Source organism: Rhizobium sp. P1_C7, assembly GCF_056406295.1.
In genome coordinates this window covers 54,037-165,962 of the sequence record NZ_JBFUAL010000012.1, presented here as the reverse complement: position 1 = coordinate 165,962, position 111,926 = coordinate 54,037, and the positions used below count along the sequence as shown (strand labels likewise).

110 protein-coding genes, 1 pseudogene and 1 riboswitch (1 of these 112 running past the window's edge) are annotated in these 111,926 nt (G+C 60.6%); of the genes and pseudogenes, 66 read left to right on the top strand and 45 right to left on the bottom strand.

From position 1 onward, the window contains the following. Nucleotides 1-19: 19 nt before the first annotated feature. The gene (locus AC1D2R_RS20070) at nt 20-397 is read right to left on the bottom strand and encodes a hypothetical protein (protein WP_477969693.1); all 378 of its coding nucleotides are present in this window, start codon (nt 395-397) and stop codon (nt 20-22) included. An 86-nt stretch (nt 398-483) separates the two neighbouring features. Next, entirely contained in the window at nt 484-1,038 is a 555-nt protein-coding gene (locus AC1D2R_RS20065) for a TetR/AcrR family transcriptional regulator (protein ID WP_477969691.1), read from the bottom strand. 131 nt (nt 1,039-1,169) lie between these two features. Here AC1D2R_RS20065 and AC1D2R_RS20060 point away from each other — a divergent pair, with 131 nt between their 5' ends. The 4 genes from AC1D2R_RS20060 (at nt 1,170) to AC1D2R_RS20045 (ending at nt 4,099) form a co-directional block, all read left to right on the top strand. Beyond that, nucleotides 1,170-2,207, top strand: coding sequence for an aldo/keto reductase (locus AC1D2R_RS20060; RefSeq protein WP_477969748.1), 1,038 nt, complete (start codon nt 1,170-1,172; stop codon nt 2,205-2,207). Nucleotides 2,208-2,406: 199 nt separating this feature from the next. After that, nucleotides 2,407-2,784 carry an oxidoreductase gene (locus AC1D2R_RS20055; RefSeq protein ID WP_477969746.1) on the top strand — a complete coding sequence of 126 codons (378 nt, stop codon included), beginning with the start codon at nt 2,407-2,409 and terminating at the stop codon, nt 2,782-2,784. After that, nucleotides 2,753-2,929 (top strand): hypothetical protein, encoded by a 177-nt coding sequence (locus tag AC1D2R_RS20050; protein ID WP_477969689.1) that lies wholly within the window; start codon nt 2,753-2,755, stop codon nt 2,927-2,929. Before AC1D2R_RS20055 ends, AC1D2R_RS20050 begins: the two co-directional genes overlap by 32 nt. Before the next feature lie 174 nt (nt 2,930-3,103). Beyond that, nucleotides 3,104-4,099: a methyltransferase gene (locus AC1D2R_RS20045; protein WP_477969687.1), complete on the top strand. Its 996-nt coding sequence runs from the start codon at nt 3,104-3,106 to the stop codon at nt 4,097-4,099. 358 nt (nt 4,100-4,457) lie between these two features. On the opposite strand, the gene AC1D2R_RS20040 is transcribed toward AC1D2R_RS20045, so the two are convergent. Next, complete coding sequence (locus AC1D2R_RS20040) at nt 4,458-4,973, bottom strand: DUF6428 family protein (protein WP_477969745.1); 516 nt, start codon at nt 4,971-4,973, stop codon at nt 4,458-4,460. A 42-nt stretch (nt 4,974-5,015) separates the two neighbouring features. Here AC1D2R_RS20040 and AC1D2R_RS20035 point away from each other — a divergent pair, with 42 nt between their 5' ends. Continuing rightward, nucleotides 5,016-5,378, top strand: coding sequence for an ArsR/SmtB family transcription factor (locus AC1D2R_RS20035; protein ID WP_477969685.1), 363 nt, complete (start codon nt 5,016-5,018; stop codon nt 5,376-5,378). After that, entirely contained in the window at nt 5,371-6,594 is a 1,224-nt protein-coding gene (gene arsK / locus AC1D2R_RS20030; protein WP_477969683.1) for an arsenite efflux MFS transporter ArsK, read from the top strand. The genes AC1D2R_RS20035 and arsK overlap by 8 nt, the downstream gene beginning before the upstream one ends. Before the next feature lie 43 nt (nt 6,595-6,637). On the opposite strand, the gene AC1D2R_RS20025 is transcribed toward arsK, so the two are convergent. The 7 genes from AC1D2R_RS20025 to AC1D2R_RS19995 form a co-directional block, all read right to left on the bottom strand. Then, a complete protein-coding gene (locus AC1D2R_RS20025; RefSeq protein ID WP_477969681.1) occupies nt 6,638-7,291 on the bottom strand; it encodes a class I SAM-dependent methyltransferase in 654 nt (217 codons plus the stop codon). 123 nt (nt 7,292-7,414) lie between these two features. Then, nucleotides 7,415-8,161 (bottom strand): arsenical resistance protein ArsH, encoded by a 747-nt coding sequence (gene arsH / locus AC1D2R_RS20020; protein WP_477969678.1) that lies wholly within the window; start codon nt 8,159-8,161, stop codon nt 7,415-7,417. After that, entirely contained in the window at nt 8,118-8,540 is a 423-nt protein-coding gene (gene arsC, locus AC1D2R_RS20015) for an arsenate reductase (glutaredoxin) (protein ID WP_477969676.1), read from the bottom strand. The genes arsH and arsC overlap by 44 nt, the downstream gene beginning before the upstream one ends. A gap of 2 nt (nt 8,541-8,542) precedes the next feature. After that, the gene (gene arsB / locus AC1D2R_RS20010; RefSeq protein ID WP_477969674.1) at nt 8,543-9,601 is read right to left on the bottom strand and encodes an ACR3 family arsenite efflux transporter; all 1,059 of its coding nucleotides are present in this window, start codon (nt 9,599-9,601) and stop codon (nt 8,543-8,545) included. Continuing rightward, nucleotides 9,601-10,128 (bottom strand): arsenate reductase ArsC, encoded by a 528-nt coding sequence (locus AC1D2R_RS20005; protein ID WP_477969672.1) that lies wholly within the window; start codon nt 10,126-10,128, stop codon nt 9,601-9,603. Before AC1D2R_RS20005 ends, arsB begins: the two co-directional genes overlap by 1 nt. 15 nt (nt 10,129-10,143) lie before the next feature. Beyond that, nucleotides 10,144-10,581, bottom strand: a complete 438-nt coding sequence (arsN2, locus tag AC1D2R_RS20000) for an arsenic resistance N-acetyltransferase ArsN2 (protein WP_477969670.1) — start codon at nt 10,579-10,581, stop codon at nt 10,144-10,146. Continuing rightward, nucleotides 10,569-10,931, bottom strand: coding sequence for an ArsR/SmtB family transcription factor (locus AC1D2R_RS19995; protein WP_477969668.1), 363 nt, complete (start codon nt 10,929-10,931; stop codon nt 10,569-10,571). Before AC1D2R_RS19995 ends, arsN2 begins: the two co-directional genes overlap by 13 nt. Nucleotides 10,932-11,029: 98 nt before the next feature. Between AC1D2R_RS19995 and AC1D2R_RS19990 the strand changes: the two genes are divergently transcribed. Both AC1D2R_RS19990 and AC1D2R_RS19985 read left to right on the top strand, forming a co-directional pair. Continuing rightward, nucleotides 11,030-11,302 carry a M24 family metallopeptidase gene (locus tag AC1D2R_RS19990; RefSeq protein ID WP_477969666.1) on the top strand — a complete coding sequence of 91 codons (273 nt, stop codon included), beginning with the start codon at nt 11,030-11,032 and terminating at the stop codon, nt 11,300-11,302. Nucleotides 11,303-11,659: 357 nt separating this feature from the next. Next, a complete protein-coding gene (locus AC1D2R_RS19985; RefSeq protein WP_477969664.1) occupies nt 11,660-13,255 on the top strand; it encodes an ABC transporter substrate-binding protein in 1,596 nt (531 codons plus the stop codon). Nucleotides 13,256-13,398: 143 nt separating this feature from the next. Here the strand turns inward: AC1D2R_RS19985 and AC1D2R_RS19980 are convergent, their stop codons facing one another. The 5 genes from AC1D2R_RS19980 to AC1D2R_RS19960 form a co-directional block, all read right to left on the bottom strand. Further along, complete coding sequence (locus AC1D2R_RS19980) at nt 13,399-14,415, bottom strand: helix-turn-helix domain-containing protein (protein ID WP_477969662.1); 1,017 nt, start codon at nt 14,413-14,415, stop codon at nt 13,399-13,401. Between the two features lie 187 nt (nt 14,416-14,602). Then, nucleotides 14,603-15,760, bottom strand: a complete 1,158-nt coding sequence (locus AC1D2R_RS19975; RefSeq protein WP_477969660.1) for an acyl-CoA dehydrogenase family protein — start codon at nt 15,758-15,760, stop codon at nt 14,603-14,605. Between the two features lie 22 nt (nt 15,761-15,782). Then, nucleotides 15,783-16,823, bottom strand: a complete 1,041-nt coding sequence (locus tag AC1D2R_RS19970) for an ABC transporter substrate-binding protein (RefSeq protein ID WP_477969658.1) — start codon at nt 16,821-16,823, stop codon at nt 15,783-15,785. 8 nt (nt 16,824-16,831) lie between these two features. Next, a complete protein-coding gene (locus AC1D2R_RS19965) occupies nt 16,832-18,010 on the bottom strand; it encodes an LLM class flavin-dependent oxidoreductase (protein WP_477969656.1) in 1,179 nt (392 codons plus the stop codon). Nucleotides 18,011-18,054: 44 nt separating this feature from the next. Further along, nucleotides 18,055-19,659: an ABC transporter substrate-binding protein gene (locus tag AC1D2R_RS19960; RefSeq protein WP_477969654.1), complete on the bottom strand. Its 1,605-nt coding sequence runs from the start codon at nt 19,657-19,659 to the stop codon at nt 18,055-18,057. Between the two features lie 288 nt (nt 19,660-19,947). On the opposite strand from AC1D2R_RS19960, the gene AC1D2R_RS19955 reads away from it, so the two are divergent. The 9 genes from AC1D2R_RS19955 to AC1D2R_RS19915 all read left to right on the top strand — a co-directional run bounded on the left by AC1D2R_RS19955 (nt 19,948) and on the right by AC1D2R_RS19915 (nt 29,829). Further along, entirely contained in the window at nt 19,948-20,937 is a 990-nt protein-coding gene (locus AC1D2R_RS19955) for an ABC transporter permease (protein ID WP_477969652.1), read from the top strand. After that, the gene (locus tag AC1D2R_RS19950) at nt 20,934-21,938 is read left to right on the top strand and encodes an ABC transporter permease (protein WP_477969650.1); all 1,005 of its coding nucleotides are present in this window, start codon (nt 20,934-20,936) and stop codon (nt 21,936-21,938) included. The genes AC1D2R_RS19955 and AC1D2R_RS19950 overlap by 4 nt, the downstream gene beginning before the upstream one ends. Further along, entirely contained in the window at nt 21,938-22,933 is a 996-nt protein-coding gene (locus AC1D2R_RS19945) for an ABC transporter ATP-binding protein (protein WP_477969648.1), read from the top strand. Before AC1D2R_RS19950 ends, AC1D2R_RS19945 begins: the two co-directional genes overlap by 1 nt. Beyond that, nucleotides 22,911-23,846, top strand: a complete 936-nt coding sequence (locus tag AC1D2R_RS19940) for an ABC transporter ATP-binding protein (protein WP_477969646.1) — start codon at nt 22,911-22,913, stop codon at nt 23,844-23,846. The genes AC1D2R_RS19945 and AC1D2R_RS19940 overlap by 23 nt, the downstream gene beginning before the upstream one ends. A gap of 15 nt (nt 23,847-23,861) precedes the next feature. Beyond that, complete coding sequence (locus AC1D2R_RS19935; RefSeq protein ID WP_477969644.1) at nt 23,862-24,920, top strand: aldo/keto reductase; 1,059 nt, start codon at nt 23,862-23,864, stop codon at nt 24,918-24,920. A 69-nt stretch (nt 24,921-24,989) separates the two neighbouring features. After that, a complete protein-coding gene (locus AC1D2R_RS19930) occupies nt 24,990-26,249 on the top strand; it encodes an acyl-CoA dehydrogenase family protein (protein WP_477969642.1) in 1,260 nt (419 codons plus the stop codon). Nucleotides 26,250-26,278: 29 nt separating this feature from the next. Further along, a complete protein-coding gene (locus AC1D2R_RS19925) occupies nt 26,279-27,370 on the top strand; it encodes an LLM class flavin-dependent oxidoreductase (RefSeq protein WP_477969640.1) in 1,092 nt (363 codons plus the stop codon). Nucleotides 27,371-27,373: 3 nt separating this feature from the next. After that, nucleotides 27,374-28,336: an amidohydrolase family protein gene (locus AC1D2R_RS19920; protein ID WP_477969638.1), complete on the top strand. Its 963-nt coding sequence runs from the start codon at nt 27,374-27,376 to the stop codon at nt 28,334-28,336. Nucleotides 28,337-28,407: 71 nt separating this feature from the next. Beyond that, entirely contained in the window at nt 28,408-29,829 is a 1,422-nt protein-coding gene (locus AC1D2R_RS19915; protein WP_477969636.1) for an FAD/NAD(P)-binding protein, read from the top strand. A gap of 63 nt (nt 29,830-29,892) precedes the next feature. On the opposite strand, the gene AC1D2R_RS19910 is transcribed toward AC1D2R_RS19915, so the two are convergent. Together AC1D2R_RS19910 and AC1D2R_RS19905 are read right to left on the bottom strand one after the other, a co-directional pair. Further along, on the bottom strand, nt 29,893-31,512 hold the full coding sequence (locus tag AC1D2R_RS19910; RefSeq protein WP_477969634.1) for an ABC transporter substrate-binding protein: 1,620 nt from the start codon (nt 31,510-31,512) through the stop codon (nt 29,893-29,895). Between the two features lie 27 nt (nt 31,513-31,539). Continuing rightward, complete coding sequence (locus tag AC1D2R_RS19905) at nt 31,540-33,147, bottom strand: ABC transporter substrate-binding protein (protein ID WP_477969632.1); 1,608 nt, start codon at nt 33,145-33,147, stop codon at nt 31,540-31,542. Between the two features lie 305 nt (nt 33,148-33,452). Between AC1D2R_RS19905 and AC1D2R_RS19900 the strand changes: the two genes are divergently transcribed. Then, nucleotides 33,453-34,463 carry a LysR substrate-binding domain-containing protein gene (locus AC1D2R_RS19900; protein WP_477969630.1) on the top strand — a complete coding sequence of 337 codons (1,011 nt, stop codon included), beginning with the start codon at nt 33,453-33,455 and terminating at the stop codon, nt 34,461-34,463. 20 nt (nt 34,464-34,483) lie between these two features. Here AC1D2R_RS19900 and AC1D2R_RS19895 read toward each other — a convergent pair whose 3' ends face one another. From AC1D2R_RS19895 to AC1D2R_RS19870, 6 genes are read right to left on the bottom strand one after another with little or no spacing between them, the layout of a single operon-like run. Continuing rightward, nucleotides 34,484-35,332, bottom strand: a complete 849-nt coding sequence (locus tag AC1D2R_RS19895; RefSeq protein WP_477969628.1) for an NADPH-dependent oxidoreductase — start codon at nt 35,330-35,332, stop codon at nt 34,484-34,486. Nucleotides 35,333-35,344: 12 nt separating this feature from the next. After that, the gene (locus AC1D2R_RS19890) at nt 35,345-36,673 is read right to left on the bottom strand and encodes an LLM class flavin-dependent oxidoreductase (protein WP_477969626.1); all 1,329 of its coding nucleotides are present in this window, start codon (nt 36,671-36,673) and stop codon (nt 35,345-35,347) included. Next, complete coding sequence (locus tag AC1D2R_RS19885; protein ID WP_477969624.1) at nt 36,670-37,890, bottom strand: acyl-CoA dehydrogenase family protein; 1,221 nt, start codon at nt 37,888-37,890, stop codon at nt 36,670-36,672. The genes AC1D2R_RS19890 and AC1D2R_RS19885 overlap by 4 nt, the downstream gene beginning before the upstream one ends. A 14-nt stretch (nt 37,891-37,904) precedes the next feature. Beyond that, a complete protein-coding gene (locus AC1D2R_RS19880; RefSeq protein WP_477969622.1) occupies nt 37,905-38,246 on the bottom strand; it encodes a DUF3088 domain-containing protein in 342 nt (113 codons plus the stop codon). Between the two features lie 11 nt (nt 38,247-38,257). Beyond that, nucleotides 38,258-39,613, bottom strand: a complete 1,356-nt coding sequence (locus AC1D2R_RS19875; RefSeq protein ID WP_477969620.1) for an LLM class flavin-dependent oxidoreductase — start codon at nt 39,611-39,613, stop codon at nt 38,258-38,260. 25 nt (nt 39,614-39,638) lie between these two features. Then, nucleotides 39,639-40,817 carry an acyl-CoA dehydrogenase family protein gene (locus tag AC1D2R_RS19870; RefSeq protein WP_477969618.1) on the bottom strand — a complete coding sequence of 393 codons (1,179 nt, stop codon included), beginning with the start codon at nt 40,815-40,817 and terminating at the stop codon, nt 39,639-39,641. A gap of 301 nt (nt 40,818-41,118) precedes the next feature. Here AC1D2R_RS19870 and AC1D2R_RS19865 point away from each other — a divergent pair, with 301 nt between their 5' ends. Beyond that, nucleotides 41,119-41,406, top strand: coding sequence for a hypothetical protein (locus AC1D2R_RS19865; RefSeq protein ID WP_477969616.1), 288 nt, complete (start codon nt 41,119-41,121; stop codon nt 41,404-41,406). Here AC1D2R_RS19865 and AC1D2R_RS19860 read toward each other — a convergent pair. Continuing rightward, nucleotides 41,403-42,731, bottom strand: a complete 1,329-nt coding sequence (locus tag AC1D2R_RS19860) for a low temperature requirement protein A (RefSeq protein WP_477969614.1) — start codon at nt 42,729-42,731, stop codon at nt 41,403-41,405. The genes AC1D2R_RS19865 and AC1D2R_RS19860 overlap by 4 nt on opposite strands. Before the next feature lie 39 nt (nt 42,732-42,770). On the opposite strand from AC1D2R_RS19860, the gene AC1D2R_RS19855 reads away from it, so the two are divergent. The 5 genes and pseudogenes from AC1D2R_RS19855 to AC1D2R_RS19835 all read left to right on the top strand — a co-directional run bounded on the left by AC1D2R_RS19855 (nt 42,771) and on the right by AC1D2R_RS19835 (nt 49,277). Then, nucleotides 42,771-43,520, top strand: a complete 750-nt coding sequence (locus AC1D2R_RS19855; RefSeq protein WP_477969612.1) for a histidine phosphatase family protein — start codon at nt 42,771-42,773, stop codon at nt 43,518-43,520. A gap of 130 nt (nt 43,521-43,650) precedes the next feature. Beyond that, nucleotides 43,651-43,815 (top strand): annotated as a pseudogene (locus AC1D2R_RS19850) (aldehyde dehydrogenase family protein); the annotation flags it as partial. A 197-nt stretch (nt 43,816-44,012) separates the two neighbouring features. Next, complete coding sequence (locus tag AC1D2R_RS19845; RefSeq protein ID WP_477969610.1) at nt 44,013-45,248, top strand: metallophosphoesterase family protein; 1,236 nt, start codon at nt 44,013-44,015, stop codon at nt 45,246-45,248. A 1-nt stretch (nt 45,249) separates the two neighbouring features. Further along, nucleotides 45,250-48,693, top strand: coding sequence for an ATP-binding protein (locus tag AC1D2R_RS19840; protein WP_477969608.1), 3,444 nt, complete (start codon nt 45,250-45,252; stop codon nt 48,691-48,693). A gap of 119 nt (nt 48,694-48,812) precedes the next feature. Then, nucleotides 48,813-49,277, top strand: coding sequence for a nuclear transport factor 2 family protein (locus AC1D2R_RS19835; protein ID WP_477969606.1), 465 nt, complete (start codon nt 48,813-48,815; stop codon nt 49,275-49,277). Nucleotides 49,278-49,366: 89 nt separating this feature from the next. Here AC1D2R_RS19835 and AC1D2R_RS19830 read toward each other — a convergent pair whose 3' ends face one another. After that, the gene (locus AC1D2R_RS19830; RefSeq protein WP_477969604.1) at nt 49,367-50,437 is read right to left on the bottom strand and encodes a 3-deoxy-7-phosphoheptulonate synthase; all 1,071 of its coding nucleotides are present in this window, start codon (nt 50,435-50,437) and stop codon (nt 49,367-49,369) included. A 236-nt stretch (nt 50,438-50,673) separates the two neighbouring features. Beyond that, nucleotides 50,674-50,817, bottom strand: a complete 144-nt coding sequence (locus AC1D2R_RS19825; RefSeq protein ID WP_477969602.1) for a hypothetical protein — start codon at nt 50,815-50,817, stop codon at nt 50,674-50,676. Between the two features lie 74 nt (nt 50,818-50,891). Here AC1D2R_RS19825 and AC1D2R_RS19820 point away from each other — a divergent pair, with 74 nt between their 5' ends. Beyond that, a complete protein-coding gene (locus AC1D2R_RS19820; RefSeq protein ID WP_477969600.1) occupies nt 50,892-51,833 on the top strand; it encodes a LysR family transcriptional regulator in 942 nt (313 codons plus the stop codon). 103 nt (nt 51,834-51,936) lie between these two features. Continuing rightward, nucleotides 51,937-52,089, top strand: coding sequence for an entericidin domain-containing protein (locus AC1D2R_RS19815; protein WP_477969598.1), 153 nt, complete (start codon nt 51,937-51,939; stop codon nt 52,087-52,089). Between the two features lie 5 nt (nt 52,090-52,094). On the opposite strand, the gene AC1D2R_RS19810 is transcribed toward AC1D2R_RS19815, so the two are convergent. Further along, nucleotides 52,095-52,454 (bottom strand): hypothetical protein, encoded by a 360-nt coding sequence (locus tag AC1D2R_RS19810; protein ID WP_477969597.1) that lies wholly within the window; start codon nt 52,452-52,454, stop codon nt 52,095-52,097. Between the two features lie 130 nt (nt 52,455-52,584). After that, nucleotides 52,585-53,580 carry a glycine betaine ABC transporter substrate-binding protein gene (locus AC1D2R_RS19805; protein ID WP_477969596.1) on the bottom strand — a complete coding sequence of 332 codons (996 nt, stop codon included), beginning with the start codon at nt 53,578-53,580 and terminating at the stop codon, nt 52,585-52,587. Nucleotides 53,581-54,132: 552 nt separating this feature from the next. Between AC1D2R_RS19805 and AC1D2R_RS19800 the strand changes: the two genes are divergently transcribed. After that, nucleotides 54,133-55,587 carry a cobyric acid synthase gene (locus AC1D2R_RS19800; protein ID WP_477969595.1) on the top strand — a complete coding sequence of 485 codons (1,455 nt, stop codon included), beginning with the start codon at nt 54,133-54,135 and terminating at the stop codon, nt 55,585-55,587. Between the two features lie 96 nt (nt 55,588-55,683). On the opposite strand, the gene AC1D2R_RS19795 is transcribed toward AC1D2R_RS19800, so the two are convergent. Then, nucleotides 55,684-57,474, bottom strand: a complete 1,791-nt coding sequence (locus tag AC1D2R_RS19795; protein ID WP_477969594.1) for a chloride channel protein — start codon at nt 57,472-57,474, stop codon at nt 55,684-55,686. A 245-nt stretch (nt 57,475-57,719) separates the two neighbouring features. Further along, nucleotides 57,720-58,114, top strand: a riboswitch (cobalamin riboswitch). A gap of 127 nt (nt 58,115-58,241) precedes the next feature. Between AC1D2R_RS19795 and cobU the strand changes: the two genes are divergently transcribed. Genes cobU through AC1D2R_RS19770 form a run of 5 tightly spaced genes read left to right on the top strand, consistent with a single transcriptional unit; the run spans nt 58,242 to nt 64,882 of the window. Then, on the top strand, nt 58,242-58,766 hold the full coding sequence (gene cobU / locus AC1D2R_RS19790; RefSeq protein WP_477969593.1) for a bifunctional adenosylcobinamide kinase/adenosylcobinamide-phosphate guanylyltransferase: 525 nt from the start codon (nt 58,242-58,244) through the stop codon (nt 58,764-58,766). A 5-nt stretch (nt 58,767-58,771) separates the two neighbouring features. Then, nucleotides 58,772-59,821, top strand: a complete 1,050-nt coding sequence (gene cobW, locus AC1D2R_RS19785; protein WP_477969592.1) for a cobalamin biosynthesis protein CobW — start codon at nt 58,772-58,774, stop codon at nt 59,819-59,821. Nucleotides 59,822-59,830: 9 nt separating this feature from the next. Then, the gene (gene cobN / locus AC1D2R_RS19780) at nt 59,831-63,823 is read left to right on the top strand and encodes a cobaltochelatase subunit CobN (RefSeq protein ID WP_477969591.1); all 3,993 of its coding nucleotides are present in this window, start codon (nt 59,831-59,833) and stop codon (nt 63,821-63,823) included. Nucleotide 63,824: 1 nt separating this feature from the next. Beyond that, a complete protein-coding gene (gene cobO / locus AC1D2R_RS19775; protein WP_477969589.1) occupies nt 63,825-64,457 on the top strand; it encodes a cob(I)yrinic acid a,c-diamide adenosyltransferase in 633 nt (210 codons plus the stop codon). Further along, nucleotides 64,457-64,882 (top strand): EamA family transporter, encoded by a 426-nt coding sequence (locus AC1D2R_RS19770; RefSeq protein WP_477969588.1) that lies wholly within the window; start codon nt 64,457-64,459, stop codon nt 64,880-64,882. The genes cobO and AC1D2R_RS19770 overlap by 1 nt, the downstream gene beginning before the upstream one ends. Here the strand turns inward: AC1D2R_RS19770 and AC1D2R_RS19765 are convergent. From AC1D2R_RS19765 to AC1D2R_RS19755, 3 genes are all read right to left on the bottom strand, one after another. Next, nucleotides 64,879-65,682 carry a helix-turn-helix domain-containing protein gene (locus AC1D2R_RS19765; protein WP_477969743.1) on the bottom strand — a complete coding sequence of 268 codons (804 nt, stop codon included), beginning with the start codon at nt 65,680-65,682 and terminating at the stop codon, nt 64,879-64,881. The genes AC1D2R_RS19770 and AC1D2R_RS19765 overlap by 4 nt on opposite strands. 2 nt (nt 65,683-65,684) lie before the next feature. Continuing rightward, the gene (locus tag AC1D2R_RS19760; protein ID WP_477969586.1) at nt 65,685-66,050 is read right to left on the bottom strand and encodes a nuclear transport factor 2 family protein; all 366 of its coding nucleotides are present in this window, start codon (nt 66,048-66,050) and stop codon (nt 65,685-65,687) included. Between the two features lie 100 nt (nt 66,051-66,150). Next, complete coding sequence (locus AC1D2R_RS19755) at nt 66,151-66,936, bottom strand: TSUP family transporter (protein WP_477969584.1); 786 nt, start codon at nt 66,934-66,936, stop codon at nt 66,151-66,153. A 98-nt stretch (nt 66,937-67,034) separates the two neighbouring features. On the opposite strand from AC1D2R_RS19755, the gene AC1D2R_RS19750 reads away from it, so the two are divergent. The 13 genes from AC1D2R_RS19750 (at nt 67,035) to AC1D2R_RS19690 (ending at nt 79,388) form a co-directional block, all read left to right on the top strand. Beyond that, the gene (locus tag AC1D2R_RS19750) at nt 67,035-67,448 is read left to right on the top strand and encodes a cobalamin biosynthesis protein (protein ID WP_477969582.1); all 414 of its coding nucleotides are present in this window, start codon (nt 67,035-67,037) and stop codon (nt 67,446-67,448) included. Between the two features lie 73 nt (nt 67,449-67,521). Next, on the top strand, nt 67,522-68,472 hold the full coding sequence (locus AC1D2R_RS19745; RefSeq protein WP_477969580.1) for a nucleoside hydrolase: 951 nt from the start codon (nt 67,522-67,524) through the stop codon (nt 68,470-68,472). Nucleotides 68,473-68,654: 182 nt separating this feature from the next. Then, complete coding sequence (cobA, locus tag AC1D2R_RS19740; RefSeq protein WP_477969579.1) at nt 68,655-69,497, top strand: uroporphyrinogen-III C-methyltransferase; 843 nt, start codon at nt 68,655-68,657, stop codon at nt 69,495-69,497. Then, nucleotides 69,494-70,801, top strand: coding sequence for a cobyrinate a,c-diamide synthase (locus AC1D2R_RS19735; RefSeq protein WP_477969577.1), 1,308 nt, complete (start codon nt 69,494-69,496; stop codon nt 70,799-70,801). The genes cobA and AC1D2R_RS19735 overlap by 4 nt, the downstream gene beginning before the upstream one ends. Further along, nucleotides 70,798-71,799, top strand: a complete 1,002-nt coding sequence (gene cobD / locus AC1D2R_RS19730) for a threonine-phosphate decarboxylase CobD (protein WP_477969575.1) — start codon at nt 70,798-70,800, stop codon at nt 71,797-71,799. Before AC1D2R_RS19735 ends, cobD begins: the two co-directional genes overlap by 4 nt. Then, the gene (gene cbiB / locus AC1D2R_RS19725; protein ID WP_477969573.1) at nt 71,796-72,776 is read left to right on the top strand and encodes an adenosylcobinamide-phosphate synthase CbiB; all 981 of its coding nucleotides are present in this window, start codon (nt 71,796-71,798) and stop codon (nt 72,774-72,776) included. Before cobD ends, cbiB begins: the two co-directional genes overlap by 4 nt. A 233-nt stretch (nt 72,777-73,009) precedes the next feature. Next, complete coding sequence (locus AC1D2R_RS19720) at nt 73,010-73,288, top strand: acyl carrier protein (RefSeq protein WP_037061102.1); 279 nt, start codon at nt 73,010-73,012, stop codon at nt 73,286-73,288. Nucleotides 73,289-73,401: 113 nt separating this feature from the next. Beyond that, entirely contained in the window at nt 73,402-73,884 is a 483-nt protein-coding gene (locus AC1D2R_RS19715; RefSeq protein ID WP_115108394.1) for a 3-hydroxyacyl-ACP dehydratase FabZ family protein, read from the top strand. After that, entirely contained in the window at nt 73,881-75,077 is a 1,197-nt protein-coding gene (locus AC1D2R_RS19710; protein ID WP_477969571.1) for a beta-ketoacyl-ACP synthase, read from the top strand. Before AC1D2R_RS19715 ends, AC1D2R_RS19710 begins: the two co-directional genes overlap by 4 nt. Nucleotides 75,078-75,088: 11 nt before the next feature. Further along, nucleotides 75,089-76,375, top strand: coding sequence for a beta-ketoacyl-ACP synthase (locus AC1D2R_RS19705; RefSeq protein ID WP_477969569.1), 1,287 nt, complete (start codon nt 75,089-75,091; stop codon nt 76,373-76,375). A 122-nt stretch (nt 76,376-76,497) separates the two neighbouring features. Then, nucleotides 76,498-77,526, top strand: a complete 1,029-nt coding sequence (locus AC1D2R_RS19700) for a zinc-binding dehydrogenase (RefSeq protein WP_037061106.1) — start codon at nt 76,498-76,500, stop codon at nt 77,524-77,526. Between the two features lie 4 nt (nt 77,527-77,530). Continuing rightward, nucleotides 77,531-78,463, top strand: coding sequence for a lipid A biosynthesis lauroyl acyltransferase (locus AC1D2R_RS19695; protein ID WP_477969567.1), 933 nt, complete (start codon nt 77,531-77,533; stop codon nt 78,461-78,463). A 184-nt stretch (nt 78,464-78,647) separates the two neighbouring features. Continuing rightward, a complete protein-coding gene (locus AC1D2R_RS19690; RefSeq protein ID WP_477969565.1) occupies nt 78,648-79,388 on the top strand; it encodes a PAS domain-containing protein in 741 nt (246 codons plus the stop codon). Here the strand turns inward: AC1D2R_RS19690 and AC1D2R_RS19685 are convergent. The 3 genes from AC1D2R_RS19685 to AC1D2R_RS19675 form a co-directional block, all read right to left on the bottom strand. Further along, nucleotides 79,358-79,711, bottom strand: coding sequence for a VOC family protein (locus tag AC1D2R_RS19685; RefSeq protein ID WP_477969563.1), 354 nt, complete (start codon nt 79,709-79,711; stop codon nt 79,358-79,360). The two genes, AC1D2R_RS19690 and AC1D2R_RS19685, sit on opposite strands and share 31 nt — an antisense overlap. Nucleotides 79,712-79,720: 9 nt before the next feature. Next, entirely contained in the window at nt 79,721-80,119 is a 399-nt protein-coding gene (locus AC1D2R_RS19680) for an SRPBCC family protein (protein WP_477969562.1), read from the bottom strand. A gap of 66 nt (nt 80,120-80,185) precedes the next feature. Beyond that, entirely contained in the window at nt 80,186-80,974 is a 789-nt protein-coding gene (locus AC1D2R_RS19675) for a DUF6597 domain-containing transcriptional factor (protein WP_477969560.1), read from the bottom strand. A 124-nt stretch (nt 80,975-81,098) separates the two neighbouring features. On the opposite strand from AC1D2R_RS19675, the gene gndA reads away from it, so the two are divergent. Then, the gene (gene gndA, locus AC1D2R_RS19670) at nt 81,099-82,550 is read left to right on the top strand and encodes an NADP-dependent phosphogluconate dehydrogenase (protein ID WP_477969559.1); all 1,452 of its coding nucleotides are present in this window, start codon (nt 81,099-81,101) and stop codon (nt 82,548-82,550) included. 111 nt (nt 82,551-82,661) lie between these two features. Here the strand turns inward: gndA and AC1D2R_RS19665 are convergent, their stop codons facing one another. Continuing rightward, on the bottom strand, nt 82,662-83,219 hold the full coding sequence (locus AC1D2R_RS19665; protein ID WP_477969557.1) for a cysteine hydrolase family protein: 558 nt from the start codon (nt 83,217-83,219) through the stop codon (nt 82,662-82,664). A 65-nt stretch (nt 83,220-83,284) separates the two neighbouring features. Next, nucleotides 83,285-84,325, bottom strand: a complete 1,041-nt coding sequence (locus AC1D2R_RS19660) for a LacI family transcriptional regulator (protein ID WP_477969555.1) — start codon at nt 84,323-84,325, stop codon at nt 83,285-83,287. Nucleotides 84,326-84,779: 454 nt separating this feature from the next. Here AC1D2R_RS19660 and AC1D2R_RS19655 point away from each other — a divergent pair, with 454 nt between their 5' ends. From AC1D2R_RS19655 to AC1D2R_RS19610, 10 genes are all read left to right on the top strand, one after another. Further along, nucleotides 84,780-86,015 (top strand): ABC transporter substrate-binding protein, encoded by a 1,236-nt coding sequence (locus AC1D2R_RS19655; RefSeq protein WP_477969553.1) that lies wholly within the window; start codon nt 84,780-84,782, stop codon nt 86,013-86,015. A 205-nt stretch (nt 86,016-86,220) separates the two neighbouring features. Further along, a complete protein-coding gene (locus AC1D2R_RS19650; protein WP_477969551.1) occupies nt 86,221-87,126 on the top strand; it encodes a carbohydrate ABC transporter permease in 906 nt (301 codons plus the stop codon). A 4-nt stretch (nt 87,127-87,130) separates the two neighbouring features. Beyond that, complete coding sequence (locus AC1D2R_RS19645) at nt 87,131-88,057, top strand: carbohydrate ABC transporter permease (protein WP_477969741.1); 927 nt, start codon at nt 87,131-87,133, stop codon at nt 88,055-88,057. A gap of 3 nt (nt 88,058-88,060) precedes the next feature. Beyond that, the gene (locus tag AC1D2R_RS19640; RefSeq protein WP_477969549.1) at nt 88,061-89,146 is read left to right on the top strand and encodes an ABC transporter ATP-binding protein; all 1,086 of its coding nucleotides are present in this window, start codon (nt 88,061-88,063) and stop codon (nt 89,144-89,146) included. A gap of 126 nt (nt 89,147-89,272) precedes the next feature. Then, nucleotides 89,273-91,744 (top strand): beta-mannosidase, encoded by a 2,472-nt coding sequence (locus AC1D2R_RS19635; protein WP_477969547.1) that lies wholly within the window; start codon nt 89,273-89,275, stop codon nt 91,742-91,744. A gap of 37 nt (nt 91,745-91,781) precedes the next feature. Beyond that, nucleotides 91,782-92,543 (top strand): sugar phosphate isomerase/epimerase family protein, encoded by a 762-nt coding sequence (locus tag AC1D2R_RS19630; RefSeq protein ID WP_477969545.1) that lies wholly within the window; start codon nt 91,782-91,784, stop codon nt 92,541-92,543. A gap of 8 nt (nt 92,544-92,551) precedes the next feature. Further along, nucleotides 92,552-93,685 (top strand): Gfo/Idh/MocA family protein, encoded by a 1,134-nt coding sequence (locus AC1D2R_RS19625; protein ID WP_477969543.1) that lies wholly within the window; start codon nt 92,552-92,554, stop codon nt 93,683-93,685. 67 nt (nt 93,686-93,752) lie between these two features. After that, the gene (gene mgrA, locus AC1D2R_RS19620; protein ID WP_477969541.1) at nt 93,753-94,784 is read left to right on the top strand and encodes an L-glyceraldehyde 3-phosphate reductase; all 1,032 of its coding nucleotides are present in this window, start codon (nt 93,753-93,755) and stop codon (nt 94,782-94,784) included. A gap of 93 nt (nt 94,785-94,877) precedes the next feature. Continuing rightward, nucleotides 94,878-96,491 carry a glycoside hydrolase family 43 protein gene (locus AC1D2R_RS19615; RefSeq protein ID WP_477969540.1) on the top strand — a complete coding sequence of 538 codons (1,614 nt, stop codon included), beginning with the start codon at nt 94,878-94,880 and terminating at the stop codon, nt 96,489-96,491. Between the two features lie 161 nt (nt 96,492-96,652). Continuing rightward, nucleotides 96,653-96,967 carry an RcnB family protein gene (locus AC1D2R_RS19610; protein ID WP_477969539.1) on the top strand — a complete coding sequence of 105 codons (315 nt, stop codon included), beginning with the start codon at nt 96,653-96,655 and terminating at the stop codon, nt 96,965-96,967. A 230-nt stretch (nt 96,968-97,197) separates the two neighbouring features. Here the strand turns inward: AC1D2R_RS19610 and zigA are convergent, their stop codons facing one another. Together zigA and AC1D2R_RS19600 are read right to left on the bottom strand one after the other, a co-directional pair. Continuing rightward, nucleotides 97,198-98,403: a zinc metallochaperone GTPase ZigA gene (zigA, locus tag AC1D2R_RS19605; protein ID WP_477969537.1), complete on the bottom strand. Its 1,206-nt coding sequence runs from the start codon at nt 98,401-98,403 to the stop codon at nt 97,198-97,200. A gap of 79 nt (nt 98,404-98,482) precedes the next feature. Continuing rightward, a complete protein-coding gene (locus AC1D2R_RS19600) occupies nt 98,483-99,457 on the bottom strand; it encodes a zinc ABC transporter substrate-binding protein (RefSeq protein WP_477969536.1) in 975 nt (324 codons plus the stop codon). Nucleotides 99,458-99,558: 101 nt separating this feature from the next. Here AC1D2R_RS19600 and AC1D2R_RS19595 point away from each other — a divergent pair, with 101 nt between their 5' ends. From AC1D2R_RS19595 to AC1D2R_RS19585, 3 genes are read left to right on the top strand one after another with little or no spacing between them, the layout of a single operon-like run. Continuing rightward, complete coding sequence (locus AC1D2R_RS19595; protein WP_477969535.1) at nt 99,559-100,524, top strand: ATP-binding cassette domain-containing protein; 966 nt, start codon at nt 99,559-99,561, stop codon at nt 100,522-100,524. Further along, complete coding sequence (znuB, locus tag AC1D2R_RS19590; RefSeq protein ID WP_477969533.1) at nt 100,517-101,335, top strand: zinc ABC transporter permease subunit ZnuB; 819 nt, start codon at nt 100,517-100,519, stop codon at nt 101,333-101,335. Before AC1D2R_RS19595 ends, znuB begins: the two co-directional genes overlap by 8 nt. Further along, nucleotides 101,332-101,730 carry a Fur family transcriptional regulator gene (locus AC1D2R_RS19585; RefSeq protein WP_037061142.1) on the top strand — a complete coding sequence of 133 codons (399 nt, stop codon included), beginning with the start codon at nt 101,332-101,334 and terminating at the stop codon, nt 101,728-101,730. Before znuB ends, AC1D2R_RS19585 begins: the two co-directional genes overlap by 4 nt. A gap of 291 nt (nt 101,731-102,021) precedes the next feature. Here the strand turns inward: AC1D2R_RS19585 and AC1D2R_RS19580 are convergent, their stop codons facing one another. The 3 genes from AC1D2R_RS19580 to AC1D2R_RS19570 are packed head-to-tail and all read right to left on the bottom strand — an operon-like array spanning nt 102,022 to nt 103,439. Continuing rightward, nucleotides 102,022-102,210, bottom strand: coding sequence for a hypothetical protein (locus AC1D2R_RS19580; protein WP_477969531.1), 189 nt, complete (start codon nt 102,208-102,210; stop codon nt 102,022-102,024). Beyond that, entirely contained in the window at nt 102,207-102,734 is a 528-nt protein-coding gene (locus tag AC1D2R_RS19575; protein WP_477969529.1) for a gamma carbonic anhydrase family protein, read from the bottom strand. Before AC1D2R_RS19575 ends, AC1D2R_RS19580 begins: the two co-directional genes overlap by 4 nt. 12 nt (nt 102,735-102,746) lie before the next feature. Further along, complete coding sequence (locus AC1D2R_RS19570) at nt 102,747-103,439, bottom strand: fumarylacetoacetate hydrolase family protein (protein ID WP_477969527.1); 693 nt, start codon at nt 103,437-103,439, stop codon at nt 102,747-102,749. 582 nt (nt 103,440-104,021) lie between these two features. Here AC1D2R_RS19570 and AC1D2R_RS19565 point away from each other — a divergent pair. Both AC1D2R_RS19565 and AC1D2R_RS19560 read left to right on the top strand, forming a co-directional pair. After that, a complete protein-coding gene (locus AC1D2R_RS19565; protein ID WP_477969525.1) occupies nt 104,022-104,420 on the top strand; it encodes a DUF1236 domain-containing protein in 399 nt (132 codons plus the stop codon). Nucleotides 104,421-104,534: 114 nt separating this feature from the next. Continuing rightward, a complete protein-coding gene (locus AC1D2R_RS19560; RefSeq protein WP_477969524.1) occupies nt 104,535-104,696 on the top strand; it encodes a hypothetical protein in 162 nt (53 codons plus the stop codon). A gap of 483 nt (nt 104,697-105,179) precedes the next feature. Here the strand turns inward: AC1D2R_RS19560 and xth are convergent, their stop codons facing one another. Further along, entirely contained in the window at nt 105,180-105,974 is a 795-nt protein-coding gene (gene xth / locus AC1D2R_RS19555) for an exodeoxyribonuclease III (protein WP_477969522.1), read from the bottom strand. 713 nt (nt 105,975-106,687) lie between these two features. On the opposite strand from xth, the gene AC1D2R_RS19550 reads away from it, so the two are divergent. Further along, a complete protein-coding gene (locus AC1D2R_RS19550) occupies nt 106,688-106,945 on the top strand; it encodes a GlsB/YeaQ/YmgE family stress response membrane protein (RefSeq protein ID WP_477969520.1) in 258 nt (85 codons plus the stop codon). A 222-nt stretch (nt 106,946-107,167) separates the two neighbouring features. Here AC1D2R_RS19550 and AC1D2R_RS19545 read toward each other — a convergent pair whose 3' ends face one another. Beyond that, nucleotides 107,168-107,353: a hypothetical protein gene (locus tag AC1D2R_RS19545; protein ID WP_477969519.1), complete on the bottom strand. Its 186-nt coding sequence runs from the start codon at nt 107,351-107,353 to the stop codon at nt 107,168-107,170. On the opposite strand from AC1D2R_RS19545, the gene AC1D2R_RS19540 reads away from it, so the two are divergent. The 3 genes from AC1D2R_RS19540 (at nt 107,343) to AC1D2R_RS19530 (ending at nt 109,408) form a co-directional block, all read left to right on the top strand. Then, entirely contained in the window at nt 107,343-107,777 is a 435-nt protein-coding gene (locus AC1D2R_RS19540) for an isochorismatase family protein (RefSeq protein WP_477969517.1), read from the top strand. The genes AC1D2R_RS19545 and AC1D2R_RS19540 overlap by 11 nt on opposite strands. A gap of 103 nt (nt 107,778-107,880) precedes the next feature. Continuing rightward, the gene (locus tag AC1D2R_RS19535) at nt 107,881-108,357 is read left to right on the top strand and encodes a hypothetical protein (protein WP_477969515.1); all 477 of its coding nucleotides are present in this window, start codon (nt 107,881-107,883) and stop codon (nt 108,355-108,357) included. Between the two features lie 814 nt (nt 108,358-109,171). Further along, complete coding sequence (locus tag AC1D2R_RS19530; RefSeq protein ID WP_477969514.1) at nt 109,172-109,408, top strand: hypothetical protein; 237 nt, start codon at nt 109,172-109,174, stop codon at nt 109,406-109,408. A 627-nt stretch (nt 109,409-110,035) separates the two neighbouring features. Here AC1D2R_RS19530 and AC1D2R_RS19525 read toward each other — a convergent pair. After that, on the bottom strand, nt 110,036-111,508 hold the full coding sequence (locus AC1D2R_RS19525) for a sensor histidine kinase (RefSeq protein WP_477969739.1): 1,473 nt from the start codon (nt 111,506-111,508) through the stop codon (nt 110,036-110,038). Nucleotides 111,509-111,800: 292 nt separating this feature from the next. On the opposite strand from AC1D2R_RS19525, the gene AC1D2R_RS19520 reads away from it, so the two are divergent. Next, nucleotides 111,801-111,926, top strand: partial view of a hypothetical protein gene (locus AC1D2R_RS19520; RefSeq protein WP_477969512.1) — the 5' end (the start) only. 186 nt of this gene lie beyond the right edge of the window; only the first 126 of its 312 coding nucleotides appear in the window; the start codon lies at nt 111,801-111,803; its stop codon lies beyond the right edge, outside the window.

Here is a 111,926-nt window from a genome sequence, read left to right as displayed (position 1 = left end):
TGGACAGCTCCGAGATGGATTAGTCGAAATCGCCGATCCGGCCCGACTGGAAGACGATGATCGGATCGCCTTCCTCAACCACTGCAGACTTTCCTTCACACTTGACGACGAGGATGCCAGCGTGGCTTCCGGCGTGTTCCTTCGCTTCCTTGACGGACTCAGCCTCGCCTTTGTCTACGACGGTCTCCCAGACCTGATCGGATTGTCCCCGTTCGTCGCAATGCGGACTTGAGGTCTTGGACGCGCTTGACCACGACAGCAACAGGAGGGGCTGGATCCGGTATGCGACGTGATTTCGAACATCAGGCTCGATAGCGAACCCTAAGATCCGGGTCGGTGAACAGCCGACGGCCGTGAGAGCCCAGGACTCTGGGACAGGCATACGCGTCATGCTCATCCCGGAGATCCGCCTTCTTCACGTTCGATCAAATGATGGATCTACGCGGTCTTCTTCGTATTAAATTAAGCCGAAATCGGTTGGTTTTACGCCTTTCCGGTCGCTCGGTTGCGCACGCTCTCCAGAATCTCGTCGGACAAGGCGGGGTCGTTCACGGCCCGGGACATGACGAGAGCGCCGACGAAGCTTGCGACATCCGTGATCGCTTGACCGCGGTCAGGATTGGAACCATTCTCCGTCTGCCAGTTCTCCATATGGGCGATCAATCCCCGGATATGATCTGTCACCGGGCCTCGCTCCGCCTCCGGCAGTCTTGCGAGTTCCGGCCCAAGAGCGGCCACTGTGCATCCCGCTCCGGCGGCGGCGCGATGCTCTGGTGAAAGATAGGATTTTGCGAAGTCGTCCAACGAACCCCTGAGGGCATCGGCCCCCAGCATGTTCTGCATTGCATGGGCCAGCGCTTGCTCGGCAAGATCGCCCTTGGATTTGAAGTGGCCGTAGAAGCCGCCATGGGTGAGGCCAGCCCCTTTCATGACGGCATCGACACCGACAGCATGGATTCCATTCTCGCGAAACAGCTTTGCCGCCGTATCGAGAATGCGCTGCCGGTTATCCTTTGCCTGTTCCTTAGTCGGACGCATCCGCAAATCCCTTTTGAAAAATGCTCTTGACAAAATATATGACGATCGTAATTTAAAAGCAATACATGACGAGCGTCATTTAAATTAACAGACCAGGCGGAAGCGCCCTTAGAAGGATGAAGCACATGAGCATGCGTTATAGAGTTTTCGGCCGCACCGGCCTTCGCGTTTCGTCATTTGCGCTGGGCACCGGCAATTTCGGGACCGGCTGGGGCTATGGCGCAGACCGAGAGACTGCAAAGCAGATCTTCGACGTTTACCGTACCGCCGGCGGCAACTTCATCGATACGGCCGACCAGTACCAGTTCGGCCAGTCGGAAACGTTGACCGGCGAGTTCATTGCCGGCGACCGCGACGATATCGTGCTTGCCACCAAGTTCTCGTTGGGCGGCGCGCCGAGCAGCGGCCTACAGCACACCGGTAACAGCCGCAAGGCGATGATCCAGTCCGTCGAAGCCAGTTTGAAGCGCCTGAACACCGATCGCATCGACATGCTCTGGGTGCATATGCCGGATGCCGTCACGCCAATCGATGAGATCGTCCGAGGTCTCGACGATCTCGCTCGTTCCGGCAAAATACTCTATTCCGGCCTGTCGGACTTCCCAGCCTGGCGCGTCGCAACCGCTGCCACGCTCGCCGACCTGCGCGGCTGGTCGCCGATCTCGGCGCTGCAGGTCGAATACAGCCTCGTGGAACGCACGGTCGAGCGTGAGCTGATCCCCATGGCCAATGCTTTCGGTCTCGGCACCGTTAGCTGGTCGCCGCTTGGCGGTGGCCTGCTCACCGGAAAATATCGCAAGGGCGAGACGGGCAGGGCGCAAGGGCTCGGCGCGGTCATCCACGGCGAAAGCGACGATCGCAAGACGGCGACCGTTGACGCGGTTCTGGCGATTGCCGAGGAAACCGGACTTCCCGCCGGTCAGATCGCCATCGCCTGGGTACTTGCCAAAGGCACAACGCTGCCGATCATCGGTCCGCGCACCAAGGAGCAGCTCGACGACAATCTTTCAGCACTCAATGTTCGCCTGACCGAAGAGCAGATCGCACGCCTCGATACCGCCAGCGCCATCCCACTCGGCTTCCCCTACGACATCGTTACGGGTAGCCGCGATCGTCTGGCGGGCGGCAAGGCGGATGTGATGGACTGGCCCACCGCAGCGGTGAAGTGAGGTCGTTGACCGGCCGAATTTATAATCCGTCATGCCCGGCCTTGAGCGAGGCTTCCATTTCGCAGCGTGAATCCTCGGCTCAACAGCCGGGGATGAGCGCTTTCTGGATTTGAATGTAAAAGAAACGCCTGCTGAGGATGAAAACGACTGAGGGTGGTAGCAGTGACGCGGGGCCCCAACAGCCAGCCGCAGCACCTGTCTGATCCCAACCTTCCTTTACGAAGGCCTCAACCAGAGATATGGCGGCGCAGGCCAAAATAGCGCCCGTTTTCCCCTTGAGATTGTCGACGCCCTTGTAAACTCCTGGGCGCCAGGTCGCGTTGGAATCAAGCTCAGTCCCGGTTTGGCTGGCGTCGGCACTTTCATCGCGGGAGCCGAGACGTTGGCGACCTTCGAATATCTGGTCGGTGAATTGTCGAAGCGTCATCTCGCTTATCTGCATCTGATGAATCCCATAAGCGATCCGACCGGGACACAAGTGGAAATTCTCGGCCAAGGCGTCGCCAAGCATTTCCCGCCGCTTTATTCCGGCACTCTGATTGCCAATGGCGGTTACACCTTTGAGAACCGGCAATGATCTGGTGCGCGATGGCTTCGCCGACATTGTTGCCTTTGGAGCGCCGTTTATCTCTAACCCGGACTCGGTCGAGCGTTTCTCCGATGATCTCAAACTCAAGCCGGGCGAGGGCGATGAGGGCGACCACCGCCCGTCGAAGCGTTGATGCGAGTCAAAATCGGACCTCTGCCCGAGTCGCTTTCGTCGCCTTACCGAATAGCGTGGGTAAGTGATGCGCGCCTTTACTCCCGAATTGTGAGGACTCTTCTCCAATTGGGGAAGCGATGCCTGGTTGCGCTCGGTCACCGCTGGGCTTACAAAGACAGTCGAGGAAAAACCCATGCCCAGCGCGTCGCAGCAGATCATGAGGCTAGGATTCGGGTTCGCTGTGTCACAGGCGCTGCGGGTAATTATCGAACTCGGCGTCCCCGATCTTCTGGCCGCCGGCGAGCGTTCGGTGGATGGACTAGCGGCCGCCACTCAGTCAGATGCTGACGCGCTTTATCGTGTAATGCGACTTCTCGCCCCTGAAGGGATCTTTAGGGAAGTTGCGCCCCGGAATTTCGAGTTGACGGAGATCGGTGCCGTGCTGCGCTCCGATCGGCCGAGTCCCCGTGACTTCGTCAGTATGATCAACAGCGAGGCCTATCTCGCCTTCGAGCAACTCCTGTATTCAGTCCGCACAGGAAAGCCAGCCTTCGACAAGGTGTTTGGGAGCCCAAGGTTTGACTGGCTGTCGCAACACCCCGAGCAGGCTGCCTTGTTTCAGCGTGCCATGGTCGCCGTGAGCCAAGGCAGCAACGAGGCCGTTGCCGAAGCTTATGACTTCAGACCTTTCACGCGGATCATAGACGTTGGCGGCGGACATGGTCAGCTTCTCTCGTCGATCCTGGCCCGCAACCCCCATTTGAGCGGCGTGCTTTTCGATCTGCCTTCGGGCGTCGCGGCGGCACACGAGGGTACCGGAGGCGACCTGCCGCGCACCGAATTTATCGCTGGTGATTTCTTTGAGAGCCTTCCCAGTGGTGATGTCTATGTCATCAAGAAGGTCGTTCACGATTGGGACGATGGGCGTGCTGCGGCGATCCTGCGAAATTGCCGAAAGGCGATGCTACCAAACGCGAAGGTGCTTGTGGCAGAGACGCTGGTGCCGCCGGGTGACGAACCGCACCACATTAAAAGTATCGACGTGGTCATGCTCGCCGTCACCGGCGGCCTGGAGAGGACAGAGGCACAGTATGCAAGCTTGTTCGACGCCGCCGGGCTACGGCTTGAACGGGTGATTCAGACCTCAGGACCGATTTCCATCCTCGAGGCGTCTCTCGCCCACGGGTAAGGTCTCGTCGTGCGATTTAATGGGTCTGAGCCCAAGCGTTAGGCGATGAGCGATTGACCGGCTTCTCGATCACAGTCGAGGACGTCGTCGATCTTTCTGCAATCAAGACAAGGTTGGGAATGCCTGCCGCAATAGGAGGCTGCCATCGCGGAGTGTTCCAGGGAAGTATCTTGAAGGACATGTGTCGTTGGGGGGCGGTGCCTGAGAGACCTGATATCGACTTTCTGGCTGTGCCCCTGAATGCCAGCGGCACCGCTCGGCATGGGGACGACCCGCAGGCTTCGGCTGGAGCAGGGGGCACCGTTCCTGTATCAGGTGGTGCGGCCGAAGAACGTTACGATCCTGTCTTGCTGTTTTGTCACGCACAGCATTTCTTGCCCGCCTCTGGTGCGCAGCATGTCACCGCTGCCTGTTCTGCGAGCCAGCGGTCGCGTGGTTTGCAACTGGCAGGGCGTGGCGACAGACGGACACGAAGGATGTCGTCCGCTTCTACAGGAGCGTTAGCGCAGTAGAGCTGCATGGGCTTCACACCGTCGCTCACCTCGAATGTCAGCTTGGCTGAGCCGTCGAGGGAAACGTGTTCAGAGACCTTCCTGACGATCGCTGAAAATTTTCCAGCCGTCATGTGCCTCCGATCACCGTCATCGACATCCCACAGCTGGACGAAGATTTCCGACCACGCCTCAGGGTTCGCTCCGCAGTCCAGAGCGGAGAATTGGCCGGCCTTGACCTCGGTGACGTGATACCCCGGACGGACTGACATTCCGTCGTATTCGAAGACGAGCGGTTTTTCTGCCGCTCGTGCGAGCTTTTCCAGGAGCGAACCCAAACTGATATCGTCAGCGGCATCGAAGCTATTGTCCAAGACCGTCATCCGAGCTACTCCTTGGTTTGATAGTTTTAGGATTATTAAAATATGGAAGAGCGTCAAGCCCTCATGTCCTTCGCGGCGCTTTCTCAGGAGACCCGTTTGGGAATCGTCCGAAACCTGGTGGTCGCCGGGCCCGACGGCATGCCTGCCGGTGCCGTCGCCGAGGCAATGGGGGTCTCAGCCTCCAATGTGTCTTTCCATCTCAAGGAACTGGAACGCGCGGGCCTGATCGCCCAGAGACGGGAGTCCCGATCAATCCGATACAGCGCGAACTACGAGGCGCTGTCAGGCCTGGTGAGGTTTCTGATGGAGGACTGTTGTTCGGGTCATCCAAGGGTTCTCGGGGTCACAGGCAAGGAGGGGGATTGCTGCTCATCCGATACCACGGCAGCACAACAGAATGTCTGAAACCAAGGATGGAATTCCGGTCGCCGTGGTTTGCGCGCTCGGCCTCACGCAGATCATCGGCTATGGCACGCTCTATTATAGCTTCAGCATCCTCGCGCCCGGAATGGCCCGCGATCTCGGCCTGAGCGTAGAACAGGTGTTCGGCATCTTCTCGGCATCACTTTTTGTCGGGGGGCTCTCTGCTCCCTTCATCGGGAAGTGGATGGATCGTTTCGGTGCCGCCTTGGTGATGACCGCCGGCTCGGCTTTGACGGCAGTGACGCTGCTGCTTTGCGCTTGGTCGCCCTCGGTCGCGGTATTTTCTGTCGCCATCGTCCTTCTCGAAGTGGCTTCCGGCATGGTGCAGTATCAGGCGGCATTCGCGGCGCTCGTCGAGAGCCGCCCAAAGGCCGCCTCCCGAAGCATCACCTATCTCACGCTCATCGGCGGGTTCGCGTCTACCATCTTCTGGCCGATTGCGGCCAACCTCCATGAAGATTTTTCTTGGCGTGAAATCTACGTGGCATTCGCGGGGTTGAACCTGATCGCATGCCTGCCTTTGCACTACTGGATAATGCGCCACAGGCGATCCGAGGCGGCTCTTTCATTTCACAAGCCTATGGCCCCTGTCGTCGGAGCGTTACCGGCCGAGGCAAGGCGGCGCGGCATGTTGGTGGTCTCATTGGCATTCGCCCTGCAGGGCTTTTCGCTTTCCGCCATACTGACCCACATGGTCCCCATGCTGGGCGGGATCGGGCTCGGTGGGGCTGCGGTCATTGTCGCTTCGTTGTTCGGCCCCTCCCAAGTCTTGAGCCGATTGATCAATATGGTTTTCGGAAAGAGCCTTTCGCCGCCAATGCTGGCAACGTTGTCGGCCGTCCTGATTGTATTGGGTGTTATTATCCTTGGAGTGTCGGGAGCCTGGTTGCCCGGTGCTGTGGCATTCGCGGTATGTCTTGGGCTGGGATCGGGCATCAACAGCATCGCGCAAGGGTCACTTCCGCTTTGGCTCTTCGGATCGGAAGGCTATGGAGCAATCACAGGACGGATGGCGGCGTCACGGCTTGCGGCGGGAGCCATGGCTCCATTCGTGTTCTCCGTTGTGATGGAAACATTCGGCATCGACGTCGCTTTGCTGGCAAACGCCTGCCTGGGCGCGATAGGTATCGTGGCGTTCATGGCGGTGGCGTCTTCGGCGAAGCGAAGCGGGATTGGGGTCTCCACCGCGGATACATGACCGCGGATGGCCGCCGCTATCGGCCGCCCATGGCGGACTGGTGTCATGGGAATGAAACCGGTGACGGGGCGCTGGAGCCGCCGACTTTTTCGAAAGTGCTGAACTGGAAATTCTGCACTGATCCCCATGGGGTCGTGTGTTCATGCCGCCGCGTTGCAACGAGCCTAAACTGTTCGCCAAGAATCACTTGCAAGCTCTCCGCATCGTAACGGGCTACCGGAAGACCGCTGCATTTCTCCGGCCCATCCAAAGCGAAGGTGCCGATCACGGCTTTGCCTCCGTCTTTGAGGGCCCGTGCCAGGACGCGAATATAGGATTGCTGATCGATGACAGTTGTCAGGAAATGAAAAGTGGCCCGGTCGTGCCAGAGGTCATACGCGCGGTCCGGCATCCATGAGGTCACATCCGATACAACCCATTCTACATGAGCCATCTCTGCCAGTCGCGACTTGGCCCTGCCGAGTGCTGCGCTGGAAAGATCAAGCACAGCAACGTGCGCCTGACCGGCGTCCACCAGTGTATCCACCAACCGCGACGCTCCGCCACCAATGTCGACGACTGCCATTGCCGGTGTCAGTCCCGCTTCCTGCAGCAGCGTCAGCGATAGCTTCGGGGTTTCCTCGTACCAACTGACGTCTGTGTCAGACCTGGTCGTATAGACACCTTGCCAATGCGTCTGTTGGTCGGGCGTTGCCATGATATCATCCCTGTTGAGGTGGCAGTTTACCAGATGTCGGCCAATTCTGTATTGAAGCCACCGTCTCCCGGGGCATATCAACCGGCGGCTTTTGGGGCGCAAAACGGACCGGGTCGATATCACTCAGATCGATTTCAACGCGACCCGTTTCTCCAGGTTCGCGGCGTCCTCCTTCCTCTCGCTGTAGCGGTCCGTGAGATAGTTGGAGGCATCGCGGGTCAGCAGCGTGAACTTCACCAGTTCCTCACAGACGTCCACGACTCGATCGAAAAACGACGAGGGTTTCATTCTGCCTTCGGCGTCGAACTCCTGATATGCCTTCGCTACCGACGACTGATTGGGAATCGTGAACATCCGCATCCAGCGGCCGAGAACGCGCATCTGGTTCAGCGCGTTGAAGGATTGGCTGCCGCCGGACACCTCCATGACCGCGAGCGTCTTGCCCTGCGTTGGACGCACAGAACCGATCGAGAGTGGAATCCAGTCAATCTGCGCCTTCATGATCCCTGTCATGGCACCATGGCGCTCCGGACTGACCCAGACCTGCCCTTCAGACCATTCGGAAAGCTCGCGCAATTCCTGCACCTTGGGATGGGAGGGCGGCTCCTCGTCGGGTAGGGGAAGGCCCTTGGGGTCGAACATTCTGACTTCGCATCCGAGGCGTTCAAGTAGGCGGCGCGCTTCATGGGCGAGCAGACGGCTGTAGGAGACTTCGCGTAGCGAACCGTAGAGGATAAGGATTCGCGGCTTGTGCGTGGAGAAAGCCGGGCGCAGGGCATCGAGATCGGGCTGGCGCAGATACCGGGCTTCCAATGCGGGGAATATGTCAGACAATCCGCTTTCCCTCCTCGTCGAGGACCTTCTCGCCATCTTCCTTGGTGAATGCGCCCTTGTGGGTGTCCGGCAGGATGTCCAGCACGAGTTCGGAGGGCCGGGCCAGACGGGTTCCAATCGCAGTGACGACGAACGGGCGGTTGATGAGGATCGGTACCTTCAACATGGCGTCGAGAAGTTGGTCGTCGGTCAGGTTCAGGTTGTCGAGCCCGAGTTCTGCATAAGGGGTTCCCTTCTCGCGGATTGCCTGCCGGACAGTCAGGCCCGCGTCCTCGATCATTTTGGTGAGCTGTCCCCGAGAAGGCGGTGTCTTGAGGTACTCGATCACCCTGGGCACAAGGCCGGCATTCCGGATCATCTCCAGTGTGTTCCGCGACGTTCCGCACGCCGGATTGTGGTAAATGGTGACGTCCATGTTTACGCCCTTTCGCTGGCTGTATTCTTGATGACTGCGGGGCTGGCTTCGTACCATCCCTTGGAACGGTTCACGATCCAGACGACCGACAGCATCACCGGCACCTCGATCAGTACGCCGACGACCGTTGCCAGCGCTGCTCCAGATTGGAAACCGAAGAGGCTGATGGCGGCAGCGACGGCAAGTTCGAAGAAATTGCTGGCGCCGATGAGGGCGGATGGACCGGCCACGCAATGCTGTTCTCCGGACATCCGGTTGAGCAGATAGGCAAGTCCTGAATTGAAGTAGACCTGGATCAGGATCGGAACCGCCAGCAGCGCAATGATGGTCGGCTGCGCGATGATCTGCTCGCCCTGGAAGCCGAACAGGAGAACGAGGGTCGCCAGCAGTGCGGCGAGGGATAGTGGCTGTAGCTTCGCCAACAGGGCATCGAGCCTGCGTGTGGTGCCGTCTGCCGTCAGGTACTTGCGGATGGCCTGAGAGAGGGCCAACGGGATCAGGATGTAGAGGGCCACCGAGATCGTCAACGTGTCCCAAGGAACGGTGATCGCGGACAGGCCCAGCAGGAGCCCGACGATCGGCGCAAAGGCGACGATCATGATGGCGTCGTTCAGCGCCACCTGGGAGAGGGTGAAGTGGGGCTCGCCCTTGGTGAGGTTACTCCAGACAAAGACCATTGCGGTACAAGGGGCGGCGGCGAGGATGATAAGGCCCGCGATGTAGGAATCGATCTGGTCGGCGGGAAGCAGTGGGCGAAACAGCCATCCCACGAACAGCCAGCCGAGGAGCGCCATCGAGAAAGGCTTGACGGCCCAGTTGATGAAAAGCGTGACCCCGATGCCGCGCCAGTAGCTAGTGACCCTGGCAAGAGAACCGAAGTCGATCTTCAGCAGCATCGGGATAACCATCAGCCAGATGAGAATGGCCACTGGAATGTTCACCTTGGCGACTTCGGCAGCACCGATGGCATGGAACACACCAGGCATCAGGTGACCAAGCGCGATGCCGACAACGATACACAGGAAGACCCAGACGGTAAGGTATCTCTCGAAGGTGGACATCAGTTGGCCCTTTCGGATTTGACGGATGCACCTTCAAACGCACCAATCTGGCGAAGATTGTGTTCCAGCGCCATGCGATCGATGGACGCGAGTGGAAGATTGATGAAGGCTGAGATGCGGTTTTTCAGGAAGCGGGCGGCCTGGGCGAAGGCACGATGAACTTCGACCTCGGTGCCGACAACCGCCGCGGGGTCCTCCACGCCCCAGTGTGCCGTCATCGGGTGGCCGATCCAGACAGGGCAGGCTTCGCCGGCTGCGCTGTCGCAAACCGTGAAGATGAAGTCCATCGCGGGAGCGCCAGGTTCGGCAAACACGTCCCAGGTCTTGGACGAGAAACCCGTCGACGGATAGCCGAGGGCCTCCAGCTCCTTTAGCGCGTGTGGGTTCACTTCACCTTTTGGCTGGCTACCTGCGGAGAAGGCCTTGAAGCGACCTCCGCCATCCCTGTTCAGGATGGACTCGGCGAGAATAGAACGTGCGGAGTTTCCCGTGCACAGGAAGAGCACGTTGTAGGGCTTGTGGGTCATGGTCGTGGTCCGTGGCTAGGTCGGATGCCGGGTGAGTTTCATGATCGTCGCCGACGCGGGACAGAGGCCCGATAGCTGGCGGGTGGAGAGGATTGTCGAAGGTACATCATCGCGCTGTACGGCGACGAAGCCCAAGCCCTCGAAAAACGTCTCGGCGCTTGTGGTTGCGAGATAGACCTCGCAGCCGAGGGGAGCCTGTGCGATCGTCAGTTCGGCCAGTTGCCGTCCGTATCCTCGCGATCTGAACTCAGGCAGGATCATCATCGAGCGCAAAAGGCAGGCGCTTCCACATTCCTCAAGCCCGGAGTAGCCAACTATGCTGTCTTGGCCGTCCAAGAGCTGGAAATAGGACCGACCACGCTCATCGAGATCGTCCACCGGAAGGCCCGCCACGGTCAAAGCGGACTTGATATCGTCTCCGGCCGGTACCGGGTAAAGCTCTAGTTCACGCATGGTCCCGATTTCTCCGGCGAGCAGCATGGCGTGAGATCGGCAATAAGCGGCGCACACAACTCGGCGTTGCCGCCGCAGCAGTCCTTCAGCAGGAAGAGAGTGAGGACACGGAAACCTTCGAGGTCAGCGCGATAGATGACAGATCGGCTCTGCCGTTCGCTTCTCACGATGCCAGCCCGCGACAGGGTCGCCAGGTGTGCGGACATGGTGTTCTGTGGAACGTCAAGCATTCGCGCCAGTTCGCCTGCCGGAATGCCATCCGGTTCCGATTTTACCAGCAGACGGAAGGTTTCAAGCCTCGTCGTCTGCGCCAAGGCGGCAAGCGCCGCGATTGCGTTTTTCGATTCCATATATCCAGAATAATGGATATATTTGGTGTGTCAACAGGATTGCCCTCGTCGCGAGGACCCAGCTGGACCGTATCGAAAGCCCGCATTCCGCATCAAGGATGTCATTGCGAACGGAAAAGATCATTGTGACCGCGGCGATGTGGACCTCTGGCGTGCTGAACAGGCACGGTAGCGATCCGCTGCCAACAGCACCTGTGGTAGCCGCTGGCCTTGGTAGCGCCCTTGCCCATACCCGGTTCGCGAACGGACCCATAAAGAAGGGCGACCTCATCAACATGAAAACGGGCGGGGTCCACAAGCGCTACTGCGCTCCGATCTGTCGCATTGCGATGACTGGAAAGCATTGGGACGAAAGTTCGCAGATTCCATGATGCTTCCCCGGCGGGTGACCTCTCGGGAATTTCCAGGATCGAGCCAGGAATGACCTCTAACGATGCCGACCTTGTCGTGAGAAATGCGGTCGAGGAGGCGAGGCAAGGGCTGACGCCGAGCTTTATCCCGAAACCGACGAGGGCAGAGCCGACAAGCCCCATGCCACTCGTGTTCGTGCCCCACTTCCGACCGTTCCCTGGATGTTATGGCAACGATGCGCGACGGCTTGAAAGGGCTGCTTTCGCGAGACGATAGAATTTCTGCCTTCGGATTTTGCCGGCCGGCGGAGATCATCGGGGGCGGCGCAAGGGGTGTGCCGCCGGCTCTGCCGTCGTCGATTTTTCAGGAGAGACGTGATGTCCATCAACCGCCGCCAGTTCAACCAGCTGCTGCTGCTGAGCAGCGCAAGCCTTGCTTTTACCCGTCCTTCCCTTGCCGCCGGAGAAACACCTGTTCGTGGCGGTACGCTCAACTGGGCCTATTATCCTGATCCGACATCGTTGATCGCGATCAACACGTCGTCCGGCACCGGCCAGGCGATCGGGCCGAAGGTGAATGAAGGGCTTCTGGACTTCGATTACGATCTTAATCCCATTCCCCTGCTGGCGACGGAATGGTCGGTCAGCGAGGACGGTCTTCGTTATACCTTCAAGCTGCGCCAGGGGGTCAAGTGGCACGACGGCAAGGATTTCACCTCTGACGACGTCAACTTCACGATCTTCCGGTTGAAGGAGGCACACCCACGCGGCCGCATAACCTATCAGAACGTCACGGCCGTCGAAACGCCGGATGCCCACACCGCCGTCATCGTGCTGTCCAAACCGGCTCCCTACCTCATCTCGGCGCTGAGCAGCTCGGAATCGCCGATCGTTCCCAAGCATGTGTACGAGACCTTCAAGCCGCAGGAGCAGCCGAAACTGGAACAAACGATCGGCACCGGTCCCTTCATCCTCAAGGAATGGGTGCCCGGCAGCCATCTGATCTTCGATCGCAACCCGGACTATTGGGATGCGCCCAAGCCCTATCTCGACCGGGTCGTGCTGCGCGTCATTCTCGATCCCGCCGCGCGTGCCGCTGCGCTCGAAACGGGCGAGACCGATATCGGCGCCAATCCTGTGCCCCTGTCCGATATCGAGCGCCTGAAGGCCAATACGAGCCTTGTCGTCGATACCACGACCTATGCCTATTCGGGCCCGCAGCAGCAGCTGTTCTTCAACTATGAAAACGAGATCTTGACGAAGCGCGACGTGCGACTGGCAATCGCGCATGCCATCGATCTGCAGAAGCTCGTCGATATCGCGCTCTATGGATATGCGCAGGTTTCGCCAAGCCCGATCAGCACGGCATTGCCGAAATGGTACGATCCGAGCATCACGGCGAGGGAGCCTGATCCGAAGCTTGCCGAAAGGTTACTTGACCAGGCGGGCTACCCGCGCGGGGCCGGTGGAACGCGCTTCACGCTGCGTCTCGCCTATAATTCGTTCCTGCCGCCGTCCTATGCAGACTTCATCAAGCAGTCGCTTGCCGTCGTCGGGATCGATGCCGAAATCCTGAAGCTCGATCTCGCGACTTTCCTCAAGACCGTCTACACGGATCGCAAGTGGGATCTCGTCATTGAATCTCTCTCGAACACTTTCGATCCGACGCTTGGCGTGCAGCGCGCCTATTGGTCGAAGAACTTCAAGATCGGTCTCGTTTTCTCCAACGCAAGTCACTACTCCAATCCGGAGGTGGACCGGCTCCTCGAAGCCGCGGCAGTCGAACCGGACGAGAGCAAGCGCCGCGACGTCTGGTACCAGTTCCAGCGCCTCATCCATGACGACGTCGTATCCGTCGACCTGGTCGCCGCAGGCGCGCAGATCGTCGCCAACAAGAAGGTTCGGAATTTCGCGCCGGGCGCCCAGGGCATCAACAACAGCTTTGGACAGATCTGGCTGAGCCCCGACGCCTGATACTCGGTTGTGCAAACGACCAGCCGCAGGTGGAGCTGCGGCTGGTCGACGATTTGCGTCATTGGTGATCATTCAACACATGGCGGAAGCGTTGGTTTGCATGGGAGCGACAGCGCTTTCGCGCCATCCTTCCGGCTCGCATCTCACGATTGAAGACGGCGAAGTATGCCACCCAATTCCGCGACCGTTTGCATCGGGGTTGACGCCGGAGCGGGAGCCGGCGCGAGGATCGTCCCCTGTACGTCCCGTGGCGAGCATCCCAGCACCTGCCGAAAAGCGCGCGTGAAGGTACTGGCGTCGGAAAAGCGAAACATTTCGGCAAGCTCGCTGGTCGTGAAACGGTTGGTGGGATCCCGCAGCATGCGATAGGCCGCGAGCAAGCGTTGTCGCTGGATGTAATGTGACACGCCCTGCAACGGTTCGAACAGGGAATACAGCGTCGAACGAGAGACCCCGATGTCCCGGCAGAGAGTTGCCGGGCTGAGCGTTGGGGACAACAGGCTCATATGGATCCTCTGCCGCGCTCGCTCCAGGCGCGTCGATGCAATCGGTTTGCTGGCCTCGGCCAGCCTGTCGGGCGTTGGCGCCACACACGCGATGATCATCGCGGCAATGGATTCGACCAGGCGCGGGACGTCCTCTGTCACCATCGTGGGGAGGCGTCGTTCTACCGAGATGAAAAAATCGGACAGGAGAATACCCAGCCCATCGCTCGCGAGCGTTTCCGAGTGCGTGTCAAGCAAGCCTGCAACGGGGCGCAGAAGATCGCGCGGAATGAATAGTGTCGATACGCTCGAGTCCGCCGCAGCGCCACTGAATTGCCGGCCGAGGGATCGAAAATAGACCTTTGGCGAGCCTTCGACCGCCTGCTCGGTGTATCGTGCGCTTTCGGGCAGAACAAAACACCAGTGATCCAGCGGATCCTTGCTGAGATGCTCCCAACTGCGTGGTACCAGCGGGCCTGGCATGCGCGACGACGTGAACGCAATGGCGCCCAAGTCCCACACCTTGTTCTCGAAGGTAAAGGCGTTGCGGTTGTCCGTAGACAATGACACGTCGATGACCGCTGAATTATAGGCGCGCCATGCCTCGAACTGATGTTCCTTTGGCAATGAACGCGTATCGAAGATCAGTGGTGCAATACGATTCTTGACGATCATCAAACCTCTGGTGTTCCAGTGGCGTCGGGTGGTGCCTGTTCATGTGTATACTATGATTAATACTCCAATCAATATTACGTGCGGTGTAGGTCTATTTTGACGACTGCCGATTGCGTATTCCGTTGCTGCAGATGGCGAAGGAAGGCAGCTCTACAAGACGGACGCCGCGCCTCAATCGCGGCATCTCTCACTGCGAAGCGCCAACTCGCGCCAGAGCTCCCTTTGCCGCGATGGTACGGATCATATGGCTCTGTGGCGCGTGTGAGCGTGCCGTGATCGCATCGCGGTGGTGCCGTTCGAGCTGGAAATCCCGGTTGAGGCCCGGATTTCCGGCAAGCTCCAGCGCCAGATTGGTGATGGCGACGGCATTGTCGATCACGACGTGGCGAACGCTCATCCCGTCCATTCCGACCGACCGCCCCGCATCGACGTCTTCTCCGAGCGACCGCAACAACCTCTCGTTCGTGGCAAGCCGGATCTCGATCTCGCCGAGCCCATCCTGGACACGCGGGACCGTTGCGATCGGGGCGCCGAGACTGGCCGGCGCGTGGTGCGCGGCGAACTGCAACACCCGGTCGCGGGCCGACTTGGCCACGCCGTGATAGACGGCGCCGATCAGCGAGAAGAAGAAGGCGGTCGCATGCTCGTGGCGTACGATCGGCTGGCTGGCGGGTTGCGCTTCGATGATATCGTCAGCGGCGATGACGACATCGTCCAGAATGATGTCGTCGCTCGCCGTCGCATGCATGCCGGCGGCGTTCCATGTCTTTTCGATGCGCAGGCCGGGTGCATCGGTCGGCACGAGGAAGGAGGCAAGGCGCGGCGTCTCCTCCTCGGTCAGCGCCAAGAGAGCAACCCATTTCAGGATCGGAATGCCGGTGACGTAGCTCTTGCGCCCGGTGATGCGCCAGGTATCGCCATCAGGTCGGGCGATTGTTTCGGGCAGCGCGCCGTGAGCGGGGGAGCCGATGCGCGGCTCGGCCTGGGCGGCGTTGATCAGGGCAGGGCCCATGCGGTTTGCAGACAAGACCCGCTGCGCCAACGCAGGCGCCCATTTGCCGAAGCGGCGGATCGAGTAGTGCGTGTTGTAGTGCATCGCCAGCACCAGCGCCGTCGACGGTTCGCCACGGGCGATTTCACTGATGATCGCCTGTGCCTCCTTGAGGCCGCCGCCCAATCCGCCATGCTCGCGCGCGGTCACGAGGCCGAGGAGACCCGCTCCAAACAGCGTCTCGAAGTTGGCGAAAGGAAAGTCTCCCGTGGCGTCGTGATGGGCGGCATTGGTCGAGAATTCATCGGCAAGGCCTTTCGCCTTGCCGATCAGGTCGTTGAATTCCTGTGTCATGATGATCGGGATGCTTTCTGCTTCACGCGACGGCGCGGGTGTCGAAAGCGTCGATGTGACGGCGGTCGACCCAGTCGGTGATGGAAAAGTCGTCTGCAAGGAAACCGAAGTCGCGCAGGAAATCCTTGTAGTGTCCGATTGCATCGATGAGTTCGGCCTGCAGGCCGAGGCCGAGGTGATGGTGGATATCAGGGCCATTGGCCGCGAGGACCTGCTCTTCGGTCGCACCCGCTTCGCGGGCGACGAAGCGGCGCGTTTCCTCGGGATGGGCTTCGGCCCATGCGCTCGCCTTGAATATCGCGTCCAGCAACCGGCCAACGAGGTCCGGGCGATCCTCGGCAAGCAGCTCGTCGACGGTCAGCACACGCGGCGAGCCGGAATTGATGCGGATCTTCGGGTCGGGGTGGAAGCCGAACTCGACCACCTCCACGGCGCCGATAAGGTTGGCGACATTGATGCCGGCTGTGCCTTTCACGTAGATCGCGTCGACCTCCCCGCGAAGCAAGGCTGCAACTTCCTCGCCATAGGCCTGCCGGCGCTTCAGGCCGAAAAGCGATGGCCCTTCCTGGCTGGCAAGAACGGAATCGGCAAGAGCGATATCGACGATTTCGACATCGGACGGCGCGAGGCCTTCGAGCGACAGCGCGGAGACCAGCCCCTTGAGCGCCGTGGCCCGCATGAAATCGACGATGCCTTCCGGGCGGCGCGCGATGCCGAAGCGCCGGCCCTTCAAGTCCTTCGTCGTCTTGATCCCGGTTTCCGGCAGCGTGATGATCGCCTGGAATTCATCGGTCCAGGTGATGCCGACGAGCCGCGTCTTGCGGCCTTCCGAGCGGGCGCGGATCGGCGGCACGTTGCCGCCGTGACGGAAGGACCAGTCGAGCGTGTGGTTGAAATGGCTCTGGCGGATATTGCGGTCCGGCGAGTCGATGATCGATTTCAGCGTGACGCCGTCCTTGCGGAAGCCTTCTTCGAGATAGCCGAGCTGCGCGGCAAGGCCGACGGGCGTCGGGACAGGGCAGCGCGTGTACCAGATTTCAGAAACGGTATTCTTTGTCATCATCGTCCCTTTCAGTGGCGCAGGCCGGCCTGCTTCATCAACGGCAGGACCTCGCTGCCGAAGAATTCCAGGTCGTCGCGGAAGTCGAAGAAGCTGAGTTGAAGGCCATCGACGCCGGCGGCCTTCAGTTTGACGAATTGATCGACCACCTGCTCCGGCGAGCCGATGACACGGATGTTGCCGCCGATGGCGCGATAGGGGTCGGCCGGGTCGCGTCCCTTCCAGGCCTGCGCATCCGAATTCAGCGACTGGAAGCCGTGGGGCGAACGCTGGTCGGCGTGGGCGACGATCTTGTCGGCTAGCGCCCAGGCTTCCTTTTCCGTTGGCCGGCAGATGACCATCGGATTGAGGAGCGTTTTCACCGTCCGGCCGACATCGGTGGCCGCTTCCTTCACCCGCTTCGTATGTGCGGGCAGGGATTGCAGCGCGCTGTCGATATCGGCGCCCGTCGGGCTGGTGATGAACACGATATCGGAGTAGCGGCCGGCAAAGGCGATGCCGGCATCCGACCCCGTCGCGTTCACCAGGATAGGGCGTCCAAAGTTCGGCTTCGGCGTGACAAACCCGCCCCCGAGCTTCCAGCTGCTTTCGCCCTCGTAAGAGAAGTTCTCCGTGTCGCTCCAGAGCCGCTGGACGACTTCCAGGAATTCGGCGGCCAGCGCATAGCGCTTGTCGTGCTCGATGCGCGGCCAGCCGAACATTTCGTGCTCGACGGCCCGGTGGCCGGTGACGACGTTGATACCCCAGCGCCCGCCGGTAATATGGTCGAGCGTGGCGCCGAACTTGGCGAGATGCAGCGGGTGCCATGGGCCGTAGAGGACGTGCATGGTGGAGATCAGGATGATCTTCTTCGTCAGGCCGGCAAGGGCTGCCGTCGAGACGAAGCTGTCGAGCGCCTGCCCGTCGAAGACGCCGCCATAGCCGCCCTTGGGCAGCCATTGCGAAAGGGCAAAGACGAGATCGAAGCCCAGTTCCTCGGCTTTCAGCGTCAGCGCCTTGTTGTAGTCGAAGCGCCAGTCGGTCGATCGCTCCAGCGTCGACTGGGTCCAGCCGCCCGCCTGGATCGGCAGGAAGAGCCCGAGCAATACGGGCTGCTCAAGCGCCTTCGACAAAGGACTGTCTGGAAAATCCGTCGGCGCAGTGAATTTCGGCAGGCCCACGAACGAGCCAGGCAGGTGTTGGATGGACATGGCGTCCCCTTGCTTCTCGGGTTCTAGAGGATTAGCCGCCTGCCTCAGGAGGCGGCGACATAGGCGTAGGCAAGGCTTCCGGACACGCCTTCGCCGCCAACTGTGTGGTCGCTGATGCGCTTGTTGTAGATCGTGAGTTCCGGTTGGCTGACGATGTCGATCGCCGGCAGATCCTCGACCAGGATCTGCTGGATCTCGCGCCATTGCTCGACACGTTTTGCGGCGTCGAGTTCGATGGCCGCGGCCTCCAGCAGTGCATCGACCTTGGGGTTGGAGTAAGCCGATCCGTTGGAGAAGGGCACGCCCGGCTTGAAGTTCCTGCTCCAGTAGAGACGCTGCACGCCGACCGTCGGATCGAAGAGGTTGCTCATCCCTTCGAAGGCGAAATCGAAGTCGCGATCGGTGTAGATGCGCTTGGTGTAGGTCGCGAAGTCCTGGCTGCGGACGGTGGCGTCGATGCCGACCTTGGCGAGCGCCTGGCGGATGTATTCGGAGCCGCGCGGGTAGCTTTCGCCACTCGGCACGTAGTCGAGGTTGATGCGGGCGCGGATGCCGTCGGAACCCCGCGGATAGCCCGCCTCGTCGAGCAGCTTTTCGGCTGCGGCCAGATCGATCGGATAGGTCTTGAGATCGGCGACATACCATTTGGTCAGGTTCGGGTTGATCGGCCCGGAGATAGCCTCTCCGTAGCCGTAGTTGATGGTGTTGCGGATCACGTTCCGGTCGATGACATGCGCAAAGGCCTGTCGGACGCGTACGTCCTTGAACAAAGGACGCTCCAGATTGAACTCGATGCGGCTGACGCCGTTTGAATACTGATAGCCGCGGGTTTCGAAGGCGATGCCTGGCAGCGTCTTGAAGCGCTCGAGGTCGCTCAACGGCACCGGCGTCGACGGCGCGAGGTCGATCTCGCCAGTCTCGATCGCGATCGAGCGCGCTGCGGCATCGGGAATGAAGCGGACGATCAGCTGATCGAGATAGGGCCGCGGCTGGTCCCAGTAATCGGTATTGCGCTCATAGACGATATGGCTTCCGCGCACCCACTCCTTGAACTTGAAGGGTCCTGTGCCGATCGGTGCGAGGTTTGCCGGGTTCTCGGCAACCTTCGTGCCTTCGTAGACATGGCGGGGAACGATCGGCGTTTCCGAGGAGGCGAGTGCCGTGATCAGGTAGGGCGCCGGCTTCGAAAGCGTCAGGACCGCCGTCAGTGCATCGGGCGTTTCGACATCGACGAGATTGAGGAAGGTGTTTCGGCCGCGCGGATGCACCTCCTTGATCGTCTTGATCGAGAAGGCGACGTCCGCCGAGGTGAAGGGCTGGCCATCATGCCACTTCACGCCGTCGCGAAGCTTGAACGTATAGCGAAGCCCGTCGTCACTGATCGCCCATTCCTTGGCCAGCAGCGGCTTCGGGTTGAGGTCGAAGTCATAGGTCAGCAACCCTTCGGTCGTCTTCGGCGAGACATAGACCGAATTGAAGGCCGTGTGTGCGATCGTCGTCAGCACCGGCGGCTCGGCGGACAGCAGCAGAACCGCCGTGCCGCCACGCACCGGCTCGGCAAGGGCGGGCAGGTGGGTTGCCATGGTCACGCCGAGCGCGACCGAGGAGAGAAGAAAGCTGCGGCGCGTCGGAGCCGAAAATACGGTCATGTGTCGTCCCTCAAAGGCTGCGAGCCGCATTCCATTGGATCGGCCCTTCCTGGTCTGTCTTTCTGTCGAGGTGCGACGCCGTAGGGCTTTTTACCTCAGCAGAGCGATGCTTGGGTATGAATACCCCCAAAACTAGAAAATTGTGGCATTTAATTTTTCAATAGGCCTGTTTATTGGCTATTTGTAGAATTATTTGCCAATACGGATTTGACAAAACACACAGATTTAGTCAACTATTATTGCGCAACAGCGAAAACAAAATCTGCGAACGTCGCGAGGTGAATGGCAATGTCGGCTTACAAGCGCGTGTGGCGAACGGTTCGCAAGACGATCGTCCAGGCGGTGCCCACCATGCTCGGGATCGTCATCCTCAATTTCTTCCTGCTGAAGCTCGCCCCGGGGGATGCTGCCGATGTAATGGCGGCCGAATCGGGCTCGGCCACCGTCGAGACGATGGCAGCGCTCAGGGAGCGGTTCGGCCTCGACAATCCGATCCTCGTGCAGTTGGGGAACTACCTGAACAACCTTGCCCACTTCAGTCTGGGGTTCTCACCGCGCTATGGCATGCCGGTGGCTGATCTGATCGGCCAGCGTCTGCCGGGCACGCTGATGCTGATGCTTGTCGCCCTGTTCATCGCGATCACGGTCGGATTGTTCCTCGGGTCGTTGATGGCGACTTTTTCGGGACGCTTGCCGGATCGACTGATCTCGATCGTGTCGTTGCTGTTCTATTCCATTCCCGGGTTCTGGATCGGCCTGATGCTGATCCTGCTCTTCTCGGTGAAGCTCGGCTGGCTGCCGAGCGGCGGCGACAGCACCATCGGGTCACGCCTGACGGGCATTCCTGCCATCCTCGATCGCATGCGCTACATGGTGCTGCCCGCCACCTCGCTGGCGCTCTTCTACCTCGCGATCTATGCGCGGCTGACAAGGGCCTCGATGCTGGAGGTGAAGTCGCAGGACTTCGTGCGCACAGCGCGCGCCAAGGGCGTGTCGCCCTTCTTCCTGACGACCCGCCACATCCTGCGCAATGCACTGATCCCGATTACGACAATGGCCGGCATGCACTTCGGGGGCATGCTCGGCGGCGCGGTGGTGGTGGAGACCGTCTATAGCTGGCCAGGCCTCGGTCGCCTCGCGTTCGAAGCTGTGATGGCGCGCGATTTCAGCGTTCTGCTCGGCATTTTGCTGCTCTCGTCCTTCCTTGTGATCGTCGCAAACGCTGCCGTCGATCTTCTGCAGGCATGGCTCGACCCCAGAATTGGAGCAAGTCGATGAATACCTACAAGCTTGGACCCTATGCAGGCGAGGCAATCGAATTCACCGCAAAGGGCGTTGTGGAGGCGGATTACGACCCTGAGAGCGCAAAGCCGGAGCCGCGTTGGGCCCATATCCACGCGCCCGATGTTCGCGCCTCCGTACCAGGTACGGCATGGCGCGGCGCACGCAGGGAACTGAAGGTCTTCCTTTCCAATCCGAATGCTTTGTTCGGCGTTGCCTTTCTGGCTGCCGTGGCCTTTGCGGCGCTGTTTGCATCTGTCCTTTATCCCGGCGATCCGATGGAGATGGTCGCACGACCCTTCCTCTGGCCGGGACAGGCCAGCGCCTATCCGCTGGGCACCGATTCCATGGGCCGGGATGTGCTTGCCGGCATTCTCCATGGAGCGCGTATCTCGCTGACGGTGGGGATCGCGGCAACCGCGCTCGGGTTGACGGCCGGCATCGCCATCGGTGCGTCCGCCGGCTATTTCGGCGGCCTGGTCGACGACCTGCTTGTCAAGTTCATCGAGATCTTCCAGACGCTGCCGAGCTTCGTGCTGCTGGTGGTGCTGGTGGCGATCGCACAGCCGACGACCTCGACCGTGACGGTCGCGATTGCCATCGTCAGCTGGCCGACCGTTGCGCGTCTGACACGGGCCGAGTTCCGGGCAATCCGGGAGAAGGACTATGTTCTCGCCGCCCGCAGCCTCGGCTTCGGGCACGCGCGCATCATCTTCCGCGAGATCCTGCCGAATGCACTTCCGCCGTTGATCGTCACCTCTTCCGTGATGGTCGCCAGCGCAATCCTGATGGAATCGGCGCTGTCTTTCATGGGGCTGGGGGACCCGAACCGGGTGTCGTGGGGTTCGATGATCGGTGCCGGGCGCGACGTGATCCGCACTGCCTGGTATCTGACGGCGCTGCCAGGGCTTGCGATCGTATTCACGGTGCTTGCCCTTAATCTGATCGGCGACGGGTTGAACGATGCGCTCAACCCCCGCTTTTCGGAGGAGCGTTGATGACCAGTCTTCTCGATGTGCGCGACTTTTCGGTTCGCTTTCCGTCTGCCGAGCCGGTCAAGGGCGTGAGTTTCACCGCCGAGCCCGGTGAAATGCTGGCTGTTGTTGGCGAATCCGGGTCGGGAAAGTCGCTGACCGCACTCGGTCTCATGGGTCTGCTTCCACGGCAGGCAAGGGCAGGCGGCCAGATCTACTTCAAGGGGCAGGACCTCTTGGCGCTCCCCGAGCGACAGCTTCGGCGCATCCGCGGTCGCGATATCGCGATGATCTTCCAGGAGCCGATGACCTCGCTCAATCCGGTCCTGACGATTGGAGAGCAGATCATCGAAGTACTGCGCATCCATGAAAATCTGAGCCGCAGGCAGGCGCGGGGGCGCGCCATCGAACTGCTCGATCTGGTCAGCATTCCGCAGGCGGGTCGGCGGGTGGATGACTACCCGCACCAGCTTTCGGGCGGCATGCGCCAGCGGGTGATGATCGCCATCGCGGTTGCCTGCAATCCGACGCTCCTGATTGCCGACGAAGCGACCACCGCACTCGACGTGACCATCCAGGCGCAGGTGCTGCAATTGCTCGACAATCTGCGCAGCCAGCTGAATATGGCCGTCATCCTGATCACCCATGATCTCGGCATTGTCGCCCAATGGGCCGACCGCGTGGTCGTCATGTATGCCGGGCGCAAGATCGAGGAAGGGCTACCGGATGAGGTGTTCGAGACCCCCTATCATCCCTATACGCAAGGCCTGCTCTCTGCTTCGCCACGGCTGAAGGCCGATTATCACTACCGCGACGGGCCGCTGTCGGAAATCCCGGGCTCAATCGTATCGGCAGCCGGCGAAAAAGGCTGTTCGTTCCGCCCGCGTTGTCCGGTTGCCCGTTCCGCATGCGGTTCTTCCGTTCCGCCGCTCCTCAGCTTCTCGTCCGGGCGAGAAGTCGCGTGCCCCTATGTTCCAGCCATTGCGGAGGCAGCCCATGCCGCTACTGTCGGTCGATAGGCTTTCGACACATTATTCAGCAGCCGCAGGGACGGTTCGTGCCGTCGACGATGTCTCGCTTGAGATAGGCGAGGGCGAGACCGTCGCGCTCGTCGGCGAATCCGGTTGCGGCAAGTCTACCCTCGGCAAATCACTGATGCGGCTGGTAACGCCGTCTTCCGGCAACGTGACCTTCAAGGGGCGCGACGTCTCGGCAATGTCGGGCAAGGAGTTGCAGTCGATCCGCCGCAACATCCAGATGATCTTCCAGGATCCCTTCGCCTCGCTCAACCCGCGTCAGACGATCAGAGCGATCCTGACCGCGCCGCTTGCCGTTCACCGCATCGGCGACGCCGGGCGACGCAACGCCATCGCAGCCTCCATGGTAGAGCACGTTGGGCTTCCAGCAGATGCGCTCGACCGTTACCCGCACGAATTCTCAGGCGGTCAGCGCCAGCGGATCGGGATTGCTCGTGCGCTCATCCTGCAGCCGGAACTCGTCATTTGCGACGAACCCGTCTCGGCGCTCGATCTGTCGATCCAGGCGCAGATCCTCAATCTTCTGGTCGAGATGAAGGCCGAGCTCTCGCTCTCCTATCTCTTCATCTCGCATGATCTCTCGGTCGTGCGCTATTTCGCCGACCGGGTTCTCGTCATGTATCTTGGTCGTATCGTCGAGAGTGCGTCGACCAGCGCGCTGTGGTCGGACGCCAAGCATCCCTACACGCAGGCTCTGCTCGCTGCCGTGCCCGATCCATCACGGCGCAAGCAGGCCGCGCCGATCACCGGCGATCTGCCTAGCCCGCACAATCCGCCAGCCGGATGCCGCTTCCATACGCGCTGTCCGCTCGCCACCGATATCTGCCGCGCAGAGGATCCAGCCTTCCGTCAGTTCGGCCACGGCCACGCCGTTGCCTGCCACCACGCCCAATAGAAATGGAGAATGAAAATGGTTGACTATCGCTATCTCGGACGCAGCGCACTGAAAGTGTCGCCGCTCAGCCTGGGAACCATGATGTTCGGTGGTCCGACGCCGGATGAGGTCGCGTTCCGCATCATCGACAAGGCCCGCGAGCAGGGCATCAACTTCATCGATACGGCAGACGTCTATCACGACGGCAAGTCAGAAGAGGTCGTCGGTCGCGGCATCAAGGCGCATCGCGACGACTGGGTGCTTGCTACCAAGTTCGTCAATTCGCACAAGAAGGGGCCGAACCTTGGCGGCCATTCGCGCAAATGGGTGATCGAGACCGTCGAAAATTCGCTTCGCCGGTTGAACACCGACTACATCGATATCCTCTATTTTCACCGCGCCGTCTTCGACGCGCCGCTTGAAGAGCCGTTGCGGGCCATCGCCGACCTGATCCGGGCCGGCAAGCTGCGCTATTTCGGTGTCTCCAACTTCCGCGGCTGGCGCATTGCCGAGGTATCGCACCTCGCCGATCAGCTCGGCATCGACAGGCCGGTGGCCAGCCAGCCGCTCTACAACATCGTCAACCGCACGGCCGAAGCCGAGCAGCTGCCGGCCGCCCATCACTACGGGCTCGGCGTCGTCTCCTATTCGCCGCTGGCACGAGGTGTGTTGACCGGCAAGTACGAGCCTGGCCAGGAGCCTGGTGCCGATACGCGCGCCGGCCGCGGCGACAAGCGCATTCTGGAGACGGAGTGGCGTCCGGAGTCGATCTCGATTGCCAAGGAGATCGCGGCGCATGCGACCCGCAAGGGGATCAACCCCACGGAGTTTGCGCTTGCCTGGGTGCTGAACAACAAGCTCGTTTCCGCAGCCATCACCGGCCCGCGCACGGAAGAGCATTGGGACAGCTACATCCGCGCGCTCGACGTCAAGCTCGACGCCGAGGACGAAGCGCTGGTCGATCGTCTCGTCACGACAGGCCATCCGTCGACCCCCGGGTTCAACGATCCGAGCCATCCGGTGGAAGGCCGCGTGCCGCGCAGCGCCGCATCGGGCGCCGAAAATGTCGTGCCGCTTGCACGCGCCGTCGCCTGATCGAAAACCCGGCAGGGTCCGCGAAGGCGGACCCTGCCATCACCGCTCCGGCGACGAAAAGGCCTTCGCATGGCAAATACCGCTTCTTCCCCCTTACCAGTTCATGACCAGCTTGGCGCCCACAGCGGGTCACCCGTCGGTGACTTGTCAGCTCTGCTCGCGAAGGTTCCGGACCTCGCCCGCGAGATCGCCAAGGGCGCCGTCCAGCGCGACCTGGAGCGCGAGCTTCCCTTCGAAGCCTTCCGGCTGTTCAAGGACGCCGGGCTTGGAACGCTGCGGGTGCCCGTTGCGCTGGGCGGCCCGGGCGGTTCGGTCGTGGACTATATCGAGACGATCATGGCGATCGGGGCGGCCGACTCCAATGTCGCTCATGCGCTTCGAAGCCACTTCAACTTTACCGAGGGATTGCTCCTCAATCCCAACACCGCGATCGACCGTACCCAGCTCAGCCGCGTCCTCTCCGGCAAGCTGTTCGGCGGCGCGCACACCGAGCAGGGAACCAAACGGCCGGGCGATGTCACGACGCGACTGACGAAGACTGGCGACAGCTACCGTCTGAACGGCCGCAAATGGTATGCAACCGGAACAGCCTTTGCGGATTTCGCCTCCTTCAGCGCGAAGAATGACGAAGGCCAGTTTGTCAGCGTTCTTTTGCCCGTCGATCGCAAGGGTATCTCCATCCTCGACGACTGGGACGGCATGGGGCAGCGCCTGACCGCAAGCGGTGGCGTGCTTCTCGAAGACGTTGAAGTGCTTCCGCACGAAATCTCGACACGCGGACTGAACACGCTGGTCGGTCGCCATACGTCGACACTGCGGCAATTGCATCTTGCAGCCTCGATGGCAGGCGCGGTTCGCGGGGCTCTGGCGGAGGGCACCGAATATGTGCGCAGGCAGGCGCGTTCCGCCGCGCACAGTGCCGCCGAGACGGCGAGTGCCGATCCATTCGTGCAGAAGATACTGGGCGAGATTGCCGCCGGTTCGTTTGCGGTCGACACGCTCATTCGCGAGAGCGCGCGCGCGCTCGACCGAACGGTAAAGGCCTTCGATACCGACGACGCGGACAAGATCGAGGCAGCGCTCGTCGAAAGCGCTCTGGCGACGGCAAGAACACAGGTTGTGGCCTCCCAGCTTGCACTGGCAGCCGCAACGAACGTCTTCGAACTCGGCGGTGGCTCGGCGACATCCCGCCACCTCAACCTCGACCGCCACTGGCGCAACATCCGCACCGTCCTCAATCACAACCCGCTGCTGCACAAGGCACGGGTGATCGGCGACTACTTCATCAACGGCACGACGACACACCTCCAAGAGGGCAAGGTGTTCTGAGCCGGCTGCTTCCAGGGAAGGTTGATTTCATGAGCTCGGAGTTTATCGGACACGTTTCGAACCGCGAAGGTTCCGATATCGTGCCGCCAAAAGGTCCTGTCATCGACAAGGACTATATCGTCAACCATGCGCAGGCCGCCGAACAAGCCGGTATCGACCGATTGCTGATCGGTGCCTTCTCGACATGGCCCGACAACAATCAGATTGCGGCGCATGTCTTTTCCAGGACGGAGCGCATCGGTGCACTTCTTGCGCATCGTCCGCGCTTCATTGCGCCGACGCTGGCAGCGCGACAACTGGCGACGCTCGACCAGTTTTCCGGGGGGCGCCTGTGGATCCACGTCATCACCGGCGGCTCGGATGCCGATCAGCAACGCGATGGCGACTTTCTGAAGCACGACCGCCGCTACGACCGTACGGATGAATACCTCGATGTGCTCAGGAAAACCTGGGAGAGCAGCGAACCTTTCGATCACGATGGAGAGTTCTACCGCGTCAAGGGCGCGATTTCCCAAGTGAAGCCCTTTCAGCAGCCGCGCATCCCAATCTCCTTCGGCGGCTCGTCAGATGCCGCCTTCCGCGTTGCCGGCAAGCACGCGGATATCTATGCCCTCTGGGGCGAGCCGCTCGACGGCGTGCGTGAAACCATCGGCAAGGTGCGTGCTGCGGCCGAGCCCTACAAGCGCGCCGACGATATCCGCTTTACGATCGCCTTCCGCATCGTCGTTGCTGAGACAGAAGACAAGGCATGGGAGAAGGCGGACGACATCCTGCAGAAGGTGAAAGCCAACGCGCGCGTCGGCGGCAATGGCGAAAAGCTGCCGTCGAACGTCGGCTCGGTGCGGCTGCGCGAGGCGGCGAGCCGTGGCAAGGTGCTCGACAAGCGGCTGTGGACGGAGGTTGCAGCTGCAAGCGGCGCCGGCGGCAATTCGACGGCGCTGGTCGGAACGCCCCACCAGGTCGCCGAGGCAGTCCTCGACTACTACGACGCCGGGGTTTCGAATTTCCTGATGCGCGGCTTCTATCCGACTGAAGACACCGTGGCTTACGGCCGCGACGTCGCACCGCTCGTCAAGGCAGGGATAGCCGCGCGCAAGGCCAGAAGGGTGGCAGCGGAGTAGATCATGAGCACGCTCAATATCGTCGACTTCCACACGCATTTCCTGCCTGCGGGATGGGAGGTCTACCGGGCGCCCGGGCGCGCCCTCGATCCCCTCTGGCAACGGATCGGTTCGAAGATCTCCGATCTCGACGCGCTGATCGCCGACAGCGACGCGGCCGGTATCGCGCAGCGCGTGATTGGCGTCGCGCTTTCCATGGTCGCAGCCCCGGATGCCGACTTTCGCGATATCAGCCGGCGTCTGAACGACGATCTGGCGGCAACTGTCGCCAGGCATCCCGACAGGCTTTTCGCCCTTGCGACCGTCGACGCATACGACGGCGAGGAGGCAGCGAAAGAAGCGCGGCGCGCCATTCTCGAACTCGGCCTGTCCGGACTGTTTGTCGACAGTGTGAAGGGCGACCGGCTGATCGATGCGCCGGAAGCGAGGCCGGTCCTGAGGGTTGCTGCTGAACTGGGCGTTCCCGTCTTCGTTCATCCGATCAATCCCGAGCCGCTCGCAACCCAGCTTGCCGGCCTGGGCCGGTTGGGAACGCGGCTCAGCCGCGGCACGATCAATGCGGCAGCCGCGATCGCGCTCGTGACTTCGGGTGTTTTCGAGGAGCTGCCGGAGCTACGGGTGGTGATCACCGCGCTCGGTGTTTCGGCGCTGGCACTCACGGGTCCCTTCGGCGAACTGCCCTCGATCTTCGCCGATGCTCCGACAGGCAAGCGCCGCCATCTCTATATCGACATCATGCCGGCCGAGGCACGCTTCATTCGGTTTGTTACAAGCCTCGTCGGCGCAGACCATGTTCTGACGGGCAGCGACTGGCCGATCCTCGGGCACGATCCGACGCAGGAAATCCTCTCCAAGGCATTCGAGGCAGCTGGCCTGAGTTCGGAAGAGCAGCGCCAAATCGCGGGCCAGAATGCGCTTGATCTGCTGCTAAACCGCCGCGACCAGAAAGCGTTGCGGTCGGCTTAGGCCGGCGGCGACCGCCACCACCAACCGGTATTCATTGACCTGCGCAGCAACATGCGGAGGCAGGAGAGACCATGCGCATTGACCATCCCCACCGTCATTCCATAGCGATCATCGGCGGCGGCTTTGCCGGGGCGCTGACCGCAATCAAGCTGCTGGATGCAGCCACGCAGCCATTGGACATCACTGTTGTCGAGCGCCGTGCCGAACTCGGGCGCGGTGTTGCTTACAGCACCACCGAGGTCGTTCACCTGGTGAACGGCCCGGCGAATATCTTTTCCCTCCATCCCGAGGATCCCGAACATCTCGCCCGTTGGCTCAGCGAAAATGGCGCGGAGAACGGCTGGGAACCGCCCCACGACGTCGCCTCCAGCACGCCGCCGCGCTATCTCTTTGGAACCTACGTCCGTGACGAGCTGGGGCGAGCGATTGCCGATGCCCGGGGACGATGCACGTTCCGCCATATCCGTTCGTCTGCGGCGCACCTGAGATCAACGCCAAACAATGTGCAGGTGACCCTGGCAAATGGCGATGCGATCGAGGCCGACGAGGTGGTTCTGGCGCTTGGCGTCTTCCAGGCCGGACCGAGTGCACAGGAGGCTCCGGTGGCGAGCCACCCGGCTTTTGCCGCCAATCCCTGGGATCCCGCAGCTCTCGACAGGCTGGCAGACGGCAAGGACATCCTGGTGATCGGCTCGAGCCTGTCGATGGTCGATGCGGTTGCCAGCATGGAGGCTCGCGGCTATCGTGGCAGTTATCAGGTCATATCGCGGCGCGGTCAGTTCGTGGAAGGCCGCAGAAACACCGAGCCCGCCCGCGACTTCCTGGCAGATCGCCCCCTGCCGGCGACCGCCCGGTCCCTGCTTTCCCTGGTGAAGGCGGAACGCCGGGCGATAGCGCAGGTCGGAGGAGACTGGCAGGGGTTGCCGCTTGCAATCCGCCCCCACATCTTGTCGCTCTGGCAGAAGGCCAACGACCGGGAGCGGCTCCGCTTCACTCGCCATCTCAGGGCGTTCTGGGACGTCACCGCGCATCGCTCCGCTCCTGACACACATGCTGCGATCGAACGGGCAGTCAACGAGGAGCGGCTCTCCCATCGCTCCGCCCGGCTGGTCGAACTTGCATCGGATGGGGATCGTATCGTTGCGACCATCCGCACGCGCCTCGGCGTCGAGACATCGGTGTTTGATGGCATTATCGACTGCCGCGGTCACCAGCTGCACGACTGGCGCCGGATAGCCGATCCTTTCGTCCAAAACCTGCTCGCAAGCGGCGAAGTCCGGCCGCACAGCACCGGCTTCGGGATCGATGCCACGACCGACGGCGCGCTGATTTCAAGAGAGGGGCATGTCCACCGCAATCTCAGCGCGATCGGTCATCCCTTGCGCGGTGTCGCCTGGGAATCGAGTTCGATCACCGAGCAGCGCGCACAGGCGATTGCACTGGCCGACCGTCTCCTGGCGAAGGTCACTCCCGCCGAGCGCGTCGCATCCTGAGGAAGACAAAAAGGGCGCGTCCCTGTTGGAACGCGCCCGATTTCAAACGGCTCTCCCGGCAAATCAGCCTTCGCCGTCCTTGATATAGACATCGGCGAAGTTCGACTGCACGCCTTCGGCGCCGGTCGTATGGTTCTTCACGCGCTTGTTGAACACGGTCACGTTCTCGAGCGAAATCAGGTTCACGACTGGAACCTCCTCGGCGATGATCTTCTGGAAAGCGTTGAACTCCTGCTTGCGCTTCTCGTCGTCGATCTCGACCGATGCGGCTTCCAAAAGCCGGTCCACTTCCGGATTTGCGTAGTGGCTGGCGTTCGAGAAGGGCAGGCCGATCTTGAAGTTCTTCGACCAGTAGATGCGCTGTACGCCGAGCGTCGGGTCAAACTGACTGCCGAGATATTCCGCCGTGAGGTCGAAGGCGCGGTCGGTATAGACCTTCTTGATGTAGGTCGAGAAATCGTAGGAATCGATCGTTGCGGCGATGCCGATGCGGGCCAGATTCTGTTTGAGATATTCGGCAACACGCTTGAAGCCTTCATTGTAGGAGTTGTGCGTCAGACGCAACTGGAAGCGAACGCCCGTTGCGTCCGGCTTGTATCCGGCCTCGTCCAGAAGTTGCCCGGCGGCTTTCAGATCGAAGGCATAAGGTTTGATCGAGGGATCCTGATAATGCGGCAGGAACGCGCTGATCGGCGTTGGCGACACATGGCCGTAGCCGTACCAGACGGTGTTCAGGATGACGTTCAGGTCGATCGCGTGGGCGATCGCGCGCCGTACGCGCACATCCTTCAGATACTGGTTGTCGAGATTGAAGATGAGCTGGGTCTGATCCCCCTTCGTCTGGTAGCCGCGTGAATCCGTGCCGATGTTCGGCAGCGCCTTGATGCGCTCGAGATCGCTGAGGGGGATCGGATTGTCGCCGCCGATGTCGAACTCGCCCGTCTCGAAGCCTGCCGCGCGCGCCGCGCCATCCGGCACGAACCGCACCACGACCTGGTCGAGATAGGGCTTGCCGGCGTCCCAGTAGTTCGGGTTGCGCTCAAGGATGATATGGGAGCCGCGCACCCACTCCTTGAACACGAAGGGTCCCGTGCCGATCGGCGCGCTGCCGTTGGGGCTGGTGGGCACGTCGGCGATCTTGGTATTTTCATAGATATGCTTGGGTACGATCGGCGATTCCGCCGCGTAGAGCGCCGTCAGTAGATAGGGCGCAGGCTTGGACAGGCGGAAGATGGCTGTCAGCGGATCGGGCGTTTCGACCTTCGTGACATTGGCGAAGGTGCCGCGCCCGCGCGGATGGACCTGCTTTAGAAGCTCGATCGAATAGGCGACGTCTTCGGCAGTGAAATCATTGCCGTCGTGCCACTTGACGTTGGGGCGAAGCTTGAAGGTGTAGTTCAGACCGTCGTCGCTGATCGACCATTCGGTCGCAAGCTGCGGCTTGGGTTTCAGGTCGAAGTCATAGGTAAGCAGGCCTTCGGTGATCTTCGGGCTGACCTTCTGGGTGCCGCCGGCGGTGTGCGCCAGGGCGAGAATGGTCGGCGGTTCGGGTTCGACGATGAAGTTCAGCGTGCCTCCCGCCTGCGGCTTTTCGTCCGCTGCGAAAGCCTTGATCGAGGGCAGCAGCGTCGCTGCGGTCGAGAGCAGCAGGAGCTGGTTGAAGTGGCGGCGATTGATGGTCATTGCACTTGTCCTTGAGAGAGCCGGGCGTCAGGAGTTTTTGAGGAGGTAGGTGGACGACAGGCTGCCGGACAGACCATCTGCAACGACGGTGTGGTCCTGGACCTTCTTGTTGAAGATCGTCAGCTGCCTGAAGGAGACGAGCGTGATGTCGGGCAGATCCCTTGCGATGATCACCTGCATCTTGTTGAACAGTTCGACCCGCTTGGTGTGATCGTTTTCGACAGCCGCCTGCTCGAAGATCTGGTCGATTTCGGGATTGCTGTAGCCGGAGCCATTGGAGAAGGGCACGCCCTTCTTGAAGTTTTTCGACCAGTAGAGCCGCTGTACGCCGATCGTCGGATCGAAGGTGTTGCCCATGCCACCGGTCACAAAGGCGAAGTCGCGGTCGGTGTAGACGCGCTTCAGCCAGGTCGGCACGTCCTGGCCGCGCAGATCGACCTTGATGCCGATCTTGGCGAGCGTGTCGCGAAGGTAGTCACCGATGCGGGTGTAGGTGTCGCCATAGGGCATTACGTCGTGCGGGACTTCAAAGCGGATGCCGTTTTCGCCGCGCCGATAGCCCGCTTCGTCCAGGAGCTGTTCCGCCTTGGCGAGATCGAAGGCGTAGACGGGCACATCGGGATTGTAGAATGTCTTAAGATAGGGGCTGATCGGCCCGGGCGCAGGAATGGCGTAGCCATAGAAGGCGATGTCGGCGACCTTCTGCCGGTCGATTGCGTGAGCGACGGCCTGGCGCACCTTGTCGTGTTTGAAGTATTCGTTCGAAAGGTTGAACTCGATCCGGTAGACGGTCGGCGAATAGTCATTGCCGCGATCATCGACCGCCAGCGTCGGCAGGGACTTTATGCGGTCGATCTGGCTGAGCGACACCGGTGTGTCCGGCGCGATATCGACCTCGCCGGTCTCAAGTGCGGCAAGCCGCGCGCTCGCGTCGGGAATGAACTTGATGACGATGCGGTCGAGGATAGGCCGACCCTTGTCCCAATAATCCGGGTTGCGTTCGAGAATGATGTGGCTGCCGGCGGTCCATTCGCGAAAGATGAACGGCCCCGTGCCGATCGGTGCGCGGCCGTTAGGGTTTCCGGGCAGATCTGCGCTGCCCTCGTAGACATGTTTCGGCACGATCGGCGATTCGCTCGCCTGAAGCGCGCCTAGGAGGTAGGGTGCCGGTTTTGAGAGCTTGATGACAGCGGTATGAGCATCCGGCGTAGCAACGTCGGTGACGCTTGAAAACGTGGCGCGACCGCGCGGGTGAACTTCCTTCAGGGCGAGGACCGAAAAGGCCACATCGGCGGACGTGAAATCACGGCCGTCATGCCATTTCACGCCCTCGCGCAGCTTGAATGTGTACTGCAAGCCGTCGTCGCTGACCTGCCACGCCGTCGCGAGCTGCGGTATGGGCTTGAAATCCAGGCCGTAGGCGAGCAGGCCCTCGGTAATCTTGCCGCTGACGCGCGTCGTTGGCCCGGCTGTGTGGGCCAGTGTCACGAGGGTTGGCGGTTCAGGCTGAACGAGCAGGTTCAGCGTTGCGCGCGCGTTCGGCTCGGCCGCCTGTGCGAAAACACTGATTGGGACAATGGCACTGACCGCGGTCAGAGCAAGAATTTGATTGAGCTGACGTCTCTTGATGTCCATTAAATGCCCCCAGAAAATCGGCTCGTGCCCAGCGCAGGGACAGCCTTCAACGCGCATCATCGCGTCGGGAAATGGCAATTGGGAAGAATGTTTTTCTACGTCTCCCGAAAAGAAAAGCTTCGTCTAGGCGTTTATTCTGCGTCGGCTTTCCAAATAGCGTAGTCTACTAAAAATATAGACAATTTCACGGTTTTAGTTTTTGGTTCTCCGCGTGCCGTCAAACGGAGAAGGAAATGTTTCCACCGTGATGGTGGGCGCAAAGCGGGTTCTCGTCTTGGCAGCCATGATTGTGGTGCAATCACCCTATGAGCACCGTGGTCGAATCCCGCAAAAAAACCATTCAGCCGACGCTTGCGCGCCTGCCGCCGCTGACGTCGCTCAGGGCCTTCGTTGCGACGGCGCGGCATTTGAATTTCATTCGCGCCGCCGACGAGCTTCACGTCACCTCTGCTGCCGTCGGGCAGCAGATCCGGTTGCTGGAGGAGTACCTCGGCAAGCCGCTCTTTCATCGGACGCGCGGACAGCTGCAGTTGACCCCGGCAGGGCAGGCACTGATGCCTGGCCTCACCGATGCCTTCGATGCGGTGCTGTCGGCGATGACGCAGTTTGCCGCAAGCGACCATGATCTTCCGATCCGGGTTTCGGTCGCTCCCTCTTTTGCCAGCAAGTGGCTGATACCCCGGCTTGATGCTCTGCGGCGCGCTGCTCCTGCCTTGCAGGTTCTGGTCGATGCCTCGGCGCAGCTGACCGATCTCGACACCGGAGATGCCGATTGCGCAATCCGCTACGGCAGCGGCACTTATACCGGTCTTGTTGTCGATCATCTGTTCTCCGAGGCGGTGCTGCCGGTCTGCAGTCCCGAATTTGCCGACCGAAATTCCCTCTGGGCGGGGCCGCAGGCAATCGAAGGCGTGCCGCTTTTGCATGAGGACGGTGCCGAGCACGATCATTCCTGCCCGGACTGGAGCGCCTGGCTGCGCACCGAGGGGCTCTCCTACCGGTTGCCGCAGGGCGGGTTCCGGCTGAACCAATCGTCTCTGGTACTCGATGCAGCCCTGGCCGGCCACGGTCTGGGCCTTGGGAAGGTGCGTCTGGCCGAGGCCGAACTCAAATCCGGGCGGCTGGTCAGCCCGTTCGGCAATCCGCAGCCCGTACGCTTTTCCTATTTCTTCGCCAGCACGCCGCACAAGGCGCGACTGATGCGCGTCGATCTCTTCCGCAACTGGCTACAGGCGGAGGCGAGGGCGCTGAGCGCGATCGAGGCTCTTCCGGGCCGGATCGCGCGCGCCGGCCTGACCATTATTGCGGCGGAGTAGCCGCGGCGGGTAGGCCCGAGCTACTTGAGTGCGAAGCCGAGCTTGCTGGCAGTTGCGGCGAGACGATGCCGGCCCTTCAGCGCTTCTACGGTGCCAACCCTGCTGCTGACCTGCTCGGTCCAATCGATGCGCGGCATAGACTGCTCGCTCTGGAATGCCTTCAAGGCTGCGTTGTAATTGCCAAGGCCGCCCGCTGCCGTCGCGACGTCGTAGCGCTCGCGATGCAGGACATTTGCCTGTGGCAGTCTCGGCTTCACGGCGGCGGTGAGTGCCGGATCGGGATAGCCGACCGTCAGCCCAAAGACCGGAAAGACGCCAACAGGCAGACCGAGCTCGCGGGCAACCGTTTCGGGATCGTTGCGGATAGCGCCGATATAGCATGTTCCAAGACCAAGCGATTCCAGCGCGACCACGGCGTTCTGCGCGGCCAGCGCTGCATCGATGATCCCGAGAAGAAAGCTCTCGAGGTAGTCGAGGCCCTCGGCGGCCGTGCCGCCGGCCGTCGCGATGCTGCGCGGGCGATGCAGATCAGCAAGCCAGACCAAAAGAAGCGGAGCCTGGGATATCTGCCGCTGCGTGCCTGAAACCGCGTTCAGCCTCTCCTTGCGCGCCGGATCCTCGACGGTGACAACACTCCAGGCCTGCAGGTTCGAAGAGCTTGGTGCCGACTGCGCCGCGGCAACCGCAAGCTCTATGGCGCTATGCGGGATCGGTGCGGGGAGGTAGTTGCGAACGCTGCGATGCGAGAGGATGGTGTCCAACGTCTCGTTCCAGTCGCCCGCCAGAGCCTGAGCCGCCCGGTAGCGTTCGCCGGCAAGTTCGTTCAGGCGGTCGTCATCATTCGCGTTTCTGTAGCTCGACAAAGTCATCGTTCCGTTCCTTCATTCGGCAGCAATGGCATAGGGATTGGCCGGGCGTGAAAGCCCAAGGTGGTCGCGCAGCGTCTTGCCGGTATATTCATGTCTGAAAAGGCCGCGCCGGCGCAGGATCGGGACCACTTCATCGACGAAGGTCTCGAGCCCGGACGGCAATACGTCAGGCATCAAATTGAAGCCGTCGGCAGCGCCGGCAAGGAACCATTTTTCGATATCGTCGGCGATGCCTCCGGGTGTGCCGACGATGGTGCGATGTCCCGTGCCGCCGTTCAGCGCACGGATGAGGTCCCGCACGCTGAGCCGATCCCGCCTGGCGAGTGCGAGCGTGGCGCGAAAGAAGGTGTGTCCACCATCGGCGGGCAGCGGAATATCCTCCGGCAGCGGCTCATCAGGCTTCAGCCGCGCCGGATCGATCTGCAGCACACCGGAGAGGCGCGCCAGACTGTACTCAAGGGGGATGAGTTCGCGAAGCTCCTCCTGCCGTCTCCTGGCCTCTGCCTCGGTGCTGCCTATGATGGTCGCGAGACCTGCGAGCACCAGAATGCTATCGCGCGGGCGCCCGAAACTCACTGCCCGCGCCTTCAGATCATTGGCATAGTCGAGCGCTTCGTCGAATGATTGCGACGCCGAGAAGACCGCTTCGGCATGCTCTGCCGCCAGTTGCCGGCCGTCCTCCGAGCCGCCTGCCTGGACGATGACGGGATGTCCCTGCGGCGGGCGCGGGATATTGTGCGGTCCGTGGACCGAAAAATGCTTTCCCCGGTGCGCGATCGCATGCACGCGTGACGGATCGACAAAGCGACCGGTCGCGACATCGCCGACGAAGGCTTCCTCCTCCCAGCTGTCCCACAGCGCTTTTACGACAGTGGTGAACTCGGCCGCGCGCTCGTAACGGCTGTTGTGTTCGACCGGCTTTTCCAGGCCGAAATTGCGGCTCTGCGACAGGTCGGCGCTTGTGACGATGTTCCAGCCGACACGGCCACCGCTGGCATGATCCAGCGTCGCGAACCGGCGGGCGATGTTGTAGGGCTCGTTGTAGGTCGTCGACGCGGTCGCGATAAGGCCGATATGCTGCGTATGCGCCGCCACCGAGGCCAGCACGATGGTCGGTTCCAGCGAGGTCAATGGCCGAAAATCGACACGGTCGGAGATCGCCGCCTGATCGGCAAGGAAGACGGCATCGAAGGCGCCGCGCTCGGCGATGCGTGCGACGTTGATGTAGTGGTTGATGTCGAACGATGCCCGCGGATCGCTTCCCTCCATCCGCCAGGCGGCCGGCGAGAAGCCGGAGTGCAGGATGTTGACGTTGAGATGAAGTTCCCGTCTGGCGCTCATTGGAAGATACCGGGCTCGGGAAATTGCTGCGTGAGGACCCAGTTGCCGACGTTGCGGGTCTTGTATTCGGCCGGGTTGTGAAGGGTATGAATGCGCACGTTGCGCCAGAAGCGGTCGAAGCCGTTGGCGCGCACAGCGGAGCGGGCACCCATGACCTCGAATATCTCGCTCGTCACGTCGAGCGCGACCTGTCCGGCCAGGACGTTTGCCGAGGCGACTGCGATCGCAGCCGATCCCCGGTCCTGCGCGGTCAACCCGGCTCCCTTGGCGTACGCCGCATCGAGCGATTCCAGTGCCCGGTCGGCGAGGACGGTCGCCGCCTGAACCTTGATCCAGAGTTCGCCATACTGCCGCTTGATCCATGGATCGTCCAAGTGGCGCTCGACGCCGGAATAGATCCATGGGCGCGATTTCTCGACTGTATAGTCGCGCGCCGCGATCAGCGCGCCTTGAGCGCTGCCGATGAACACATTCAACAGCACGCTCTGTTGCTGCAGCGGCGCAAGCAGGGCAATCGGATCTCGCGGACGTTCGGGCAGGATCTCGTCCCAATGGACTTTGACGTCCTTGTAGAGAACGCGGCCGCTGCCCGTCTGCCGTTGGCCGATGCCGTCCCAATCGTCGGCGATCGTGATGCCGTCGCGGGTCGGCGGGATATAGGCGACGCTGCGTTGATTGGTCTCCTCGTCCTCCCAGGCCACCATCAGGTAGTCGGCGACATGCGACCCCGAGGCAAACGGACGGAAGCCGTTCAACAAGACGCCGTCCGGCGCCCGCCTGCCGAACAGGCTCTTGGAGAAACTGTTCGTCGTATTGCCCCAGAACCATCGTCCTGCCGCCGAGCGGCGCAGAATGTCGCGAGACCGGGCATCGGACCCGGCTGTGATCGCGTTCTGCAGCGGACTGAAATGGTAGCCATATAGATGCCCGAGGGAGCCATCGACCTTGGCGAATTCGCGCACGATCTTCAGTGCGGTCGAGTAACGCTCGCCCGCTCCGCCAAACTCCTCGGGGATCAGAAGATTGACGAGGCCGCTCTCCTTGAGGAACCTGATCTGCTCTTGCGGCCTGCCGCCCAGCTGGTCACGCTCAATCGCGTCGCGGGCAAAGATCTCGCGGAGTTCGATCGCCTTGGCGATGTGGGGATTGCCCGTATCCGGCTCGAAGAGCGCCGGCAAGGGTAGGGGCGGTTCGAATCCTGAAGGCTTTACCGTCATTGTCCATGCTCCCTCTAATTGTGAAGTTTCGGAAAACCGTGCCGTTCGGCAAGCAGCTCCAGAATGCGATTGGTCGAGCTGACGAAGCGTATGCCGTTTGCTTCTGAAGCATCGGAAGGCGCGTTGCCGGCCAGCAGCAAGACCGGTAGCGATTGGTTCTCCTCGCCGACAGCTTCGATCACCGGCTGGCGCGGTCGCGCAAAGGGTACGCGCTCCACCTCGATGGCAGTGGCAAGATCCGGAAAGCTGGCGAGCAGGCCCTCGATCGCGTTACAATGCGGGCAGACGAAAGCCGGGCCCTGGTGCTTCGGATCTGAAAATCCCGGCGAAATCAGAAACAGTTTGTCACGGCTCATGTCGTCTTGCCCTATTCCGCCGCAACGGCGCTGTTGGTGGTGAAACGGTTTGAGGGGCGCTTCAGGCCGAGATTTTCGCGCAGCGTCGTTCCCTCGTACTCGTGGCGGAAAAGGCCGCGTCGGCGTAGTTCCGGCACCACCAGTTCGATGAAATCGGCAAGTCCACCGGGCATGATCGGGGCCATGATGTTGAAGCCGTCGGCGCCGTAATTCTCGAACCGCTCCTCCATGACGTCGGCGATCTGCGACGGCGTGCCGACGACCTGCCAATGGCCACGCGCGCCGGCGATGCGCAAATAGAGCTGGCGGATCGTCAGTTTCTCCCGGCGGGCGAGATCGAGCACCAGTTCCTGCCGGCTCTTGCCGGCGTTCGTGACCGGAAGATCGTCGGGAATCTGTCCGTCGAGCGGATAGGAACGAAGGTCGATACCGCTCAGCTGCGACAGCAGATTGAGGCCGACCTCCGGCTGGATCAGCTCCTGAAGCGCTTCGAACTTCTCCTCAGCCTCGCTCTCCGTGCGACCCACCACGGGGAAGATGCCCGGCAATATCTTCAGCTCGTCTGGCGAGCGGCCATACTTGCCGAGCCGACCCTTGACATCCGCATAGAAGGCCTTGGCTTCATCGAGCGTGATCTGCGCGGCAAAAATCGCTTCGGCGGTGCGGGCGGCAAGCTCCTTGCCCGGCTCCGAAGCGCCGGCCTGCACCACGACCGGTCGTCCCTGCGGCGAGCGCGGAATGTTCAGCGGTCCGCGTACCTTGAAATGCCGTCCCTTGTGATCAAGCCTGTGAAGCTTGTCCGGATCGAAATAGCGTCCGCTTGCCCGATCGCGTGCGAACGCATCGTCCTCCCAGCTGTCCCAGAGGCCGAGGACGACGTCGGCGAATTCTTCGGCGCGGCTATAGCGGTCCTCGTGCAGGATCTGCGCGTCGTGTCCGAAGTTGTAGGCTGCATCGGGGTCGGAGGAGGTGACGAGATTCCATCCGGCACGGCCTGCGCTTAGCCGGTCGAGCGATGCGAACTGGCGTGCCAGATTGTAAGGGTCGGAATAGCTCGTGGAAGCGGTTGCGATCAGGCCGATATTCTTCGTGACCGCCGACAAGGCCGAGAGCAATGTGATAGGCTCGAAGGGATAGACGCCGCTGTGAGCCTTGCGGCTTGCCGCCTCGATATCCTTCAGCCGTGCGGCGACACCATCTGCAAAGAAGATGGTGTCGAACTTGGCCGCCTCGGCGAGCTTGGCAAGCTCGACATAGTTCTCGAATTCGACGCCGACCGACGCATCTGGATGTCTCCACGCGGCGACATGGTGGCCGGTAAACAGCAGGAAGGCGCCCAGCTTTATCTGATCCTTGCGCTTTGCCATCGATATTCCTTTCAGCGGTAAATGGTCAGCGGTAAATGGCCGGAACGGGAAACTCGCCCGACAGCAACCATGTGCCGATCGTGCGCTTCTTGTATTCCGCGGGATTGTGGAGCGTGTGGGTGCGCACATTGCGCCAGAAGCGATCGAAGCCGTTGGCATTGGTTGCCGAGCGAGCGCCCATGACCTCGAAGATTTCGCTCGACACGGCAAGCGCCACGTCGCCGGCGTAGACATTTGCCGTGGCAATATCGATGGACGCTGCGCCGCGTTCCTCAAAAGTCAGCGCAGGCCCCTTGCCGAAAGCCGCGTCCAGGCTGCGCGCGGCCTTGTCTGCCAGTTCGGTTGCAGCAAGCGTGCGTATGTAGAGTTCGCCATACTGGCGCTGGATCCATGGGTCATCGGTGTGCTTTTCCACGCCGGAGTAGATCCAGGGCCGTGAAGCGGTCGTCGTGTAGACCCGCCCTTCCTCCAGCGCCCCCTGCGCACTGCCGACAAAGACATTGAGCAAAACGCTTTGCTGCAGGAGAGACGTCAACGACGTGTATGGCGTGATCGCTACCTCGGGCGAGCTGATCAATTCGTCGTCCGAAACACGCACGTCGCGGAAGGTGACGGTCCCGCTGCCCGTCTGGCGTTGTCCGAGACCATCCCAGTCGTCCTCGATGACGATCCCCTCGCGGTCAGCCGGTATCCCGGCGGTCAGCCGTTGCCCCTGTGAGTTTTCCCAGGAGATCTGGATGTAGTCGGCAACGTGGGAGCCGGATGAGAAGGGCCGCTTGCCGCTGACGATCCAGCCGTCGGTCGTGCGCCGGCCGGACGACGTCTTGGACATCGCGTTGCCCGAGTTCCCCCACACCCAGTTCTCCGCGGCAGACGTGCCCAGCCAGCGATCCTTCTGCGCCTGCGAGGCCCGGAAGAGCACGAGATTGAGGGGCAGGTGATGGTAGCCGAAGAGATGAGCAAGCGATCCGTCTGTGCGGGCAAATTGGCGCACGACCCGCATGATCGAGAGCCAGGATGAACCCTTTCCGCCGTATCGAACGGGAATCTGCGCCGAGGGCAGGCCGCTCTCCTTGAGCAGTCGTATCTGTTCGGTCGGGCGCCCGCCGCGTTTGTCGCGCTCCACGGCATCCCTGTCGAAGAGTGTTGTAAGTTCGACCGCTTTGGCGACGAAGGGGTCGGTCAGGTCTGGTTGAAAAGACATCTTTGGCCCACGCTGTCGTGATCCCGGTTGGCGGGTCACCTATGCGTTGAGGGTTTGACGGCCGACGCCGTAAGTCCAGCAATATCTATTTGATCCCATAAGAAGAAATTCTTTTTTGCCCGCCCCTGCCGAAGATCAATGGAGGGGGCCTCGCGACATGCCGATGAATGCCCCCAGGGAACTTTGTCCGCGTATTCGACTGGCCCCGCGACAATCAAATCGCGAACGAACACCTAAATAGAATATAGTTGCTATAGATTATATTCTGCGGTGTTGGCATCTTCTGGTCAAGGAGGGCAGCATGACCGATCAAAAACCCCGCTCAAGCTTGGAGTTTTTCTCTATTCTACCGATCACCACGTTGCTGCCTGGCGCCATCCAGCACCTCATCCATCCTGCCGTCAGTCTTTCGAAGCTCGCCGACAGGGCTGGCTCGCTCGATCTTTCGCAATATCCGCTGCATGGTCCAGTGCCTGAATTGCCGGAGATCAACGGCAGCAAAAGCCGCCAGACGCTGCTTCTTGATCTCGCACGGCGTGAAAAACCTCACCATCGGCGATCTCTGTCCGAGGGAGATTGCAAGCCCTAAGCAGTTGCCGCCCCTGTTCGCCGCAGGCCGAAATATTCCCACAAAGCCACCATCAGCAATGTCGCTGCGCTCACGATTTGAATGGCAAAGTTGGTCTGCGAGGGCACGAACACTACCGCAGACAACAGTATGACACATCCTGCAAGATGAGAGAGGGGCAGTTTCTGTGCGGCTGCGAGTTTGAGCCATAGATTTCCTAGGAGGAAAAGGGCCGGTCCCCCGAGGATCGCCAAGGCATTTTTCACGCTGCTCTCTTCGTCCGGATGGGACAGGCTGAAATCCTCGCCGACGGCTGTGAGGATGATGCCCGCGACGATCGGCAGGTGCCCATAGGTGAAGAGATTATGGGCGACGGTTTCGGGCGCCGAGGTCGCCTCGGCCTTGTCGGCTGCTTTTTGCTGTCCGTGGTGAAAATAGATCCACCACATGAACCCGGTCATCAGGAAAGCGCTGCAGAAGACAGCAAAGGACGTGCTCGATTGCATGTGCTCGGCAGCGTTGCGGCCGGTCGTCAGGATCGTTTCGCCGAGGCAGAGGATCACGAAGAGTGCACAGCGCTCGGCCATGTGCTCTCCGGAGATACGCAAGGTTTCGCGAGGCGAATGCCCAAGCCATGGAACCCAATAGCGCGCAACCGGAGAAGCATATTCGATCAGGAGAGCGATCGCCCAGAATTTCACGCGTGCCTCCAGTCCAACGAAGGCGCCCAGTATCCAGAACAGGCTTGAGACAAGAATCCACACCGTAATGCGAAGAAAGGTCAGATACGACGCCCGATCGACCTGTCGAAAAGCGTAGAGGGTGAACACGGAGCGACCGAGCTGCATTGCGCAATACAAAGCTGCAAAGGCCTTTCCATGCTCGCCGTAGGCCTCCGGCAGAGCGATCGCCAGGAGAACACCGCCGAACATCAGCGCGAAGAGCAACAGCCTGACAGCTTCCTGCTCGGTGTCGAGAAGGTTGGTGACCCATGTCGTGTAGATCCACAACCACCAGATCGCCAGAACGAGCAGAAGATTCTCAAAGGCGGTTGTCAGACTGAAGTCGGTGGCGAGCGTGTGCGACAACTGAATGAGCGCAAACACAAACACCAGATCGAAAAACAGCTCAGGGAAGCTCGCTTTGGTCCGTTCGGCACTCTCATTGCGTATCCAGTTCAAGAGAATGCCTCCTTGATGTTCCTTCAGATCATCGTGGAGGTCCGGCAATGTTCCTCGTATGACCATGTCCTGTCGGACAACGGGAGGTAGGGCGCTTCGCAGCACTGGCAATGGCCAGCGCCGGGCTTCGCAGACCACGTTGCGCAGCGCTTCCAGGGCGCTCATGATACGGTCGATTCCATTACGGACAATGCGGGATGGCCGATGCGTATCTTTCTCGTTCGCCACGGCGAATCCCTAGGCAACATCAACGAACGGGCGTACGGCCAATTCGGCGATCACAATGTGCCGCTGACCGAGTGGGGTCATCGACAGGCGGTGGAAGCGGGCCGGATCATTGCGGCCTATCTGGAGGGCGTCCCGAGCGCCGGGTTCCAGAAGCTGCGCATCTGGTACTCGCCGTTCCTAAGGACGAGGCAGAGCAAGGATGCCCTGCTGGAAGCCTTGCCGGCCAAGATTGTTGGGGATGTCAGGGAGGATTATCTTTTGCGGGAGCAGGATTTTGGCCTCTTTACCGAAATCTACGATCATGCCGAACGAAAACACAAGTTTCCCGACGAATTCGAAAAATGGGCCAGACTGCGCAGCAGCAGCGGCAAGTTCTACGCGCGGCCGCCGGATGGCGAGAGCCGGGCAGATGTCGCGCAGCGGGTTCGCCTTTTCCTGCAAACCGTCATGCATGACGCCATGAATGGCAGAGACAACGTCGTCATCGTCGGCCATGGCGTCACCAACAGAGCGTTTGAGATGAATTTCCTGCAGCATTCCGTCGATTGGTTCGAGCGCTCCGACAATCCGGGCAACGCCGACGTCACACTGATCGAGGGGACCCGCTCGAAGGGATACACGTCGACGCTGCTTCATCAAGCCGCCGACCGGCAAGAGGGACAGGAGGGCGAGTTGCGCGAAGCCTTTGGTGCCGATCTGACGATCGCGTCGAAGGCCGAGAGATAGCAACCGTGGGTGACGAACGCGGTCGCATTTCGTGAAGGGCGGTCAACGCTCCGGTCTCGTCCCTCCGTTGGCCTGGTTTTCTCTGATTCGATGAAAGCGCGAAGTTTGGCGGGTAGGTGTCGACGCCAGGCGCGCACGGTGCATCGCAGACCGGCTTCAATCCGGCCGCGTGGTGATAAACGGCGCCCCCCACGAACCGCTCGCGCCGTTCGGCGGTTTCAAGCAATCCGGTATCGGCCGCGAATACGGCGTCTTCGGCCTTGAGGCCCTGGAGCCCAGGGCGGTTCTTTCATAGATCGATCCGGAGCTTGCAGAGGCGGCGCGATGCCGCACTGTGAAAGGCAGTGGTGGGATTTTCGGACGCATCGCGCTCCCATAGGCCAAAAACATGTGGTTATCGCATGGGGGGCGGGTGTTTCTGCGCACGAATCGTATCAATCGGCTGTCCGGTTCCATAGAGTCGCACTGTCTTCGTGAACGCAGAGCGAGTGCATGTCGTCTTTCAGGTTCATCCACGCAGCCGACCTCCATCTCGGAAGCCCGTTCCAGGGCCTTGCTCTCAAGGATCCGGACATCGCGGCGATCTTCGTCGAGGCGAGCCGCAAGGCCTTCTCAACGCTGGTCAGCCGTGCGATCGAACTTGGCGTGGACTTCTTCATCATCGCCGGCGACGTTTACGATGGCGACTGGAAGGACAACAAGATCGGCCTCTTCTTCAACCGCGAGATGGCGCGGCTCGAGCGGGCTGCGATACCGGTCTACCTGCTGCGTGGCAACCACGACGCATTGAGCGTGATCACCAAAACAATATCCCTGCCGTCGAACGTCCACGAGTTCCCGACATCCAAGCCTGGATCGATGTCCATCGAAGGGCTCAAAGTGGTCCTACACGGGCAAGGCTTTGCGGAGCGATCCGCCAACGACAATCTGGCGCTGTCCTATCCAGCGCCTGTGAAGGGATGCTTCAATATCGGGGTATTGCACACGTCATTGACGGGAAGGGAGCCGCACGCTTCCTATGCTCCCTGTTGCCTGGATGACCTTCGTTCACGCGGTTACGATTACTGGGCCCTGGGCCACGTGCACGAATTCGAGCAGGTGGCAACCGATCCACCGATCGTGTTCCCGGGCAATCTACAAGGTCGCAGCGTCAGGGAAGTGGGGGCCAAGGGTGCATTGCTGGTGACCGTGAAGGACGGGCGTGTGGCGTTGGAACGTCTCATTGTCGATGAGGCCCGATTTGCCATTGTGGAGATCGGTATCGACGTCGATGGCAGTTCGTTCGACATATTGAAGCGTGTCGAGGCCGCAGCGCGTTCGATCCGTGCGGGCGCCGATGGCCGCTCGACCGCCCTGCGCGTTCGATTGAAGGGGGCCTCGCGCCTTCACCGGAACTTCACGGCAAATCGGCTGCAATGGATCGACGAGGTGCAGGCGGCCTGCCATCGCGCCCATGAAGACATCTGGCTGGAAAAGCTTGAGCTGCAGATCATCGAGCCGCCTCTGCTGGCTGAACCGGATGGTGCGATACTTGATCTCGGGAGGCTTGTTGCCGAACACGGCAAGGATGCGGACTTGCAGAGCGAAGCGGAGATTCTGATCTCGTCGATCCTGCCGCGCTTGCCTGCCGGTCTCGGCGCCGGCAACCTTCCGCTTGAGATCTCCGTAGACGCACTGATCGAAGAGGCTCGACAGCTCTTGCTCGCCCGCGGCGAGGGAGCGGACTGAAATGCGCTTCGACCGTCTTGATATTCTGCGCTACGGAGCGCTGACAGATCGCCCTTTGGAGTTTCGGGCCGATGCGAAACTGCATGTGGTCTATGGCCGGAACGAAGCGGGTAAATCCTCGGCGCTAAAGGCCTTCTCAGACCTGCTCTTCGGCTTTCCTCACGAGATCGAGCAGAATTTCCTGCATGAAGCTTCGACGCTCAGGATCGGCGCAGCCATAACGGCGCGCGGTGGCAAGGACATTCGGTTCCGGCGCCGTCGTGGACGCAAGAACACGATCGTCTCTCATTCCGATCAGGAGACGCCGCTTGCGGACGATGCGCTGGCGCCATTTCTTGGCGCGCTGGGACGGCCGGTCTTCGAGCGAGCCTTCGGGCTGGATACACGCCGACTGCGCGACGGCGCGGCTGCCATGCTGCAAAGCGGCGGCGAGATCGGCAGCTTGCTGTTTTCGGCTGCGTCAGGGCTGACAGGCCTGACAAATCTTAGGCGGACACTGGACAGCGATGCCGAAGGGATCTTCGCGCAACGCCGGTCAAAGGACAGGTTGTTCTATCAGGCTCTGGAACGTCACGAGGAGGCCCGAAAAGCCGAACGCGAGCACGAGCTGAAGTCCGGGGATTGGAAAAAGCTTGTAGACGAGGTGGAACGGAGCGACGCCGAGCTTGCGGAACTGCAGGGCCGCAGGCTCGAAAAACGACGTGAGCATAGTCGTCTTACCGTTCTGCGAAGTCTGGAGCCGTTGATCCGCGAGATCGACGCTGATGCGATTGCGGTTTCTGCGTTCTCCGACATCGACGGCCTTGCCGACGCTGAGGAGCGTCTCCAGACAGCGATCGATATGCATCGGCGAGCTGTCGAGAAGAGGGACGTGGCACGCACGGATGTCCTTCGACTGCGCGACGAACTGAGTGTCGCCCAAGTTGACGGAGCGCTCTACACGGCCGCAGGCAAGATCATCGAGATCTATGCCGGCAAGTCCGCCTATCTTGCTGCGAAATCGGACATTGGCCGCGTTCGGGGCGAGGTGGACGAGTTCGATCAGCGGATCCGTCAGTTTACCCGCAAGCTCGGCCTGGACGGCGATGTCGGCCAGCTCGCCGATATGCAGCCGACCGATGCCGCGCTGGCACGCCTTCACCAGCTGATAGAGGTCGGGCGCGAGTTGCGTCGATCCTACACCGATGTCGAGCGGAACCTCTCGAAAGAGCGGGCCTATCTGCAGGATCTGGAGAACATCCACGACGGCCCGCAACCAGTTGATCCACGGCAGTATTCGGACCGGCTCGCAGCTCTCCAGGCGGACCTGAGCGACATCGCTCGCATCGACAGCCTGCAGGTCCGCGTGGAACGTGCACGGCTCGAGCTCGAAGACGGGATCGGTCGGCTGAAACCGTCCATCGACAGCCTGGACAGGCTCCTGGCGGTGCCGTTGCCCGATGTATCGACACTCCTCGGGCATCGGCGCATGATCGAGGCAGCGGCGACATCGGTGCGCGAGACATCGGGCAAAAACGCGAACGTTGCCGCGGAGGCGCAAGCTGTTGCCGACGAAATGAGGCATCTGGAACGCGGCGATGTGATTGTCACGCGCGAGGAGATTGCCACCGAACGCGAGCTCAGGGACCAATTGTGGCGCGACTTCGTCGATAGTCCTACGCCGGCAGGCTTCACGGGCGTCGAGGCGGCTATTTCGCGAACGGACCGTCTCGCAGACCTGGCATTGTCGGATGCCGAGCGGGTGGCGCGTCACACCCAGCTGCAATTGCGTTGCTCGGACCTCACCAAGTCCGGGGAGATGCTGGCGACGGAAGAGCGAGAGGCAAGGGCGGCTCTTGCCGACCTGGAAGCCGACTATCTCTGCCTCTTCGCACAGTCGGGCGTTGTACCGCTCGGCGCGGAGCCGATGATCGAGTGGCGCCGGGCCGTGGAGGCTCTTGCCATACAGCGGGCATCCCTGAATGCTTTGTCCGACGAACTTTCCGTCCTACGGATAAGCCAGGACCGCATATTGCCTGTGCTCGCCGAGATCGCCCGAGATACGGCCCTACCGGATGCCCGCACCTTGCCTTGCGCGGTTCTCGGGCGCGCGCTTGTTCGGCATATCGACGTCATGGAACAGCGTTGGAGCGAAAGCCGCGCAACAGAGGGAAAACGTGCTTCGAGCCTCGAGAGCATTGGCGATATCGAGGCCGAGGCGGACGACCTGAGAGGCCGGATCGAGCGCTGGCAGGCCGAGTTTGCCGAGGCAGCCTCGACTGTCAATCTGGGGGAAACAGCCACGATCGAGATGGCCGAAGCCACCATGGATCTTTGGAGGCAGGTGCCTCAGGTGCTTTCCGAAAGAGAGAACCGGGATCGACGGGTGAGGGGGATGACGCGCGACATCGGGGCCTTCGAGGAAAGCGTCAAGACACTGACCAGTGACACTGGCAGTGATCTCTCGCAACTGTCGGCCGACGCGGCGATCGATATGCTGCACCACAGGGCCGTCGCGGCGAACGCCGAACATCAGCGGCGCGCCAGGCTGGTGACCGATCTGGAACTCGCTGAACTTACTCTTGCCAGGTGCGATGGTGATGCCACGAGCTGCCAAGATGCCCTGTCGGATCTGACCAGTTCGCTTTCCTTGGTTGTCGAGCCCTCGGCTCTTCTGCACAGGCTAGGGGAGCGCCGCATCGCCCAGGCAAGGCTCCTTGCCAGCCGGCGACGCTTCGCCGAACAGGCCAACGGTGGGCGTGAAGAGGATATCCGCGCTGAGCTTTCCGACTTCGACCGAACGGCGGCGGCGCTCGCTGTCGAGGAGCTGGAGCGCGAGGACGCGGCGCTCGTCGACCGCCTTGGCGACGTGACGGCGCGGCTGGCAGAGAACCATCGCAGGAGGCAGGAACTGGAAACCGGCAAGAGCGTCGAATATGCGGTTTTCGAGAGGCTCTCCGCCGAGCAGGAAACAAGGGATCTGGCGCGGCAGTGGGTGGTCCTGAAGCTTGCCGCGAGGATGCTTGCAAGCTCGATGGAGGCCTATCGAGAGGCTCAGTCGGATCCGGTGATCATCCGCGCCGGCACGCTGTTTTCCGCTTTGACGGAAGGTGCGTTTTTCGGCCTGGTCCAGGAGTATGGCGACGATGATGCACTTCATCTTCATGCGGTGCGGGCGAGCGGCGAGCGCGTCCAGCTTTCGGGCCTGAGCGAGGGCACCGGTGATCAGCTCTATCTGGCGCTAAGGCTTGCGTTCCTCGAAGACTACTCGTCGCGCAACGAACCGGCTCCATTGGTGATCGATGATATTTTCCAGACGTTTGACGACCATCGTACCCGCGCCGGCTTGCGGACGCTTGCCTCGACATCGCAGTCGTTCCAGACAATCCTGTTTACCCATCAATCAAGCGTGGTTGACCTTGCGAGGCAGGAACTTGGCACGGCTGTAGACGTCATCGGAATGTAGCGGCGCATGCCCCACTCGAAAATGGTGCCCGCGGCGTCGCGTTGAGCTTGTTTCGTTCAAGATCCGCCAGGTTCCGCAGTCCATACGTCCACGCCGCGAAACAGATGGAGGAGTTCAACATGTCCCGGCCACCATTGCCGCCATTTACGCTCAAGACCGCCGCCGAAAAAGTTCGACTTGCCGAGGATGGATGGAACAGTCGAAATCCGGCCAAGGTTGCTCTGGCGTATGCCGAAGACAGCCGCTGGCGAAACCGTGCCGAGTTCGTCAACGGAAGAGCGGAAATTGTAGCGTTCCTTACGAGAAAATGGGCGCATGAGCTCGAATATCGGCTGATCAAGGAGCTGTGGACGTTTGCCGGCAACAGGATCGCCGTCCGCTTCGCCTATGAATATCACGACGACAGCCAGAACTGGTATCGGGCCTACGGGAATGAGAACTGGGAGTTCGATGGCGATGGTCTGATGCGTTACCGCCATGCCAGCATCAACGAGCATCCGATCGCCGAAGCAGAGCGCAAATTTCGCTGGTCGCTCGGACGTCGGCCTGACGACCATCCGGGACTGGGCGATTTTGGTTTCTGACCACTTGGGGCAGTCGTACCAGCGACGCAAGTTCACGGTAGGGACGGTCGGAGAGCAGGAATGGTAGCGCTCCGACCGATCCGGAATGTCTATCCTCTTGTCTTTTTCAGGGCGCGCCTTGCCCTGACGCCGGCAGCCAGGCCTTCCAGAGCTGCAACAGTCGTCGGCCAGTCGATGCAGCCATCGGTAATGCTCTGGCCATATGTAAGAGCCTTACCTGGGACGAGGTCTTGGCGACCGCCTACTATGTTGCTCTCGAGCATCGCTCCGATGATGCGGGTATCTCCGGCGGCGACCTGGTGCGAAATGTCCTCAAGCACCGCGGGCTGATTTTCGGGGTTCTTCCGGCTGTTGGCGTGGCTGGCATCGATCATGATGCGTGGCTCAAGTCCGACGGCGAGGGATGCTGTGGCGGCAGCCTCGACGTTGTCGTGATCGTAGTTCGGCTGCTTGCCGCCGCGCAGGATGAGATGGCAATCTTCATTGCCGCGTGTCGACGCGATGGCCGCGCGGCCATCCTTCGTCACCGCCGGGAAATGATGCGGTTGAGATGCCGAAATGATCGCGTCGAGTGCGATCCGCACGTCGCCGCTCGTACCGTTCTTGAAGCCGATCGCGCTGGAGAGGCCGGACGCAAGTTCCCGGTGCACCTGGCTCTCGGTCGTGCGCGCGCCGATCGCGCCCCAACTTACCAGGTCAGCGATGTATTGCGGCGTTATGGTGTCAAGAAATTCGCATCCTGCCGGCAGTTCCATCTTGTTGATGTCGAGCAGAAGCTTTCGCGCGATACGCAGGCCATCCTCTATCCGGAAGCTGCCGTCGAGATTGGGGTCGTTGATGAGCCCCTTCCAGCCGACTGTCGTGCGTGGCTTCTCGAAGTAGACGCGCATGACGATCTCGAGGTCGTCACCCAGCCTTTTGCGCTGTTCTGCAAGCCTGGAGGCGTAGTCGATGGCCGCGATCGGGTCGTGAATGGAGCACGGGCCGACGACGATCAGGAGCCGATCGTCCTCGGTTGCGAGGATATTGTGGATGTCCTTCCGCGCCTCTGAAATCGTCTGGCTGACGATTTCGTCTCGCGGTTGCTCTCCGATGATTTGTGCGGGCGAAGAGAGTTCGATGATGTTGGCGATGCGCAGGTCGTCTGTCGAGTTCGACACGGTTTGGTCTCCAGGAGGTCATACCGGGCGCATAAAAAAACCGCCAGGTAGACTAGCGGTTGGTCGGGATCGTTTTGCGTCTATCTACTCACGCATTTTCCCACCTCCGCACAACAGCGCGGAAGTAATAAAATCGGGAAACATATGCACAAGCGGATGACATGGGAGCTTGCTACAGCAATACACCCGCATTGTCACCCTCTTAAATCGACAGAGCTCGCTCGATGTCTTGGAGCTCATTGCTCCGTCTGTACGCCGAGATCGTCTACCAGATGCGCTGGCAATCTCGCCAGATGGTGGCGCACCCACTTCCTCGTCGCCCGGGTGCGCTGGCGCGACCTGAGTTCGTGCAGCTTCTTCATGATTGCCTGAAGTGTCATCGCCTTGCCTCCTTTCCTCGGGATCGTGCGATCCTGATGAAAGCTAGCCATTGGTTGACTTTCAGACAAACAAAATGATATGGTGTCATAAATCAGAAAAATTGAAAGATGAGACGATGACACTTTCTCTTCGCCGTCCCATTCCGTTGCTCGATAACGACGTATTGCGCACGTTCGTGGCGATCGCCGAGACGGGCAATTTTTCGACTGCCGCCGAAGCGGTTTTCCGAACTCCGTCGGCCGTTTCAATGCAGATCAAAAAGCTCGAGGAGCAACTCGGCGCGACGCTTTTCCTGCGTGACGCCCGTTCGGTGTCGCTGACGCAGCATGGAGAGGTCCTTCTCTCCTACGCACGCAATATCCTAGCGTTGTCGAACGAGGCTGTCTCGCGCTTCATCATGCCTGAGCTCAGCGGCGTCGTCCGCCTCGGCGCACCGGAGGATATCGGCGAGCGGCTGCTGCCAAGCATCCTCAGGCGCTTTGCCGATAGTTTCCCCGGGATCATGGTCGACGTTACGATCGACATGAGTATCGGTATCAGGAAGCGGATCGAAGAGCAGAGGCTGGATCTGGCGCTGATCAACTGTGCAACGCGTCCGCTGCCGACCGACGGCGAGATCGTGTTTCGCGAGAGGCTGGTCTGGGCGGGCGCAAAATGCGGCACGGCCCACCGGCGCGACCCTTTGCCGATCTCGATCTGGGAAGAGGGCTGCATCTGGCGCTCCGAAGCGCTTGCGCAGCTGGAACGCATGAAGCGTGACTATCGTATCGCCTTTCTCAGTGGTCACACCATGGCCCAGCGTGCCGCTGTCGTTTCCGACCTTGCGATCGCGCCGCTGCCGCGTTCCTATGTCGGCGAGGACATGGCGATATTGGGTGGGCAGGAGGGATTGCCTGAACTCGGCTCCTTCGACATCCGTCTCTTGACGGCCTCGCAGATGTCCGGGCCGGTTCAGGCGGTGGCTGACAGCATTCGGTTCGCTTTCGCGGAGAAGGCCAAGGCGATTGCCGCCTGAGATATCCAGAGGTGTGGAAACCTTTTTCTTCCCAGTGCGTTAAGAGACCGCAGCAGTCTTAGCTGCTGCCTCAGGGAGCCATTTCAAATACAGGATTTCTAATATGACCACCATGGTTAGACTCGGTGCCGCCATCGCGCTTCTGCTTGCGCTGACCTCCTGCGGCAACACCATCCGCGGTGTCGGGCGCGATACAGCCAATGCCGTGAATGCCACGCAGGACGCCGGCCGTTCGGTTGACCGCGCTGTGAGATAAGCAGCCTATAGTTGTGCCGGCGGGTATGCCTTGACGAGACCTCCGGACGCATTCAGCCCTCTACGGAATGCCGCGTGGGCTGGATGCTGGCTGGATTTTGCAGCTTCCATCAATCGAATCTGCAGGCGTGGTGGTGCTGCCTCTCCGATCCACCTTCCCAGATGTTCCAGCTTCAACGAGTTCAGAAACGAAGCGCCGGCTGCGTTGTCCAGATGACGGTGCAAGCCTTCGATCAGATTGTCGTCCTGCGCGGGGTTTTCAAGCAGCAGCGCGACGTAGGCCTTGTCCTGATCGGCAAGTGCCGAGAACTTGGCTGCTATCGTCTCGCGATCTGGGAACGGGGCGGACGTCATCGAAATCTCCATATGTCGGTGCGGCCGACTCGCGAGTCGGCCAACGAGGCTCGCCCGGCTTGTAGGGCAGCGGGGCTTGCGCGGGAACATCGGTACCAAAATGACCCGATGGCCGGCGCGGCCGCCACCCGACATGAATGCGCTACAGTTCAGCCTTCACCTTTTCGGCGACATCCGCCGGGACCCATTTGGTCCATAGATCGGCATAGTTGCGCAGGAAGTAGAATGCCGCCTCCCGGTTGCTTTCCTTATGTTCGTCCTGCCAGGCCAGCACATCGTTGATCGTACTGTTGTCCCAAGATCGCTTTTTCAGGTAGCTCGCCACTGGTCCTGCGCGATCGGCGAAGGCCTTCGTCATGATTGTGAAAGCGCGCGACACCGGGTAGGAATTGACTTCAGGCCGGGCGCAGCCGGGAACCGCAGTACAGTTGTCCCACTCGGGCTTGTCGTGGCCGACCCCGAAGCTCAGCCGCGTCATGTCATACTTTCCCAGAATAGCCGTCGGCGCCCAGTAGTAGCCGAGCCAGCCGACCTTCTTGTCGAAGGCGGCGGCGATTGACGCGTCGAGACCTTCCGGGGTGACGGTATCGATCAATCTGAAGCCCCTGTTCTGCGCACCAAGGGCACGGAAGAGGTTTGCCGTCGACGTCTGGCAGGTCCAGCCCGGCGGGCAATTGTAGACGCCGGCCCCGGGACCTTCCGGTGTGGGAAAGAGTTCGGGATGCTTCAGTGCGTCCTGCACAGTGCGGATGTCAGGGTTGGCATCGGCGACGAATTTCGGAATCCACCAACCTTCAACCGCACCGTCAGACAGAATTTCCGCCGCCTGAACGATGCGGTTCTGCTTGACCGCAGCGTCGAGCTCCACGCGTACACCATTGACCCAGAATTCGGAGGCGACGTCGGGCTCCCCCTTTTCGTTCATCGAGAGGAGGGTCGGCTTCGTATCGCCGGAGACGATGGTGACCTTGCAGGCGTAACCCGTCTCCAGAATGATCTTGTCGAAATTCGCGGCAATCGTGGCGGAGGGCCAATTCATTCCGGCAATGGAAACATTGCCGCATTCTTCCGCAGCGGCAGCGCTGACTGCGCCCACCAGTCCCGCCGCGATCATGATCGACCTGCAAAAAGCTCTCATTTCCATTCCCGCTTTTGTACGAGCACCGGCAGACTACGTCCCGTGCAGATTGCAAGCCCACATCTGCAGCGTGTCTTTTGGCCGTCGCTTTGACGCCGATGCTGGCGCCTTGGAAAGGAGCCTACCCGTTCGCTTTGGGAAATCAACGCTCTTGTGAAACACAGAAGGCGATTTTAAGCGGCTGATTTAAAATAGTTAATCTCAGCGCAATCAATTCGATTGCGCAGCAATCATCGCTGTCTGCGCAGACGTGGCGTAGCAAAAAATCAAAAAAGGGCACGAATTCATCTTTGCTTAACGGCTCACTAACTCTCCGGTAAGGATGTGACGCTATGGTAGTCGCGTGGCGGGGGACAACCGCTGCTTCTCCGGATCAGGTAGTGCGTCCCGGAGAAAGCGAGTTTCGCCGTGTATGGGCGAATGCGCCAGGGTATTTCGGCAAGCCGCGCGACCGTCATGGGTCAGCGCGGCTTTCGCAATTTCGGCGGTTGCGATTGACCGACGCGGGAGCGCCATTGTAGTCCGTTGGCGACCGTTTCGGAGCTTTCGACAATGACAAAAGCCATCATGCTGCAGGGAACAGGCTCCGATGTCGGCAAGACCGTTCTGGTGGCCGGGCTCTGCCGGCTCGCTGCCAATCGCGGCATCAGCGTGCGTCCGTTCAAGCCGCAGAACATGTCCAACAATGCGGCGGTCGCCGATGACGGCGGCGAGATTGGCCGAGCGCAATGGCTTCAGTCGATGGCGGCGCGCGTGCCGTCGTCGGTGCATATGAATCCGGTGCTGCTGAAGCCGCAAACGGAAAACGGCAGCCAGATCGTCGTCCAGGGCAAGGTCTGGGGGCAGGCGAAGGGGCGCGACTACCAGAGGCTAAAGCCGCAACTGCTCGACTACGTCATGCAGAGCTTTTCCAACGTTTCCACTGGCGCTGATCTGGTTGTCGTCGAAGGAGCGGGGTCGCCGGCCGAGATCAATCTGCGGCCGGGCGACATCGCCAACATGGGGTTTGCGACGCGCGCCAAGGTGCCGGTCGTGCTGGTCGGCGACATCGATCGCGGCGGCGTCATTGCCTCGCTGGTGGGCACGCATGCGATCCTCTCCGAAGAAGACCGCGCGATGATTTCCGGTTACCTCATCAACAAGTTTCGCGGTGACGTCTCGCTTTTCGATGACGGTATAGCGGCTATCGAGCGTTTTACGGGCTGGTCAAGTGTCGGTGTCGTGCCTTGGCTGAAGGCAGCCTCGCGTCTTCCGGCAGAGGATTCGGTGGTGCTGGAACGGCTGGCCCGAAGCGGGGGCAGAGCGCTGAAGATAGCCATTCCGGTCTTGCCTCGAATTGCAAATTTCGACGATTTCGATCCGCTGAGGGCCGAGCCGGATGTCGATCTGGTGTTCGTGCGACCGGGCGAGCGAATGCCTGTCGATGCGCAGCTGATCATCCTGCCCGGTTCCAAATCGACAATCGCCGACCTTGCCGATCTGAGGGCGGAGGGCTGGGATGCCGATGTGGCGGACCATGTGCGGCGCGGCGGGCGCGTCATGGGAATTTGCGGCGGCTATCAGATGCTCGGCCTGAAGGTCCGCGATCCCAGGGGAATAGAGGGAAATGCCATGGAAGCTTCGGGTCTCGGGTTGCTTGCGGTCGAAACGGTGATGGCGCCTGAAAAGACGGTGCGCAACAGCACCGCAACCGCGGTCGAGTACGGTGAGCCGCTTTCAGGCTATCAGATCCACCTCGGCGTAACACGTGGTGAGGACTGCGCCCGGCCGTTCGCCATCGTGGACGGTATGCCCGATGGCGCTATTTCGGGCGATGGGAGGGTCATGGGGACCTACCTGCACGGTGTTTTTTCCAGCGACGCCTACCGTTCCCGGCTGCTGCAGAGCTTCGGCCTCGTCGGGGAGAGACGGAACTACCGTGCAGGCGTGGAGCTGGCGCTCGACGAGATCGCCGCCGAGCTTGAGACCCATCTTGACGAACGGTGGCTCGGCGACCTCCTAAGCTAGAGCTTTTCTGCTTTTTTCGAATCGCGAAAACGCTCCATCTTTTTGTTCCTGCGCCATTGCGGACGCAAACCGCTGCGCATGCCAGCTGGAATTGCCCTAGATTTCGCCTGACACTTCCCGCCTGCGCCGGTCGAGCTCTTCGCTGTAACGGCGTAGCGTGTGGGCCTCGCTCAGCTGGCCGACCACAGTCCGCTCCACCAGATTGTTGACGACAGCGAGTGCTTCGCTTTCGGTCTTGTCGAAGATCGCGGCGGCCTGCTTGGCGTTCATCTGCGGCTGCAGGAAGTCGTTGCGGTAGCGGACGAACTGGTCGAGGCCGTTGCTGTCGTCGTCGCTGTCGGTGAGGCTCGCATAGATCTCCGGCACCAGCACCAATCCGGCGTATTTGCCGCTGTCCTCGACAAGAATGACGCGCTGAGCGGAGCCGATCGGAAAGCGCTCCTTGAACTCCTCCATGGAAATGCCTGCCTTGGCGGTTTTCACGTCGGCGCGCATCAGCTTGTCGACGGTCAGATTGCGGATCCAGCCGACATCGTGGGCACTGCGGATGCTCTCGCCACGCAGATGAAAGCGCCAGGTGGCGAAGGAGTAGCCGAACGTGCTGCGGACCACCAGCGACGAGCTGAGTACGGCGGCGAGCACGAGCACGGTTATGGGAAAGTCGCCCGTGATTTCGAGCGCGAGGAACGTCATGGTGAGCGGTCCGCCGATGACCGCGACCGCAAGCGAACTCATGCCGACCACGGCATAGATCACAGGTGTCAGGGTTGCGTTGGCAAAATACGGCGCGGAATAGGCAAACAATTTGCCGAGCAGAGCGCCCATGAACAGGGATGCGAAGAAGAGGCCGCCCCTGAAGCCAGAGCCGATGGATATGGCCGATGCAAACGACTTCAGCAGGAGGAGGCCGACCAGCACGGGGATGGCGACCTCGCTGTCGAGGTTCAGATGCAACGCGCCGTGGCCTGCCGAAAGCACCTGCGGCGTAATGAGGGCAAGCAGGCCAACGACGATGCCGCCAAGCGCGGGCCGCAGCGGTGGGGCGATCAAGCTTCTGCGGGCGAGCTCTTCGATGAAGGACACACCCTGCATGATCAGGATGCCGACGCCTGCACATACCGCACCAAGAAGGACGGCCGGAACGTAGTCGGCCGGCATGACGGTTCCGAACGAGCCGACGTCGATGACGAAATCGCTGCCGGCAAGTAGGCGCGCCACCAGCGTCGAAACGAGAGCGGATACGACGACCGGCGTCAGCGATACGATGGTGTAGGTGCCGATGATCAGTTCGAAGGCATAGAAGGCCCCTGTCAGCGGCGCGTTGAAGGCCGCCGCGATCGCACCCGCGGCACCGCAACCCAGGAGGACACGCAGGTCCGAGCGGCGCAGCTGCAGCTTGAGCCCGAGCTTCGAGGCGAGACCCGAGGCAAGCTGCGTATAGCCGGCTTCAAGTCCGACGGAGGCGCCGAAACCATTCGATATCAGGTTCTGGACGGCGACCAGGATGCTGTCCGTCAGCGACAGTCGTCCGCCGTGCAGCGCATTCGCCTCGATCGGGTCGACCATCGGCTTCTTGCGTGTCTTCGCCAGGATGAACATCAGCAGACCGAGGAGCATGCCGCCGCCCACTGGCGCGGCAAGCAAGAGGAACTTGTTGTCGATCTGGGAGGAGCTCAACCTTTCGACATCGCTGATGCCGAAGATCAGGCTGTGCATCTCGCGTGAAACGAGACTCATGCCTGTGACTGCGAGGCCGGATGTGACGCCGACGATCGCGCCCGCGATGACCATGCCCATTTCGCTGCGCCGTAGGAGCGCGCGCATCCGTCCTACGTCAAACAGAGTGTGAAGCAGGCCAAACCGGCGGATATCGATTTTGAGAAGCATGGCAAGGAAACTAGGCGGGCAAAGGCCCGGTCAAGGGCGAGGGAGAGGTACGACGACGGCGACAGCACCCGTTTGCGGTTCAATTGCGGCAAAAGCCCGGCGATGGCAACAGATTCCTATGCGTAAGTGACTGATAAAAGACGATAAATGTGGTAGAGATGGTCGTCTTTTCGAGCGGTCCTCCTGTTTTCCTATCGCTGCGAAGCGGCCAAGCCCGATTGACTTCCCGCCGGCGCTTGCCTAACCATGAATCCATAACGGATGGTTCCGGATCGCCTAAAGCGTTTCGGATGAAAAGGGAATGTGACGGGGTGGACCCAATCAGGGCGCTTTCATCACAGCCGACCCCGCGACTGTAGAGCGGTCAGGGTCTTCCGTCCGGCGTCGGATGCGCGTTACCGGCTGTCTGCGTGGTGCTGACGGGTGAGGCGGGGAAGACGACGGAAAAGCCACTGGTAGTGCAAGCATGATCAGCCCGGGCTGGACGCCTCTTTTTCTACGAATCGTCCGCCTTTTCATGATTGCAGCCGGGAAGGCGAGGAAGATCCGCTGGCACGATCAGGGCAACCGGTTTATCGGTGCGCCCCGATCGCGGCCTTTAACTGCGAGCCAGGAGACCTGCCATATCGTGCCGGGCGCAGAGCCCACCCATGGGGCGATGTCCCCGTTGCCAGCACGGAGGTTGTCATGGCTGAAAGACAGATCTATCGATCGCATGACGCGGTCGCCTTGCCGGTCGCTTGCGGGCAGATCGGATTGCATTTCCCATGAACAACCCATCTTCGGGCGCCACCTTCGTTCTGGGTGGTGCGCGGTCGGGAAAATCCCGCTTTGCCGAGCAACTGGTTGTGGCAAGCGGCCTGGAGCGCCATTACGTGGCGACCGGGCGTGCGTGGGATGGCGAGATGCGTGCACGGATCGACCAGCACAGGGCAGATCGCGGCGACCTGTGGACCACCCACGAAAAACCGCTCGATCTCGTTGAATGCCTTGCGGCTGTCGATGGCAATGGGCGAGCGATCCTGGTGGATTGCCTGACGCTTTGGGTTACCAATCTGATGATGGCGGAGCGCGACACGGCGGTGGAGTTCGCAGCCCTTGCCGCGCATTTGCCGAAGGCGAGGGCACAGCTCGTCATCGTTTCCAATGAAGTCGGCCTCGGCATCGTGCCGGAAAACCGTATGGCGCGGGATTTTCGCGACCATGCCGGGCGGCTGCACCAAATGATCGCGGCGCAAGCTGCGAACGTGTATTTTATCGCGGCTGGATTGCCGCTGAAAATGAAGGGTTGAATTCCATGAACCAGCAGAAGATTCCCGCGACCGTGATCACGGGCTTTCTTGGCGCCGGCAAGACGACGATGATCCGCAATCTGCTGTCCAACACGGGCGGCAAGAAGATCGCGCTCATCATCAACGAATTCGGGGATCTCGGCGTCGACGGCGAGGTGCTGAAGGGCTGCGGCGCGGAAAACTGCACCGAGGACGATATCATCGAGCTGACCAATGGATGTATCTGCTGCACGGTCGCCGACGACTTCATCCCGACGATGACGAAACTTCTGGAGCGCGAGAACCGCCCCGACCATATCGTCATCGAAACCTCGGGGCTGGCCTTGCCGCAGCCGCTCGTCGCGGCCTTCAACTGGCCCGATATCCGCACGCAGGTCACAGTCGACGGGGTTATCACGGTGGTCGATAGCGCCGCCGTCGCCGCAGGCCGTTTTGCCGACGACCACGATGCCGTCGAAGCGCGCCGCGTCGAGGACGAGTCGCTCGATCACGAAAGCCCGATTGAGGAGCTTTTCGAGGATCAGCTGACTTGCGCCGACCTCATCGTTCTCAACAAGACCGATCTCCTCGACAGCGCCGGCCTCAGCCGCGTGCGGGACGAAGTCGCCTCTCGCATTGCCCGCAAGCCCGTCATGATCGAGGCAAAGAACGGCGAGGTGCCGGCAAGCATCCTGCTCGGTCTCGGCATCGGCACCGAAGGCGATATCATCAACCGCAAGTCCCATCACGAACTCGAGCACGAGGACGGTACGCCGCATGACCACGACGAATTCGACAGCTTCGTCGTCGAACTCGGTTCCGTTGCTGATCCCGCTGCTTTCGCGGAAAAGCTGAAAGGCATCATCGCAGAGCATGACGTACTCCGTCTCAAGGGCTTCATCGATGTCCCGGCCAAGCCGATGCGTCTGCAGCTGCAGGCCGTCGGCAGCCGCATCGATCACTATTTCGACCGCGCATGGGCGCCTGGTGAAGCGCGCGGCACCCGCCTGGTGGTGATCGGGCTGCACGAGATGGACGAGACTTTGGTGCGCAAGGCGATAGAGGCCCTGGCATAAGGCAAACCAATGCATCTGCTTCTGGCACAGCAGGGAACGATCAGTGACGGCGAGGAAGCGATCGATCTCGGTCAGTCTCCCGGCGATATCCTGTTCCTGTCGGCCGCCGACACCGAGCTTGCGGCAATCGCGGCTGCGTATGGCCAAAGGGAGCCGGCGCGAACGCTGCGCATTGCAAGCCTGATGAGCCTCAAGCATCCGATGTCGGTCGATGCGTATATCGAGCGAACGGCACGGCATGCGAAGCTCATTGTCGTGCGTGCGCTCGGCGGAGCAAGCTACTTTCACTATGCGCTCGAAGCGCTGCACGCCGCCGCCGCGCGGCATGGCGCGCTGATTGCCGTCCTGCCAGGAGATTCCAAACCTGATGCAGGGTTGACGCCGTTTTCGAATGTGCCGCTTGAAGATCTGAATGCGCTTTGGGCTTACCTGATCGAGGGTGGCGACGGGAATTCGCATGCGTTTCTTGCGTATGCCGAGGCGATGCTATCTGGCGCCGAGAAGCCGGAAGCGGCTGCGCCGTTGATGAAGGCGGGGATCTGGTGGCCCGGACGCGGGGTGATTGGCGTCGAGGAATGGAAGTCGGCGGTTGATCTCCTCTTCTCCCCAGCGGCGACCCCGGATGGAGACCAAGCAGAGCGCCCGACTGTCGCAATCTCTTTTTATCGCGCTCTCGTCCAGAGCGGCGAAACCGGACCTGTCGAAGCGCTGATAGAAGCGCTTGCGGTGGAGGGAATGCGGTCGCTTCCGGTGTTTGCCTACAGCCTCAAGGACCCGGTCTCGAAGGGCATCATCGAGACTGTCTTTCATGCGGTGAAACCTGATATCGTGATCAACACCACCGGATTTGCGGTCTCTGCACCCGGCGCTTCACGGGAGCCGACCGTGCTGGAGTCCAGCGATGCCGTCGTGCTGCAGGCAATTTTTTCCGCGTCGTCGCGAGAGGCATGGGCCGCATCGTCGCAGGGTCTTTCGGCGCGCGATCTCGGCATGAATGTCGCGCTGCCGGAGGTCGATGGCCGGGTTCTCGCGCGCGCTGTCTCGTTCAAGTCGGCTGCGCGCTACGATGCGCTGGTCGAGGCCAACATCGTTGCCAGCGAGCCGGATGCCGGCCGCATGCAATACACCGCGCGGCTCGCCGCCAGTTGGGCGCGACTGCGCACGACGGAGCCGCAGGACCGGCGGGTGGCACTTGTCATGGCGAACTATCCGAACCGCGATGGACGTCTCGGAAATGGTGTCGGGCTGGATACACCTGCGGGTACAATCGAAGTGCTTTCGGCGATGCAGGAAGCCGGCTATCCGGTCGCCGACATCCCGGCAGATGGCGATGCGCTGATACGGCACCTGATGGAGGGGCCAACGAACTCCGGTCATGATGGCAAGGTTGTTCGCGAGACGCTTTCCTTGAGTCTTTACAGGACGTTCTTCGAAAGTCTTCCGGCAAAAATTCAGGAAGAGATCTGCCATCGCTGGGGCGCGCCAGAGACTGATTCCTATGTCAGGGACGGGGCGTTTGCGCTACCGTTTACCCGCTTCGGCAACGTGCTGGTCGGCATCCAGCCGGCGCGGGGATACAATATCGATCCGAAGGACAGCTATCATTCGCCGGATCTCGTGCCGCCGCACGGATATCTCGCCTTCTATGCTTTTCTACGTCACGAATTCAGCGCCCATGCCGTCATTCACATGGGCAAGCACGGCAATCTCGAATGGCTGCCGGGCAAGGCGCTGGCGCTGTCGCAGGAGTGCTACCCCGAGGCAATCCTGGGGACGCTTCCGCACCTCTATCCCTTCATCGTCAACGATCCCGGTGAGGGAACGCAGGCCAAGCGCCGCACCGCTGCCGTTATCATCGACCACCTGACGCCGCCGCTGACGCGCGCCGAGAGTTATGGGCCGCTGAAGGATCTGGAAGCGCTGGTCGACGAGTACTACGAAGCTTCCGGCGGCGATCCGCGCCGGATCCGTTTGCTCAGCAAACAGATCCTCAACCTCGTCGCCGATATCGGCCTCGACCGTGACGCCGGCATTGCTGAGGGCGAGAGCGAGACCGAAGCGCTGAAGAAGCTCGATGCGTACCTCTGCGACCTCAAGGAAATGCAGATCCGCGACGGCCTGCACATTTTCGGCGTTTCGCCTCAAGGGCGGCTGCTGACGGATCTGACGGTGGCGCTGGCGCGCGTGCCGCGGGGGCTCGGGCAGGGCGGCGATCGCAGCTTGCAGCGGGCAATTGCGGAGGATGTGTTTGGAAACACCTCCCCAACACCTCCCCACAAAGGGAAAGATCAAGGCGCGCAGGGGCTGCATCATCCGTTTGACACTCAATCTGACCTGGTTGCAAAGGCTGAGCTCTCGGCTCGACTTCTCCCCGGCGGGGAGAAGGCAAATCGCACGGTTGCGCCCGGCTGTTCCTCACGTGCCGGAAACGCTGGGAATTTTGACCCGCTCGATTGCGACATGGCGGCCGATTGGTCCGGAGCGCGCCCGACGATCCTCGCCGAGGTCTCCACCGACCCATGGCGCACACAGGGCGACACCGTCGAACGCATCGAACTGCTCGCGGCAAAGCTCGTCTGTGCTGAGATTGATTGTCCGAGCGAATGGTATGCGACACATGCGGTTCTCTCCGAGATCGAGGCCCGCCTGAAGCCCGCTATCCTCGCCTGTGGCGCCGCCGAGATCGACGGATTGCTGCGTGGTCTTGACGGCCGTTTCGTGCCGCCCGGTCCCTCCGGGGCGCCGACGCGCGGGCGTCCGGACGTGCTGCCGACGGGGCGCAATTTCTACTCGGTGGACAGTCGCGCGGTGCCGACACCGGCGGCATATGAACTTGGCAAGAAGTCGGCCGAGCTTCTGGTCCGTCGCTATGTGCAAGATCACGGCGAATGGCCGGTTTCCTTCGGGCTGACCGCATGGGGCACGTCCAACATGCGCACCGGTGGCGACGATATCGCCCAGGCGCTGGCACTGATCGGCGTGAAGCCGATCTGGGATATGACCTCGCGGCGGGTGACCGGCTACGAGATCATCCCGCCCGCGATTCTTCGCCGTCCGCGTGTGGACGTCACCTTGCGTATTTCCGGCTTCTTCCGCGATGCGTTTCCCGAGCAGATTGCGCTCTTCGACAAGGCGATCCGCGCGATCGGGGCGCTGCAAGAAGACGCCTCGGACAATCCGGTCGCCGATCGCATGCGCGGCGAGGCAGCGAGGCTTGTCGCAGCCGGTCTCGACGAAGCACAAGCCGAGCGTCGTGCGGGCTATCGCATATTCGGCTCGAAGCCGGGCGCATACGGCGCGGGGTTGCAGGCCTTGATCGACGAGAAGGGCTGGGAGCGGCGTGCCGATCTGGCCGAAGCCTATCTGGTGTGGGGCAGCTATGCCTATGGCGCCGGCGAAGAGGGCCGTGCCGAGCGCGGCGTCTTCGAGGAGAGGCTGCGGTCGATCCAGGCGGTGGTGCAGAACCAGGACAATCGCGAGCATGATCTGCTCGACAGCGACGACTATTACCAATTCGAAGGCGGCATGGCGGCGGCGGCCGAGCAGTTGGCTGGCGCACGGCCGTCGATCTATCACAACGACCATTCGATGCCCGAAAAGCCGGTGATCCGCTCGCTGGAGGAGGAAATCGGCCGGGTCGTGCGTGGTCGCGTCGTCAATCCGAAGTGGATCGATGGGGTGATGCGGCATGGTTACAAGGGCGCCTTCGAGGTCGCCGCGACAGTGGACTATCTGTTTGCCTTTGCGGCAACGACAGGTGCTGTCGGCAATCATCATTTCGAAGCCGTGTACCAGGCCTTCGTTGTCGATCCCAAGGTCCGCGACTTCATGATCGAGAAGAACCCTGCGGCCTTCGAAGAGATGAAGGGGCGGTTGCTGGAAGCGGTCGACCGCCAGCTCTGGACGCCGCGCAGCAATTCGGCGCGGTTCGATCTTGCACGGGCCGTCCACGACACACTTGAAATCGACAATGGATCCAAGCTTTCATCCGGGGAAGACTGACATGACTGACGAAACGACTGAAGCCGCCGGCCACGATGATGCGCGCCATGCCGACAAGATGGCCAAGAAGAAGGCCGCGCGCGACAAGATCATGGCGACGAAGACGGACGAGAAAGGCCTCGTCATCGTTCATACCGGCAAGGGCAAGGGCAAATCCTCCGCGGCCTTCGGGATGATCTTCCGCCATATCGCGCATGGCAAGCCCTGCGCCGTCGTGCAGTTCATCAAGGGTGCGATGTGGACGGGAGAGCGCGACCTGATCGAGAAACACTTCTCCGACATCTGCCAGTTCCACACGATGGGCGAGGGTTTTACCTGGGAGACGCAGGATCGCGCCCGCGATGTCGCCGCGGCAGGGGCTGCCTGGGAAAAAGCGAAGGAACTGATCCGAGACGAGCGGAACTCGATGGTCTTGCTCGACGAGATCAACATCGCGCTTCGCTACGATTATCTCGACGTCAACGAGGTGGTGGCGTTTCTCAAGAGCGAGAAGCCCTATATGACGCACGTCGTGCTCACCGGGCGCAATGCGAAGGACGAGCTGATCGGGGCGGCGGATCTGGTAACCGAGATGGAGCTCATCAAGCATCCCTTCCGATCGGGCATCAAGGGGCAGCCGGGCGTGGAGTTCTGATGACACAGAGCTGGGTTTTCTGGGCGATACTGTCGGCGGCCTTTGCCGCGCTGACGGCGATCTTTGCGAAAATCGGCGTCGCCGGCGTGAATTCCGATCTCGCCACGCTTATCCGAACGATTGTTATCGTCTGCATCATCACGGCAATCGTCGCCGCGACCGGTCAGTGGCAGCCACTCTCCAGCATCTCCGGGAAGACGTGGCTGTTTCTCTGCCTGTCCGGGGTTGCGACGGGTGCCTCCTGGCTCGCGTACTTCCGGGCGCTGAAAATCGGCGACGCCGCGCGCGTGGCGCCGATCGACAAGCTGTCGATCGTGCTCGTGGCGGTGTTCGGCGTGATCTTTCTCGGGGAAAAGCTCAACATCATAAACTGGCTCGGTGTGAGCCTGATTGCCTGCGGAGCGTTGTTGCTCGCGCTGTTCTAGGACCGTGCCGTAGCCGGCGCGGCGACGATTTCCGCCGTTTCTTTGTTGGCAGGAAAGAAAGACTCTATCGCCAGTTCCGAGAGCGTGACGTCCACCGGGGTTCCGAATACGGTTGTCGTGGATATGAAGGAAAGCAAGCCTGCTTTCGTTTGCAACTCGAGCGGAACGGCGATGTCGGCAAAGTCATGCTTGGCGGCAGATTCCAGGGATACGGTCGGGGAGGGGTAAGAGGACAGTTCCTTGTGCAGTTCGCCGAGGATCGGGTCGCCGGTTGCCGATATCTGGTGGTGAAGGCGCCCCAGTAGGTGGGTACGCCATTCCGACAGGTTTGCGATATGCGGCGCCAGGCCCATCGGGTGCAGGCTGAGGCGCAGTACATTGACTGGTTCGGCCACCAGCATTGGGTCGGTGACGCCAGCAAGAAGCGGCGCAACCGCCGCATTTGCCGCGATCAGCGTCCAGTGGCGGTCGATGGCAAGGGCCGGGTAGGGCTCGTGCCCCTTCAGCACCAGGTCGATAGCCCGCCGTGCAGGACGCAGCGCCGGATCGTCGAGAGATCGCTGGGAAAACAGCGGCGCAAAACCTGCGGCAAGCAGCATCGGGTTGCGTTCACGCAGCGGCACGCCGAGTCGTTCGGCAAGGTGCAGCAGCATGTCGCGGCTTGGAATCGACCGCCCGCTCTCGATGAAGCTCAGGTGCCTTTGCGATATCTCTGCTTCCAGCGCGAGATCGAGCTGGCTCATGCGGCGTCTCTGTCGCCAATCGCGAAGGTAGTCTCCAACGGAGCGGGCGGGCGTCATCATCACGCGGCGTCCGGCAGCTGGTCCAGGAAGCCGTGCACGGCTTTCAGCCGCCCGCCGTCGAGCACGGCAAAGTCGGTGCCCTTGATGAGGTGTTCGCCGCCGTGTGGGCCAAGCCCCCAGGAAAAGCGCAGGTTGTCGCCGTAGCTGTCGGCGGTGCCGATGAGTTCGAACCGGTAGCCAGGGAAGCGCGCCTGGACCGCATCGACCAGAGCGTTGATCTGCGCGTGGCCTTCGCCACGCATCAGGGGATCGACATAGGTTGCCGCTTCATCCCAGGTTTCGGCAATCAGGGCGCTGCGGCGGGCGGCATCTGTCTCGTTCCAGATTGCGATGTAGCGTTCGGCCTTGCTGTTTGCATCAGTCATCAGATCATCTCCTGTTTTACGCCCGGCTCGTCCAGGCATTGCGATCATGGAGAAGCGCCAAGGCCTCATCAATTACGCCGGAAGTAATCGGACGTCAGCCTCAGATCTCCAACCAGACGCGGATCGGGTTCAGCGGATCAGCCAGCAGCTTGATTGTAAAGGCTATGCAGACAACGACCAGGAGTGGCTTGATCAACCGCGCGCCGGTGCGCATTGCGAGCCGGGAGCCGAGCTGCGCACCAAGAAATTGGCACCCACCCATTATCAGGCCGATCTTCCACAATATTGCTCCAAAGGAGATGAAGACAACGAGGGCGCCGATGTTCGAACCGAAGTTCAGCAGCTTGGTGTGCGCGGTAGCCTTCAGCATTCCGAAGCCTGCGAGGGAGACGAAGGCGAGCATCAGGAACGAGCCGGTTCCGGGTCCGAAGACGCCGTCGTAAAAGCCGATTGCCGGAACGAGCGTGAGCCCGAACGCAAATGGCGTGATGCGGCGGTGTTTGTCGATATCGTTGAGATTGGGCTTCAATGCGAAATAGAGGGCGATTGCCACGAGCAGAACCGGCATGATCGAGCGCAGCACATCGCCGGGTACGATGGTTGCAAGGGCCGCACCCAGCGCGCCGCCCATGACCGCCATCAGTGCCATCGGCAATTGCCTGCGCAAATCGACATGTCCCTTGCGGGCGTAGGCAAATGTTGCCGACGCTGCCCCGAAAACCGATTGCACCTTGTTGGTGCCGAGCGTCTGCAGCGGCGGAATGCCGGCAATCAGCATGGCCGGAACTGTGATCAGTCCGCCGCCGCCAGCGATCGAATCGACAAAACCGGCAAGAAATCCCGCGGCGGCGAGGAGGAGAAGCAAATGGGGGGCAAGATCGGACAAGGCGGGGCTCTGAATGGGCTGTATCGGCGCGCATGTTGCATTTCCGTCCCTCTGCTGCAATGGCTTGTACGACACAGGGACCGGTATTCGAAAAGCCCATGACCAAAATCGGATTGACACGCCGCTATGTGCTCGGGCTCGGTTGCGAGCGCGGCACATCGGTCGAAGAGGTGCATGACCTGGCCGTGGCTGCGTTGGCGAAGGCAGGCGTTGCGGCGGAGGAACTGGCGGCCGTTGCATCAATCGATACACGCAGTCAGGAGCCGGCGATCTTGGCGGTGGCAGTGAAATTCGCCGTCCCGAGCATCTTCTTCGATGCTGCCTCGCTCGAGCGGGAGACGCCTCGTATTAAGAACCCCTCGGCAACCGTATTCGCGCATACGGGCTGTCACGGTGTGGCCGAACCTGCAGCCCTGGCGGCGATCGGACCGGCAGCGGAATTGACCTTGCCAAAACTCAGATCGGCACACGCCACTGCGGCGATCGCGCGCATCCTGTTGCAGAAACAATAGCGGGCGCTATGGTTGCCGCCGATCTCGCGGCGGTGTCCGGCTGGCTGCGGAAATAACGATAGAAGGAACATTCATGCACAAGGTCATTTATGACACGGATCCGGGCGTCGACGATGCAATGGCGCTGCTCTTCCTGCACCGCCATCCGGAGATCGACCTCATCGGCATCACGACCGTCTTCGGCAATGCCTCGATCGAGACGACCACACGCAACGCGCTGTTCCTGAAGCGCGAATGGAGTATTTCGGCTCCGGTCGCCAAGGGTGCCAACGTTACCATCGATCCCTCCCGCAAGGACGACGCTTGGCCGACCTTCGTGCATGGCGACGACGGCCTCGGCAACATCAATGTGCCGGCAAGCGTCGATGTGCCGCTCGATCCGCGTCCGGCCTACAAGTTCATCATCGAGACGGTTCGTGCCAATCCGGGCGAGGTGACACTGGTCGCGGTTGGCCGCATGACCAACCTTGCCCTGGCCTTGAAGGAAGATCCCGAGATTGCAGGGTTGGTAAAGAGCGTTGTCATCATGGGCGGCAACTTCTATGTGCCGGGCAACATGTCGCCGGTCGCAGAGGCGAACATACACGGCGATCCCGAGGCCGCCGATATCGTCATGACCGCGCCCTGGAAGGTGGTCGTCATCGGCCTCGATGTCACCGCGATTACGACGATGAGCCGCAGCTATCTCGCCGATACTGCAGCCAGGGGCGATAAGGCGGTGAAGCTGCTGAACGACCTGTCACAGTTTTACATCGACTTCTACAAGCATGCGGTCGATGACGGAATGATGGTTCACGACAGCTGCGCCTGCGTCTATGTCGTGGCACCGGAGCTGTTCACCACGATATCAGGCGCGGTGCGCGTCGTCTGTGGCGGCATCGCCGATGGGCAGACGATCGTGAAGCCGGATGGCCGCCGCTTTCCGCCGGGCGATTGGGACGGTCTGCCGAGCCAGGTCGTTTGCACAGGCATCGAATCGGAGAAGGTGATCGACCTCATCCGCGATACGCTGCTTGGAGCCTAGTGGCCCGCTGTTACTGCGGATTTCGGCGCGATGGCAATGTCGAGTCCGTCCAGTCTCTTGCGCCGCAATCTTCGCATCCTGAATCCGGTCGTTGAACACTTGCTTCAACGCGATTTCGACAGATCGGATTCATCGCTCCAACTGGCGTTGACCTTGTCACCACCGGGGCATAGATCATCCTCATGATCGAAGCTGCGCTTTCACATCTTCCGGCTCTGGAACCCGGCAGCGTCTGGCTTGTGGGCGCGGGCCCGGGCGAGCCCGGCTTGCTGACGCTGCTTGCTGTCAGGGGGTTGATGGACGCCGATGTCGTCGTTCACGACGCTCTGGTCGATGCCGGCTGTCTCAAACTCGCCCGGCCCGATGCGCTGCTGGAATATGCAGGCAAACGGGGCGGTAAGCCTTCGGCCAAGCAGCGGGACATTTCGCTTCGCCTCGTGGAACTGGCGCAGGCCGGAAAGCGCGTGCTCCGTCTCAAGGGGGGCGATCCATTCGTGTTCGGACGCGGGGGCGAGGAAGCCCTGACGCTGGTCGAATACAACATTCCGTTCCGCATTGTGCCCGGCATCAGTGCCGGGATCGGCGGACTTGCCTATGCCGGTATTCCGGTTACTCACCGTGACATCAATCATGCGGTCACGTTTCTGACCGGCCACAACTCTTCCGGTCTCGTGCCGGATGCCATAAACTGGGACGCGGTCGGCAAGGGCTCGCCAGTCATCGTCATGTACATGGCCATGAAGCATATCGCCGAGATCAGTGCGAACCTGATTGCGGCGGGGCGGTCTCGCTTCGAGCCGGTGGCGTTCGTCTGCAACGCGACGACACGCGGCCAGCAGGTTCTGGAAACGACGCTCGGTGAGGCACCAGCTGCCGTTCTTGCATCGGGGCTGGAGCCTCCCGCCATCGTGGTGGTGGGCGAAGTGGTCCGGCTGAGACAGTCTCTCGATTGGTTGGGTGCACTGGCCGGACGAAGGCTGCGCCCCGATCCATTCCGGCATTCCAGCAGCAAGGAGACGGCATGAGTGGTCTGTTAATTGCGGCTCCGTCCTCCGGCTCGGGCAAGACGACGGTGACCCTTGGGCTCCTCAGGGCGTTGCGCAAGCGTGGCTTGGAGATCGCACCTGGCAAGGCAGGCCCGGATTACATCGATCCCGCTTTTCACGCAGCGGCGAGCGGCGTTGCCTGTCTCAACTTCGATCCGTGGGCAATGCGACCGGAGCTGATTGCGGCAAACGCGACGCTGCATCGCTCAGGCGACCGGCTACTCGTCATCGAGGCGATGATGGGACTGTTCGATGGCGCTGCGGATGGAAAGGGAACGGCCGCCGATCTGGCGGCCATGCTCGGCCTCTCCGTCATCCTCGTGGTCGATGCCTCGCATATGTCGCAGTCGGTTGCGGCGCTCGTGGCCGGATTTGCCGGATTTCGGGCAGATGTCCGCATCGCCGGCGTCATTCTCAACAAGGTTGGCGGCGAGCGGCATGAAATGATGCTTCGCCAGGCACTTGACGCGATCCGCATGCCCGTCATCGCCGTCGTCCGGCGCGACAATCAAATCGCCCTGCCCGAACGTCATCTCGGTCTGATACAGGCTGGAGAACACCAGGCGTTGGAGAATTTCATCGAGCATGCGGCCGAGGCCGTGTCGGAAGAGTGTAATTTCGAGTTCCTGCTGCGCGTCGCGCGACAGGGGCTGAACAAGCCATCGACCGCAAACATCGCACGCCTGCCGCCGCTTGGCAGCCGTATCGCTGTGGCACGCGATATCGCTTTTGCCTTTTCCTACGAGCACATGTTGCTCGGGTGGCGCCGGCGTGGGGCCGATATCTCGTTCTTTTCGCCGCTTGCCGACGAGGCGCCGGAGAGAACGGCGGATGCCATCTATCTTCCTGGCGGATATCCCGAGTTGCACGCTGGCGAGATCGCGGCGGCGCAGACCTTCAGGGCCGCGATGCGGCGGGCGGCCGATAGCGGCGTGCGGATCTACGGCGAGTGCGGCGGGTATATGGTTCTGGGCGAGGGGCTGGTCGATGCCGGCGGTGAGCGCCATTCCATGCTCGGCCTGCTGCCATTGGTGACGACCTATGAGGATCGAAAGCGCCACCTCGGGTATCGGCGCGTGTCGCCGCTCAACAGCTCGTTCTTCGAGCAACCGATGACGGCGCATGAGTTTCACTATTCGGCGGTCGTTTCCGAGGGCGATGCCGACCGGCTCTTCGGCGTCACCGATGCTCTGAACAACGACCTCGGCAGCGCCGGGCTCCAGCGCGGACAGGTTGCCGGGTCGTATATGCATCTGATCGACCTCGCCGGGGAAACAGCATGAATGCACCGATCATCCACGGTGGGGGTATTACCGCAGCGGCGGCGCTTTACGGCGGCAAGCCGGAGGAGTGGCTGGACTTGTCCACCGGTATCAGTCCCTTTGCCGTGGCATTGCCCGAGATTTCCATGCGCGCCTGGCAGCGGCTTCCAGATGGCTATCTGACAGATGAAGCGCGAAGGGCTGCACGCGACTATTATGGCAGCGGCGATGTTCTGCCCTTGCCCGTTCCGGGTACGCAGTCGGTCATTCAGCTTCTGCCGCGATTGCTGGAAGGGGCAGGGCGGGCTGCGATCCTCGGGCCGACCTATGGGGAATACGAACGTGCGTTGAACTCGGCGGGCTGTGCCGTCGATCTGCTGGATGGCTTGGAACAGATCGGCGACACCCATGCCTTGATCGTCATCGTCAATCCCAACAATCCGGATGGCCGCACCTACGAACCCGAAATGCTTGTCGCGCTCTGCAGGCGCATGGCCGCAAGCGGCGGTCTCGTCGTCGTCGATGAGGCCTTTGGCGATACCGTTCCGGGCGCAAGCGTGGCGTCACAGGTGGCGGGGCTGTCCAATCTCATCGTCTTGCGCTCATTCGGCAAGTTCTTCGGTCTTGCGGGACTGCGGCTGGGCTTCGTTGTTGCTGACAGCATGGTTCTCGATCGCTTCGAGAACTGGCTGGGGCCCTGGGCCGTGTCCGGCCCGGCCCTGTCAATCGCCGCGTCGTTGCTGCGTTCCGACACCGCCCCGATCCGTCGGGCAATTGCCGAGAGAAGCGCCGCTCTGCGCGCCGTGCTGGAGAGTGGCGGTCTTCGGATCTGCGGCGGAAGCGGACTTTTCTCGCTCGTCGATCATCCTTCGGCGGATGCTCTTCATTCGCATTTGTGCCGCCACCGCATATTGGTGCGCAAATTCGACTACGCCCCTCATTGGCTCCGTTTCGGGGTCACTGCCGATGCCGCCGGAGACAGGCGGCTGGCCACTGCCCTCCAGAGTAACGACGGATGATGATCGAGCTTAATCTTCTCGTGCTGGTGCTGGCTCTTCTGCTCGACCGAATAGTCGGAGACCCAGAAGTGCTATGGACGCGCTTGTCGCATCCTGTCGCTCTCTACGGCAAGGCGATTTCGAGTGTGGATGGGTGGTTCAATCGCAGCGATCTGGCGAAGCAGAAACGGCGGCGCAACGGAGCGTGTTCGATCGCCGGCCTGCTTGCCTTGAGCGCTCTGGCAGGACTGGTGCTGCATTGGTTCTTTGCTCTGTTCGGTCTTGCGGGCATTCTGCTGGAGGTCATTTGTGTCACTGTTTTCCTGGCGCAAAAGAGCCTTGCCGACCATGTCGGTGCGGTTGCAACCGGGCTGAAGAACGGCGGCGTTCGCGGCGGCCGCGCCGCTGTGTCCATGATTGTCGGCCGCGATCCGGAAACGCTGGATGAACCTGCGGTCTGCCGCGCGGCTATCGAAAGTCTGGCCGAGAATTTCTCCGATGGCGTGGTGGCGCCGGCTCTCTGGTATGCCGTCTTCGGCCTGCCGGGGCTTCTGGCCTACAAGATGTTGAACACGGCAGACTCGATGATCGGCCACAAGTCCGAACGTTACGCAGATTTCGGATGGGCTGCGGCGCGTCTTGACGACTTTGCCAACTGGCCGGCGGCCCGGCTTTCAATTGTGCTGATCGCGGCCGGCGCCTGGCTGCGACGCGGACGTGCAGCCTGCCGCGAGGCATTGCGTATCGCCATGCGCGACGGTGGCCTTCACCGCTCGCCGAATTCCGGACGGCCGGAGGCTGCCATGGCGGGCGCTCTCAATGTCCAGCTTGCCGGTCCGCGCATCTATTCCGGCGTCGTTGTCATGGAGCCGATGATCAACCCGACCGGACGGGAGACTGCAACCGCAGCGGACATAGACGACGCTGTATCCGTGTTCCATGCCAGCTGCTCGATGCTGACATTCATCCTCCTGATGTTTTTCGTTTTTCTGTTGTAGGCGGTCATCGATATTGCGGCACGACGCGGCACGCATGGCTTGACGATGGCCATGTCGTCATTGCCGATTGCCGGTCTGGCCCAGGTAGTCGCGAGTGCATGTATGGCCTTCGGGTCCATGCTGTTTGAGCAACAGTACAGTTGCAAATTGCGCATTGCAGCAGGTGAGGGCATTGGCTTTTGAAATGGATTTGCCTATGAGGGGGATAAATTGTCATTTCAAGAGGTACAGGCGTGACCGCTACATTCGATAAAGTTGCCGACATCATTGCAGAGACGAGCGAGATCGATCGCGACACGATCACGCCGGAAAGCCATACGATCGACGACCTCGGTATCGACAGCCTCGACTTCCTCGATATCGTCTTTGCGATCGATAAGGAATTCGGCATCAAGATCCCGCTCGAAAAGTGGACGCAGGAAGTCAACGAAGGCAAGGTCTCCACGGAAGAGTATTTCGTGCTGAAGAACCTCTGCGCGAAAATCGACGAGCTGCGCGCCGCCAAGGCCTGATCGGCACAGCCATTTTTTCTCCGCCCTGTCGCCGTTAACCATGGCGGCCGGGCGGTTTTGTTATTAAGTAGGCCTAGCCGACGGGCATGTTGCCCCTCCGGCCGGAGGATACGATGCTCCTGGAATACTTCCAGATGATTGACCGCATCGAGGCGGTCGACCTTCAAAACGGTACCCTAAAGGCGCGCTCTGTCGTGCCGGCGAAGAGCCCTGTTTTCGAAGGTCATTTTCCCGGCATGCCCCTTGTTCCGGGCGTGCTACTCATCGAAACCATGGCGCAGGCTTCAGGCATGCTCGTGCTGGCTGCGACAAACTTTGCCGCGATGCCGTTCCTGATGTCGGTCGATGGTGCCAAAATGCGTACGTTTGTCGAACCGGAAGCGGTTCTCGACATCGAAGCGTTTCTGGAGCACGACGGTTCGGGATTTGCGGTCACCAAGGCAAAGATCACAAGCAACGGCAAGAAGGTGTGTGATGCGCAGTTGAAGCTGCGCACCGTGCCTTTCAGCGAGGTTCCGCTTGGGGATATTGTCAAGAAGCGTGCAGGTGAAGTGGGTCTGATGGATGCGATCGCCGCACAGGGAGTGAATGGATGAGCAAGGCTCAGAATGATGTCGTGATCACCGGCATCGGCATTGTGACGTGTCAGGGGGTTGGCAAGGAGCCGCATATCGCGCTGCTGACTGCCGACGGATCTCCGAAAACGATCGTCGAGACCGAAAAGTTCAAGCCCTATCCGGTTCATCCGCTCCCGGAAATCGACTGGTCGCAGCAGATCGCCAAGCGCGGCGATCAGCGCCAGATGGAAAACTGGCAGCGCATCGGCGTTTTTGCCGCAGGTCTCGCTCTCGACGACTCCGGCTTCAAGGACGATGCGGAAGCCTGCGGCAGCATGGACATGATCGTCGCGGCCGGTGGCGGCGAGCGCGACATCAACGTCGACACGCTGATCGTCGATGAAGGCCTGAAGCGCAATGATCGCGAGGTCCTGCTGAACGAGAAGCTGACGACCGAGCTTCGCCCGACGCTTTTCCTCGCGCAGCTTTCGAACCTGCTCGCCGGCAACATTTCCATCGTGCACAAGGTCACCGGCTCCTCGCGGACCTTCATGGGCGAAGAGGCGGCCGGCATCTCGGCAGTCGAGACGGCGTTTCATCGCATCAAGTCCGGGGAATCTTCGCATGCGCTCGTTGGCGGCGCGTTCTCTGCCGAGCGGCTCGACATGGTCCTGCTGTTCGAATCGATCAATGCGCATTCGCGCGGCGACTGGCAGCCGCTCTGGTCGCGCGATGAGGGGGGCATCATGACCGGTTCCCTCGGCGTGTTTCTTGTGCTGGAATCGCGCGCCCATGCCGCGGCGCGCGGCGCGCATGTCTATGCGACGATTTCATCGATCGAAGGTGATCGTGGCAGCCGCAATGCTGGCAATCTGGAGAAACGTCTCGAGCGGCTCCTCGAACCAGCCACCGGTCTTCCACCCGAGAGCATGGCGATCTTCTCCGGCTCGACCGGCATGACGGATCTCGCACGCCGCGAGAAAGCCGTTCTTGAGCGTCAGTTCCCGGGAGCGGCGATCCGCGGTTTCGGCGGCGTCACGGGCCATGGCCTTGAATCGCATTTTGCGCTTGGACTGGCGCTGGCGGCGCTGGCAGTCGACAGCAAGGCGAAGGTTCCGCCGTTTGATGATGCGCATGAGAAGGCAATGAGCACTGGTACGTCTGCGGCCGTCGTCACGACCGTTGGACATCAGCGCGGCGAAGGCGTCGCAGTTCTATCCGCGGAAGCGTGAGGAGTAGGCATATGAAAGATTCGGCTTACAACGATCATCTCGGCCGCCCCATCGTCGCGGTCACCGGCGTCGGCATAATTACGTCGCTTGGCCAGGGGCTGAAAGACAACTGGGCCGCGCTGACGGCCGGGCGGTCCGGGATACACGAGATCAACCGTTTCCCGACTGAAGGTCTCTCGACACGCATCGCCGGGACGGTCGATTTCATCGACATTCCGGTCGCCAACGCCGTCGAGCGTTCCTACGCCTTCGCGCGTGAAACGACGATCGAAGCGCTTGCCGATGCCGATATTTCGGGGGATTTCAACGGTCCCCTGTTTCTTGCCGCACCGCCGATCGAGCCTGAGTGGAGCGCACGTTTCGACCTTGCGGATCGTTCGCCGCCAGCCGATCATCCGGGCGATGCCTATGACCGCTTCCTGGCGGCGATGCGTCAACGCCCCGACGCGGCTTTCCATGAGGCGGCGCTGTTCGGCTCGATTTCCGAGCGGCTTGCCGATCGCTTCGGCACGCGCGGCCTGCCGGTGACGTTGTCCACAGCCTGCGCATCCGGCGCGACCGCAATCCAGCTCGGCATCGAGGCGATCCGTCAGGGCCGCACGAGACGCGCGCTTGCGGTTGCTACTGACGGATCCGTCGGCGCTGAAGCCCTGATCCGCTTCTCCCTGCTTTCGGCGCTTTCCACGCAGAACGATCCGGCGACCAAGGCATCGAAGCCCTTCAGCAAGGACCGCGACGGCTTCGTCATTGCCGAAGGCGCTGCATCCCTGGTTCTGGAGTCGCTGGAATCTGCGATTGCGCGCGGCGCCAAGGTTCTCGGCATCATGAAGGGTGCCGGGGAGAAGGCCGATTCCTTCCATCGTACCCGTTCGTCCCCCGACGGGGGCCCGGCGATCGCGACGATCCGCGCAGCGCTGGCGGACGCCGGTATGGATGAAAGCGCCATCGGCTACATCAATGCGCATGGCACTTCGACGCCGGAAAACGACAAGATGGAGTATAGTTCCATGCTCTCGGTGTTCGGTGAGCGGCTGGCGTCCATTCCGCTGTCTTCGAACAAGTCGATGATCGGCCATACGCTGACTGCGGCGGGCGCGGTCGAGGCGGTATTCTCGTTGCAGACGATGCTGACGGGCACGTTGCCGCCGACGATCAACTACAACAATCCGGATCCCTCGATCGTTCTCGACGTCGTGCCGAACAAAAAGCGCGAGGGCCAGGCGAATGCCGTGCTTTCCAACTCCTTCGGGTTCGGCGGGCAGAACGCCAGCCTTGTCATGGCGCTGGAACCGGCTTAATCGGTTCCCGACCGACCTTTGAGACCAACATTGCTGCGCCCGCATACCGATAGGGTGCGGCCAGCAGCATCCATAAACTGCGCACTTGCCTCAGGGCGGGCGCGCCCGTGAAGGACTTTGCCATGCGCGCTTTGCAACTGATCGATGACCGCAAGCTTGAGATCACCGACCTGCCCGAACCCGATGCTCCGGCGGCGGGCGAGGTGACGCTGCGGGTCAAGGCGGTCGCACTCAACCACATCGATGTCTGGGGCTGGCGGGGCATGGCCTTCGCTAAGCGCAAGATGCCGCTGGTGATCGGCGCGGAAGCGTCTGGCGTGGTGGAAGCCATCGGTCCGGGCGTTGCCAATGTGCTGCCTGGTCAGCTCGTTTCGATCTATGGCGCGCGCACCTGTGGTCTTTGCCGTCCGTGCCGCGAGGGACGCGACAATCTCTGCGAACACGTCTCCGGCGTTCACGGCTTCCATCTCGACGGCTTCGCGCAGGAGAAGGTGAACCTGCCTGCGCGCCTGCTGGTTCCTGCTCCTCCCGGTGTCGACGCTATCGGTGCCGCACTGGCGCCTGTGACTTTCGGCACGGTCGAACACATGCTGTTCGACAACGCCAAGCTCGAATCCGGCGAGACGATCCTCATTCATGCCGGTGGTTCGGGCATCGGTTCGGCGGCGATTCAGCTTGCCAAGAAGATCGGCTGCACCGTCATCACCACCGTTGGCTCCGATGACAAGATCGAGAAGGCCAAGGCGCTTGGCGCCGATCACGTCATCAACTATCGCACCGACCGTTTCGAAGGCGTGGTGCGCAAGCTGACCAAGAAAAAGGGTGTCGATGTCGTCTTTGAACATGTCGGCAAGGATACCTGGGCAGCATCGATGTTCTGCCTGAAGCGGGGCGGCCGGCTCGTCACTTGCGGTTCGACATCGGGCGTATCGACCGAGATGAACCTGATGATGCTGTTCCAGCAACAGCTGAAGCTGCTGGGTTCGTTCGGTTGCCGTATGGAAAACATGGCGGATGCCATGCAGAAGATGGGCCGCGGGCTGGTTCATCCGGTCATCGATACAGAAGTCAGCTTCGATGACATCGACAAGGCCCTGGAGCGTATGGAGTCGCGCCAGATCTTCGGCAAGATCATCTTGAAGATGGATTGAGCCATTGAAGCTCTTCATCACCCGTATCGTCCTCAAGCTGGAACATTTCCGTCAATGGCTGATCGCGCAGGTGATGTTCGGGTTCCTGAATTTCCTGAAGCTCTTTCCGGCTGATGGTGCGATCAACTTCATCGATTGGCTGATGCGCAAGATCGGCCCGCGCACAAAGCGTCACAGGCTGATGATTGCCAATCTGCGCAATGCCTTTCCTGACAAGAGTGATGTGGAGATCAACGATATCGCGCTTGGAAGCTGGGCCAACATGGGCCGGCTCGCCGCCGAATATGTGTTCCTCGATAGGTTGTTCGATTTTGATCCAATGCGCAGCGAGCCGGGCCGGGTCGAGGTCTCGGGCATTCCAATCTTTATGGATCTCCTGACCAACCCGCGGCCGTTCATCGTCTTCACCGGCCATACCGGGAATTTCGAGCTGCTGCCGGTCGCGGGATCTGCGTTCGGTCTCTACGTCAGCGTGCTCTTCCGCCCCCCGAACAACCCCTACGTGGCGCAGAAGGTTTTCGATTTCCGAAGCGCGCGCATGGGCAAGCTGGTGCCATCGCATGCCGGTTCGTCCTTTGCGCTCGCCCGACAGCTGGAAGCGGGCCAGGGGGTGGGCGTTCTGGTCGACCAGAAATTCCGCAAGGGGCTGAAAACCACCTTCTTCGGTCTTCCGGTGAAGACGAATCCGCTGCTCGGAAAGCTAGTCCGCCAGTTCAATTGCGACGTCTATCCCGCCCGCTGCATCCGCCTTCCCGGTAACCGCTATCGCCTTGAAATCGAGCCACGGCTGGAAATCCCGCGCGATGCCAACGGCAATATCGACATGACCGCGGCGGCACAGCTGCTAAACAACAAGGTTGAGAGCTGGGTCCGGGAATACCCGGAGCAATGGCTTTGGTACCACGATCGCTGGGAAATAAAGCGGCAGGTTATTTAGCAAGAGCATACCCCTATATCTCCTCATTGAAAAACAATGCGCCTTCTTCATTGAAAGTGAAGATGTGTCATGTTACCGATTTCTATCAATGCGAGTGACTGCGCTGTTTCGGCCGGATCAACTGGCTTGCCAGGTTTGGCCGTTGTCGAGAGCATTGCCTTACGGAATCGGCATTGGAGGGGTCGTGCTCGGTCTTTTTCAGGCGTTCTCACTGCGCTGTGCGCAGATTGAAGAGGCGATAAGGAATGGTGACGATGCGCGCGTCAGCAGCCTTGATGGTTCCGTCGATGCGCTTGTCGAGGCGATTCTTGGCTACAGACCTTCCAATATGCTCTATGCGCACATGCAGCTCCAATTTGTCGGCTGCTTGATCGATCAGTATTCCGAGGACAGCGATGCCGTGCGAGAGCATGTGAAGCTCTTGTCGCATCTGTTGCAGCAATATTTCGGTTCATCCACGCCGCGCTGGCAGATGCCAAAGTTGGATCTTGAACCGGTCTGCGCGCCCACCGCTTATGTTCCGAACACGGACAATGGAAATTTCCTCCAGGCCGCGATTTTGGAGGCTCTTCCTGATCGTGTCGCAGTGCTTACGAAGGACTACCGATACCTCTATTCCAACGCGGCAAACTCTGTCCATCTCGGCAGGAAGCCAATGGAGATGATCGGACGTCATGTGTCGGAATTCATTGGAGAAAAGCGTTTCAGCGAGGTTGCCAAGGCGAAGCTGGATGCCTGCTTTTCGGGCGCGCACTCCGACCACATCTATTCCCAATGCGAAAACGGTTCCCCGAAGCGCTGCCGCATGTCGCCGCTGCGCGATTCCTCGGGAAGCGTCATCGGTGCATTGATCATTCTCGAGGATGTGGGCAAAGCATCGCGTATACTTGCTGATCAGGCTTTCGTCCAGACTGCGAGCTCGTAGCCGTCCGGATCGCTGAAATGAAAGCGGCGGCCGCCAGGGAAACCGGTGACCGGGCGAATGATTTTGCCGCCCGCCCTTTCGATCGCATCAAAGGCAGCTTCGAGATCGTGCGCGTAGAGGATGACGAGTGGTCCACCGGGCCGAGGCGCCTCCAGGTTGGTGAAGCCGCCTTTCAGCCGGCCATCGTCGAATTCGCAGTAGTTCGGACCGTAATCTGTGAAGCGCCAGCCGAAGGCGCTGCCATAGAATTTCTTGGACGCGTCGATATTGGCCACGCTGAACTCGACGTAGTCGATTCTGAGGTCGTCTTCTCTCTTTGTCATGAGCGTTTCCTATAACTCCATCAGCGATTTCAGGGCATCGAGGTCTCGGGCGACATGCGCGGCATCCGCCTCGAACTGTTCATCGGTCATCCCTGGCAGACGCAGGAGCGTAAACATGACCTCGCAGCCATCTTGGTTCGGCACGATACGCAGCGCGTTGTAGGCGCGAAGGCCGCTTTCGATCGTCACCGTATGATCGATGACGCCGAATTCGTTGTGCGGAACGAAGCTGACCTTCACGGTGCCAAGGACGCCCTCGGCGATCCAGTCGTCGCCGTTGCGCTCGAGCCCTGATGCCAAGCCCGATGCCCAGAGCGGCATGTTTGTTGGTGCTTCAGCGAAGGCGTAGACGTCACGCCAATTCCGGTCGATGGAGCGATGGATGATCCTTGCGGGCATTGTCGCCATGATGTTCCTCGTATTCGTTTGCCAGAGTAGCATTGTGAGGGGCAAGGTATTGAACGAAACGGCCAGTCAGCCTGCAATCTGTCGTCGGAGTTCGAGCGGGGTGAGCGTTGAAATCTCACGGACCTCGCGGTTCATGTGAGCCTGGTCCGCATAGCCTGCCGCCACGGCCAGCATGGCAAGGGACTGGCTCACCTCTTGACCGCAAAGGCCAAGCAGCGTCTGGAAACGGCGGATCCTTGTCAACGTCTTGGCGCCATAGCCGAAGTGATGGAGGCAGTGACGGCGGAACTGGCGTTCGCTCACGTCCAGGTCAGAGATCAGGGCACGCGTGTTGATGCCTGACGCCGCGTTTCTGCCGGACCTTGCAAAGATGTGAGCTATCGCTTTTGAAGGAGGCACGTGATCGATGGCGCGCTTCTGCAAGTCCCCGGCGAGGACGCGCAGGCGTCCCGGAGCGTCGGCGCAATCCGTCAGACGGGCGTTTAGCGCGGCTGCTTCCCGTCCCCATAGTTCCGCGAGGTCGATGCTGCAGCCGACGATTTCGCAGAGCGGCAATCCGAGCCAGTCGGCTGCCGCGCCAGGTGCAAAACGGATGCCGACTATCTTGGCACCGCCGCCGATAGGCGGGAAGGCGCTGGTGCGGTCAGGGCCGGCAACGAGGAGCCGGCCGTCCATCCAGACGATGTCGCAGTAGCCATCCGGAACGATCGCTACTGTGCGGGATAGCCCATCATCGAGCTCGTGCGACCAAAGGCAGTGAAAATGTGGCTTGAGGGCAGGTGATGGCGCGAACTCGGCGTAGCGGCCCGCACGTGCAGCCAGGATCGCTCCAGGTTCTCGCTTTCGGCGGGTCATTCGTCCTCCTCCCACACGCGTCTTAGGCAATATGGTTCAATTCGCCGAGGACGCAATACGAGTCCATTCGAGCCCGAATCGAACTTGCCGTTTTGGCAATTGAGTGCCACAACACCGATCCAAAATGACTCACCGGAGGTTTATCGTGGAAAAGGCAGAAATCGGGCTGATCGGCCTTGCCGTCATGGGTTCCAACCTGGCGCTCAACATCGCGGAAAAAGGCAACAAGATTGCGGTGTTCAACCGCACGCCTGAAAAAACGGATGAATTCTACGAAAGCGCCGGCGATCTCAAGAAGCAGATCATTCCCTGCAAGACAATCGAGGAATTCGTCGAGGCGATCCGCCCGCCGCGTCCCATCATCATCATGATCAAGGCCGGCGAGGCCGTGGACCAGCAGATGGAACTACTGCGTCCGCACCTGTCTAAGGGCGACATCATGATCGACGCCGGCAACGCCAACTTCCGCGACACCATTGCGCGCTTCGACCGTCTTAAGAATACGGACCTGACCTTCATCGGCATGGGTGTATCGGGCGGCGAGGAAGGTGCGCGCCACGGTCCTTCGATCATGGTGGGCGGCACGGAAGATTCTTGGAGGCGCGTCGAGAAGGTGCTGACCTCGATTGCCGCCAAGTACAAGGGCGATCCGTGCGTCGCATGGCTCGGCAATGACGGCGCCGGCCATTTCGTCAAGACGATCCACAACGGCATCGAATATGCCGACATGCAGATGATCGCCGAAATTTATGGCATCCTGCGCGACGGCCTCGGCAAGAGCTCCAAGGACATCAGCGGCATCTTCGGAGAATGGAACAAGGGTCGCCTGAATTCCTACCTGATCGAGATTTCCGAGAAGGTCCTGGCGGCAACCGACCCGGTCTCCGGCGGTTCGATGGTCGACATGATCCTCGACAAGGCAGGCCAGAAGGGCACCGGCAAGTGGTCGGCGATCGAAGCGCAGAACATGGGCATTCCGGCGACCGCGATCGAAGCGGCTGTTGCTGCCCGCAGCATCTCGTCCATGAAGAGCGAGCGCGAAGCGGCCGAGAAGATTTTCGGCACGCCGAAATACGACTTCCCGATCGCTTATGGGCCGGAACTCAACAAGGATCTGGAGCTGGCACTCTTTGCCGCCAAGATCGGTGCCTATGCGCAGGGCTTTGCGGTCATGGCTGAGGCGTCGCGCGAGTTCAACTGGTCGCTGCCGATGCCCACGATCGCCAAGATCTGGCGTGACGGCTGCATCATTCGCTCGCAGTTCCTCGATGAGATCACGTCCGCTTTCACAAAGGCACCCGATGTGGCCAACCTGATCGTGACACCGGCCTTCTCCGAGATGGTCAAGGAGTCGCTTCCGGCGCTTCGCCGTGTCGTTGCCGCCGCCCTGCAGGCTGGCCTGCCGGTACCTGCACTGACCTCGGCGCTGACCTATTTCGACGCCTACCGCCAGGGCCGCGGTACTGCCAACCTGATCCAGGCGCAGCGCGACTTCTTCGGCGCGCATGGCTTCGACCGCCTTGACGGCAAGGACTTCCATCACGGCCCATGGGGCAGCGGTGCATCGACCTTCTAAGCCTTCCTTCCCAACGAAATCAGCCGGGCCATTGGTCCGGCTGACAGTCAACAGGACCATAGCTGCCTTTCGCGCCGCCCGACGATTGCCGCAGCGAAGGCCAATGCCAGTTCAGAACTGGATGGCGGCAACCGGACGCACGATGATCCTGGCAGTACCGGCGTCGAAGTCGTCCAGTGTTTCGTTGTGATGAGCGACGATGTCGGCAAATGTCAGCGTCTCGGAATCAGCAGTCATGTGTCCGTCGCCCACCAGCGTCACGTCATAGCCGAGCGACACGGCGCGCCGGACGGTGGTGTCGACGCAGAACTGCGTCATGCATCCGCCGACAACGAGATGGGTGACGGACTTTTCCTTGAGTCGATCTTCCAGGTCAGTTTCGAAGAATGAATCCGAGCTCCGTTTGTGGACGACCACGTCGCCTTCTGCGGGCGCGAGCTCCGGTCGAATTTCCCAGCCGACGGTGCCAAATGCCAGGCGATGATCGGCATTGCCATCATGCTGAACGAGGACGACCGGCGCGCCCTGCAGCCGCGCCAGTTCCCTAAGCGCGCGAAGACGCTTGACCGTCGCGCTCAGCGCTGACTCGATGAGCGGTTGACGTTCTGGCGTTCCTTTCCCGGCGAGGATTGCATTCTGGACGTCGATGATGAGCAGGGCTTTCGTCATGTGCCTCCTTCGCAATCGGTATGGTTGTTGTCAGCTGGCGGCGGCGTGAGCTCAGGCCAAGCGCCCTATTTGTCGCGCTGCCGCCACACCGGCTGGCTGATGCTCTGGAGCAGTTCCGGTTCGACGCCGTCGATCCTGGCGATGACGGCCTTGGCCATTTCGCGGCCGGCATGGCGGACGTCTTCGTAAACGGTGATGATCTCGGGCCTTATCCAGTTTAGGATCGGTGCCGATTCCTTGGAGACCATATCCACGTCATGTCCGAGCCGTCTGCCGGCTGCCTCGATGCCGGCGTTGACGGCGATCGCAGCGCTTCCGGCAGAACACACGATGCCATCGGGGGCGTTCGCAGAGCGCATCATGGCTTCGACCGCGTTGCGGATTTCTTCGAGAGGGGTGTCGATCGTAACGCGCAGCGGCACTTCCTCGGCGCCGTAGTCGTGCAGGCCGGTCTGAAAGCCTATCCGCGTGTGCGTGTAGTATGTCAGCTTGCTTGGCGGTTGGAGGAGGGCGATGCGCTTTCGCCCTCTGGCGACCAGTTTTTCCACGGCCTGGTAGGCAAAGGCCTCATTGTCGAAGTCGTGAAACGGATGAACCTGTCCGGCATCCGTCCTCCCGTGCGTGGCAAAGGGCATGTTGCGCTCCGTCAGCAGCCTGACGCGGGGGTCGTCGGGCTCGATGCGGGAGATAATGACGCCGTCTGCCGAACCGGTATCGAGGATGTAGCGCACCGGCAGCATAGGGTCCTTGCTATGCGAATGTGGGGTGACGACGATGTGATAGGGCGTGCCGCTCAGGACTTCAGATATGCCGAACACCATCTGGCTGCTGAAGCCCATGATCTCTTCGTCGATGCTCAGGACGAGGGCGATGACGTTGGTCTTGCCTGTTCTCAGGCGCACGCCGGCCCTGTTCGGCTGATAGCCGAGCTGGCGGGCGACCATGCGGACGCGCTCCTTGGTCTCCGCGCCTATGTCGGGCGCGTCCTTGAGGGCGCGGGACACCGTGGTCACACCAAGGCCGGTCATGAAAGCGATTGTCTTCAGTGTTGGCCGTTCGCGCGTTGCCTCAGCCACCGCTCCCCCCAAATTCCCTTTGTTTTCCATCCCTCTAGGCCGTCCTGTGCGATTTTGGTTCGCTTATAGATGCTTTTCGAAGCGCTGTAAGCACGAAGTCCGTAAAAGCCGCTCCTCCCGTAAGATCCAAAATCTGTAACGATACAGTAGAAATGTCGAGCGCTTTTTCCGAGGTATAAGTGGCTTTCACTCGCAATGATTGAATCTCGGATTTATGCCCGTATTTTTTGCGAGTGCGAAAAGATTGAAATCAAGATGCTTCCGGAGATTTAAATAACTGATAGGTATATCAGATAGTTGATGTCAGTGTGCGGTTGCACACTCCACTGCTTGACGTCGTCTCACCTCGCTATGGAACTGAGCGTTATGACAGGCATTGGTAGCAAACGACGCAGGAAAACAAAATTTTCGGAGAGGGCTGTTGCGCGAAAATATCGATTGAACTAAGTTTTTCCGGCAACGTTTCAGTGAGGGAGGAAAACTCATGAAGTTCCGTTTGATGGCGGCTGCGCTTGCCGCTTCCGTCGTGCTGCCGCTTGGTGCGGCAAGTGCGACCGATCTCGAAGTAACCCATTGGTGGACGTCCGGCGGCGAAGCTGCTGCCGTGGCCGAACTGGCCAAGGCGTTCGACGCCACCGGCAACCACTGGGTCGATGGGGCAATTGCCGGCTCCGGCGGCACCGCGCGTCCGATCATGGTCAGCCGCATCACCGGCGGCGATCCGATGGGCGCCACACAGTTCAACCATGGCCGTCAGGCCGAAGAATTGGTTCAGTCCGGCCTGATGCGCGACCTGACCGATGTCGCCACTCAGGAGCACTGGAAAGATCTCATTCGTCCGGCAAGCCTGCTCGATTCATGCACGATCGACGGCAAGATCTATTGCGCTCCGGTCAACATTCACTCCTGGCAGTGGCTGTGGCTTTCGAACGCAGCCTTCAAGAAGGCCGGCGTCGCGGTGCCCAAGAACTGGGATGAATTCGTCGCTGCAGCACCGGCGCTCGAAAAGGCCGGCATCGTGCCGCTCGCCGTTGGTGGTCAGCCATGGCAGGCCGCTGGTGCGTTCGACGTGCTGATGGTCGCCATCGCCGGCAAGGACGTCTTCCAGAAGGTCTTCGGCGACAAGGATGCTGAAGTGGCTGCAGGCCCGGACATTGCCAAGGTCTTTAAGGCTGCCGACGATGCGCGCAAGATGGCCAAGGGCTCGAACGTGCAGGATTGGAACCAGGCAACGAACTTGGTCATCACCGGCAAGGCCGGCGGCCAGATCATGGGCGACTGGGCGCAGGGCGAATTCGCTCTGGCTGGCCAGAAGGCCGGTACGGACTACACCTGCCTTCCGGGCCTCGGTGTCAACGAAGTGATCTCGACGGGCGGCGACGCCTTCTACTTCCCGCTGCTCAAGGACGCAGAAAAGTCCAAGGCTCAGGAAGTTCTTGCCAAGACACTTCTCGATCCGAAGACACAGGTTGCCTTCAACCTCAAAAAGGGCTCGCTGCCTGTTCGTGGTGACGTCGATCTAGCTGCGGCTAACGACTGCATGAAGAAGGGTCTCGAAATCCTCAAGGCGGGCAACGTCGTGGCGGGCACTGACCAGCTGCTGTCTGCGGATAGCCAGAAGCAGAAGGAAGACCTCTTCTCCGAGTTCTTCGCGAACCCTTCGATGACGCCTGAGGCGGCACAGAAGCGCTTCGCCGAGATCATCGCGTCTGCCGATTGATCGTCTACTCCTTGGCTGTTGCGATCCGGCTCCCTTACGGGAGCCGGATTTTCCGGAATTCCGGCTTGTGACAGCGCTCTTCAGGTGGTTTCGTCGTGACGTTCGCGACTTGCGGCTGGCCTGGGAGATGGGAAGGCAGAGAGGCGTCCAGCCTTGGTCCGCCGCTCGCGATCACAGAAGCATTTGCGTTTCAGGAGGAGCTACAATGACGGGTCAAGCGAAAGCAGGCCGGCCAAATCAGTTGCTACGCAATCTGAACTCTAAAATTGCATCCATCCCGATGATCCTTACCGCCATGGTTATCTTTCTCGGCGGCACACTCTGGACGGTGTTTTATTCCTTCACCAACTCGAAGCTGCTGCCAAGGCTGAGCTTCGTTGGCTTCGACCAATACAAGCGCCTTTGGGCGGCGCCGCGGTGGATCATTTCCATCGAGAATCTTGCCCTCTACGGCATCCTTTCCCTGATCTTCAGCCTGGTAATCGGCTTCGTTCTGGCCGCCCTGATGGATCAGAAGATTCGTTTCGAGAATGCGTTCCGGACGATTTTCCTATACCCCTTCGCGCTCTCGTTCATTGTGACTGGCCTCGTCTGGCAGTGGGTGCTCAATCCTGAGTTCGGCATTCAGTCGGTCGTGCGTTCGCTCGGTTGGACGAGCTTCACCTTCGATCCGCTCTATACACCAAGCATCGTCATTTACGGGGTTCTGATCGCGGCGCTTTGGCAGGGCACCGGGCTCGTGATGTGCCTGATGCTCGCGGGCCTTCGCGGCATCGACGAGGACATCTGGAAGGCGTCGCGCGTCGATGGCATACCGATGTGGAAGACCTATCTCTTCATCGTCATTCCGATGATGCGTCCGGTGTTCATCACCACGCTGGTCATCATCGCCAGCGGCATCGTCAAGGTCTACGACCTCGTGGTGGCGCAGACGAGCGGCGGCCCCGGCATTTCGTCGGAAGTTCCCGCCAAGTACGTCTACGACTACATGTTCCAGGCGCAGAATCTCGGTCAAGGCTTCGCGGCCTCGACAATGATGCTTGTAACGGTCGCCATCATCATCGTGCCCTGGGCATATCTGGAATTCGGGGGAGGGCGTAAGCGTGCCTGATGCCATTGCTCTCAAGAATACGGATACCGGCGCCGTGACGGAGAAGACATTCTCCGGGCCGAGCGGTCCGAAGCCGAAGCGGGTGATATCCCCGCGCAACATCATGCTCTATGGCGCGCTTTTCGTCGCTGCCGCCTACTACCTCCTGCCGCTCTACGTGATGATCGTCACGTCGCTGAAGGGAATGCCAGAGATCCGTCTTGGCAACATCTTCTCGCCACCTGTCGAGATCACCTTCGAACCGTGGGTCAAGGCTTGGGCAACGGCCTGCACGGGTCTCAATTGCGACGGCCTGTCGCGCGGCTTCTGGAACTCGGTGCGCATTACCGTTCCCTCGGTGGTTGTCTCGATCGCAATCGCTTCCGTGAACGGCTATGCGCTCGCCAACTGGCGCTTCAAGGGATCGGAACTGTTCTTCTCGATCCTCGTGATCGGTGCATTCATTCCCTATCAGGTGATGATCTATCCGATCGTTATCGTGCTGCGCGAATTGGGAATATACGGGACCCTGACCGGCCTCATCATCGTGCACAGCATCTTCGGCATGCCGATCCTGACACTGCTCTTCCGGAACTATTTCGCATCCTTGCCGCAGGAGCTTTTCAAGGCGGCGCGCATCGATGGGGCGGGCTTCTGGCAGATCTTCCTGAAGATTATGGTGCCGATGTCGCTGCCGATCTTCGTGGTCGCCATGATCCTGCAGGTCACGGGCATCTGGAACGACTTCCTCTTCGGTGTCGTCTTCACCAGGCCCGAGTACTATCCGATGACCGTGCAGCTCAACAACATCGTCAACTCTGTCCAGGGCGTGAAGGAATACAACGTCAACATGGCCGCAACGATCCTTACGGGTCTGGTGCCGCTGGTTGTCTATTTCGTGTCGGGACGACTTTTCGTCCGCGGCATTGCCGCTGGCGCAGTGAAAGGCTGATCCATGAATTCGAGCGTTTCCATCAAAGATCTTTCGTTGAACTTCGGCGCTGTCAATGTTCTCAAGGATCTCAATCTCGAGATCAACGACGGCGAGTTCCTCGTGCTGCTCGGCTCTTCCGGTTGCGGCAAGTCGACTTTGCTCAACTGCATCGCCGGTCTGCTTGATGCGTCGGACGGCCAGATCTTCATCAAGGGAAAGAACGTCACCTGGGAAGAACCCAAGGACCGCGGTATCGGCATGGTGTTCCAGTCCTATGCGCTCTATCCGCAGATGACGGTCGAGAAGAACCTGTCGTTCGGCCTGCAGGTCGCCAAAATTCCGCAGCCTGAGATCGACAAACGCGTGGCCCGCGCTGCCGAGATCCTTCAGATCCAGACGCTTCTGAAGCGCAAACCGGCCGAACTTTCCGGCGGCCAACGTCAGCGTGTCGCGATCGGGCGTGCGCTGGTGCGCGATGTCGACGTGTTCCTCTTCGACGAGCCGCTATCGAACCTCGACGCCAAGCTGCGTTCGGAGCTGCGTGTCGAAATCAAGCGTCTGCATCAGTCGCTGAAAAATACGATGATCTACGTCACGCACGACCAGATCGAGGCACTGACGCTTGCTGACCGTATCGCGATCATGAAGAGCGGCATCATCCAGCAGCTCGCCGATCCGACGACGATCTACAACAAGCCGCACAATCTGTTCGTGGCAGGTTTCATCGGTTCGCCGTCAATGAACTTCCTGCGCGGCGAGATCGCCAGGCAGGGCGACCAGACGGTGTTCACCGCCAACGGCGTGAATTTCTCGGTCGACGCCTATGGGACGAGCGAGCCGTTGCAGGCTGGCCGCAAGGTCATACTTGGTGTCCGGCCGGAACATGTGAAGGTCAACGAGAACCTCGGCGCGGAAGTGCATGATGCGACTGTCGATATCGAGGAGCCGATGGGCGCCGACAATCTGCTCTGGCTGAAACATGCCGGTCATACGATGTCGGTGCGCATCAACGGTTCCCGCCGCTTCAACCCCGGATCGCGTGTCAAGCTCGGCTTCGACATGTCGCTGGCTTCGATCTTCGACGCCGAAACGGAACTTCGCCTCTAGAAATCGCAATGCGGGTGAAGCCGAAAATGCTTCGCCCGTTCTTCTAATCGGCCATCTGGCCTGCCAAATTCGGTCGCACCCCGGTTGTCCGGGTTCTCCCAAGAGCGGCCTGATCGGGACAATGCTATGACATCCTTGCCCACCAACGGCTTCAACCTCGACCTTTCCGGCTCGTGGCAGCTCACCTCCATAGATGGTGAAATCGTCACGCAGATCACCCTGCCGGGTGATGTTCACTCGGCGCTGCACGCCGCCAAGCTTATTCCCGATCCGTATTTCGGCCGGAACGAAGAGGTGGTGCAGTGGGTGGCGCATCGCGATTGGGCAATAGAACGCAGCTTCACGCTGTCGGAACCGGATGGCGACTGGTACCTTGATATCGATTATCTCGATACCATCGCTGCCATCTTCATCAACGGTTCGCCGGCTCTGCTCACGGATAACAGCTTTCGGCGCTACCGCCCTGATGTCAGCACCCACATCAAGGCCGGCGACAACGTCATCCGCGTCATTCTGCATTCGAGCATTGCGGCCGGCGCCGACCGGCAGGCCAAGCAACCCTTCTATATTCCCTATTCGACGGGCAATTCACCGATCGCCAACGGCAACATGCTGCGCAAGCCGCAGTGCCATTTCGGCTGGGACTGGAACATCGCGATTGCGCCGTTGGGCCTCTACGGCACGATCGCGCTACGCAAGCTCGAAACCGCACGCATCGAACACGTCACGACCCGACAGGTGCACAATCTCAACGGCTCGGTGGATCTGCAGGTCAGTGCAACGCTGTTTGCCAAGGACCCTGGTATCGTCCCCGTGCATTTTTCGCTCGACGGCGAGCGCGTGCGCCTCGACGTTGGCGTCGCCGCCGGTGAAACGGTGGTGAACCACGTTTTTCAGATCGACAAGCCCCGTCTGTGGTGGCCCACAGGGAGCGGTGAGCAGGCGCTCTATACGTTGACCGTGGATCTGCCGTCGGATGTGCTGACCAAGCAGATCGGTCTTCGCACCGTCGAACTCATCACAACGCCGGATGCAGCGGGCAGCCGTTTTGCGCTCAAGATGAACGGCCACGAAATCTTCTGCCGCGGCGCCAACTGGATCCCGGCGGATGCACTTTTCTCGCGGTCGAGCCCCGAGAAAACCGAGGATCTGTTGCAGTCTGCCAGGGCTGCAAACATGAACATGATCCGCGTCTGGGGAGGGGGCTTCTACGAGCATGATGGTTTCTACGACCTTTGCGATCGCCTCGGCCTGCTGGTATGGCAGGATTTCATGTTCGCCTGCAATCTTTACCCATCCACCGAGGATTTCCTCGATAACGTTGCGCTCGAAGTCGACTATCAGGTCCGGCGCCTTTCCTCGCATCCGTCGATAGCGCTATGGTGCGGCGACAACGAGCTGGTCGGTGCGCTGACATGGTTCGATGAATCGAAGAAGGATCGCGACCGCTACCTCGTCTCCTACGATCGTCTCAACCGGACGATCGAGCAGGCGATGAAGAAAGCGGCGCCCGACGCCATCTGGTGGCCGTCGAGCCCGGCGTCCGGCTATCTCGATTTTGGCGACGCCTGGCATGCCGACGGTTCCGGCGACATGCACTACTGGTCCGTCTGGCACGAGAACAAATCCTTCGACAATTACCGCTCGGTGCGCCCGCGCTTCTGCTCGGAATTCGGCTTCCAGTCCTACACCTCGCTGCCCGTCATCAAGACCTATGCAGACGCCAAGGACATGAACGTCGCGTCGCCCGTCATGGAGTTGCACCAGAAGAACGCCGGCGGCAACGAGCGCATCGCCGGCACGATGTTCCGCTACTTCCGCTTCCCCAAGGACTTTCCGAATTTCGTCTATCTGAGCCAGATCCAGCAGGGACTGGCGATCAAGACGGCGGTTGAGTACTGGCGGTCGCTGAAGCCCCATTGCATGGGCACCATCTACTGGCAGCTGAACGACACCTGGCCGGTCGCTTCCTGGTCGAGCCTCGATTACGGCGGCCGCTGGAAGGCGATGCACTATCTGGTGAAGCGGTTCTTCCAGCCGGTGGCAGTTGCGGCCATTCCTTCTGAAGACGGCAAGGCGATCAGCTTTTCTTTGGTCAACGACACGCTTGGCGAGGTAAGCGTCGATCTCTCGATCTCGAGCATCGACATGAAGGGTGAGCGCAAGCATCTGAAGGATGTGCAGGCGGTCTGCAGCCCGGACGCGGCCGTCACTGCGGCTTCCGTCGATGTCGCCGACCTGCCTGCGGGCACGCTGCTTGCCTGGCGTTTCACGGCGTCGAACGGCATGGGTGGCGAGGGGCACTACGTGCACGGCACCTACAAGGCGCTGGAACTCGAGCCTGCCGGCCTCATGGTCACGCATGAGTATGTGGAGGAGGATGGCTCCGTCTGTATCAACGTCACCGCCAAGGGACTTGCGCTCTTCGTGATGATCGAGACCGACACCGACGGCAAATACTCCGACAACGCCTTCGATCTTGCGGCGGGTGAAACGCGCCGCATCACCTTCACCCCGGCAAAATCGCTCGAGAGCGGAGTGCTGCCGGAATTCCGTTTCTACGACCTGCAATCCTGCCAGTCGGTGGATCAATCCTGATTGAAATGCAATGGGCACGCGGCCCGAGGAGGACAATATGACAAAACTCAGTTTTCAGCTTTATAGCGCGCGCAATTTTCAGCCCTATTCGGCAATCTTCGAAAAGCTCGGCAAGGCCGGCTACCAGGAGGTCGAAGGCTTCGGGGGCATCTACGCCGATCTGGACGACGCCGGGCTGAAGAGCCTGCGCGCCGATCTCGACAAGAACGGCCTCGTCATGGCGACCGGCCACTTCAGCCCTGACTTTCTCGATGGCGAAGTCCAGAAGTCGCTGAACATTGCCAAGGTGCTCGGCATGGATTCGATCTATGCACCGCATCTGGCCTCTGACGAGCGCCCGACGGACGGTGCCGGCTGGCTCGCATTCGGCAAGCGCCTGCAAGAGATGAGCAAGCCGTACAAGGACGCCGGCTACGAGTTCGGCTGGCACAATCACGACTTCGAGTTCGTGAAGCTCGCGGACGGTTCGCTGCCGATCGAGCGTATCTTCGAAGGTGCGCCGGATATTTCCTGGGAGGCGGATATCGCCTGGGTCGTCCGCGGTGGCGCCGATCCCTTCGCCTGGATCGAGAAGCTTGGGAGCCGTATCACGTCCATCCACGTCAAGGACATCGCGCCGGCTGGCGAGAACAAGAACGAAGACGGCTGGGCCGATGTCGGTCATGGTACCGTTGCGTGGTCGAAGCTGATCGCCGCGCTGAAGGGAACCAAAGCCAAGCACTACGTCGTTGAACACGATAACCCGAGCGATATCGACCGTCTGATCACCCGCTCGATCGCATCCTTCAAGACTTACTGAGGCACACCATGACCAAGGAACTTGGCGTCGGCATCATCGGATGCGGCAACATCTCCACGACTTATTTCTCCCTTTCGCCTCTCTTCAAGGGGCTCAAGGTGCTGGCTTGCGCAGATCTCAACGTGCAGGCCGCCCAAGCCCGTGCTGAAGAGTACGGCGTCAAGGCGCAGACGATCGACGAGCTTCTCGCCAATGACGAGCTCGATGTCATCGTCAACCTGACGATCCCGGATGCGCATTTCCCTGTTTCGAAGGCGATCCTCGAAGCCGGCAAGCACGTCTATTCGGAAAAGCCGCTCGTGCTCACGCTGGAGCAGGGCGAGGAGTTGCGTAGCATAGCCAAGGCGAAGAACCTCTCCGTCGGCTGCGCACCGGATACGTTCCTCGGCGGCGCACACCAGCTCGCCCGCAAATATGTGGACGAGGGCGGTATCGGCCGCATCACCTCGGGCGCCTGCTACGTCATGAGCCCAGGCATGGAAATGTGGCATCCGAACCCGGACTTCTTCTTCCTGCCGGGCGGGGGGCCGATTCTCGATCTCGGCCCTTACTACATCGCCAACCTGATCAACCTGATCGGCCCGGTCAAGCGCGTCGGCGCCATGACGTCCATGGCATCGGAAACCCGCACGATCACCAGCCAGCCGCGCAACGGCGAGACCATCCCGGTGAAGACGCCGACGACGATCCAGGCGATCCTCGAATTCGTCAGCGGGGCGACGGTCACGCTGACGGCCAGCTGGGACGTCTGGTCTCACCGCCACGCCAACATGGAGCTCTACGGCACCGACGGCTCGCTCTATGTGCCAGATCCGAACTTCTTCGGCGGGGTCGTCGAGGCCAGCGGCCGCGACAAGGAGATCAAGCCGCTTGAAGCATGGGATCATCCTTTTGGTATCTCCAACCAGGAGAGCCCGCAGGGACCGCGCGCAAATTACCGCACGGCCGGCCTTGCCGACATGGCGATGGCGATCATCGAAGGCCGTGACGCGCGCTGCTCGCTCGATCGCACGCTGCATGGCGTCGACGTCATGACGTCCATCCTGAAGTCGGGTGAAGAAGGCCGCTTCATCGACCTTACCACGACCTGCACCCAGCCTGCGGCGCTCGGGATCGAGGAAGCGCAGGCACTCTTGAAGTAAGCGACCAAAGGACTAATGTCCGGCGCGGGCGACGAGCCCGCGCGTTTTTGCTTAAGGGATAAGAATTATGAGCTGGCAACCGGCTTCCGACCGCTATTCGAAGATGAAGTATAATCGCACGGGCCGGTCCGGCCTGAAGCTGCCTGCCGTTTCGCTCGGTCTCTGGCACAACTTCGGTGGTGACACTCCCCATGACCGCAAGGTCGACATGTGCCGCACGGCCTTCGATCTCGGCATCACCCATTTCGACCTCGCCAATAATTACGGCCCGCCGCCAGGCAGCGCCGAAACCGCCTTCGGCGAAATCCTGCGCACCGAATTCGCCGGGCTGCGCGATGAGTTGATCATCTCGTCCAAGGCTGGCTACGACATGTGGCCGGGGCCCTACGGCGAGTGGGGCAGCCGCAAGTATCTGATCGCGTCCTGCGACCAGAGCCTGAAGCGCATGGGTCTCGACTATGTCGATATCTTCTATTCGCACCGCTTCGACCCGGATACCCCTCTGGAAGAGACTTGCGCGGCTCTCGATCACATCGTCCGCTCCGGTCGAGCGCTCTATGTCGGCATCTCGTCCTACAGCTCGCAGCGCACCCGCGAGGCGGCTGCGATCCTGAAAGACCTCGGTACACCCTGCCTGATCCACCAGCCGAGTTATTCCATGCTCAACCGCTGGGTCGAGGACGACAAGCTGCTCGATACGCTCGACGAGGTCGGCATGGGCTCGATCGTGTTCTCGCCGCTGGCGCAGGGCATGCTGACGACCAAGTATCTGGGCGGCATCCCGCAGGACAGCCGCGCTGCGCAGAACCACTTCCTCAAGAAGGATTTCATCCGTCCTTCGATCATCGACAATATCCGCAAGCTCAACGAGATTGCCGAGAAGCGCGGCCAGACGCTGGCGCAGATGGCGATTGCCTGGGTGCTGCGCGGCGATCGCGTGACGTCCGCGCTGATCGGCGCCAGCCGCTCGTCTCAGATCGTCGATTGCGTCAAGGCGCTCGACAATCTGGCGTTCACGCCCGACGAACTCAAGGAAATCGATGTCTATGCCCGCGAGGCGGACATCAATCTCTGGGCCAAGTCTGCGGAAATCGAATAGTCAAAGGCGCCCGGATGGATTTCCGGGCGTCCCTTATCCATGTTTTGATGTACGTGCCGCAAAATACGCGGGGCGTAGGGAGGAGACGCTATCATGATCCGCAACCCCATCCTGCCGGGATTCAATCCGGACCCGTCAATCTGCCGGGTCGGCGACGACTACTACATCGCGACCTCGACGTTCGAATGGTATCCCGGCGTGCAGATTCATCATTCGCGCGATCTCGTGAACTGGACGCTTGTGCGTCGCCCGCTGGAGCGAAAATCGCAGCTCGACATGCGCGGCAATCCCGACAGCTGTGGCGTTTGGGCGCCCTGCCTCTCCTATGCCGATGGGCTCTTCTGGCTGGTCTACACCGACGTCAAGCGCTTCGACGGCAACTTCAAGGACGCTCACAACTACATCGTCACGTCGCCTGACATCGAGGGCGAGTGGTCCGAACCGATCTACGTGAACTCCTCAGGCTTCGATCCGTCGCTCTTCCATGACGAGGATGGCCGCAAGTGGTTCCTCAACATGCAGTGGAACCACCGCACCGAAAGCTTCGGCGGCGCGCCGAAGTCGCCGGCCTTCGACGGCATTCTGCTGCAGGAGTGGGATGCCGGCACGAAGGCGCTGAAGGGTCCCATCAAAAACATCTTCGCCGGAAGTCCGTTGGGGCTCGTCGAAGGTCCCCATCTCTTCCGGCGCAACGGCTACTATTATCTGACTACGGCCGAGGGCGGCACCGGTTACGACCATGCCGTGACCATGGCGCGCTCGCGCAGCATCGAAGGTCCCTATGAGATGCATCCGAACATGCACCTCATAACCTCGAAGGATCATCCCGAGGCGGTGCTGCAAAGGGCAGGGCACGGGCAGTATGTCGAAACGCAGGACGGCCAGGTCTATCACACCCACCTCTGCGGCCGCCCGCTGCCGCCGAGGCGCCGCTGCACGCTGGGGCGCGAGACAAGCCTGCAGAAATGCCTCTGGAAGGAAGACGGCTGGCTCTATCTCGAAAATGGGACGACAGTGCCTGATGTCTCCGTGCAGGGACTGGATGGTGCCGTTCCCGTCGAACGGCCCACCCGGACCGAATACAGCTTCGATGGCGGCAAGCTGCCAGCCGACTTCCAATGGCTTCGCACGCCGCAGCCCGAGCGCATCTTCAACCTCACCGACCGTCCCGGCCATCTCCGGCTTATCGCCCGCGAAAGCGTCGGCTCGTGGTTCGAGCAGTCGCTGGTTGCCCGCCGCCAGGAGCATCACAGTTTCCGCGCCGAGACCGTTGTGGAGTTCGATCCGGACACCTATCAGCAGGCGGCCGGCCTAACGCACTACTACAATCGCCACAAGTTCCACGCTGTGGTGGTGACGCTGCACGAAAGGCTTGGCCGCTGTGTCACCATCCTGTCTTGCGACGGAGACTATCCGCACAGCCGCCTGAGTTTTCCGGCAGGCAGCGGCACTGCTCTTCCGGCCGAGGGGCGGGTGCAGCTTTCCATGGAAATCCGCGAGAACGACTTGCAGTTTTTCTGGCAGACGGAAGGCAAGGGTGCCTGGCAGGCGATCGGCCCGGTGCTTGATGCGGGCGTGGTTTCCGACGAAGGCGGACGCGGCGAGCATGGTTCGTTTACCGGGGCTTTCGCGGGCGTCGTGGCATTCGACACATCAGGCCGCGCTACGACGGCCGATTTCGACTGGTTCAACTACGAAGAGCTTTGATCGATCGGCGGCATCATCCGGGCACGCAGGTGATGCCGCATGTTCTAGTTTAATATATGGATTTAAGCATGTGTTGCAATTACATAAGTTTAATATAACTTTCAGTTTCGGTTCATCGTTTTGGACCTAGGTTCGGGGCGTGTTCAACACGAGGAGCCCCCATGAAACACCTCTTCACCGTCCTTCTTTCCGTTTCCTCCCTGGCCGCGCCACTGGTTGCTGCGACTGAGGCGAGCGCACAGGATCATCGCCGTCCTGTTGTCGTCGAGCATGACGTTTATGCGACGAATTACAAGTTGAACCGTGGCCATCGCATGACCCCGGCCGAGCGCCATCACATGCAGGAGGTTCGCGACTATCGTCGCTATCGTCTGTCGGCGCCGCCACGCGGCTATCGTTGGGTCCGCGTCGACAGCGACTACCTGCTGATCGGCAGCGCCAGCGGCGTGATTTCCAACATTGTCGTCGGGCGCTAACGGCCAAGACTGACAATCGGAGGGTGGCAAGAGCCGCCCTTTCTGCTTATGCGCCGTCCATCATGGTGACGAGGCCGGCCGCGCCGACAACAGCCGCTGGGCCATGCACTTGAACAGGCTGCCTGCGGTGGGCTCTGTTTGCGCTTGCGGCGATGCCTGCAATCCGTCGATCGGCGCAAGCGGCTCGCATTCCTCGCATAGGCAGCGATATGGTTTGATAGCGGGCATCTTCATGCCGCCCGATCTTCCCATCTTGCGAAGGGGTCCGGCAGGTTTCGCCATTTCTCGGGCGCGAAATTCTCCTCATCGATCAGACATGAATCGAGTTCGCTCCGGATCCAGATTTCGTTCATCGGGTCCGCACCGATGAAGACGATCTCCTGACGCCGATCGCCCCAGGTTGGGTCGAGGTAGGGTGAGATCGCGGTGAGGAAACGCTCGTCTTTTGGCCATTGCTCGCGCGGTACCGCGGCCCACCACAGTCCCATCCGGCTCGTTCGCACGATGGCGCCCGCCTGGCTGAGTTCCCCGACATGATGTGGCCGCGTGGCGAGCCAGAAGAAGCCCTTTGCGCGCACGACACCCGGCCAAGGGGTGTCGAGAAACTGTTGCAGCTTGTGCGGATCGAAGGGACGCTTCTCGCGGTAGACGAAGGAGCGGATGCCGTATTCCTCGGTCTCCGGCACATGGTCCTTGTAGCCATGCAGTTCCTTGTACCAGAGGGGATGTGTTCCGGCGCGGTCGATGTCGAAACGGCCGGTCCCAAGGACATCCATCAAGTCCACCTTGCCGAAATCGGCTTCGATGAGCCGCGCATCCGCATTGAGGCCGACGATGATCTGCCGCGCTGCTTCGCGTTCTGCTTTCGTTGCGGTGCCGATCTTGTTGAGGACGACGACGTCGGCGAATTCGATCTGCTCGACGAGCAGATCGACGACGGTGCGGTTGTCGCCGTCGCCGGCTGTGTCGCCACGCTCCGCCAGGAAGGCGGCGGAACCATAGTCGGCGAGCAGGTTGGCCGCGTCGACGACCGTCACCATGGTATCGAGCTGTGCGACATCGGAAAGGCTCATGCCGTCTTCGTCGCGGAATTCGAACGTGGTGGCGACAGGAAGCGGCTCGGCGATGCCAGTCGACTCGATCAGGAGATAATCGAAGCGACCCTGTTCGGCGAGTTGCCGAACCTCCTTCAGCAGATCGTCGCGCAGGGTGCAGCAGATGCAGCCGTTGGTCATCTCAACCAGCTGTTCCTCCGTCCGCGACAGGTTGGCGCCGCTTTCGCGCACGAGTGCGGCGTCGATGTTGACCTCGCTCATGTCGTTGACGATGACGGCAACCCGCATTCCCTTGCGGTTCGTCAGGACGTGATTGAGCAGGGTCGTCTTGCCAGCGCCGAGAAATCCGGAGAGGACAGTGACGGGCAGTTTCTTATCCACAGGAATCTCCTATATATGTTATATTATTACAAATTGGTTGTTAAAAAAAGGCGGACTGCGAGTCCACCTTTTTCGACGTTCAGCTTTCACGCGAAAGACAATCCTTCAAGCTATTGGCAATGCCGCGCATGAGGTTGAAGTAGAGATCGGGGCCGGCGTCGAGTGTTGCCGCTTCCGGATCGAGCACTCCGGGCTTTGCCTTCGTCCCTTCGATGACGACATCGACAAGGCGGGGCTGGAACTGCGGCTCTGCGAAGACGCAGGTGGCGCCGAGATCGGCAACCTTCTTGTGAATTTCCGATATGCGCTCGGCGCCTGGGATGGTTTCCGGGCTGACCGTGATGGAGCCGGCGACACGCACCTTGTAGCGATGTTCGAAATATTGATAGGCGTCGTGGAAGACGACGAAAGGCCTGTCTCTCACTGGTGAAACGATGCCGGCAATCTCCGTATCGAGCGCATCCAGCTTGTCGTCGAGTGCCTTGGCATTGGCCTCGTAGGACAGCGCGTTTGCTGGATCTGCCGCGACGAGCGTGGTTGTGATCTCGGCGGCCATGGCTTTGGCATTCATCGGGTCAAGCCAAAGATGCGTATCGAACGCACCGTGATCGTGATCGGCGCCCGAGTGATCATGCTCTTCGCCCTTATGCCCCCCGGCACCATGTACATCGTCGTCGTCATGCGGTTCGAAGGAGCCGCCTTCGCGGAACTTGAGCTTGGTCAGCGCCGGTGCTCGATCCAGCTCGGCAACCGTTGCACCCGAGCTCAGCGCTTCCAGCGGCTTTTCGAGAAATGCTTCGAGCCCCGGCCCGACCCAGAACACGACCTTGGCGTTTTGCAGGGCACGGGCGTTCGACGGCTTCATGGTGTAGGTGTGCGGCGATGCCGCGCCGTCGACGATCAGCTCCGGCGTGCCGACGCCCTGCATGATGGCCGACACCAGCGCATGGATCGGCTTGATCGAGGTGACGACGACTGGCGTCTCGGCTGTTCTGGCCGCCCCGGCAAAGAGGATCGCGGGGATTGCGAGAGAAAGGCCCGTCGCGAGTTTCATCAGAATGCTCCGATTGAATTGCGGTTGTTATGTTATTACATCAATTGCGTTATGCTATAACGTGTGCAATAGCAGGGCGCAACAGCACTTTCGGAAAAATGATGTTATATCCCGCAAATTCAGAGGCGAAGCCGCTGGTCTCGCTTTCCAACGTTGGCGTCCGGCGAAACGGTCGCTGGCTGGTGCGTGGCGTTGATTTCTCCGTCGCGCGCGGCGAGATCGTGACGCTGATCGGCCCGAACGGCTCCGGCAAATCGACCACCGTCAAGGCTGCGATCGGCGTGCTCAAGCCGGACGAGGGCAGAGTGGACCGTGCCTCCGGCCTTAAGGTCGGCTACGTGCCGCAGAAGCTTTCCATTGACTGGACACTGCCACTGACCGTTCGCCGTCTGATGACCCTCACAGGGCCGCTTTCCGAGAGTGATATGATGGCGGCGCTCGCGGCCGTCGGGCTTTCGCACATGAATGGGGCCGAGGTGCAGCATCTCTCGGGCGGCGAATTCCAGCGGGCGCTTATGGCGCGTGCCATTGCGCGCAAGCCCGATCTGCTTGTGCTCGACGAACCAGTCCAGGGCGTCGACTTCTCGGGCGAGATCGCGCTCTACGATCTGATAAAGTCGATCCGCAATACCACCGGCTGCGGGATCTTGTTGATTTCGCACGACCTGCACGTCGTCATGGCCGCCACCGATACCGTGATCTGCCTCAACGGACATGTCTGCTGCCGCGGCACGCCGCAGGCCGTGACGCAGAGCGCCGAGTATGTGCGGCTGTTCGGCAGCCGCGCAGCGCAAGCGCTCGCCGTCTACAGCCACAATCATGACCATACCCATCTCCCCGACGGCCGCGTGCTCCATTCTGATGGAACGGTGACGGATCATTGCCACCCCGACGACGGACATCACCACGATCAAGACGTGCGTGATCACGTTCACCATGACCTTGGGGGACAGGATCAAGGTGGCCGTGATCACGTGCACCTTGATCACGCCGGCCAAACGCATCGCAACCTCGCGGGCGATCACGGCCAGGAGCATCACCAACCGACCGGAGAGCGGAATGTTTGACGATTTCTTCGTTCGCGCGATCCTCGCGGGTGTCGGCCTGGCACTGACGACGGGGCCGCTCGGCTGTTTCATAATCTGGCGCCGCATGGCCTATTTCGGCGACACGATCGCCCACTCGGCGCTGCTCGGCGTGGCATTGTCGCTGCTCCTGCAGTTCAACGTGACAATCGCCGTCTTCATGGTGGCTGCCGCAGTGTCAATCCTGCTGCTCTTCCTGCAAAAGCGGCAGGCGCTGTCGGCGGATGCGTTGCTCGGCATCCTTTCGCATGCGACGCTGGCGATCGGTCTTGTCATGGTCGCCTTCATGAGCTGGGTGCGCATCGACCTCATCGCTTTCCTGTTCGGCGATATTCTTGCAGTATCGAAGATGGACATCGTCTTCATCTGGGGTGGCGGCGTTCTGGTTTTGGCTGCGATCGCCTGGCTCTGGCGGCCGCTGCTCGCCTCGACCGTCAATCCCGAGCTAGCCGAGGCCGAGGGGCTGAAACCGGAGCGGGCGCGCCTGTTCTTCATGCTGTTGATGGCGGTGGTGATTGCTATCGCGATGAAGATCGTCGGTATCATGCTGATTACCTCGCTACTGATCATCCCGGCAGCCGCCGCGCGCAGGTTTTCGTCGACACCAGAGGTGATGGCGGTGCTCGCCTCGCTGATCGGCGCTGTCGCTGTCGTCGGTGGTCTCTTCGGCTCGCTCAGCTACGATACGCCTTCGGGCCCCTCGATCGTGGTCGCGGCATTGATACTCTTCATCCTCAGCTTGCTGCCCAGGCGCGGGCGGGGACAAGCGGCAATGGAAGGACAAGGCTCATGAACGCACCGCTTCTTACCAAGAACCAGGCTCTTGTCTTCGACGTGCTTGAAAAGGCGGAAGGGCCGCTCAGCGCCTATACGATCCTCGACAAGCTGCGCGACCATGGCTTTCGCGCGCCCCTGCAGGTCTACCGGGCATTGGAGAAGCTGCTCGAATACGGCGTCGTACACCGGCTCGAAAGCATCAATTCCTTCGTCGCGTGCGCTCATCCCGGAGAAAACTGCCACAGCCACGGAATCGTAGCCTTCGCGATCTGCGAAAGCTGCGGGCAGGTGATGGAGTTCCACGACCATGAGGTGGACCACCGCCTGATGGACTGGACACGCGGCAAGAAATTCAAGGCCGAGAAGACGACGATCGAAATTCGCGGCCTGTGCGAGGCCTGTGCCGCCTAGCTTGGGCTCGCAGCAATTGCAATCCACGTCCTGTTGGTGTTGTTAAATTTTAGTCTCGATTTGGGCTTTTCGTGGACGATGATGTTCCCGGGTAAAGGGGGACAGGACATGGCTTTTGCCCGCAAGTCTGCGCTCTCAACAATGCCGTTCTCTGCGGTTGCGCTGTTTTCGCACCAAGCTACAACGCGGCGATGTACTCCAAGCTGGACGGCATGCATTCGAGCCTCACCAAGATTGAAACCGCTGTCGAGACCAAGGCGCCGCGACCACGCCATACCGCGAGGTGGACCGTTACCACATCGAGGCGCTCGCGCAGGTGAAGGAACCGACATTGCCGACAAGCGACCGGGCTACCTGAATGGCCGGCCGGCGGTCCCGGCCGCGCAACTGGTGGCCGACATTGGCCGATGCCAAAAGGCAATCGAACTCTCCCGCGCGGCATTCGACGCCGACGGTCTCCTGTTCTGACCGGCGTCTCATAGCGCCTTCAGGTCTCGCGCGAAACGATGCCAGTTGGCCACATATCTCTCGGCCGACTTCCGCAGGCCTTTGATTGCCTCGTCATCGAGGAAACGGATCGCTCGCGCAGGCGATCCGACAATCAGTGAATTGTCCGCGAACTCCTTGCCTTCGGTGATCAGCGCATTGGCGCCGACAAGACAGTTGTTGCCGATCTTTGCGCCATTTAGGATCGTCGCACCCATGCCGATCAGAGTGTTGTCGCCGATCGTGCAGCCGTGGACGATTGCGTGATGGCCGATGGTGCACCCTTTGCCGATCACGATAGGGGAGCCGGGATCGGTGTGCAGCATAACGCATTCCTGTATGTTGCTGGCCTCTCCGACGGTGATCGGTTCATTGTCGCCACGCAGCACCGCACCAAACCAGATGCTAACGTCGGCGCCCAGAATAACATCGCCGATCACGTGTGCGTCTGGCGCGATCCAGTAGGTGCCGGAGGGTGGCAGTTGCGGTTTCAATCCGCCGAGAGCGTAGACCGGCATCGCTTTTCCTCCTCAGGCGACGGTGACGCCTAGTGTTGCAACGCCGTCGATTCCGCAATCAACGCGGTCTCCACGCCTGACGGCGCCGACACCGGCCGGCGTGCCGGTCATGATGACGTCGCCGGGCGCGAGAATGAACAGCTTCGACAGCTCGGCAATGATCTCCGGCACCTTCCAGACCATCTGATTGAGATCGCCGTCCTGGACCCGCTTGCCGTTGAGATCGAGCCAGATGCGGCCTGCCGAGGGATGTCCGAGCTTGGCTGCAGGCAAGATGGGCGAGACCGGCGCGGAGTATTCGAAGGCCTTAGCGACCTCCCAGGGTCGACCGAGCTTCTTGGCCTCGGCCTGAAGATCGCGCCGGGTGAAATCGATGCCAACTGCGTAGCCGTAGACGCAATCAAGCGCCGCTTCAGTGGGGATGTCTCGTCCGCCTGATTTCAACGCAAGAACGCATTCGACCTCGAAATGAACGTCGTTGGAGAGCGGTGGATAGGGAAAATCCTTGCCCGATGGCAGAAGGTTGTCGGCGTTCTTCTGAAAGAAGAAAGGTGGCTCACGGCTGGGGTCGTGTCCCATCTCGATCGCATGGTCTGCATAGTTCCGGCCAACGCAATAGACACGGCGAACCGGGAAGCTCTCGGATGTACCTTCAACGGGCAGCAGGACGGGTTTGGGAAGGGGAATGACTGTGGCGGTGGACATGATGCGCTCGTGCTGTTCGACTCCGTTCATCATAGCCGGAAAGCGTCGAGAGGGGAAAGCGCAGTTCGGTGGTTGGTAAGATCCTTGAGCCAAAGGCGGCGCAATCAGCGGAGTCAGCGGCGTGTTCAACGATGCTTTTCCTGGCTACTGACGGAACTGAATATCCGGCCGGCTGCTCTGTATCCCCACAGTGACGGCCGCCTTGCTTGAAGTGGAACATCGCAAACCCTCGGGATATCCTTAGGAATAGTCTTATAACGAAGCATCATATTGAGATGATCACATTGGTGCAGCGGCGCCGGCGATCCTCCTGTCGCGGGGACGAGACTGGAGATCGAACAGCTCAAGCGCGACATCCATGGCAGCCGCTCCGAGCGAAAGGCCCGTTTTCAAGTCCTCTTGACTGGCGAGGGAAGGTCACGCGCGACAGCGGAACACGAACGACCACAGGCGCAATTGGTTCCGGGGCTCAGACCATGGTCCGAGGGCCATACGACTGAGGTCTGAGCGATGGAACAGCATGGAAATCCTACCGTTGTTTGGCAGCGGTCTGGAGGCCGCCTCGTAACCAAGGAGGAAAATATGCTATCCAAAATTATCGTCGGCGCGGCCACAGTCTCGCTGCTCATGTCGGGCGTCGCATTCGCGGGTTCTTCGGCAGTCAATGGCGCGGCCGGAGGTGCTGTCACCGGGGCAATCGTAGGTGGTCCGGTCGGCGCCGCGGTGGGCGGAGTGGCTGGCGCTGTTGTCGGTGCGGCTTTCGATCCGCCGCCGGAAAAGGTGGTCACCTACGTCCGTGAAGCTCCGGCTCCATCGGCGCGTGTGGTGGTAAAGGAAAAGGTCGTCGTCGGACATCCCCTGCCGGAGACCGTCGTCGTCACGCCCATTCCGGATAGTCCGACATACGGCTATGCGGTGGTCAATGACGAACGCGTGATCGTCGAACCCTCATCTCGCAAGGTAATCCAGGTCATCAACTAGGCCTTGATCCGGACGCGGCGTGTGCCGCGTCCCTTTTCGTCCTTCCAAATCACCGCGTTTACGTCATCGCTGCGGCGGCTCAGGGCACTACTGCCGGTGCCCCAGGAGGAACCTATGATTTATTCCGAAGAAAAGTCCGGCGGTCTGGCTGTTCCTCTCATAGCGATTGTGGTCGCGATGGCGGGCATCCTCGTAACACTTGCTGCTCTCGGCGGACATCATCACCAACCCGGCCGCATCTGGGTACCGCAGGTTCACGAGCATGGTGTCAAATGAAAGCCGTCGTATCGATTGCGTTTGCAATTGCCAGTTCGATCGGCGCCTGCATCGCGGCCGCGTCCCTTGTCGTGGCCGAGCCCGAATTATCTTCGTTTGCAGATCTCCGCGGTCCCGACCTCTGGACGACAACGCCCGTGCACGTCGAAAAGGCAAAGCAGCGTTACGAACGGCTTCCGCCTGTCTTGTCGACGTATGTAAGCGAAGGGCCCCCGATCAGATTCGCAAAGGCTTCGGGCAATCCATCGCCTCAATGACGAGGCGGCCCCGGTCGTGATGGAAACGCACCACCCTCCAAGATTTTCCAGCACTCGCATCACGCCGTCGCCTTTCCAAGACGAAGCATCTCCGCAGGGTTTCGATTTGCAACTCCTTGGGCTTCAATTGGCTGTCCTGCGCTCGAAGTTCGCAAGGGAGCAGTCATGGTCCATGACTTTGATGTCGGAAGAGTGGTTTCCGCCGGTCAACTGATCTCCTGCCTTTTCAGTCAGCGTCGACCGATGGCGGAACATCGAGCTCGATCATGACTGGGGCATGGTCGCTCGTATGCTCCCAGCTTCTCGGCTCCCTCCGCACCCTCGCCGAACTCAGCCACGGAGCGGCGACGGGACTCAGCAGGAAGTGGTCGATCCTCAAACCGGCGTCCCGCTCGAATGAATTTCGCCAATACTTCCAGAACGTATAGATGCGTTCGCTCGGATGAAGATGGCGGATTGCATCCGTCCATCCTTGCGCAATGAGATCAGCATAGGCCTTGCGGACTTCCGGCCGGAACAGGGCGTCGTCCTGCCAACGTTCAGGCTTGTAGACGTCGAGTTCGGTGGGCATAACGTTGTAGTCTCCGATTAGCAGCGCTGGCACCTCCAGCTCGAGGAGTTCCGACGCGTAGTCGCGCAGGCGACGGAACCAACGAAGCTTGTAGTCGAACTTCGGTCCTGGTGCGGGGTTGCCGTTCGGAAGATAGATGCCGCCGATCAAAATCCCGTCGACGGCAGCTTCGATGTATCTGCTGTGAGTGTCGTCCGGATCGCCTGGCAGCCCCTTTCTTGTCAGGTGAGGTTCCTGCCCCTTGGCAAGGATGGCGACGCCGTTCCAGGATTTCTGGCCATGCCAGATCGCGCCATAGCCCGCCTTCTCAAGTTCCTTCCGCGGGAACTTGTCGTCGGTCGTCTTCAGTTCCTGCAGACACACGACGTCGGGTCCGTCCTCCTCGAGCCACCTCAGAAGGACTGGCAGGCGACCGACGATGCCGTTTACATTGTAGGTGGCTATTTTCAAAGCACCTCCTGCTGGTTGAGGCGATACCGGACAGGTAGGGCGCTCGACTGCCTCTTCGTTGGTCATGACAGGAAACCGGAAAAACCGTCATGTTCACCATCCCTGTCGCGTCCGGTTGACACGGCCCGCGCCTGGGTAGGGGAATGTTGGCGCGAGACGAAAGTTCCGAACGGAAGACATGGTACTAACGGACAGGGACCACATGCGACGAGCGAGGTGTCGTCTCATTGGGAGGACCGGGCCTGCATCGAGCTCAGCCCATGACCAACCTGTCGAGACCACGGAACCTCGTCCCGCACTGGTCTCCGTACTCTCTGGTTATGCGTTCGTATCCCCTCCGCGCGACGCCGAAGCCGGCGAAGCTCAGTCCGGCTCCGTGAAGCTTCACGAGCATTGACATGTACTAGCTGCCCTGTCGATCACGCTAGCGGCATTCGACTACGATGATCGGGACGCGAACGTCTCGCTGGCCGTTTCCTGACGATAGCCGCAAGTAGAACACCCACGGCAGAATTACTACGCTGCTGGAGGGCGGCGACCTTCTGATCGGGGGTGTTTTCGCCCTCAAGCGTGTAAAAACCAGAGGGATGACCCGATAGCATATTGCACACGGCGGATATTGGTGCGCCTGGGTCGCGGAGATTTCTCCTAACCCCATTGAAAGTGCTGCGAGATACGCTACTTCCTCCTGACATCAACCAGGGGAATTCCAGATGGAAAATGCAGGTATCGGCTGGATCGCCGCAATCATCATCGGGGGCATCGCCGGCTGGCTTGCCGAGATGTTCATGAAGAGCAACATGGGCGTGCTGATGAACGTTCTTCTAGGCATCGTCGGCGCCATCGTCGCGAATTTCATCCTGTCGCTGTTCGGCGTCGTGCTCGGCGGCTGGGTTGGATATCTCATCGCCGGATTTGTCGGTGCCTGCATTCTAATCGTGATTGCACGCATGGTAAGGCGGACCGCCTGATCGCTCGGTGAGTGGCGGCCACCGAGACCGCCACTTCGCAATCCGAGTCATCGGGTCGCGCTCACGACGTATGCGATGGCGGCGACTATTCCGACCGCGGCAAGTGGCCGTTCTCTAGTATTTCCTCGACGTCATCCCACCGCGTCCGCGCCTCCGCCTTGGCGAGCCGGGCGTCCCTCGGCAATTTCGGCCCCCCAATCCTTGAGCCTCCCACCTCGGCTTTCAGCGCATGAATTTCCTGCCTGGGAAAGTCGTATCCGCCGTCGTCGTCATGTTCACTCGTCTCGCGGCAAGAACCGAGCCAACGAGAGGGAATTCTTCGTCGAGCGCGGCGTTGTCCGGATCACGCTGAACACGCGCGGCTTCGTCGTCGTCGGTCCGGCCGGCCGCAACTGTCGTGCTCGTCATCGAGACCGGGTCCGAGGCCGGGAAAGTATCCTCAAGTCCCGTTTCGAGGTCGCCCCCGAGAGACCCCAAGACGTGTCAGGCATGTGGCAGCGATACTACGAACAATGGGCTGGTCCCCGTCCTCCTTCCTCTCGTGCCATCCCTGCGGCAGCTCGTTTCCCCTGCGCGTGTCTTCGACAAGCCGACCTACTCTCCATGGACGAGTGGGGAGCTCCATGGCGTGGTTTCAGGCGAGTGCGTGGAAACAGTCGTTCTGACTGGAGGAGAGACCTATGTCTGCGTAGTGGCAGCCGCCACGGCGCAATTGATCTCGGATACCGCGTGGTCGTTCTTCGGGACGCACGCCTCGCTCGAGCTCCTGGGCGACCGCTTCTCCGTCCAGTTCGGCCTCGTCACTATCGACGAATTCTTGAGAACCTTGTAGGAAACATGCGACGTCACCAGATCGCTAGCCCGCTCGATTTAGCGGCCGGACATATGGAAAAAATCGACTGGAATGCCATCTCAGTACTGAGGGGTGATTGCTCATGTTCGACAAATTCTCAAATCTCAAAAAACTAAGAAACGCGCTTGCTGATCATATTGGCCATTCGGAATATTTCCTGGGGATCCACGCGTTCTTCGACGGTGAGATGATCTTCGGGAGGGACGTGGTGCATCTGAACTTGGAGATGCCGCCATTTCCGATCGACTTCGCGTCCGCCTGGAAGTGGTTTACCGACAGTTTGCAAGGTACGCCCGACCAGGAAACCTTTATCTACGAGCTGCCATTTCATACTGCTGACGAAGAAGATACCGACATGGAGGCGTTGGTCGACTTTAGTCGAGGATCGTCGATGACCGTGTGGCTGGTGGATCTCGCCATGCAACAGGACCCGCAGGCAGGGATGCGCTATCTGGTAATAACAATCCCCCAAAAGCAGGAACTCGCCTCCTTCAAGCGAGACTACCATGGGAAGGATGGAAGAGGCCTCCTGAGGGCGGCCTCTGAACAGGGATCGTAGCCAAAATTTCGGACTCGATCGAAGAAGCCGTGGTTTCCGTCTGGCGCGGGTTGCCACGGCCTCAACCTTGCAGCTCCGGTCCGCGTTTCCTGCCGCCGGGTGCTGTGGAGAGGCATCTGTCCAAGTTCTTTTCGAAATTTGCAACCGAGGTCGCCGGCCTGTAGGGCAAGCCGGCGACCTTCGTTCTGGCGCTTGCCCTCGTGATTGTATGGGCAGCGTCTGGCCGGTTTTAGTGATTCCGAGACATGGCAGCTCGCCATCATGCCAAGTGAAGCGGCGATGGGAGATGGAACATGCGAAGGACGACCGCTACCGGATCCTCGTCGACGGGATAACCGACTACGCGGTGTACATGCTCAATATCAAGGGGGCCATCTCAGCAGTTGCAACGCCGACGCGCAGCGTTTCAAGGTCTACAACGAGAGCGAACGCCTTGGTGCCCATTTTCTACGTTTTACATCGAAGAAGACCGTGAACGGGGGTGCCCGAGCGTGTCCTGGAAATTGCAGCCAAAGAAGGCCGTTCGAGAACGAGGGTTGGCGCTTCCGCAAGGATGGCACGCGCGTCTACGCGCATGTCATTGTCGACGCAAGCACGGACAAGAACGGCGGGCTCCTTGTGTTCGCGAAGATCACCGATTGTTGGTGTGGGACGCGCCCGACCACGCGATCTACATGCGCGACCCGGACAGCGCGTTCCTGCGAGGTCGCTCAAGAACGGCGCTTCGGGAGCGCCGGGAAATCCACATTTCGCTGCTGGGACTTGACATGACTTTGTTAGATGGCAGGCTGACGTACCAGCCAGGAGGGGCGAAATGTTTGAAATTGGGGCGACCTATCAGTTCGTTTTGATCGAAGGAACGTCAGAGGGTTGGGGAGAGCAAACCTTCATGGACACCGTCATAGACATTGAGGGGCCTTTGCTGAAATTGGCTTCCGGACGGATCATCAACTCCCACTCCTCGTTGTTTGTGAGTGCAGTGCCAGTCTCCATGATTGCATCCGCATCTTACGTGGAGGAACGGGCTCCTGACGTGGGCGAGCTGGCTTAGAGGGACCAACCGCTTCGGTTGCATGCAGCCGTCAATAGACGGTGTTGAGGATGGAAATGTGGTTCGGCCATGTGCGACCTTAACAGGGGGCGCTAGCTGGAAGACGTTCTCAAGGGGTGAAGGCGAGGGGGCTGGACATTGGCCTTTAAGCCAACGATGAGGCCACTGTTGGTGCCGTTCAACTAGATTATCTGGACATCAACTTGTACTCGCCGATTCATTCGGGCCGGTTCTCCCGGACCAGTTCAAAGTGCTCTTGAACCGAATGAAGTCCGACTATCTGTCAGTGGAAATGCGGTTCACTGCTTCCCAAGGGGAGTCTGGCCCGCATCATGGTGCTCGGTGAGAAAACGAAGCTGCAGTTTGCTCCCCGGTTCGAGGCGCGCTGAATGGATATCCTTGCAGCCGCTCATAGATACCCGTCGCCAGGGTGATGGGAGTCTCAGCTGCCTTTGTCAGCACAGCATGCGAGCTACTGAATCGGGACGCTCGGATGCGGGGATCGCCAGCAAATGTCCGCAAAATCGATTTGATCCGACGTTCCGATCACGCGGAGCATTGTGTTCCCTTCCTGAATTTGCTTCTACGTGGGAGGCTCGGGGCCAAGCATAAAGCTCGGCCCTCAAATCAGTCAGTTAGCTTCAGCCGGGCACGGAACGCCGTGCCGTCTGACAATATGTATTCTGATGAACCGCTCAATTGGCCGACGAACGCTTTGATTAGACGAGTGCCCATCCCGGGATCGTTCGGCTGACCATCAAATCCCAGGCCATCATCGGCTACGATAAGCTCCGAATACCCGTCCACACCTTGCTTCAGTCTGACATCTATCTCGCCTGACGAACGCCCCGCGAAAGCATACTTCATACTGTTGGCGATGAGTTCGTTGAGCAGCAGCGCAAGAGGAGTAGCTTTTTCGGCAGCGATGACGATATCGTCGATGTCGAATTGGGTCGTGACGTTCCGGCCGTACGTATCGACGAGCTTGTTCACAAACGAGGGAATGAACTGTCGAGCGGAAATCCCGCTGAACTGGTCAAAGCCGTACATTTGCTCATGCACGGCCGACATTGCGGAGATGCGCTCGGTTAAACGGTTGACCGCGTCTCCGCTAAATCCCTGTAGGCGTATCAACGCCATTACCGTCTGGAGATTGTTTTTAACGCGATGATGGATTTCGCGCATCAATATTTCGTTCACTTGCAACGCACCTGCAAGTTGGCTCGTATGCAGCGTGTCTACCCTGATCAAGCTTTGAATCCACCATCCAGCTGCAAGTGCGCCCCCAATAGCAAAGGCAATCAGCAAAGCGGCGATTTTCGCATCCTCCCAGAATGGCTCCATGATCACATTGATATCAGCCGAAGCGATTGCCACGAAGGGAGTGCGTTCGAGTATTCGATAAGCAACGAGCCTATCTTCATTGTCGATAGGCGACGATGAGCGGTACACGCCAGATGTCGCTTTGCGCATGTAGTCGGTGAACAGAACATAGTCGCGCATGTTCACTGGGCCATCCGGTTCCGGATGTCGAGCTACTAGCTGGCCATCGCGCCTGATCAAACTGATCGTTGAGTTTTCGCCTAAGTCCACTGCGTCACGGATCGGCCGAATGATGCTGGCGTCGAATGCGATAGCTGCAATACCTGCAAAGGCACCGTTCCGTTCCAATCTCCGGCTAAACACGAAAATCTGCCGCTGGGTCAAGCGGCTGACAATCAATGAGGACGTATACTCATCTGCGCCGTTCCGTAGGCGGATGAAATAGTCGCGGTCGGTGACATTTGTCGCTTTTATATCGCGGTCGTTAGAGAAAAGGGTTTTCCCATCCGCGCTCACGACATACGCTGTTACCTGTGATGGGAGGTCTCCCACGGCACTATTCAGATCGTGGATGCGACCAGGATCAGAAACAGGCATGTTTGGCCCAAGCGTGTCGTCGATACGGTGCAAGGTCTCGCGAGCAAGCGAGTTAAGCCAGTTGGCATTTGCCGCCACAATCTTTGAAGCCGCAGTGACGCGTTCATTCCCTCTCCGAACGGTTGTCTGATAGCTGGACACCAGCCAAAGCGAGAGCAACGCCAAGAATGAAGCCAACATCAGCGCGATGACAGCGACAGAAGCCTTCCCTACGGAGATTGGGGTACGCAATGATCATCCTCTTTCGGCTTCAGCCAACCGAACCTCATGCCCATTGAAATGGAAATCGTCAAAAAACCATAAGCATTGGGTAAACGAATGCAAATGGCATCTCGATTCCTACGACGCGCTCCCGCGCCTCGTACCCATCCGACCCTGCTGCACGCAACTGCCTGCGGAGGGCACCCCTTCCAACGGCGAGCCGAGCAAGTCGATTTGAATTCTGCTGGTTGACGACGACATTCTAATCGCAATGAGTTCCGCCGATTTGCTGGTCGATCTCGGGAATGAAGGCGTTGAAGTGCATTCCGGGCAGGAAGCGCTGGAACGCTACCATAACGGCTCGAAATTTGATTTGATGATCGCTGATTACTCAATG

Excerpts from the sequence above, each read along its gene's own strand:
- AC1D2R_RS20070 (WP_477969693.1), bottom strand. The coding sequence starts at position 397 with ATGAGCATGACGCGTATGCCTGTCCCAGAGTCCTGGGCTCTCACGGCC.
- AC1D2R_RS20065 (WP_477969691.1), bottom strand. The coding sequence starts at position 1,038 with ATGCGTCCGACTAAGGAACAGGCAAAGGATAACCGGCAGCGCATTCTC.
- AC1D2R_RS20060 (WP_477969748.1), top strand. The coding sequence starts at position 1,170 with ATGCGTTATAGAGTTTTCGGCCGCACCGGCCTTCGCGTTTCGTCATTT.
- AC1D2R_RS20050 (WP_477969689.1), top strand. The coding sequence starts at position 2,753 with ATGGCGGTTACACCTTTGAGAACCGGCAATGATCTGGTGCGCGATGGC.
- AC1D2R_RS20045 (WP_477969687.1), top strand. The coding sequence starts at position 3,104 with ATGCCCAGCGCGTCGCAGCAGATCATGAGGCTAGGATTCGGGTTCGCT.
- AC1D2R_RS20040 (WP_477969745.1), bottom strand. The coding sequence starts at position 4,973 with ATGACGGTCTTGGACAATAGCTTCGATGCCGCTGACGATATCAGTTTG.
- AC1D2R_RS20035 (WP_477969685.1), top strand. The coding sequence starts at position 5,016 with ATGGAAGAGCGTCAAGCCCTCATGTCCTTCGCGGCGCTTTCTCAGGAG.
- arsK (WP_477969683.1), top strand. The coding sequence starts at position 5,371 with ATGTCTGAAACCAAGGATGGAATTCCGGTCGCCGTGGTTTGCGCGCTC.
- AC1D2R_RS20025 (WP_477969681.1), bottom strand. The coding sequence starts at position 7,291 with ATGGCAACGCCCGACCAACAGACGCATTGGCAAGGTGTCTATACGACC.
- arsH (WP_477969678.1), bottom strand. The coding sequence starts at position 8,161 with ATGGCGAGAAGGTCCTCGACGAGGAGGGAAAGCGGATTGTCTGACATA.
- arsC (WP_477969676.1), bottom strand. The coding sequence starts at position 8,540 with ATGGACGTCACCATTTACCACAATCCGGCGTGCGGAACGTCGCGGAAC.
- arsB (WP_477969674.1), bottom strand. The coding sequence starts at position 9,601 with ATGTCCACCTTCGAGAGATACCTTACCGTCTGGGTCTTCCTGTGTATC.
- AC1D2R_RS20005 (WP_477969672.1), bottom strand. The coding sequence starts at position 10,128 with ATGACCCACAAGCCCTACAACGTGCTCTTCCTGTGCACGGGAAACTCC.
- arsN2 (WP_477969670.1), bottom strand. The coding sequence starts at position 10,581 with ATGCGTGAACTAGAGCTTTACCCGGTACCGGCCGGAGACGATATCAAG.
- AC1D2R_RS19995 (WP_477969668.1), bottom strand. The coding sequence starts at position 10,931 with ATGGAATCGAAAAACGCAATCGCGGCGCTTGCCGCCTTGGCGCAGACG.
- AC1D2R_RS19990 (WP_477969666.1), top strand. The coding sequence starts at position 11,030 with ATGTCATTGCGAACGGAAAAGATCATTGTGACCGCGGCGATGTGGACC.
- AC1D2R_RS19985 (WP_477969664.1), top strand. The coding sequence starts at position 11,660 with ATGTCCATCAACCGCCGCCAGTTCAACCAGCTGCTGCTGCTGAGCAGC.
- AC1D2R_RS19980 (WP_477969662.1), bottom strand. The coding sequence starts at position 14,415 with ATGATCGTCAAGAATCGTATTGCACCACTGATCTTCGATACGCGTTCA.
- AC1D2R_RS19975 (WP_477969660.1), bottom strand. The coding sequence starts at position 15,760 with ATGACACAGGAATTCAACGACCTGATCGGCAAGGCGAAAGGCCTTGCC.
- AC1D2R_RS19970 (WP_477969658.1), bottom strand. The coding sequence starts at position 16,823 with ATGATGACAAAGAATACCGTTTCTGAAATCTGGTACACGCGCTGCCCT.
- AC1D2R_RS19965 (WP_477969656.1), bottom strand. The coding sequence starts at position 18,010 with ATGTCCATCCAACACCTGCCTGGCTCGTTCGTGGGCCTGCCGAAATTC.
- AC1D2R_RS19960 (WP_477969654.1), bottom strand. The coding sequence starts at position 19,659 with ATGACCGTATTTTCGGCTCCGACGCGCCGCAGCTTTCTTCTCTCCTCG.
- AC1D2R_RS19955 (WP_477969652.1), top strand. The coding sequence starts at position 19,948 with ATGTCGGCTTACAAGCGCGTGTGGCGAACGGTTCGCAAGACGATCGTC.
- AC1D2R_RS19950 (WP_477969650.1), top strand. The coding sequence starts at position 20,934 with ATGAATACCTACAAGCTTGGACCCTATGCAGGCGAGGCAATCGAATTC.
- AC1D2R_RS19945 (WP_477969648.1), top strand. The coding sequence starts at position 21,938 with ATGACCAGTCTTCTCGATGTGCGCGACTTTTCGGTTCGCTTTCCGTCT.
- AC1D2R_RS19940 (WP_477969646.1), top strand. The coding sequence starts at position 22,911 with ATGCCGCTACTGTCGGTCGATAGGCTTTCGACACATTATTCAGCAGCC.
- AC1D2R_RS19935 (WP_477969644.1), top strand. The coding sequence starts at position 23,862 with ATGGTTGACTATCGCTATCTCGGACGCAGCGCACTGAAAGTGTCGCCG.
- AC1D2R_RS19930 (WP_477969642.1), top strand. The coding sequence starts at position 24,990 with ATGGCAAATACCGCTTCTTCCCCCTTACCAGTTCATGACCAGCTTGGC.
- AC1D2R_RS19925 (WP_477969640.1), top strand. The coding sequence starts at position 26,279 with ATGAGCTCGGAGTTTATCGGACACGTTTCGAACCGCGAAGGTTCCGAT.
- AC1D2R_RS19920 (WP_477969638.1), top strand. The coding sequence starts at position 27,374 with ATGAGCACGCTCAATATCGTCGACTTCCACACGCATTTCCTGCCTGCG.
- AC1D2R_RS19915 (WP_477969636.1), top strand. The coding sequence starts at position 28,408 with ATGCGCATTGACCATCCCCACCGTCATTCCATAGCGATCATCGGCGGC.
- AC1D2R_RS19910 (WP_477969634.1), bottom strand. The coding sequence starts at position 31,512 with ATGACCATCAATCGCCGCCACTTCAACCAGCTCCTGCTGCTCTCGACC.
- AC1D2R_RS19905 (WP_477969632.1), bottom strand. The coding sequence starts at position 33,147 with ATGGACATCAAGAGACGTCAGCTCAATCAAATTCTTGCTCTGACCGCG.
- AC1D2R_RS19900 (WP_477969630.1), top strand. The coding sequence starts at position 33,453 with ATGAGCACCGTGGTCGAATCCCGCAAAAAAACCATTCAGCCGACGCTT.
- AC1D2R_RS19895 (WP_477969628.1), bottom strand. The coding sequence starts at position 35,332 with ATGACTTTGTCGAGCTACAGAAACGCGAATGATGACGACCGCCTGAAC.
- AC1D2R_RS19890 (WP_477969626.1), bottom strand. The coding sequence starts at position 36,673 with ATGAGCGCCAGACGGGAACTTCATCTCAACGTCAACATCCTGCACTCC.
- AC1D2R_RS19885 (WP_477969624.1), bottom strand. The coding sequence starts at position 37,890 with ATGACGGTAAAGCCTTCAGGATTCGAACCGCCCCTACCCTTGCCGGCG.
- AC1D2R_RS19880 (WP_477969622.1), bottom strand. The coding sequence starts at position 38,246 with ATGAGCCGTGACAAACTGTTTCTGATTTCGCCGGGATTTTCAGATCCG.
- AC1D2R_RS19875 (WP_477969620.1), bottom strand. The coding sequence starts at position 39,613 with ATGGCAAAGCGCAAGGATCAGATAAAGCTGGGCGCCTTCCTGCTGTTT.
- AC1D2R_RS19870 (WP_477969618.1), bottom strand. The coding sequence starts at position 40,817 with ATGTCTTTTCAACCAGACCTGACCGACCCCTTCGTCGCCAAAGCGGTC.
- AC1D2R_RS19865 (WP_477969616.1), top strand. The coding sequence starts at position 41,119 with ATGACCGATCAAAAACCCCGCTCAAGCTTGGAGTTTTTCTCTATTCTA.
- AC1D2R_RS19860 (WP_477969614.1), bottom strand. The coding sequence starts at position 42,731 with ATGAGCGCCCTGGAAGCGCTGCGCAACGTGGTCTGCGAAGCCCGGCGC.
- AC1D2R_RS19855 (WP_477969612.1), top strand. The coding sequence starts at position 42,771 with ATGCGTATCTTTCTCGTTCGCCACGGCGAATCCCTAGGCAACATCAAC.
- AC1D2R_RS19845 (WP_477969610.1), top strand. The coding sequence starts at position 44,013 with ATGTCGTCTTTCAGGTTCATCCACGCAGCCGACCTCCATCTCGGAAGC.
- AC1D2R_RS19840 (WP_477969608.1), top strand. The coding sequence starts at position 45,250 with ATGCGCTTCGACCGTCTTGATATTCTGCGCTACGGAGCGCTGACAGAT.
- AC1D2R_RS19835 (WP_477969606.1), top strand. The coding sequence starts at position 48,813 with ATGTCCCGGCCACCATTGCCGCCATTTACGCTCAAGACCGCCGCCGAA.
- AC1D2R_RS19825 (WP_477969602.1), bottom strand. The coding sequence starts at position 50,817 with ATGACACTTCAGGCAATCATGAAGAAGCTGCACGAACTCAGGTCGCGC.
- AC1D2R_RS19820 (WP_477969600.1), top strand. The coding sequence starts at position 50,892 with ATGATATGGTGTCATAAATCAGAAAAATTGAAAGATGAGACGATGACA.
- AC1D2R_RS19815 (WP_477969598.1), top strand. The coding sequence starts at position 51,937 with ATGACCACCATGGTTAGACTCGGTGCCGCCATCGCGCTTCTGCTTGCG.
- AC1D2R_RS19810 (WP_477969597.1), bottom strand. The coding sequence starts at position 52,454 with ATGGAGATTTCGATGACGTCCGCCCCGTTCCCAGATCGCGAGACGATA.
- AC1D2R_RS19805 (WP_477969596.1), bottom strand. The coding sequence starts at position 53,580 with ATGAGAGCTTTTTGCAGGTCGATCATGATCGCGGCGGGACTGGTGGGC.
- AC1D2R_RS19800 (WP_477969595.1), top strand. The coding sequence starts at position 54,133 with ATGACAAAAGCCATCATGCTGCAGGGAACAGGCTCCGATGTCGGCAAG.
- AC1D2R_RS19795 (WP_477969594.1), bottom strand. The coding sequence starts at position 57,474 with ATGCTTCTCAAAATCGATATCCGCCGGTTTGGCCTGCTTCACACTCTG.
- cobU (WP_477969593.1), top strand. The coding sequence starts at position 58,242 with ATGAACAACCCATCTTCGGGCGCCACCTTCGTTCTGGGTGGTGCGCGG.
- cobW (WP_477969592.1), top strand. The coding sequence starts at position 58,772 with ATGAACCAGCAGAAGATTCCCGCGACCGTGATCACGGGCTTTCTTGGC.
- cobN (WP_477969591.1), top strand. The coding sequence starts at position 59,831 with ATGCATCTGCTTCTGGCACAGCAGGGAACGATCAGTGACGGCGAGGAA.
- cobO (WP_477969589.1), top strand. The coding sequence starts at position 63,825 with ATGACTGACGAAACGACTGAAGCCGCCGGCCACGATGATGCGCGCCAT.
- AC1D2R_RS19770 (WP_477969588.1), top strand. The coding sequence starts at position 64,457 with ATGACACAGAGCTGGGTTTTCTGGGCGATACTGTCGGCGGCCTTTGCC.
- AC1D2R_RS19765 (WP_477969743.1), bottom strand. The coding sequence starts at position 65,682 with ATGACGCCCGCCCGCTCCGTTGGAGACTACCTTCGCGATTGGCGACAG.
- AC1D2R_RS19760 (WP_477969586.1), bottom strand. The coding sequence starts at position 66,050 with ATGACTGATGCAAACAGCAAGGCCGAACGCTACATCGCAATCTGGAAC.
- AC1D2R_RS19750 (WP_477969582.1), top strand. The coding sequence starts at position 67,035 with ATGACCAAAATCGGATTGACACGCCGCTATGTGCTCGGGCTCGGTTGC.
- AC1D2R_RS19745 (WP_477969580.1), top strand. The coding sequence starts at position 67,522 with ATGCACAAGGTCATTTATGACACGGATCCGGGCGTCGACGATGCAATG.
- cobA (WP_477969579.1), top strand. The coding sequence starts at position 68,655 with ATGATCGAAGCTGCGCTTTCACATCTTCCGGCTCTGGAACCCGGCAGC.
- AC1D2R_RS19735 (WP_477969577.1), top strand. The coding sequence starts at position 69,494 with ATGAGTGGTCTGTTAATTGCGGCTCCGTCCTCCGGCTCGGGCAAGACG.
- cobD (WP_477969575.1), top strand. The coding sequence starts at position 70,798 with ATGAATGCACCGATCATCCACGGTGGGGGTATTACCGCAGCGGCGGCG.
- cbiB (WP_477969573.1), top strand. The coding sequence starts at position 71,796 with ATGATGATCGAGCTTAATCTTCTCGTGCTGGTGCTGGCTCTTCTGCTC.
- AC1D2R_RS19715 (WP_115108394.1), top strand. The coding sequence starts at position 73,402 with ATGCTCCTGGAATACTTCCAGATGATTGACCGCATCGAGGCGGTCGAC.
- AC1D2R_RS19710 (WP_477969571.1), top strand. The coding sequence starts at position 73,881 with ATGAGCAAGGCTCAGAATGATGTCGTGATCACCGGCATCGGCATTGTG.
- AC1D2R_RS19705 (WP_477969569.1), top strand. The coding sequence starts at position 75,089 with ATGAAAGATTCGGCTTACAACGATCATCTCGGCCGCCCCATCGTCGCG.
- AC1D2R_RS19700 (WP_037061106.1), top strand. The coding sequence starts at position 76,498 with ATGCGCGCTTTGCAACTGATCGATGACCGCAAGCTTGAGATCACCGAC.
- AC1D2R_RS19685 (WP_477969563.1), bottom strand. The coding sequence starts at position 79,711 with ATGACAAAGAGAGAAGACGACCTCAGAATCGACTACGTCGAGTTCAGC.
- AC1D2R_RS19680 (WP_477969562.1), bottom strand. The coding sequence starts at position 80,119 with ATGGCGACAATGCCCGCAAGGATCATCCATCGCTCCATCGACCGGAAT.
- AC1D2R_RS19675 (WP_477969560.1), bottom strand. The coding sequence starts at position 80,974 with ATGACCCGCCGAAAGCGAGAACCTGGAGCGATCCTGGCTGCACGTGCG.
- gndA (WP_477969559.1), top strand. The coding sequence starts at position 81,099 with ATGACTCACCGGAGGTTTATCGTGGAAAAGGCAGAAATCGGGCTGATC.
- AC1D2R_RS19665 (WP_477969557.1), bottom strand. The coding sequence starts at position 83,219 with ATGACGAAAGCCCTGCTCATCATCGACGTCCAGAATGCAATCCTCGCC.
- AC1D2R_RS19660 (WP_477969555.1), bottom strand. The coding sequence starts at position 84,325 with ATGGAAAACAAAGGGAATTTGGGGGGAGCGGTGGCTGAGGCAACGCGC.
- AC1D2R_RS19655 (WP_477969553.1), top strand. The coding sequence starts at position 84,780 with ATGAAGTTCCGTTTGATGGCGGCTGCGCTTGCCGCTTCCGTCGTGCTG.
- AC1D2R_RS19650 (WP_477969551.1), top strand. The coding sequence starts at position 86,221 with ATGACGGGTCAAGCGAAAGCAGGCCGGCCAAATCAGTTGCTACGCAAT.
- AC1D2R_RS19640 (WP_477969549.1), top strand. The coding sequence starts at position 88,061 with ATGAATTCGAGCGTTTCCATCAAAGATCTTTCGTTGAACTTCGGCGCT.
- AC1D2R_RS19635 (WP_477969547.1), top strand. The coding sequence starts at position 89,273 with ATGACATCCTTGCCCACCAACGGCTTCAACCTCGACCTTTCCGGCTCG.
- AC1D2R_RS19630 (WP_477969545.1), top strand. The coding sequence starts at position 91,782 with ATGACAAAACTCAGTTTTCAGCTTTATAGCGCGCGCAATTTTCAGCCC.
- AC1D2R_RS19625 (WP_477969543.1), top strand. The coding sequence starts at position 92,552 with ATGACCAAGGAACTTGGCGTCGGCATCATCGGATGCGGCAACATCTCC.
- mgrA (WP_477969541.1), top strand. The coding sequence starts at position 93,753 with ATGAGCTGGCAACCGGCTTCCGACCGCTATTCGAAGATGAAGTATAAT.
- AC1D2R_RS19615 (WP_477969540.1), top strand. The coding sequence starts at position 94,878 with ATGATCCGCAACCCCATCCTGCCGGGATTCAATCCGGACCCGTCAATC.
- AC1D2R_RS19610 (WP_477969539.1), top strand. The coding sequence starts at position 96,653 with ATGAAACACCTCTTCACCGTCCTTCTTTCCGTTTCCTCCCTGGCCGCG.
- AC1D2R_RS19600 (WP_477969536.1), bottom strand. The coding sequence starts at position 99,457 with ATGAAACTCGCGACGGGCCTTTCTCTCGCAATCCCCGCGATCCTCTTT.
- AC1D2R_RS19595 (WP_477969535.1), top strand. The coding sequence starts at position 99,559 with ATGTTATATCCCGCAAATTCAGAGGCGAAGCCGCTGGTCTCGCTTTCC.
- znuB (WP_477969533.1), top strand. The coding sequence starts at position 100,517 with ATGTTTGACGATTTCTTCGTTCGCGCGATCCTCGCGGGTGTCGGCCTG.
- AC1D2R_RS19585 (WP_037061142.1), top strand. The coding sequence starts at position 101,332 with ATGAACGCACCGCTTCTTACCAAGAACCAGGCTCTTGTCTTCGACGTG.
- AC1D2R_RS19580 (WP_477969531.1), bottom strand. The coding sequence starts at position 102,210 with ATGAGACGCCGGTCAGAACAGGAGACCGTCGGCGTCGAATGCCGCGCG.
- AC1D2R_RS19575 (WP_477969529.1), bottom strand. The coding sequence starts at position 102,734 with ATGCCGGTCTACGCTCTCGGCGGATTGAAACCGCAACTGCCACCCTCC.
- AC1D2R_RS19570 (WP_477969527.1), bottom strand. The coding sequence starts at position 103,439 with ATGTCCACCGCCACAGTCATTCCCCTTCCCAAACCCGTCCTGCTGCCC.
- AC1D2R_RS19565 (WP_477969525.1), top strand. The coding sequence starts at position 104,022 with ATGCTATCCAAAATTATCGTCGGCGCGGCCACAGTCTCGCTGCTCATG.
- AC1D2R_RS19560 (WP_477969524.1), top strand. The coding sequence starts at position 104,535 with ATGATTTATTCCGAAGAAAAGTCCGGCGGTCTGGCTGTTCCTCTCATA.
- AC1D2R_RS19550 (WP_477969520.1), top strand. The coding sequence starts at position 106,688 with ATGGAAAATGCAGGTATCGGCTGGATCGCCGCAATCATCATCGGGGGC.
- AC1D2R_RS19545 (WP_477969519.1), bottom strand. The coding sequence starts at position 107,353 with ATGACGAGCACGACAGTTGCGGCCGGCCGGACCGACGACGACGAAGCC.
- AC1D2R_RS19535 (WP_477969515.1), top strand. The coding sequence starts at position 107,881 with ATGTTCGACAAATTCTCAAATCTCAAAAAACTAAGAAACGCGCTTGCT.
- AC1D2R_RS19530 (WP_477969514.1), top strand. The coding sequence starts at position 109,172 with ATGTTTGAAATTGGGGCGACCTATCAGTTCGTTTTGATCGAAGGAACG.
- AC1D2R_RS19525 (WP_477969739.1), bottom strand. The coding sequence starts at position 111,508 with ATGTTGGCTTCATTCTTGGCGTTGCTCTCGCTTTGGCTGGTGTCCAGC.